Origin of the sequence: Paractinoplanes tereljensis (genome assembly GCF_016862435.1) — a bacterium.
GTDB lineage: Bacteria > Actinomycetota > Actinomycetes > Mycobacteriales > Micromonosporaceae > Actinoplanes > Actinoplanes tereljensis.
The window spans coordinates 1-113,944 of sequence record NZ_BOMY01000030.1; the positions used below are offsets into that span (position 1 = coordinate 1).

A 113,944-nucleotide genomic window follows, 5' to 3' on the forward strand; every position below is an offset into this window, starting at 1 on the left:
CTCGCTGTCGCGCAAAGCCGCAAATACTCTTGAAACGCCCTCTTGCCGTCCGGCTTACCCTCCGGACCGCGCGGGGGCGCGCGCGCCGGGAGGCCGTTTCGCGAAGGCTTCGACCTCGCTGGCGCGTCGCGTCCGCTGCCCTGCTTCAGATCTTGTGACGTTGCTGCTGGGTCTGCGCGTCTACTCCACAAGGTCGAGCCGGGCCGAGTTGTCGGTGCCGGCATCGTCGGGCGGCGTAGCCGCCAAGCTCCGAGATCCGCCGCGCGGAGAGATTTTCCGGCCGGGCCGGAACGGACTTGAACTCCTGAACCGCCCGACGAGCAGCGTGGCGCGTATAGGTGCGCAGAGCAGCGCGTATAGGTGCGCAGAGCAGCGCGTATAGGTGAGCAAAGCAAAGCGATCCGGGCGGTGGCCCGCCGTGCCCAGCCGGGGCGGATATGGACGTCGCGCCTGCCGCTGTCGGCGAAGCGATGTCAATCGGGCAGTGACCCGCCGTGCCCAGCCGGCGCGGATATGGACGCCGTGCCTGACGCTGTCGGCTGGGCGATGTTCAATCGGGCGGTGACCCGCCGTGCCCGGCCGGCGTGGACGTGGACGTCGCGCCTGCCGCTGTTGGCGGGGGGGCGATGCCGACCGGGTGGGTGGCTGGCTTGGGCTATGTGGGTTCGCTGCCTTGGCAGTGGCGCCAGCGCCAGCGGCCGTTGGAGAGCTCTGCCAGGCCGGACACTCGGTAGGGGAAAGTCTCCGTTTTGCCGGTGTCGGTGTGGACTACGCCGTCGGCCTCGGCGAATACGTATGCCTGGGTGCCGTGGCGGTGGACGGTGGCGGAAAGTGTGGTCCAGGCGTACGCCTCGGGTCTTAGGAAAAGTGCGCCCAGCAGGGCCGAGACGGCGGGCCGGTCCGACGCGGTCTCTGCTTTCTCCGAACCGGCGTAGCCGATGTCGTCACCGGCTGCGAAGCAGGCCAAGGCGGCGGCCAGGTCGCGGGCGGCGAAGGCCGCGGCCAGATCCTGTACCGCGTCTTGCGGTTCGCTCATACCGAGACCTCCTCCCGTTCCAGTTTCAGATGCTCGATGAACTGCCGGTTGTGCCGGCCCTGGTAGGCCGCCGCCCGGCGTTCCGGGCCGCGCATGCCGGGCAGGAACAGGAAGCCGAACGTCACCGCGGCGCCCAGCAGGCCGGCGCCGAGCAGCGTCTCGCGTACCCCGATCAAACCGGCGATCGGTGCCGCCAGGGCGTAGGACAGCGGCAGCAGCGCGGTCGAGACGAACCAGTCGACGCTGGACACCCGGCCGAGCATGTGGCTCGGCACGAACGTCTGCTTGGTCGTGGCCCAGGCGATCGTGCCGGCCGCCTCCAGGCCGCTGACCAGCACGCAGGCAACCGCCAGCTGCCAGGTGTGGGTGGCCGCGCCGTAACCGGCCACGGCCAGGGTGGCGATCGCCCAGGTGCCGTACGTGTAGGACATGAACCGGCGCGGGATGCCGATCCAGCCGACCAGCAGGGCCGCGGCGATCGCGCCCAGCCCGCCCGAGGTGAGGACCAGGCTGAGCGCGGTGGCGCTGCCGCCCAGCTCGGTCTTCACCATGTACGGCAGCAGTACCTCGGTGGGGCCGACGAACAGCAGGTAGGTGAAGGTCGCCGAGAGGAACGTGCCCCACAGCCAGATGTGCTGGCGGACGTACCCGATTCCCTCCTTCATGTCCCGCAGCAGTGAGCCGGACGAGTCGTCCGCCGCGTCCACCGAGATCGGCCGGGTGCTGCCCACCGCGAGCAGGCAGATCGTCGAGAACGCGAAGGTGACCGCGTCGAACGCGATCGCCCACCCGGCCCCGGCGATCCCGATGATCAGGCCGGCCAGCATCGGCCCGAAGATCTGCGACGCGGCCGGCCGCATGAACTGGTCCAGGGCGTTCGCCGCGACCAGGTCCTCCTCCGGCACCAGCCGCGGCACCAGAGCGTCGAAGGCCGGGCCGAAGAAGCCGGCCCCGGCGCCGTACACCACCATCAGCCCGAGCAGCATCCACAGTGACGTCAGCGCCCCGGTGAGCACCAGGGTCGCGACGCCCGCCATGATCAGGCCGCGGATCAGGTCGGAGAACAGCATGACCTTGCGCGGGTCGAACCGGTCGCTGATCGCCCCGCCGAGCAGCAGCGTGGCGATCTGCGGCAGGGTCAGCGCCACCCCCACCGCCGACATCGCGGCCGGCACGCCGAACAGGTCGTAGACCTGCCAGGCGAGCGCGACCAGCAGCATGCCGTCGCCGATGAGGGAGGCGCTCATCCCGGTCCACAGCAGCCGGAACTGCCGGTGGCGCAACGGCGCCAGGGGGCTCACTGGGTGCGGAGCTTGCCCATGGCGGCCAGCTCGGTGATGACGGCGTTCAGCTCGTCGATCTCCTCGTCGGTGTTGGCCGCCGTGACCTGCGCCCGGAAGCCGATCTGGTCGCGCGGGACCAGCGGGTACGCGGCCAGCGTGACGTAGATGCCGCGGTCCCAGAGCAGCTTGCCGACCGCGTCGATGTCCTCACCGGCCGCCAGCGGCAGCTCGATGACCGGCGTGTTCCCGGTGTTCGGGGTGAAGACGCCGAGGGCACGCACGTGGTCGAGCACCTTCATGCTCTTGCGGTACAGGTCGGCGCGGATGGCGTCGCCGCGCTTCTCGTTGACCTCCAGGCCGGACAGCACGGTGGCCAGCGACGCGGTCGGTGCCGGGCCGGAGTACAGGTACGGCGGGGCGGCGACCTTCAGGTGGTTCTTCAGCCAGGTGGGCAGGGCCAGGAAGGCGAGCAGCGACGAGTACGACTTGGAGAAGCCGCCGACCAGCACGATGTTGTCGTAGCTCTCGCCGCAGTACTTGACGATCGCGTTGCCCTTGAGGCCGTACGGGGAGGTCTCGTTGGGGCCGCGCTCGCCGATGACGCCGAAGCCGTGCGCGTCGTCGACGTAGAGCAGGGCGCCGTACTCCCGGGCCACCTTCGCGAACGCGGCGATGTCGGGAGTGTTGCCGGTCATGCTGTTCACGCCGTCCATCGCCACGATCTTCGGCACCCCGGCCGGCACCGCGCGGATCAGCTCGGTCAGGTGCTCGATGTCGTTGCTGCGGAACCGCTGCACGGTGGCGCCCAGCCCGCGGGCGTACATGCTGCCGTCGTAGATGGTCTTGTGGGCCTGCGAGTCCAGGAACACGTAACCGTTGCCGGCCAGGATCGGCAGCACCGACATGTGGATGTGCGTGATGGTCGGCAGCACCAGCGTGTCCGGCGCGTCGAGCAGGGCGGTCAGCCGCTCCTCGATCTGCGGGTACAGCGACGGGTTGCCGAGCAGGCGCGACCAGCTCGGGTGCGTGCCCCAGCGGCGTACCTCGGGCTCGATCGACGCCATGATCTCCGGCTCCAGGTCGAAGCCGAGGTAGTTGCAGGAAGCGAAGTCAGCCAGCCAGTGGTCACCGACCCGGATCCGGCGGCCCTTGATCTCCTCGATGGTGGCGTCGTACATGGGGTTGCCGCTACGCAGCCGCTCCAGATCCGCCCAGCGACCTTCGCGCTGGACGTAGTCGAGACCGGTGAGGGGGGCGAGGGACATCAAGGATCCTTTTCTATCGGTGTGCGGGGTAGGCGACGAGCCATTGGCCGATCTCGTCGACCGTGGCGGGACGGGAGAACAGGTAGCCCTGGCCGTACGGGCAGCCCATGTCGACGAGCGCCTGGCGGTGCCCGTCGAGCTCGATGCCCTCGGCGACCACGTCCAGGTCGAGGGTCCGGGCCAGGCTGACGATGGTCTCGACGAGAGCCATCTGCTGACCGCTGTGCAGGATGTCGTCGATGAACGACTTGTCGATCTTGAGGACGTCGACCGGCATCTGGCTCAGGTAGCTCAGCGACGAGTAACCGGTGCCGAAGTCGTCGATCGCGATCCGGACGCCCATCGCCCGCAGCTCGCGCAGGTCCTGCCAGACCTGCTCGGCGTCGTGCAGCACCAGGCTCTCGGTGATCTCCAGCAGCAGCCACTCGGGCCGGGCGCCGGTCTCCTGCAGCACGTCACGCACCTGGTCGACGAAGCCGGGGGTGCGGAACTGCCGGGCCGAGACGTTCACGCTGACGTAGCGCAGCCGGTGCCCGATCGGCGATTCGTGCCAGCCGACGAAGGTCAGCAGCGCCTCGCGCAGCACCCACCCGCCGATCGCGACCACCGAGCCGTTCTCCTCGGAGAGCTCGATGAACTCGTTCGGGCCGAGCAGGCCACGGGCCGGGTGCTGCCAGCGCACCAGCGCCTCGAGCCCGATCACGCTGCCGGTGGGCAGGTCGACGATGGGCTGGAAACGCAGCCGCATCTGGTCGCCCGGTACCGCCTCGACCAGCGCCGAGCGCATCTCGAGCCGGCTCAGCATGGCCTCGTGCATCTCGTCCTGGTAGCAGCGCCAGGTGCTCTTGCCGTCGGTCTTGGCCACGTACATGGCCACGTCCGCCCGGCGCAGCAGCTCGCTGATGCCGGCCGCGTCCGCGCTTGTCGCCACGCCGACGCTGCTCGCCCCGCTGACCAGGTGCAGGCCGCCGTGCCCGTCGCTGACCTCGATCGGCTCACCCAGCGCGGCCACGATCCGGGCGGCGATGGCCTCGGCCTCCTCCGGCGACGCGAGGTGCTCCATCAGCACCGCGAACTCGTCGCCGCCGGTGCGGGCCGCCGTGTTCAGCGGCCCGGCCACCTCGGTGATCCGCTTGCCCACCGCGATCAGCAACTGGTCGCCGGCGGCGTGCCCGAGCGTGTCGTTGACCTCCTTGAAGTCGTCGAGGTCGACGAAGAGGACGGCGACCGAGCCCCGGGCCTTGCCGGCCACGGCAGCGGCCTGCTCGAGCCGGTTCTGGAACAGCGCCCGGTTGGCCAGCCCGGTGAGGGTGTCGTGGAACGCCTGGTGGGCCAGGTCGTTCTCCAGCCGGCGGCGCTCGGTGACGTCCCGGATGGTGACCACCAGGCCGTTGACCGCCTTGTCGTCCCGCAGGTCCCGGCAGGTGCACTCGACCTGCAGCAGCAGGTCGTCACCGGAGATCGCGGTCAGGTCGACGCCGTCCCGCGGGCCACGGCCGGTGAGCACCTGGGAGAGCAGGTCCCGCAGCTCGGCGTGGTCGGTGGCGGCGAACAGCCGGAACAGCGAGGTGCCGACCAGGTCGGTCTGGCCGAACACCGGCAGCGCCGACGGGCTGGCGTAGCGGATCGTCTCGTCGTCGCCGACGATCAGGATCACGTCGGACGCGCTCTGGATCAGCGCCCGGAAGTAGTCCTCGCTGGCCCGCCGGTTGACCTCGGCGTTCAGCGAGATCCGCTCGATCGCCATGGTGCCCTGGGCCATCAGCGCGTCGAACGACGGCTGCAGCTCGACCAGCAACTCCTCGTCGGCGGCCAGGTAGGCGAGATTGCGGTGCCGGGTGCCGTCGCTGTGCGAGGTGGTGATGACCTCGCCGTACAGCGCCCACTCGAAGCCGTCCAGCTCGGCGGCGATGCTGCGGGGCAGGTCGCCGGTGTGCACCCGGCCGGTGATCAGCAGTCCGGAGGAGTCGCCGGCCTCGGCCTCGACCCGCAGCGAGTGCATCCGGTACGGCTCGCCGTCCGGCACGATCGAGGCGACCGCCTTGCTGATCGCCTGGCCGGCCTCCGACTCGTCGCTGGCCGCCACCAGGTCGGCCGCCGACATGCGCAGCGTCCGCTCCCGGGCGGCGTTCTCCCGCTGGGTCTGCAGCAGCCCGGAGACCCGGGCCACGACCAGCAGGAACATCGTGGCGGAGGCGGTCGCGATCATCAGTGCGTCGTCCACGCCACCGGTCAGGTCCTCGACCAGCAGCACGGCCGGGGCGATCAGGGCGGCCACCGACATGACCGCGATCCGCCGGCCGCCCGCCATCACGACCGCGGACGGGCTGCGCAGCGCGGTCATGTCCCGCATCGACGGGTGCAGCGCGGCGAGCGCGGTGGCGGTGTAGAAGAGGATCCAGCCGGAGTCGACCGGGCCGCCGACCTGCCAGGTGCCGTCGAGCTGCCGCAGCCCGTAGATCACGTCGGTGACCAGCAGGCTGAAACCGCCGGCGGCCAGGGTGCTCAGCGCGACCGGCTTGCGGCCACCCGCGGTGATCAGGCGCAGCAGCATGGCCAGCGCGAGGACGTCGCCGAGCGGGTACCCGGTCGAGGTCAGCTTCTCCAGGACGCTCAGATCGGTGTTCCGGATGTACGGCGAGATCAGGAAGACCCAGGACAGCAGCCCCAGCCCCGCCGTCGGCACCAGCGCGTCGAGCAGCGCGGCCCGGTTGTCCCCGCCGGCCCGGGACCGGATGAAGACCAGCAGCGCGGCCGCCAGCATCGGGTAGACCAGCAGGTAGAAGCCGTCGGCCACGGACGGGAACGGGTTGGTCTGGCCGAGGAAGTCGATCTGAATGTTGTAGATCGTGTCCCCGGCCGTGAAACTGACCAGCACCGCCGACAGCAGGTACCACGGCAGCGGCTTGGACGGCCGGTGCACCCGCACCCCGACCAGCACCGCGGCCGCGGCCGAGAGGCCGATCGCGGCCCAGGAGTACATGCTGTACGCGGGGAACACGTAGAACAGTGCCGTCAGGGCGACGATCCACGCCCCGAAGCACCACTGCATACGTGCGGCCGACATCCGAGCTCCGATCTCCTGGGCAGTCCTTCGTGAAGGACCCCCGAATCGGCACTCAGCACCGCTACCTGAAAACTCCCTAGGAAATTGCTCCCCGAAAACGCCCTAAGCGGGGAGGAGCCGGCTCATCCGTTCAGCTCAGCCGGCCCATCAGCTCATCCGGCCCAGCGCCCCGCGGAACCGGGCCAGGTCCCGGCGCCGGCGTTCCAGCGTCGCGGCCAGCACGACCAGCAGCACGCCACCGGCGGCCGGCGGGATCCAGCGCGGCACCAGATCCCATACCCGGGTCAGCTCGTGCAGCGCCACCAGGGCCAGCGCCAGGCTGCCGGCCACCACCGGAGCGCGCAGCCTGGCTCGTGCCCCGACCAGCAGAATCGCCAGGGCGCCGGCCCCGAGCAGCAGCGGCCGCAGGTACTGCCCCTCGTCCACGAAGATCGAAACCAGGCTGGGCGTCAGCGCCGTGGTCAGCGCCGGGCCGTAGGAAACCCAGCTCGGCGCGGGGTCGCGCCGGGCGAGAAGACCGGCGGCGAGTGCCAGGCCGGCTGCCGGGAGGGTGTACGCCTCCAGCACGGTCCCCGGAGCCGCGGCCAGGGCCACACCCCACCCGGCCACGACGGTGACCGCGACCCCGAGCCCGCGGATCTGCGCCGTGCGTCCGGCGGTGCCGGTCACGGCCGCGGCGACCAGCAGCGCCCCGAGCCCCGCGAGGGTCCCCGTCCGGGCGCTCAGCAAATCGCCCAGCAGGCCCACGACCAGCACAAACCCGGCCGGCACGAACACCGCGATCTCGGTTCGCCGGTCCCGGGTCAGGGTCGAGGTGGCCGCCGCCAGCAGCAGCGCGAGCACCAGATAGACCACCACCGGCTCCCCGGCGACAAGCGCCCAGACCGGCAGCAGAGTCGTCACGACAAGCACCGCAACCAGCGCCTCCCGCCGGGCGGGCAGCAGCCGTAGCGCGCACACCAGCGCGGCTGTCGCGACCGCGACGCACCGCAGCTGCCCGGCCCCGCTGAGGCCGAGGGCGGCCGAGGCGGTCCAGGCGATCGCCGGCACCGCGAGGAAACCCGTGACCAGACCGGCGCCGCGCAGGCCGGGGTGCCGGGCGGCCGTGGCGAGGCCGAAGCCGAGCAGGGCGAGCACGGTCAGGACGGCGGCGGCCAGGCCGGGCCGGCCGAAGCCGGCCACCAGCGCGTGCCCGCCGAGCAGCGCGGCGGCGACGAGTTGTCCGGCGAAGCCGGCCACGCCGCCGGCGCCACCGAGGCCGATCGCGGCGCCGAGGCCGCCCTGGCCGCCGAGGAAGGAGGCGACCGAGGAGGCGGCCGTCGGGGAGGCGGCGGCGGGAAGGGCGGCGACCCGGGTCGCCGGGACGGCGAGAGCGGGAGCGGCGTGGCGAGCGGCCAGGGCCAGCGCGGCGGTGAGCACGACGAGGTCGATCAGCGGGCCGTTCCACCAGGGGAGGTGCAGGCCGGACGGGAGGGCCAGGGCGATCGCGGCGGCGCCGCCGATGGTGGCGGCCGGGCGGGCCCGGGGCGGGAGGGCGACGGTCAGGGCGACCGCGACCAGGGCCAGGGCCGCCGGGAGGCGCCAGCCCTCGGAGTAGACGGTGGCCGACCAGGTGGCGTGGAAGACCGGGCCGGCCGCGTCCACCGTGCGACCGGCGGCGACCAGGGCCGGGGTGATCGCGGCCAGAGTGGCGAGGCCGCCCAGGGCGTAGGCGAGCGGGGCGACCCGGGTGCGGCGGACGGCCACGTCCAGGGCGGCCAGCAGGCCGAAGGTCAGGGTCCAGCCGGCCGGGCCGGGGTGCGCCGGGGCGATCAGCAGCGGCAGGGCCGGCTGGGCGGCGAGCAGGGCGGCGTAGCGGGGGCCGGTGAGGCCGGTGAGATATCCGTAGCCGGCCGCGATCGCGGCGGTGAGCGCGAAGACCACGCCGGCATAGCGGGCCGGGCTGCCGCCGGCCAGGCCGAACAGGTTGACGTACCAGGCGGCGTACCCGTCCAGCAGGAGCAGCAGGATGCCGAGCGCGGCGACCGTCTCGGCGGCGCCGCGCAGGCCCCGGCGCAGGGCGAGCAGCGGCACCGCGAGGGCGGCGACGGTGACCACGCCGAGGACCGCGGCGCGGCCGCCGACGCCGAACTGCGACCAGGCCACCGCGGTGAAGACGATCGCGGCCACGGCCAGCAGCAGCCCGCCCAGGAGGAACAGGACGTTCTGGACGGCCCGGGACGAGGTTTCCGGCGAAGGAGCCGGGGCGGCGGGACTCTGCGATGCCCGTACCCTCTCGGCCGCCTGATTGCGCCGCGCGTAAGCGTGGGAAATCCGCGTCTCCAGGTCGCTCACCGCCCGCCGGGCGGTGGCGAGCTGGGGGAGCAGCCCGGCGATCTCATTGTCGGTCTCGATCACCAGGATGGCGTCGGCGTCGGGCGCGCGTCCGCAGGAGGGGCAGCCGGTCTCGCTCGAGGCCGTCGCACGGCAGTTCGGGCATGGGTAGGTCACGTGCTAGATCCTTGTGGCCGCGCGGTTACGAATCCTGAGCACGCATACTCACAGCGGTTGCTCAGATACCCAAACTGCCCAGCGCGTGACAGTGATCTGCAGGAACGGGCCGCCCGGTGCCGCTGCCCGATATTGGGGATATTTCGCGACGAGAGCGGCGAGGCTGTCGGGCGCCTCCTCGAAGACCCGCACCGTCCCGTCGGCCCGCACCCACCACAACTGCGACCAATCGTCGTCGTAGTGGTCGGCCAGCACCGAGACCTGCGGGTTCGCCGCGATGTTGGCGAGCCGGCGCAGGTTGCGGGTGCGCTTGGGCTTGGCGTCGACGGCCGAGTGGATCACGTCGCCGACCACCGCGAAGACGAACGGCACCAGATGCGGCTCGCCGGCCGGCCCGACCGTGGCCAGCCGGGCCACCCGGGCCGAGCCGAACCGTTCCGCCGGGGTCACCGGCCGACCAGTTCGGCGATCGCCCGCTCCCACTTCTCCAGGGCCGGCTCGACCACGCTCCACGGACCGGACGGCAGCCACGCCGAGGCCCGCTGCACGCCGGCCTCCTCCAGCTGCTCCAGGGCCTTCGGGTCGGGCGGCACGCTGAGCACCTGCACCTGCAGGTAACGGTCGGCCCGGGCGCGCAGCTCCTGGATCCGGTCGAACAGGTCGGTGTCCTGCCACTGCGGGAACCAGCCGTCGCCGTATTCGAGGACCCGGTCCAGCGCGGTCGGCCCGCCCCCGCCGACCAGGATCGGCGGCCACGGCTTCTGGGCCGGCTTCGGCCACGACCAGATCCGGTCGAAGTTGACGAACTTCCCGTGGAAGGTGGCCTCGTCCTCGGTCCAGATCGCCCGCATCGCCTTGACCCGCTCGCCCAGCAGGGCCAGCCGGGTGCGCGGATCGGTGCCGTGGTTGACCATCTCCTCGCGGTTCCACCCGGAGCCGATGCCGAACTCGAACCGACCGCCGCTGAGGTGGTCGACGCTGGCCACCTCTTTCGCCGTGGTGATCGGGTCGCGCTCGACGACCAGGCAGACCCCGGAGCCGATGCGCAGCCGGCTGGTCGCCTCGGCCGCCGCGGTCAGCGCCACGAACAGGTCGTAGGTATGCCAGTACTTCTGCGGCAGCTGCCGCCCGCCACCCCACGGCGTCTCGCGACTGGCCGGGATGTGCGTGTGCTCCGCGAAGAACAGCGCGGTGTGCCCGCGCTCCTCGACCCGCCGGGCGATCTCGCCGGGCCGCATCCCGTCGTGGGTGGGGAAATAGCCGACACCGAATTCCATGCACCGATCCTATGAGCCTGACTGAACGACCGGTGAACGGTGCGACACCGCAGGGTGCACAGAAGGCCGGAAACCTCCCGTTTATCAGGTGCGGTCATTAGCATCGCGCTTCGATGAGCACACTCCAGGTCGATCGCGTCGAAACACCCCGGAAAACCCGGCCTTACGGCCTGCTTGCGGCCGGGGTGGTGGTGCTGGCCACCGTCCTGGTGACGGGTCTGGCGGCCCTCAACGGCGACGTGACGTACGCCCTGGGCGGCATCGAAACGGCCGGGGCCGGCGGGGTCAGCATCTGGGATGTCTTCATCGCCCGCCCGATCGCGTACCGGTTGCTGATGGGCGCGCTGGACCTCACCGGCGACGCGCCCTCCTGGATCGCCGACCGGGTCATCCGGGCCGAGGCCGACCTGCTGATCGTGGCGGTCGCCGTGCTGCTCTTCCTCGGGCTGCGCCGGCACCTGGACAAATGGCCCGCGGCCGGGATCGCGTTCACCGTCGGGTTCGCGCTGATCGTCTCGCCGCCCTGGCACTTCCTGGAGCCGGACTGGGTGGCCGCGCTGGCCGCGGTGGCCGCCGTCGGCGCGTCCCTGGCGCCCCGCCGGCTCTGGCTCGGTGCGCTGCTCGGCGGGTTCTTCGTGGTCCTGGTCGTGGCGGTCAAGCTGGCCACCGCGCCGATCGCCCTGCTCGCGCTGATCGCGGTCGCGCTGTTCAGCCTGCGCCGGGCACTGTGGGTGGCCGGCGCCGCCGCGGTGCTGGCCGTCATCTGGTACCTGGTCACCAAGCAATTCCTGCCCTGGGAGTGGCTCTGGTTCAAGGACCAGGCCGAACTCGTCGACGACTCACCGATCCACCACGGCCTGCGCCGGATCGACTTCCACTGGCTGCGCTACGGGCTCGGCGACACCACCATCCTCAGCCCGATCGTGGCGACCGCGCCGGCCGCGTTCGCCGCCCTGATCCAGCGGCAGTCGGGGGCCCGGCTGCGCTGGCTCGGCGCCGCGATCGCGGTGGTCGCGACCGGGCTGTCCCTTGCCTCCGCGTACGGTCAGGGCGAGTTCTTCATGTACCACTACGCGGTCGTCCCGGTGCTGGCGGCGGCGGTCTGGGGTGGCGCGTTCGCGCTGGTCCCGGCGGCTCGGGTGCCGCTGCTGGCCACCACGCTGGTGCTGGCCGCCGCGAGTTTCGTGCTGCTGCGCCAGGACGGCGACTGGCGGCACGACCACGTCGGCCTGGTCGCCAGCTCCTACCTGCTGGCCGCCGCGATCGCCGCGGTCGTGGTGTGGACGGTGACCGCCCGCTCGGTGCCGTGGTCGCTGGGGGCGGTCGTGCTGTCGGTCGCGCTGCTGCCGCCGGTGCTGATCGGCGCGCCGCTGTCGTTCAGCATGTACAACTACAAGAATCCGGTGTCCCGCCCGGCCAACGCCCAGTACGAAGCGCTGAGCGACCGGATCGGCCCCGACACCCCGGTGCTCTACCTGGCGTTCGGCTCGATCAACTACGGCATCGGCAACCCGACCACCTGCCGCTACCCGTCGCCGCAGTGGCTGCAGCGCGGCACCCTGTTCGCCCGGGTGCGCGAGTTCCGCAGCTACGACGACAACCTGAAATGCCTGACCGAGGACCGGACGGCCCGCTACCTGATCGTGCAGCCGACCTGGTTCAACCTGGCCAAGGCACCGCCCGAGGTGCAGGGCCTGATCGACGGCCGGTTCGACTGCTCCGACGCGGCCCGGGTCCAGGCCCCGGCCAACCTGATCGTCTGCCCGGCCCGCTAACCGATCACCGAGCCGGTGGTCTCGCCGCCGGTCGACTGGGCCAGGCAGTGCAGCAACCAGCGGGAGTCCGGCAGCTGGATCGGCCAGGCGTCCGGGGTGAAGGCCTTCACGGGCCTGCTGCTGCGCGACGCCAGCAGGGCGGGCTTGCAGGCCTTCGCCACCTCGGGCTGCGCCATCAGGGCGTCGGTGCGGATCTCCAGCGCGCCGTCGGGCAGCGGGATGGCCAGGTAGGTCTGGTAGTAGTGCGGCTCGTCGCAGTCGACCCGGGCGGGCGGTTGGGCTCGCCCACTGATCGAGGTGAAGCCACCCCAGCACATCGGTTCGGCCGGGCAGTAGCCCGTACCGCAGGAAGTGAACCCGGCCGGAACCGGCGCCTGGCCCGTGCCCGCTGAGGCTTTGATCGCCGGCCCGGCGTCGGCGGAATCGCCGTCGCCGTCGCGGCTGAAGCCCCAGGCGGCGATGCCGCCGACAAGGACGACGAGAGTCAAGATCGCTGCCCAAAGTACGCGTCGCGACTTGCCTTGCGGCCTTTCCAGCGACCTGCCCTGCGGTTTGTTCTGCGGCTGGAAAACCGGTGCGGGAGTTCCGGCGGCTGCGGCGCGGGCCGCGGCGGCCAGGTCCGACGCCGCCGGCCAGCGGTTCGCCGGGTCGGTGGCCAGGGCCTTCTCCAGTACGGCGAGGACCGGGACCGGCAGCGTGATCCCGATCGTGCGCGGGGCGCTCTGCAGGCGCTGCAGCGCGACGGCATACGGGTTGTCGCCGACGAACGGCTTCTGCCCGGCCAGGCACTCGTAAGCGGTCAGGCCGAGTGAGTAGATGTCGCTGCGCACGGTGGCCGGCTGACTGAGCACCTGCTCCGGCGAGAGGTAACTGGGCGTACCCATGATCGCCCCGGACGACGTCAGCAGGCTCGCGTCGTCCCGCCGGGCGATGCCGAAGTCGGTGATCACCACCGACCCGTCCCGGCGTACCAACAGATTTGCCGGTTTGATGTCCCGATGCACGATCCCCTGATCGTGCACGGCCTGCAGGCCGTCCGCGGCCTGCGCGACAAGCCGCATGGTGTCCTCCGGCCCGATCCGCCCACCCCGGGCGATCCGCTGCGCGAGTGACTCCCCGTCGACGAACTCCATCACCAGATAGGTGAGATCGTGACTGCGCCCGAAGTCGTGCACCGACGCCACCGCCGGATGGTTGACCCGGGCCATCGCCGTCGCCTCGGCCCGGAACCGCCGGGCGAAGTCGGGCTGGTCGGCCACCTCGGCCAGCATCACCTTGACCGCGACGACCCGCCCGAGCACCTCGTCGACGGCCCGCCACACCTCACCCATGCCGCCGGCCCCGACCCGATCCTCGAGCCGATACCGCTCACCAAGCCGCACCCCAGGTCCCAGCACGCGCGCCAGCCTAGAAGTGCTCGCACCTCCTATGCTCACGGGGGATGACGAAGTCAGCGATAATCACGGCATTCCGGCTGGTCGCCCGGGGCCGCCACGCGTTTCTTCTGGCGGCGCTGGGGCTGGCCGTCGTGCTGTCGGTGGTGGCCGACCGGGGGAGCCGGTCCTGGGTTGTCGCTTTCGGGGCGTTGACCGTGCTCACCGTGTCGCTCTACGGGCTGTCGGTGGTGGCGATCCTTCTCTACCACCCGCGCCGCCTGCTGGTCCGGCCGTCGCTGCGGGCCTTCGACACCCCGCTCAATCCGAACCGGACACTGCACGCCGGGGCCTTCACCTTCCTCGGTGCCGGGCTGCTCGTCCAGCGGGCCGGCGACCAGGACCGCAGCGGGGAGCTGTGGCAGTTCGGGGTGGTCGCGTCGATCGCGCTCGCGGTCCTGACCGTGGTGATCTGGTACCTGGGGTGGCGCTGGCACGGCGTGCGGCTGACCCCGGACGGGCTCATCGACCGGCAGCCGTTCGGGTCGGTGTTCGTGCCGTGGGCGGCGCTGGCCGCCGACGAACCGGCCGTGTCGATCGGGCGCAACCAGATCGCCCTCTACTTCGAGCACCCGGAGCTGGTGGTCAAGCACGGTTACCGGCCGGGCAGCTCGCATTTCCTGACCGCCGGTGCGGACGCCGACCTGCTCGCCGGAGTGATCGCCGGCTATGTCGCCGAGCCGGAGCGGCGGGCCGCCATCGGCACCGAGGCGGAGCTCCGGTCCGCGCTCGGTTGATCCGGCGTGTGCGAGACTCGGGGCCGTGCAGCTACGACGCGCCGATGTCCTGCGGGGGGCCCGGGATCTTCTCGACGCCGAAGGGCTCGACGGTCTCACCATGCGCAAGCTGGGCGCGGTGCTGAACGTGCAGGCCGGGGCACTTTACTGGCATTTTCCCGGCAAGCAGGCGTTGCTCGGGGCGATCGCCGACGACCTGCTCGCCGGGGTCGCCGAGCCACCCCCGGCCGGCCCGTGGGACCAGCGGCTGGTCACCCTCGCGCACAAGCTGCGGCAGGCCCTGCTCGGCGTGCGGGACGGGGCCCGGCTGGTCGCCGAGACGTTCGTGACCGAGCCCAACACCGCCCTGGCCGGCCGGATCGGGATGCGCATCCTGATGGACGCCGGGCTGCCCGCCGAGCAGGCCGCCTGGACGATGTTCGCGGTCGGGCACTACGTGCTCGGGCACACCATCGAGGAACAGGCGACCAGGCCCGGCTCCGGCCGGGACGCCGAACTCGCCGCCCAGGCCGCGGGCGACGCCGACCTGCGCGAACTGGCCGCGGCGATCAGCGCCGACCCCGGCCGGCGATTCGAGTTCGGACTCGGTCTCGTCCTCGACGGAATCAGGGTGCGAGTCGGCCCGCGTACTCCCGCAGATAGCTGATCCGCCCACCCAGCGTGCGGCAGATCGTCGCGCCCTGGAACGACGATTCCTCGCCCCGCCAGCGGCGGGTGATCTCCCATTCCGCCATCAATAGATCACCGGCCGCACCGCTGTCCGTGATCCGCCATTCCCGGATGTGCCCGCCGGTCGCCAGCCAGCTTCGCATCCACCGCTCGACCTGGTCCGTCCCCCGATGGACCGGGCCGTGTGACTCGATGACCTGGCAATCGTCGGCCAGCACGGCCAGCACCGCGGCGATGTCGTGCCGGCCCCAGCCGTCGATGTAGGTGTGCAGCAGATCCGGATCGAGCGTCGGATCCTTGTTCACGAACGCCCACCGCAGTGGTGTCCTCTCCGCCCCCATAGTTGTTTCCCCCCTAGGGCCTGTATTCGCACGCCGGCTCGTTTTGGATGTGTGTCCGGTATGCGGCACCCATTTCCCGCCCCGATGCGTATCGTCGTCGGCCTATGACTGGGCACCCTGACGACCTACTGGAGGCGTACGCGTTCGGCGACTGCGCCGACCCGTCCGTCGCCGCCCACGTGGGCTCGTGCGGCCCGTGCTCGGCCCAGGTCTCGACCGCCGCGCGGGCCGCGGCCTGGCTCAGTGCTTCGCACTTCGAGGCCCCGCCGATCACCCTGCGCTCGCGGGTGCTCGCGGCCGCCCGGTCGGTGCGGGCGCCGTCGATTTCTTCCGCACTTGATGCGTACGCCGGGCAGGTCGCCGTTTTTGGGGGTTTGCTCGACGATTTGTCGGCCGCCGACTGGCGGGCGCCGGCGGTCGGCGGCCGCACCGTCGCCGAGCTGGTGTCGCATCTGGCCGCCAACGACGCCCAGGTCGCGGCCGACCTCGGGTTCACCGCACCGCCGGCACCGACCGCCCGCCTGGAGTGGCGCGACCGGTCCGACCGCCTGCTGCGCACCGTCGGCAGCCGGGCCGACCTGCTCGGGCATCCGGTGCGGCTGGCCGGGCGGGTCCCGGTGCGGCGGCCGCTGCGCGACGCGCTCACCCAGCGCGCTTTCGAAACCTGGATCCACCATTCGGATGTACGGGCGGCCATAGCGCTGCCACCGGTGTCCCCGCCGCCGCTGCACCTGGCCCGGATCGTGGCATTGGGACTGTCCCTGCTGCCCGGCGCGATGGACACCGCCGGCCGGGGGAGGCCGGGCGTGGCTGTCTCCGTGCGACTGACCGGCCCCGGCGGCGGATCGTTCACCGTCTACCTGTCCGCTGCCGCGGCCGGTCCTTCTTCCGGTGGCCCGGCCGGCGATTCGGCCGCCGGCGGCTCGTTCGCCGGTTCGGCTGGCGACTCTGCTGGCGGCTCGTTCGCCGGTTCTGCCTCCGATGGCGCGCCCGTGGCTGAGGTTCGGCTGCCGGCCGAGCGGTTCGGGCGGCTCCTGGCCGGCCGGATCCCCGCTCCGGCGTCGGCCGCCGAGATCAGCGGCGACCGGCCCGCCGCCCTCGACCTGCTCGCCGTCGCCGCCACCCTGGGGTGTGAGTGACGTGCGCTCCCACGCCGACGACACGCGGCTGCGCGCCCTGCTGGTCGCCGCCGACGAGGCCGCGCTGACCGAGGCGTACGACCGGCATGCCCCGTCCGCCTACGCCCTGGCCGCCCGGATCACCGGCGACCCGTGCTGCGCCGAGGACGCCGTGCAGGAGGCGTTCGTCGAGTTATGGCGGCACCCCGAACGTTTTGATCCCGCGGCGGGCTCGCTGCGCACCTGGTTGTGCATGCTGGCCCGCCGCCGGGCCATCGACCTGCTGCGCCGCCAGTCGGTCCAGCGAACTCACCTGACGAGGCTGGCCGGCCAGGCCCCCACCGAGCCGACGGTGGAGGACGACGTGCTGGGCGCGGCCCAGGCGAAGGCGGTCCGCGAATGCGTACGCGAACTGCCCCAGCTATACCGCGACGCGATCGCCCTGGCGTACTACTACGGCCTGTCCTACCGCCAGGTGGCAATAGAGCTGGGCGTCCCCGAGGGCACCGCAAAGTCCCGCCTGCGAGCCGGCCTACGCCTACTGGCCGACCGCATGGAAGCAGCCGGCTACTCCCTCTCCGGCCAGTAGCAACCGCCTTGATCGTTTACGCAAATCGAAAGTCTGGCCGTCGCAAATCGAAAGTCTGAGGCTCGCAAATCGAAAGTCTGAGCGGTTAAGATCGGTACGTGCCTACTTCCCAGTTGCTTCCTCGGCGCGCTGCGGCGCAGGTCAGCGACGCGCTTGCCGACACCCGCGTCGTCCTGATCACCGGAGCGCGGCAGACCGGCAAGAGCACCCTCGTTCGGGTGGTCGCCGGGGACCGGCTCGCCGAGCGCCGCGACCTCGACCGGGCGCAGGACAGGGCGGCCGCCATCGCCGATCCGGTCGGCTTCGTCGACTCCCCGGAGCTGCTGGCGATCGACGAGATTCAGCGCGTCCCGGAACTCCTTCTGGCCATCAAGGCGTCCGTGGACGAGGACCCCCGTCCCGGCCGATATCTCCTTACCGGATCCTCGCGGCTGTTCGGACTGATCGCCGCGCCCGACGCGCTGCCCGGCCGGATGGAGACCGTCGAACTCTGGCCGTTCTCCCAGGGGGAGTTGGACGGCGAGCCAGACGGTTTTGTCGACGCCATCTTCGCCCTCGGCCCGGAGCTCCGGCACTCGTCGACGGTCACCCGCGCCGACTACGCAGCCCGAATCATTCGCGGTGGCCTTCCCGAGGCGACCTCCCGCGAAGACGATCGTCGCCGTCAGCGATTCCTCGACGCCTACGTGCAGGCCCTCATCGATCGCGATGTGCGCCAGCTCTCCGACATCCAGCACAAGGGCGAGCTGCGCAGGCTCGTTCGCCTGCTCGCCGCCCGCTCCGCGACCATCGTCGCCCCCAACGCACTCGAATCGGCCCTCGGACTCAGCCGGCCGACGATCGTTCGCTATCTCCAGGCGCTGGAGGAAATCTTCCTCATCAAGCGGATCCCGGGCTGGTCCCGCAATCTCGGCACCCGTGCGACGGCCGCGCCGAAGCTGATCTTCGTCGACTCCGGTATTGCCGCGAACGAGCTTTCCGTCGAGGCCCGCGCCCTCCTCCGCCCGGGCGCCCCCTTCGGGCCGCTGCTCGAGTCGTTCGTGCTGTCCGAGCTGGCCCGGCAACTCACCTGGTCCGAGCAGTTGGTCGAGCTGTCCCACTACCGCGACCACAGCAAGGCGGAGGTCGACGCGGTGCTGGAGAACCGATCCGGTCAGGTTGTCGGCATCGAGGTCAAGGCGGCCTCCACCGTCGGCCTCGACGACTTCCGCGGGCTTCGCCGGCTGGCCGACCGTCTCGGCGACGACTTCATCGCCGGGATCGTCCTGTACACCGGCACCTCGACCCTGCCGTTCGGTGACAAGTTGCGGGCGATGCCGGTCAGCGCTCTGTGGCAGACCTCCTCCCCAGAACGTGCCTGACGGGGGCGGGGTGGGGGTGGGGCGCTTGGGGTGGCGTGCTCGAATGGGAAGCGATGATTCTTCGTGTGATGGGTTTGCTTGCCGCGGCGGTGGTCGGGGTTGCGGTGCCCGGGGTGGCGGTTGCGGCGGACGACGGGCCGCAGCAGGTCTGCGAGGTCGGTGACAAGCGGCTCACCGAGCTTTCCGGGCTGGCCGCCACCGGCACCGGTTACGTGGTGGTCGACGACAGTTCCGACCAGGCCTCGCACCGGAAGATCTTCTACCTGACCAAGAAGTGCAAGGTCGACCGGACGGTGTCCTACCCGTCCCGGCCGCGCGACACCGAGGACCTCGGCATCGCCGCCGACGGGACCCTGTGGGTCGCCGACATCGGCGACAACAACGGCAACCGGGCCACCATCGCGCTGTGGCGGCTGGCCCCCGGCGCGAAGGAGCCGCAGCTCTACCGCCTGACCTACCCGGACGGCGCGCACGACGCGGAAGCGCTGCTGCTCACCCGGGCCGGCACCCCGATCCTGGTGACCAAGTCGATCGCCTCCGCCTCGGTGTATGTGCCGGACGGCGAGCTCAAGGCCGGGAAAACCACGACCCTGCGGCAGGCCGGCTCGGTCACCGTGCCGGTGACCGGCACGAGCAATCCCTTCGGGCTGCCCGGCCGCCTGGTGATCACCGGGGGAGCGGTCAGCCCCGACGGAAGACATGCGGTCCTCCGGACGTACGCCGATGCCTTCGAATTTGAAGTGTCCGGCGACGATGTGGTCGGCGCCATCACGAAGGGCACGCCCACGCAGATCGCCCTCCCGGACGAACCGCAGGGCGAGTCGATCGCCTACACCGTGGACGGAACCGCGCTGCTCACCGTCTCGGAGGAGAAGGACGGCAAGGACGCGGTAATTCTGCGCTACCCACTGGCGGACCGTGCGCCGGTCACCATCCCGCCGACCTCGGCCGCCCCGAGCGCCACGACGTCGTCGGCCGCACCGGCCGCGGCGCAGAAGGTCGCCGCCGCTGAGGACGGCCTGCCCACCGGCCTCATCGTCACAGGCGGAGTCCTGGTCCTGGCGGCCGCCATCCTCGGCGGCCTCCTGCTCCGCCGCCGGGGATAGCTGCCCGGCCGTACGGTGCGACTTCGGGGTTGGGCCCGGGTCGCAGCGGGCATCGTGCAGGCGAGACCGGGAAGGGGGACCGTGACGTTGTCCGAGCATCCCCTCGCCCCTGTGCTCGACGCCATTCGCTCGATGTTCGGGACCGTCGACCTGCCCGGGGTGGCGCCGGGCCTGCTCGTGGCCGACGACGACGGGTGGGCGCCGGCCGCCCGGCTCGCCGACGACCTGCTGCCGACGCTGCTGGACCGGGCGGCCCGTCAATGGCGGGCCCAGCCGCACGCGGCCGCGTCGCTCGCCTGGAAGGCGTACACGTATTGGTTGGCTCTTCCGGCCGTTCTGGGTTTTGCGGTGGCCCGCCGGGTGCCGTTGCTGAGCGCTGGTGACGTGCTGGTCCGTTTTGACGGGAAAGCGCTGGTGACGATCGGTCTGCGGGCGAGCCTGACGGTGGCGGTGCTGCCCGGTGACCGGCTGGCCGAGGGCGCGCGGTCCGGCGTCCTGGTGGTGGCCGGCGAGGACGAGTTGCTCGCGGCGCTGCGCCGGTCGCTGCTCGACCAGCATCTCTACCCGCTGCTGGCGTCGATGCACGGCGCCGTCCGGATCGGGCGGCGGGTGCTGCTCGGCTCGCTGGCCTCGGGGATCGCACATCCGCTGCTGCGCCTCGAGGACGCGCCGATCGGCCGGATCCTGCGCGCCCTGGAGATCGACGAGCTGATCGACCTGGTGCCGGGCCCCAACGGCAGGCCGGCCGTACGCCGTCGGACCTGCTGCCTGGCCTTCACCCTGCCCCGCTCGAAGGTCTGCGCCGACTGCTGCATCCCGCCCAGCGCATAAACTCAAGCTACTCGTGGGTATCCAACGGATCACCCGGTAGTTACGATCCTCATCACCTTGGGGCTTAGGTGGGGATCAATGCGGACCGTGGTTGTTCGGCTGGTGCAGGCCGGCCTTGTCGTGGTGCTGGCGTTCGCCGGTTTCCACCTGGTTCGGGACACACAGGACGCCCAGAAATACCATCAGGCGGCCATGGCGCTGAGCCTCGGCGACGACCTCGTGCTGGGCCCGAACGGCATCGGCAAGCTGACGCTGGGGATGAGCGTGGCCGACGCCAACGCCACCGACCAGGTGCGCATCCCGGCCGACCTGGCCGCCGACACCACCGGCAAATGCCACGTCTACGCGGCCGACGCCGCCGACATCCACTTCGCCCGTGACCACGGCCTGGCCGTCATCACGGCGGCCCCCACGGTGAAGACGCCGGAGGGAATCGCCGCCGGCGCGACCGTCGCCGAGGTGGCGAAGGCCTACCCGAAGCTGAACCACGCCGACCGAGGCACGCCGGAGCAGCAGGAACAGGCGACCGGCTACCTGGCCGCCCCGGTGCCGGCCAACCCGAAGGCCAACTACGTCTTCGTCTTCCACGTCGGCGGTGGCAGCGGCCCGAAGGACGCCAAGGTCCAGGTGGTCCTGCTCGCCCTGGCCGACCAGGACAACCAGTGCACCGAGGCCGGCTAACCGCCGGCGCGGTTAATTTCGAGCAGGGACAGCGGCGGGGCGGCAGACTCGGGCGGGTGAGCGACGTCGTGGTGCCCGAGCCGGACCGGCTGGCCACCGAGGTGCTGGTGCGGCTGGCTTTGCGCGAGGCCGAGGAGGACACGGACCAGCCGTCGGTCTTCCTGCTCGCGCTGCACCGCCGCGCCAACCGCGAGGTGTTCGACGCCGCTGTGGCGCTGACCACCGACGGCGGCGCCGCGCGACGTGCGCTCGGGGTGCGCATCCTGCGTGAACTCGGCCCCGAGACGGACGGGGGCCGGCCGTTCCGGGACGAGACGATCCTGCTGCTGCTCGCCCGGCTTCGCGACGAACCAGACCCGGACGTCCTCCGCTGGATCATCTCCGCTCTGAATTACCACGCGGCCCGGGAGGCGTTGCCGCAAATTCTCGCCTACGCCACCCACCCCGACGAATGGGTGCGCTTCAGCGTCGCCGCAGCCATACCCGGGCTGGTCTATCCGGCCGATGTTGAACCGGACGCCGCGGACGCCCTGATCCGGCTCTGCCAGGACGACGACGCCGACACCCGCTTCTACGCCCTCTACGCGGCGACCCGCGAGGTCGCGGGCATGAACACGGCGGCGATGATCGACCTGACCGCTCAGCTCTCGAACGACCCGGACGAGCAGGTCCGCCGGGTCGCGGCCGACCACCACACCGCCATCCATCAGGTGCGCCAGCTGTTGGACGATCCCAGGAGCGACCACCTGATCGGGTCGCTGCTGACCGCCCTGGCGCTGGAAGCCGACGCTGCCGACATCAGCCGATTGCTGGACGCGGTCGGAGCCGGCACCCCGGGCATGGCCGAGCGCCTGGTCAGCTGGTGGGGCGCGGAAGGGACCGCGGGCTACTGAGGTCAGCCGGCTCGGACGTCGAGGTTGGCGAAGGACACCTCGGCGTTCTTGGCCTTGTCGGTGTTGGTGACGCCCAGCTGGACGCGGCCGGAGGCCAGGTTGGGGTCGGCGACGGCGGCCTGCACGGCCGGCTTGTCGTCGACCGAGACCGTGGCGTGGCCGCCGCTGATCACGATGGACAGATTGTGCGGCGTGCCCGGGGCCAGGGCCACCGCCGAGGTACGGCCGATCGAGGTCAGCACCGCGCCGTTCAGCTCCTCGAGTTCCAGGACCTCCGCGCAGGCGGTCAGCTGGTAGCCGCGGGTGTCCAGGTGGCGGAACCAGATCATGGCGCAGGAGCCGGCGCCGGCCAGGGTGAGGTTCACCGCGATCGACTGGTCGCCGGCGAACGCGTCGGTCGGTCCGTGACACTGGTAAGTCGACCGGCCGGTGGCCTGCGCGTGCAGGCGAGCGTCCCGGAACGTGCAGCGGCCGGCCTCGCTGGTGCTCTCCTGGAAGCGGCCCGGTTCGCGCAGCGGATCGGAGAACGACGGACCGAGCAGCTTCACCGAGGCCGAGGCCGGCGCGGACTCCGGCGCGAGTTGCGTCGCCGCCACCGACGGTTCCTTGCCGGTGTTCTGGGCGTAGGCCAGCGTCACCCCGGTGGCCGAGGCCAGCAGCACGGCGGCCACCGCATAGATCAACCGCCGGGGCGTACGGCTGCGGGTGCGCGTGCGGGTGCCGACGCGTGGCCGGGTCGGCTGTGGGCGCCGCACCTTGTTGAGTTGCCGCTCGACCGAGCGGGACATCGGCGCGACCGCGTACGGCGAGGCCGCCGGGTTCTCCGCGATGATCTGCTCCAGCAGGTCGCGAGCGTCGAAGCGGCCGTTCTCCCGCCGGTCGCGCGGGACCGGTGTCCGCACGTCCGCCGCGATCGGGCTGGGCGTGTCCACCGTGATCAGTTTGGGCGTCGCCACCAGGAGCAGCCGCTGCAGCAGTTCGTTGGCGGTGGGCCGCTTGCGGGGGTCCTTGTCGAGGGCCTGCGCGACGAGTTCGGTCAGCGAGGCGGGAAGGCCGTACAGATCCGGCGGCCGGGTCAGGATCTGGGCCGCCGTCGCCATCGGGGTGTCACCCTGGAACGGGATGTGCCCGGTGCCGGCGAAGGCGATCACCGCGCCCCAGGCGAAGATGTCGGCCGCCGGGGTGACCAGGCCGACGCTGGAGTCGAGCCGTTCCGGGGCCATGTAGTCGACGGTGCCCACGAACCGGCCCGGCCGGGTGTGCTGGGTCGTTCCCTCGAGCGCGCGGGCGATGCCGAAGTCGATCACCTTGGGCAGGCCCAGCGAGAGCAGCACGTTGGCCGGCTTCAGGTCGCGGTGGATGACGCCGACGCCGTGGATCGCGGTCAGCGCGGCCGCCACCCCGACCGCCACGCTGTGCAGGTCGCCCGGCGACATCGGGCCGCGCTCGTGCACCATCTCCTGCAGGCTGGGCCCGTCGACGTACTCCACCACCAGGTACGGAGTTTCGCTGTCCGGGTCGGCCGCCAGGACCGCGGCGGTGCAGAAGGACGGCACCTCGCGGGCGCGGTTGACCTCGCTGCGGAACCGGGCGCGGAACTCCTCGTCCCCGGCGAACTCCGGCTTGATGGCCTTCACCGCCACCGGCTGCCCGTCCGGGTCGCGGCCGAGGAAGACGGTGCCCATGCCCCCTTCGCCAAGCCGGGCCAGCAACTGATAGTCGCCGAGCCGCCGTGGGTCGCCGGGCCTCAGAGGCCTACTGGCCATGTGGAGCGCTCCCGTTTCTGGTGATGCATATCCGTCTCGTCATCGGCAGGACCGGCGGACCGGCGCGGGCGTTTAGCCCTCCGGCCACCAAGGCGGAATCTGCAGGGAAAGTGCGGAGCCGCTCGAATAGGGGAGCATACTCATCGATCGCTACCGGGGAAGGTCACCGTAGGTGACATTTTTCCGACCTCGCCCCGCCTGCGCTTGCGCACTTGACAGACCGCACGCCAGGCGATTTGGGGTTACTCGTCGGTACCCCCCGCTCTTCACGGAAAGCCACCAAAGAATGAGCCGATCTCGCGTTAGCGATATCGCCCGATTGCGCGGCTTGCTACCCCTTGCCACCTTCACCAAGGGACGCGATGTGATTCACGACATACGGCGGCGGCGGTGCGGCCACGCGGCCATTCTTGGCGATCGCGAACTGCTTGGATAAAGGTGTGAGCAACCCGTGGGATGAAGAGTTCGCGCCGTCGGCCGAGGCCCGGAACACCCTACGTTGGGCGCAGGCGAGGGGCGCGTCCACTCTGGGCGAGGCCTACGACATGCTCGATGAGCTGGAGTTCAGCAACGACGTCCCCGAGGTGCTCGGCGACGACGGCACCATCGAGGACGTGCGCGAGGAACTGGACTTCGGCCTCGAGGCCGCCGGTCCGGACACGCCGCTGGAAACACTGATCTAGCGAGGCCGGGGGAGATCCCGGGTGTCGGCGCCGGCGACGATGGACTCGGCCACCTGGCGGAGCTGGGCCGGGTCCGGGTGGAAGCCGTCGGCGATGTCGTGGTGCAACGCGGACTTCGTACGCGTCAGCAGGGTTTCGGTGACCGTCTCGACGCTTTCACCGGCGTACGTCTGCTTGGTCTTCTCGGTTGCGGCCCGCAGGGCTGAGGTCAGTTGTTCCTCGAGTGGCCCGCGGAGCTTGTCCTCCACCGGGTTCAAGCTGTTCGGGTCCAGGGTGACCTGCGGCTCTGCCATTCTTCCCCCTCGGAATGCGACGCGACGCGCATTACCCACTTCGGCCGGGCCCGAAACGTCTCTGTCCTCAGGAGATCAGCTGATCGCGGCGGCGGGTCAGATAGGCGGTCTCGGCCGTGTTGCCGGCCAGGTCGATGGCGAGGTCGTAGGCCGCGCGGGCCTGGTCGTCGCGGCCCAGCCGGCGCAGCAGGTCGGCCCGGGTCGCGTGGTAGGCGTGGTAGTCGGCCAACCGGCCGGCGAGCCGGTCGACGGCCGCCAGCGCCACCTCCGGTCCGTCGAGTTCGGCGACCGCGACGGCCCGGTTGAGGGCGACGATCGGCGACGGATCGATCCGGAGCAGGTGGTCGTAGAGGGCGATGATCTGCGACCAGTCGGTCCGGGGCGAGGTGTGCACGGCGTTGATCGCCGCGAGGATCTGGTAGCGGCCGGGCGCCACCCCGGAGGCCAGCCGCTCGCGCACCAGCCGGTGTCCCTCGGCGATCAGCCCGCTGTCCCAGGCGTTGCGGTCCTGCCGGTCCAGGGTGACCAGTTCGCCGTCGGGCGAGACCCGGGCGGCCCGCCGGGCCTCGGTGAGCAGCATCAGCGCCAGCAGCCCGGCCACCTCGCCGTCGTCCGGCAGCAGGGCGCGGATCAGCCGGGCGAGCCGGATCGCCTCGGTGGTCAGGTCGTGCCGGACCGGATCGGTGTCCGGGCCGGTCGCCAGGTAGCCCTCGTTGAAGACCAGGAAGAGCACGGCGAGTACGCCGGACACCCGGGCCGGGAGATCCTCGGCCGACGGCACCCGGTACGGGATCCGGGTCGCCTTGATCTTGGCTTTGGCCCGGGTGATCCGCTGGCCCATGGCGGTTTCCTGGACCAGGAAGGCGCGGGCGATCTCGGACACGGTCAGGCCGCCGACCATCCGCAGGGTCAGCGCGACGCGGGTCTCCGGGGCGAGCGCCGGGTGGCAGCAGGTGAAGATCAGCCGGAGCCGCTCGTCGTCGACGGCACCGGTCGGCTCGGGCGGGCTGTCGTCGTACGCCATCTGTGCCTCCCTTTGCTTGTCGTCCCTTTTGTTCTCGCGCCGGATCCGGTCGATGGCCTTGCGGTTGGCGGTCACCGTCAGCCAGGCGCCGGGATTGGGCGGTACGCCGTCGGCCGGCCACCGTTCGACGGCGGTCACGAACGCCTCGGCCGTCGCCTCCTCGGCGATGTCGAGGTCACCGAACCGCCGGGCCAGGGCGGCGACGACTCGCGCCCACTCCGCCCGATGGGCCTGGGTGATCGCTTCCCGGAGATCGGTCACAGGAACGGCCGCACCTCGACCTTGCGGTTGCACGCCTTGGATCCCTCGGTGGCGAGCTTGAGCGCCACGTCGAGGTCGGCGGCCTCGATGATCCAGAACCCGGCCAGGAACTCCTTCGTCTCCACGAACGGCCCGTCGGTGATCAGCGCCGCGCCGCCGCGGTTGTCGACGACGGTGGCCGAGTCGGTGCCACCGAGGCCGCCGGCGAAGACCCAGTTGCCGTCGGCCTGGAGCCGTTCGTTGAAGACGTCGATGGCCGCCATCTCGGCCTCGTCGGCGTCGGGGGAACCTTCGGCGATCACGGAAAACAGGTACTGCATGACCATCTCCTCAGTAGGTGCTCACCCGTACTACGAACGCGGCGGCCCCGATCCGACCGGATGCAGCTCGGCACCTTCGGCCGGATCGTACGAGACCGTCAGCACCCGATCGGCCTGCAGATAGATGGAGAGATCGGCGGCGACCCGGTGCCGGTTCGCCGTCCCGGCCACCGCGATCGTCAGCGCGCCGGCGTCGACGTGCTCGACCAGCAGGAGGGCGTCCTGGCCGAGCATCTCCGGGTTCTCGTGGAGCGGGACCGCGACGACGCTGTGCCGGGGGAGCCGGACCCGGAGACCGGCCACCAGGCCGGCCGCGCTGAGCCCGGGCCGCGGCCGCTCGTCGACCCCGTAGACCACGACCAGCTCGTCACTGGTGGCCAGCTCGGCGAGGCCGGCCACCACGGCCGCCGCGCCCAGCCGGGTGTCCGGTTCGGCGAGGACCGCCACCGTCGTCGTGGTCGGGCTGGTCCCCGGCCGGAACCCGACCGCCAACCCCAAACCGACCCGGAGATCACGGGTACGGACGTACAGCATCGCGGCCAGCAGGACCGCGGCCAGCAGGGTCCAGCCCGCGGTGTACGAGTGGGTCAGCCCGTGCAGCCCGGCGAGCAGCAACGGCGGAATCAGCGCGCCCAGGGTGCCGGCCGCACCGGTCACCCCCATCACCGCACCCACGCTGTACGGCTGGGCGGCCTTGCCGATCAACGCGAGCAGGGCCCCACCGGCCAGCCCGTCGCAGACCGCGATTCCGGCGATCGCCGGCCAGAACCGGGGCGCCACCGCGACGATCACGCACAGGCCGGCGGCGATGCCGTAGCAGACCACCAGCAGCCGGACGGTCGGATGCCGGTCGGTCCACCAGCCGCCGGCCAGCCGCGCCACCGCGGCCGCGGCGACCACCGACCCGGTGACCGCGAGGGCGTGCGTCCACCCGAAATGGAGCGCCGAGGCCAGGTAGACCGGCAGGAACACGGCGATCGACACCATCCCGCTCAGCGCGACCACATAGAGCAGCGTCACCGACGACGTCGCGGCCAGCCGGATCAGCGTCACGCATTCCCGGATCGGCGACCCGCCACGACCGACCGGCGCGGGCTCCCGGATGAGCGCCGCCGCCACCCCGGCGAACGCCACCAGCAGCCCGCCGAGCAGCAGCGCGGTGAGCCGCCCTTCCCGGTCGAGACTCCAGGACACCAGCGAAAGCAGCAGGGCGAGGGCCACCCCAAGACCGAAAACCCCAAGAACAAGACCGCGCCGGCCGTACGGGAACAGGCGCGCGACAAGAGCGGCACCGACCACGAACGCCGCGCTGCCGGTGCCCGCGACCGCCCCGGCGACCACCACCGCGGGCAGCGAGCCGGCCAGGCCGAGCCCGATCACGGAGGCCGCGGCGACCAGGCTGACCGCGGGAAGCATCACCCGTACGCCGTACCGATCGGTGAGCACCCCGACCGGCGACCGGACGAGCGCCGCCACCAGCACCGGCAACCCGATCAGGGCCAGGTGCCAGCCCGGGGTGACCCCGAACCGCTCGTGCAGGTGCGGGCCGAGCAGGACCGAGGCCCGCAGGTTGAGCCCTAGCCCGATGGTCACGAGCACGAGCGCCATCGGGCCTCGGGAGAAGGCCTTCACCCGGCCATCAAAGCAGCCGCCACACGCCGGGTCCACGTACGTACACGAACGATGACACCGAGTTAAGATCGAGTTTCGCTGGGTAATGATCGATCAACTTGACTGTCTAGGGGAATCCCGGAAATGTTCGCCGCGTGAGGATCTCCCGCCGCACCCTTATCACCATGACAGCCGCCGGGGTCGCCACCGCCGCGTCCGCGACCTCCGCCTCTCCCGCGCAGGCGGGAGTCAGGCCGGTGGTCCGCCCGCCCGCGCTGCGCCCCGGCGACCGGGTAAGGGTGGTCGCCCCCGCCGGCGTGCCCGACACCCGGCTGGCCCGAGGCATCCAGATCCTGGAGAGCTTCGGCCTGGTGGTGGAGCCCGGCGAACACCTCTACGACAAGTACGGCTACCTGGCCGGCACCGACGAGGCCCGGCTGGCCGACCTGAACGCGGCCTTCCGCGACCCCGGCGTGCGCGGCATCTTCGCCGCCCGCGGCGGCTACGGCACCCAGCGGATCATCGACGGCCTGGACCTGGCCGCGGTCCGCCGAGACCCCCGGGTCTTCGTCGGCTTCAGCGACCTGACCGTGCTCAGTGGCCGGTTGTGGACCGCCGCAAGGCAGGTGAGTTTCTACGGCCCGATGGTGAACTGGACCGACTCACGGACCGGCCCCACCGAGATCGAGTCCCTGCGCAAGGCGGTGATGACCACCGACCCGATCGTGCTGACCACCGACCCGGCCGAGCCCAGCGCCGCAGTAACGGTCCCCGGCGAAGCAACGGGCACGTTGCTGGGCGGCAACCTGACAATGCTGCAGGCCAGCCTGCACACCCCGGACCTGCCGAACCTGCGTGGCGCGATCCTCCTGCTGGAGGACACCGACGAGGGCCCATACAGCTACGACCGCATGCTGACCCACCTGACCCGAGCAGGCGCGCTGAGCCACCTGGCCGGCGTGGCCCTGGGCCAGTTCACCAACGCCCCGGTGGTGGCCGGCCAGTGGACCGCAGCCCAGGCGGTGCAGGACCGCCTGTCCAAACTGGGCGTCCCGGTCCTGGGCGGCCTACGAGTAGGCCACGGCAACGGCCAGCTGACCGTCCCCCTGGGCACGAAGGCCACCATCAACACCACCACCAAAACCCTGACCGTCGCCCCCGGCGTGAAACCCGCCTGACCACTTGACGCGGTGGGAGGTCCGCCGGCTGGGGCCGGGCGGGGCTTGGCCGGCGGACCTGGTGGGGCCGGTGGTCCAAGCGGAGGCTCTCGATCCCCTTGAACCACCGGCCTATGGTTTTGCTACCCGTTCGTGGCGGGGCTAACCACACCGGACAGCAGCGGTGGCAGAAGCTCGGCCAGGATGGCCACGCCGTCTCGGCTCAGGACCGACTCGGGGTGGAACTGGACGCCGGCGAAGCCGGCTCCCCGCAGGGCGTGCACGGCGGCGTCGGCCGGGTCGGCGGCGATCTCCACCGGGCCGTACGGGGAGACCAGCAGCGACGTGTCGGCCACCGCGGCGAAGCTGGAGTAGAAGCCCACCCGGCGAGTCTGGCCGAACAGGTCCACATCCCGGGCCACGCCCTGGTAGGGCGAGTCGCGGCGGCGCAGCGGCAGGCCCAGCAGGACGGCCAGGATCTCGTGACCCAGGCAGACTCCCAGCGTGGGGATGTCGGCCGCCAGCAGGCCGGCCACCAGGTCGCGCATGGCGGCCATCTTCGGGTCGGTCAGGTCATCGGGGTCGCCGGGGCCGGGGCCGACCACGACCAGGTCGGCGGGGACGATCCCGGCGACCGCGGCCTGCCACGGCATCACCGTGACGGTCAGGCCCAGGGCCTTCAGCTGGTGGGCGAGCATCGCGGTGAAGGTGTCCTCGCCGTCGACGATCAGGGCGCTGCGGCCGGCCAGCGACGGGATGGTCAGTGCGCCGGGGGCGCGGGAATCCAGCCAGAAACGGGCGAGGTCGGTGTTCCGTGCGGCCAGCGCCGCCCGTACCGCTTCGGTCTCGGAGGGGCGTACGGGCAACGGAGCGTCACCGGAGGCACCCAGCGCGGCCAGGATCCCGGCCGCCTTGGTGTGGGTTTCCGCCACCTCGCCGGCCGCGGTGGAATGCCGGACCAGGGTGGCACCGACCGGGACCCGCAGGGTGCCGTCCAGCGAGATCTCGGCCGAGCGGATCAGGATCGGCGCGTCCAGGGTCTGCCGGCCCTGGTCGTCGTGGCCGAGCAGGGCCAGCACCCCGCCGTAGTAGCCGCGGCCGCGGCGTTCGTGCCGGGCGATCACCCGGCAGGCGTTCTCGATCGGGCTTCCGGTGACGGTGGGGGCGAACATGGTCTCCCGCAGCACCTCGCGGACGTCCAGCGCGCCCCGGCCGGCCAGCAGATATTCGGTGTGGGTCAGGTGCGCCATCTGCTTGAGGTACGGGCCGGCCACCTGACCGCCGTGCTCGGCCACCGTGGCCATCATCTTGAGTTCCTCGTCGAGGACCATGTAGAGCTCCTCGATCTCCTTCGGGTCGGCCAGGAAGTCGAGCAGGTCGCCACTGCCGTGCCGGAAGGTGCCGCTGATCGGGTTCATCATGGTGATCCCGTCGGCGACGCTGACGTGCCGCTCGGGGGTGGCGCCGACCAGCGTGCGGGTGCCGGTGTGCACCAGGAACGTCCAGTAGGTGCCCTGCTCGGCGGCGAGCAGCCGGCCGAACGCGGCGCGCGCGGCGGCTACCGGGTCGCCGTCGACCGACGCCTGGTAGACGCGGTGGATGACGAAGTTGGCGCCCTCGCCGTGGCCGATCTCGTCGCGCAGCACCTCCTCGACGATCTCGCCGTACTCGTCGTCGGAGAGGTCGAAGCCGCCGGGGTTGAGCGTCAGCGGCCCGGCCGGGAAAGCGGTCAGCGGCTCCTTGGAAAGGGCCGAGACCAGCAGGCATTCCAGCGGGGCACCGTCGTCGACGCAGTCGAAGCCGCGTTCGGCGATCTGGCGGTAGGGCACCACGGCGAGCGTGGGCAGGCCGTCGCGGATCGGGATGTCGGCGAGGGTGGCCACCGTGATCACGTCACCGGTGAGCACCTCGACGTGGTCGGCGCCGTCGCGGTGCAGCAGGGCGAACGGTTGCATTTGGTTTCCTCCGAAGGCGGGCGGTGCCGGCCGAGGCGGAGGGCCATGACGAAGAACGGCCGCCTCGGGGAGGCGGCCGCGATGGTTACGCGCGGGTGGGTGTGGCCGCCGGTTTGGCGGGCCACCACATGCTCAATCGCGCGTGCATGCCGACGAGCTTAGGGGCAGCGTCAGTGGAAAGCCAGCTGCACCGCGGTGCGGGCCCAGCGCATCCGGCCGGGGGCGCAGTCAGGATGCTCGCCGAATTCCTGCGCGACCAGCTCGGCGCAGCGCTGTTCGCCGATGCGGTCCACGGTGTCGGTCACCGCGGCCCGGATCAGCTCGGCGGGCAGCTGCTGGGATCGTTGGACGTGGGACAGGAAGAGCGCGTCGGACAGTACGGCGTTCATCAGGTCCTCCTCTGCCGGGTGGGCGTAGCGGCGTCGTTCACACCAGGAGACCGGTCCCAGGATGCAGGTTCGCTGCTGCACGGTTGCGGCTGGGTTGCACGATCGGACGGTGCTCACCCAAATAACGGGATATGGTGCGGTTTGGCAGGGAAGACGGGCCGAGCGAGGAGAAACCCGTGACGGTGGTGCTGGTCGCCGACGACGACGCCGACATCCGTGACCTGGTGGCATTCAAGCTGGAACAGGCCGGATTCGACGTGATCGCTGTCGAGGACGGTCAGACGGCCCTCGAACAGGCCCGCAGCCGTCAGCCGACGCTCGCCGTGCTGGACGTCTCGATGCCCGGCCTGTCCGGCATCGACGTCTGCCGGATGCTGCGGGCCGATCCGGCCACCGCCGGAATACTGATCATCATGCTCACCGCCCGCGTCCAGGAGCAGGACGTCGAGGGCGGATTCAGCGCCGGCGCCGACGACTACGTGACCAAGCCCTTCAGCCCCCGCGAACTCGTCTCACGCATCCAAGCGTTGCTGAGCCGGGCCCGGGCCTGATCGACCTCCTGGAGGGGCCCGCCGATGAGACGACCGGCCTGCGGCGCGGCCTTCCTCGCCGGCCTGGCCGGTGGTGGCGTGCTGGGCGCCCTGACGATGGCGCATCTGGCCAGCCGGATGCGGGCCGACGGCCGGCTCAAGGACGCCGAGACCGAGCAGTTGCGGCGCACCGAGGAAGAGTTGCTGGCCCGGCTCAAGGCCCTGGACGCCGCCAAGACCGACTTCATGGCGACCATCTCGCACGAGCTGCGCACCCCGCTTACCAGCATCTCCGGGTACGTCGAGCTGCTGCGCGACAGCGAACCGGACGAGCTGACCGACGGGCAGCAGCGGATGCTCGAGGTGATCGCCCGCAACGCCCGCCGGCTCCGCGAGCTGATCGAGGACATCCTCACCCTGTCCCGGATCGAGTCCGGCGGTTTCTCCAGCGATCAGGGCGAGGTGGACCTCGCCCAGGTGATCGCCAAGGCGATCACCGCCTTCGGGCCGGCCGCGGAGAAGGCGTCGGTCCGGCTTCATGTGGAGGTGCGCGGACCGCTGCCGCTGCGTGGTGACGGCGTCCAGCTGGACAAGGTGCTGGTCAACCTGATCGGCAACGCGGTGAAGTTCACCCCGCCCGAGGGCACCGTCACGGTGCACGCCGAACGGGCCGAGGACCACACCGTGCTCCGGGTCGCCGACACCGGCATGGGCATCCCGCCGGCCGAGCAGAACGCGTTGTTCGTCCGGTTCTTCCGGGCCACCAACGCGATCCGCCAGGCGATCCCGGGCACCGGGCTGGGCCTGGCCATCTGCCAGAAGATCGTGGACAACCACGGCGGCTCGATCGAGGTCGACTCGGCCGAGAACGTCGGCACGACGGTGACCGTGCGGCTACCCCACTAGGGCCTTAGTTGGTCTGCGGGTGCCGCAGGCCCGGGTGGTCGGCCGGCAGGGTCTTGCGGATCACCCACCAGCTCACCGCCAGGCACGCCGCGATCAGCGGCCAGGTCAGCGCGATCCGGGCCACGCCGAGCGCGACCACCTGGCCGGCCGCGTAGAGCGGCAGGAAGATGGCCAGCCGGATCACGTACTGCAGCACCCACACCCAGCTGGCCAGGCCGTACGACCGGAGCAACGCGGGGTCGCGCCGCCAGCGGGTCTTCTGCCCGAGCACGCCGCCGACCACCAAGCCGAGCAGCGGCCAGCGCAGCACGATGCTGACCGCCCAGGCCAGCGCGCTGGCCGCGTTGCTCAGCAGTTGAAGCAGGAAGAAGTCCTCGGCCTTGCCGGTGCGCAGCGCGATCAACGCGGCCACGCACACGCCGAGCAGGCCGATCAGCACCGCCCGGGGCTTGTCGCCGTGCCGCAGCCGCCACCAGCAGACGGCCAGGGCGCAGGCGACCGCGACGGCGGCGCCGGCCCAGATGGAACGCCCACCGGCCAGCCAGCCGAGCACGAAGCCTGCGGCCGGGAGGGTCGCGTCGATGGCCGCCCGCCGCCCGTTCAGCAACTCCGCCAGCGACTCCGGCTGTGCCATCCCGACCTCGTCCCACTCGAAAGTTAGGACATCCTAACTGCCTGCAGTCCGTCCAAGGGCGGCGGTGGGGTGGTTGGACGGGTGGAGGACGGCGTCACGCTCACGCCGGTGGGCGGCCTTCTCGGCGTACATCGCGGCGTCGGCCCGGCCGATCAGGGTGTCCCGGTCCATCGCCTCGCCGCGAATCGCGGACGCCATGCCGGACGAGACCCCCACCTTTACCCTCGCCGAACCAACCTCGATGGGGTCACCCAGCCGGCTCGTCAATCGCGAGGCCGGGGCGGGCCCGCGACGCAGCAGCACGAACTCGTCGCCGCCGATCCGGCCCACCACGTCGTCCGGCCCGGCCGCCACGGTCAGCCGGTCGGCCACCGCCCGCAGCACCGCGTCGCCGGCCTGGTGGCCGAACCGGTCGTTGACCGGCTTGAACCCGTCCAGGTCGAGCAGGATCACGGTGACCTCGTCGATCGTGCCGCGGTCCAGGTCGGTCAGGGCCCGGTCGATCTCGGCGACCACGTGCCGCCGGTTGGCCAGGCCGGTCAGCTCGTCGTGCAGGGCGTGGTGGGCCAGGGTCCGCTCGGCCCGGCTGCGCAACTGCGACATCTGCCGCAGCCGGGCCAGCACCAGCGGCACCGCGAGCATCGAGCAGACCGACAGCACCACGCTGGCGGTGTCGTCGCCGCGCACGCCCTGGATCATCGCGATCAGCGGGTTGGCGCACAGGGCGGCGCCCATCCAGAGCAGCGGCGGCCGCCCGTTCGGCTCCTCGCCGGGGCTGCCCGGGTCGGTGACCAGCGGCGCGGCCGGGTGCAGCACCGACCCGGCGATGGTCAGGTAGGCGATCATCAGCAGGATCGCGGTCGGGACCGCGCTGCCGGTGCGGGCGGTGAGCGTGCCGGTGATGTGCCCGCCGAGGGTGGCCGCGCAGGACACCACCAGATAGAAGATCGGCCCGCGGGCGGCCTGGGCCCGCCGCCCGATCCGGGTCAGGCAGGCGAGTACGGCGGCGAGCACCGCGATGTCGGTGAGGGCGAGCATCTCGCCGACCGGGGTGGCCGACGCGGTCAGCCGGGGCGCGATCAGCCAGGCCCAGGCCGGCCCGGCCACGCACACCCCGAACAGAGCCGCGTCCAGCAGGCCGGCCAGGTCGCCGACCCCCCGTTTGCGCAGTCCCGCGGCCGCACCGGCCAGGAAGACCAGGTGCGCGGTGGCGATTCCGAAGTCGGCGGCCCGGCCCTCGGCCCGGCCGAAGTGGTGCCCGGGAACCCAGTCCCACCAGAAGGCCATGCAACTGGCCAGGAGCACGAGTCCGACGGCGGAGGTGACCCAGGTGCGGCGGTCGGTGAGGTAGCCGGTGGCGAGGGCGCCGGCGAAGGTCGCGATCGGCAGGAGGGTGACCATCGCGAAGATGACCACGCGCAGGTGCGGACCGGCGGCGGCGTACGAGATCGCGGCCAGCACCGAGGCAGCGAGCACCCCGGCGTGCACCGGCCACGCCGGCGCGGTCGCCCGCGGCCACCTCGTCATTCCGTTCCCCCGTTTCGCACGTCGCTCGCCCATCGGCGAGCGCGGGGTCAGCTTGAGCGGATTCGGCGAGCGGTCAGCAGGATCCCGCTGAGCAGCGCCAGTTCGCCCAGGTTGCCCAGCCAGGGAACCAGGGTGGCGGCGCCGGCGAACATGGCCGCGGCGGCCAGGCACAGCCAGGGCGGGCCGCCGCGCCGCCAGGCGATCGCCCCGGCGACGATCAGGACGAGGATGGTCACGATGGCCGGCACCGGCGGCCCGGCCGCGGCGGCGTTGACGTAACGCAGGGTGCCGGCGTACGTCTCCGGTTCCAGCCGCAGCCGGATGATCTCGAAGTAGGCGCCGATCGCGATCAGCGCGCCGGTGAGCGTCCACACCCAAACCTTCCGCGGCCAGCCGAGGATCTTGAAGACGATCGGGATCAGTAGCGGCGTGAGCAGGGCGTGCGCGACGTACCGCGGCACCGAGAGGCCGAGCAGCAGGTCGCCGGCGCCGAACGCGGAGCCGGCCGCGATGACGAGGTTGTCCCAGACGAGCGCGGCCGCCACGACGGCCAGGGCGAACAGGCGAGCGCGGACCGCGACCACGCAGGCGGCCAGCATGGCGGCCGTCAGAACCCAGTACAAAGAGGTGATCACGTTTCCCTCTCGCAAACGTCGTTTCGCGAGAGTTAACCGGGCTCAGCCCGCTACCGCAATGGTCGATAGGTCTGAGGGATAGGCGAAACGCGAACGTTGGGGGCCAACCCTTCCCCACCCAGACCAAGACCTTCATCGACGGGAACGCCGCGTTCATCACCGGTGGCGACGGGGTCATGGCCGAGCTGCAGAAGAAGTCGCTCGGGCAGGCCGACGCGGCCACGGTCGACGCGCTGGACACCTCCTGGGGCTCGTTCACCGGCTCGGCCCAGTCGATGCAGCAGCAACTGCTCACCACCGTCCCGGCCGCCACCCTCTTCAAGATCGGCGGCGACCTCTACGCCGCCTACGCGGCCTTCTCGGCGGAGCTCGCCAAGGCCTCCACCACCGTCGACGCCGAGGCGACGGCGGCCGCGAAGTACCGGGCCGGCCTGATCAAGAAGGTCAAGTGGATCTTCGGCGGGGCCCTGGCGGCCGGCGTGCTGATCCTCGCGATCTTCGGCTACCTGGTCGGGCGCAACATCATCCGGCCGCTGGGCACCGCGGTCGACGCCCTGCGCCGGGTCGCCCAGCGCGACTACACCGTCGACGTCCCGGTGCGCGGCAAGGACGAGATCGCCCAGATGTCGTCGGCGCTCAACAACGCGGTCGCCGACATCCGGGAAGCGATCCGCGACATCGCGGGCGGCGCCCGCCAGCTGACCGAGTCGGCCGAGCGGCTCACCGTGATCAGCCAGGACGTCGACGCGTCCTCGGGGGAGACCTCCGGCCAGGCCGGTACGGTCTCCGACTCCAGCATCCTGGTCAGCGAGCGGGTCCGCGAGGCCGCGCAGGGCGCCGAGCAGATGACCGCGGCGATCCGGGAGATCTCCGGGAACACCACCACGGTCGCCCAGATCGCGATGGGTGCGGTCACCACCGCCCAGGAGACCACCAACGCGATGTCCAAGCTGTCCGCCTCGACCGACGAGATCGGCAACGTGATCAAGCTGATCACCGCGATCGCCGAGCAGACCAACCTGCTCGCCCTGAACGCGACCATCGAGGCGGCCCGCGCCGGCGAGCTCGGCAAGGGCTTCGCCGTGGTGGCCAGCGAGGTCAAGGACCTGGCCCAGAACACCACCCGGGCGACCGAGGACATCGGCAACCGGATCCTGACCATCCAGGGCGACACCGGTGCCGCGATCGAGGCGATCGGCCGGATCGCCGACGTGATCAACGAGATCAACCAGTACCAGGCCAGCATCGCCGGCGCGGTCGAGGAGCAGACCGCGACCACCAACGAGCTGAGCCGGCTGTTCGACGACGCCGCGCACGGCGCCGACGCGATCAACCAGTCGATCGGCCTGGTGGCCGCGACCGCGGCGCAGACCGCCGGCGGCGCGACCTCGACCCGGCAGGCCGCAGCCGACCTGTCGGCCCTGGCCGCCAGCCTCAACGGCGTGGTCGCGCGCTTCCGCGTGGACGCGGTCCGGTGAGCGCCGGACGTAGTTGACGCTGATAGTCAGTCGCGTTGGGGCTTCCGCAGCGCGTCGATGTAGAGCGCCTCGTAGTCGTCGAGCAAAGGCTCGATCTCGGTGGCGTGCTCCTCGAACATGGCAAACACCTGGCGATAGCTCTCGATGTCCTGGCGACTGCGAGAAATGAGCCCCGTGTTGTAAAGATCCACAAGCACAAGGTTGTCATCGAAAAGTGCGAATCCATGCAATGTGGGGATCTCGATCTCGGCGCCGTCCGGCACCACCATGATCTTCACGTTGGCGTGTCGTCGCACGATGTCGCGTAGGTGGTTGATCTGGGCCAGCATCTCCACGGCGGGATAGGTTCGCCTTTTCAGGGCGGCCTCGCCGACTATGAAATGGAACGACTTGGACCGATCGGCCAGGGCTTCCTGTCGTTTGACCCGAGCGGAGACCGCAGCCAGCAGGGCTGATTCGGTGAGATGGTCGCCGGTAGGCGAGACCAGACGTTGAAATGCCTGGAGGACGGCTTTCGCGTACCCGCTCGTCTGCAACGGGCCAGGCACCAATGCCGGCTCGAAGGCGCGCACTACGGAAGCGGTCGACTCCCAGTCGCTGATTGTCTTTTGTTGCCCGGCAAGGCCCGCCAATGCGGGCCGCCAGTCGGTCATCCGGTCATGAAGCTGAGCCGCGCGGTCCATCAGCGCCTGAGTGCGGCCGTCGTCCGCACCGAGCGCGCGAGCGATGGCGCCGACGTCCTCCGGGTCGGGCAGCCCTTTGCCCCGCTCTATCCGAGATATTTTGGGCTGACTCATGCCCACGGTGGCAGCGAGCTCAGCACCGGTGAGCCGCTTGGCCCGGCGCATTCGCGCGAGGATGACGCCGACGGGCTGATCTTCGTCATCGGAAGTGCCCAGAGAGTTCGGCATCCGGGCACTCCCTTCGTATCGAGGCGAAAGCTGCTGGCCGGTCAGGAGAGGTTGCGAACAGCATCCGTCAAGAGGTCGAGCGGGATCTCCACCAACATTTCCCCTTCGGGGACATCGACGCCCGCGCGTTCCGACGAAACGGGGTAGCCCTGAACCACCACCGTGCCAGAACCGCTCGTATAAACCGTCGGGCACGCGCCGGCGGAGCACAGGTTGGCTATGGGCCGCAACGGGGCGAGCGATGGTTCAGCGTCGTCCGCCTGGCTGCTGCGCAACTCTGGAGAGAAAATATTCACTGAAGAACCATATTCAAGTTGGGGGGTTCGTCAAGGCAACACGCAGAAAATGCTGGCCATTAGGATGCATGCTAGCAAGTTGCTTCCTGGCAGTCTGCCATCTCGCCGCTCGATGCGCGAGATCCTCTGACGCATGGTGAATCGCCGTGGAAATTCACAGACCGTGAATAGACACTCGGGATAATCGCATCCGAGCTCTTGGTGGTGGTCATGACTGAAAAGGCGCCGCGGGATCCTCGACTCCTGGCGGGGTCGCACCTCCCGCCGAACCGGCCGGAGGTGCCCCGCTGGAAGTCGGTCCTGCTCATGCTGTTTGCTGCCGCGATCGTCGGGGGAGCCGCGGGGCTGTTGTCGCATGCCGGCGGCAACAACATCCCGGCCGCGATCCTCACTGGCGGAGGTGCATTCGCCGGCACTGTCGGACTCCTCTTGGCGATAGCTCACTACGCCAGCGCGAGATGAGGTCGGCCGAAGGGCGGTCATGACCTCCTGTGTCGCGGCACCGATCCCTCGGTTGATGTCGCCGTTATTAACAGGGTGGTAGGCGCGTAACCCGTCGGCATTGTCTTGGGAGCGCTCCCATGTAACGATGTCCGTCAATTATTGCCTCCGCGTACACCCACCCCCAGAAGGAGCCCGCAGATGCGCGCTCTCGCGCGGCTGACCGTAGCCACCACCCTGATCGCGGTCTCCGCCGCCGCGATCGCTGTCGCGACCCATGCGGACGCGGCCGACACCCCCGCCCCCGTCACCGTCATCAGCAAGGACTTCGAGGACGGCACCGTCCAGGGCTTCACCGGGCGCAACGCCGAGGTCCTCGCCGCGAGCACCGCGCAGGCGCACGACGGCACCCGCAGCCTCAGCGTCACCGGCCGCACCGCCACCTGGAACGGGCCCGCGCTCAACGTGCTCAGCACGTTCGTGAAGGGCACCTCGTACACCATCTCGGTGTGGGTGCGGATGGCCGACGGCTCGGACAACGCCCGGCTCAGCGTCGAGCGTCGGCTGGCCACCGTCGCCAACTACGAGACCGTGGTCGGCAACACCGCCGTCACCAACGGCGGCTGGGTCAATCTGACCGGCCGGTACACGCTCTCCACCGACGTCGACTACCTGTCGTTCTACGTCGAGACCGCGTCCACCACCGGGTCGCTCTTCCTCGATGACGTGACGGTCAGCTACACCCCGGCCGTGCCGATCCAGACCGACATCCCGAACGTCAAGAGCGTGGTCACCGAGTTCCCGGTCGGGGCCGCGATCACCGGCGCCGAGATCCTCAACGAGCACGGGCAACTGCTGAGCAAGCACTTCAACTCGGTCACCCCGGGCAACGCCCTCAAGTGGGACGCCACCGAGCCCACCGAGAACACCTTCAACTACACCCAGGCCGACCCGCTGATCACGTACGCCAAGGCGAACGGTCTCGCCATCCGGGGTCACACGTTCGTGTGGCACAACCAGACACCGGCCTGGGTTTTCCAGCGAGCCGACGGCACCGCGATGACCGGCACCGCCGACGACAAGACGCTGCTGCTGTCCCGGCTGACCAACCACATCCGCAACGTGGGCGGCCACTACGGCAGCTCGATCGGCACCTGGGACGTGGTCAACGAGGTGATCGACGAGTCCCAGTCGGACGGCAACCGGCGCAGTTCCTGGTACAACATCGCCGGGCTGGACTACATCCGGACGGCCTTCAAGGTGGCCCGCGAGGTGCTGCCGAACGCGAAGCTGTGCATCAACGACTACAACACCAACGTGGCCGCCAAGCGCGACTTCCTCTACAACCTGGTCGCCACGCTCAAAGGCGAGGGCATCCCGATCGACTGCGTCGGGCACCAGATGCACATCAACGTGAGCTGGCCGACGGTGGCCGACACCGAGGCGATGATCCAGAAGTTCGTGCCGCTCGGCGTCACCCAGCAGATCACCGAGATGGACGTCAGCATCTACACGTCCAGCTCGGAGACCTTCCCGACGCCGCCGGCCGACCGGCTGCTGTCCCAGGCGTACAAGTACCGGGACATGTTCGCGCTGTTCCGCAAGTACGCGTCGGCGATCTCCTCGGTGACGCTGTGGGGCCTGGCCGACGACAACACCTGGCTGGACACCTACCCGGTGAGCCGCAAGGACGCGCCACTGCTGTTCGACACCACGTTGCAGGCCAAGTCGGCGTACTGGGGGGTGGTGGATCCCACCAAGATCGGCACGACGACCACGGCCCCGACGTCGCCCACGGTCTCGCCGTCCAGTTCCAGCACCGGCAACCCGACCGACTCGCCCAGCCCGAGCGCGTCGTCCGGAGCCAACTCCTGCTCGGTCACCTACCGGGTGACCGGTAGCTGGCAGGGTGGCTTCCAGGGCGACGTGAAGCTCACCAACACCGGCACCGCGTCGTACGCCACCTGGCGGTTGAACTGGCAGTTCACCGCCGGTCAGACGATTACCCAGCTGTGGAACGGCTCGGTGACGCAGAATCAGAACGCGGTGGCCGTCTTCAACGCGTCCTGGAACGGCGTGGTGCCCCCCGGTGGTTCGGCGTCCTTCGGCTTCCTCGGCTCCTGGACCGGCAGCAACCCGGCGCCGACCGGCTTCTCGATGAACGGGAACGTCTGCACCGTCGCCTAATTCGATGCACGTCGATATGCTGCGCGAACGGTCCTCCGCCACAGCGGGGGACCGTTCCGCCGTCGACACAGGAGGATTCGTGCGCAAGGCAGCGATACCCGCAGCGGCCCTGTTACTCATCGGCCTCGCGGCCACCCCCGCGGAAGCCGTCGACAAGATCAATAGCAAGAAGCTCCGGGACGCCGTGACGGTCAACGGCATCCTCGGCCACGAGCGCGTCCTCCAGCGCATCGCGAATCAGAACGGCGGCACCCGGGCGTCCGGCACCACCGGCTTCACCGCCTCCGCCACCTACGTGAAGGACACCCTGCGCGCCGCCGGTTACCGGGTGAGCGAGCAGGAGTTCACCTTCCCGTTCTTCCGCGACCTGGCGCCGGCCACCCTGGCCCAGACGTCGCCGGCCGCGACGACCTACGCCACCGACACGTTCACCTACTCCGGCAGCGGCACGGTCACCGGCACCCTGGTGCCGACCACCGACGTCCAGGTGCCGCCGCCGGCCACGCCCGGCGTCACCTCCGGGTGCGAGGCGAGCGACTTCCCGCCGGCCGGCGACGCCCCGGCGGTGGCCCTGATCCAGCGCGGCACCTGCACGTTCGCGATCAAGGCCACCAACGCGATCGCGGCCGGTTACGACGCGGTGATCATCTTCAACGAGGGCCAGACCGGGCGGACCGCGCTGGTCACCGGCGACCTCGGCCAGGTCTTCGGCGTGCCGATCATCGGGCTCAGCTACGCCGACGGCGCCGCCCTGGTGACCGCGGCCCAGGCCGGGCCGGTCAGCGTGCGGGTCAGTACCTCCACCGAGACCGACCTGACCGCGAAGACCAGCAACATCCTGGCCGAGACGCCCGGCGGCGACCCCGACAAGGTGCTGGTGGTCGGTGCCCACCTCGACTCGGTGGTCGACGGGCCGGGCATCAACGACAACGGCAGCGGCCTCTCCACTATCCTGGAGACCGCCAAGCAGCTCTCCGCGCTGAAGGTCAAGCCCCGCCAGAAGATCCGGTTCGCGTTCTGGGGCGCCGAGGAGGGCGGCCTGCTCGGCTCGGAGCACTACGTAGACACCCTGCCCGACGCCGACCTCGCCAAGATCTTCGCGAACCTGAACTTCGACATGGTCGGCTCGCCCAACTACGTGCGCTTCGCCTACGACGGCGACGGCTCGGCCTTCCCGGGCACCTCCGGCCCGCCCGGCTCCGGCGAGATCGAGACGATCTTCCACGACTACTTCACCGCGCAGGGCCTCGCCAGCGGCGAGAAGGAGTTCAACGGCCGCTCCGACTACGGCCCGTTCATCGCGGTGGGCATTCCGGCCGGCGGTGTCTCCAGCGGTTCGGACGGAGTTAAAACCCAAGCCGAGGCCGAGGTGTACGGCGGGACCGCCGGCGTCATCTACGACCCCTGCTACCACAAGGCCTGCGACACCATCACCAACGTGAGCACGAAGGCGCTCGCCGAGCTGGGCGACGCCGCCGCGCACGGCATCTACACCCTGGCCCTGACCAAGTCCGGCTTCTTCCCGGACGGTTCACGCCGGGCGCTCGCCAAGCGTGGACCGTCAGCGATAGCTGAATCGGCCTACTAGCTTCTGCAGATCGCCGGCCAGTGCGGCCAGGTCCGCCGCGGCCTGCTGGCCGGCGAGCACGCTGCGGTTGCTGTCCCCGGCCGCGCCGGACACGTGCGCCACGTTCCCGGCGATCCGCACCGCGCCGGTCGCGGCCGTGGCCACGTTCCGGTTCATCTCGGCCGTGGTCGCGGTCTGCTCCTCGACCGCCGACGCGATGGTGGTCTGCAGCGCGTTGATCCGCTCGATCACCTCGCTGATCCGGGTGATCGCCTCGACCGCGTTGCGGGTGTCGGCCTGGATCGCCAGCACCCGCGCCGAGATGTCACCGGTCGCCTTGGCCGTCTCCTGGGCCAGGTCCTTCACCTCGCCGGCCACCACCGCGAAGCCCTTGCCCATGTCACCGGCCCGGGCCGCTTCGATCGTCGCGTTCAGGGCCAGCAGGTTGGTCTGCTCGGCGATCGCGGTGATCACCTTGACCACCTCGCCGATCTCCTGCGAGCTGGCGCCGAGCTTGCCGACGGTGTCGGCGGTGTCCGCGACCACCGCCACCGCCTCCGCGGTGACCTGCGCGCCCTCGGTGGTGCTGCGGGAGATCTCGTGGATGGACAGGGCCATCTCGTCGGCGCCGGCCGCCACCGTCTGCAGGTTGCGGGACACCTCCTCGGCCGAGCCGTTGGCCGCGCTCGCGCCGTCCGCGACCACCGCGGCGCTGGTGGCCACCCCGTCGGTCACCGCCGACAGGTCGGCCGAGCTGCGGGCCAGCGTGGCGGCGCCCTCGGCCAGCGCGGTGACCGTCTCGCGCACCGAGGTGGTGGCCTTGTTGACCGAACCGGCCATGGTGCCGATCTCGTCCCGGCCGCGCACGTCGATCTCGCCGGTCAGGTCGCCGGTCGCCACCGCCTCCATCGCGTCGGCGACCACCCGCAGCCGCCGGGTGATCGACCGCGCCACCAGCAGCGCGACCAGGATGCCGATCAGCATCGCGACGGCGAGCGTGGTCAGCACCTCGGCGCGGGCCGCCGTGTAGCGCTCGCGGGCCTTCTTCACGGCCGCGTCGGCGCTCGCCTCCTCCTCGTCGGCCAGCGCGCTGACCGTGCTCTCCATGCCGGTCAGCACGGCGTCCAGGTCGGCGGTCGGCGCGCGGCCGGCCTTGGCGTCGTCCAGGGCTGCGGTGAACTGCTCCCAGTAGTCGATGAAGCCGGCGAACGTCGTCTCGGCCGTCGTGCTCTTCGGCTGCGAGCGGTAGATCTCGAGTGCGTCACCCAGGTCGGCCACCGCGGCCGCCTGCACCTCGGCGGCGGCCGCCTTGGCCTCGGCACTCGCGGCGTTCTCCGTCGCGGTGGCCGCCCAGCGGTTCATCTGCGACTGGGCGCCGCGCATGTCGCCGAGCAGGTTGAGGTTGGTGACGTTGGTCTCGCGGATCTCGACCAGGCGCTCGTCCATCTCGCCCATCCGCTGCACGGCCAGCACGGTGGCCACGGCGACGATGACCGAGGCGATCAGCACCGCCGCGAGGATCTTGCTGCGTACCCGGAGGTTGCTGAACCACCGTGACACCACGTTGCCGCCCCTCGCCGAAAGCCTCTAAAGATCTGATCGGCCCGACCTGACGATCGGATGAGCCTTCGCGGCGCAGCAGAATGTGACCATGGTGATCGAAGCGGATGTGGTGGTGATCGGTGCCGGCATGGCCGGGGTGTCCGTCGCTTACGAGCTGGCCGGTGAGCACGCGGTGGTGCTGCTGGAGCAGGAGAGCCAGCCCGCCTACCACACCACCGGGCGGTCGGCCGCGATGTTCCTGGAGAGCTACGGCGGGCCGGAGGTGCGGGCGCTGACCGCGGCCAGCCGGGCCCGCTTCGACGAGGCGGGTGGCCTGCTCAGCCCGCGGTCGCTGCTCTGGGTGGCGCCCGGCGACCAGCTGGCCGAGCTGTCGGCGCTGGTCGCCGCGCAGCCGGAGCTGGTGCCGCTGAGCCCGGCCGAGGCGGTCGCGCGCTGCTCGGCACTGCGGGCCGACTGGATGGCCGGGGCGCTGCTGGAGGAGAACGCGTCGGAGATCGACGTGCTCGGCCTGCACCAGTTCTACCTGGGCGGGGCCAGGCGGCGCGGGGCCACCGTGCTTGTCGACGCGGCCCTGCGCGGCGGGCGCCAGGAGAGCGGCCGGTGGGTGCTGGACACGGCGGCCGGGCCGGTCAGCGCGGCGGCGGTGGTCAACGCGGCCGGTGCCTGGGCCGACCGGGTCGCGGCGGCCCTCGGCGTACCCCCATTGGGCATGCGACCGCTGCGCCGGACCGCGGCGGTGGCCCGGGCCACCGGGGTGGATCGCGGCTGGCCGCTGGTCGCCGACCTGGGCGAGACGTTCTACTTCCGGCCCGAAGGGGCCGGGGTGCTGGTGTCACCGGCCGACGAGACGCCGAGCGAGCCCTGCGACGCGCGGCCCGACGACCTGGACGTGGCCCTGGCCGTCGAACGCGTCAACGAGGCGACCACGCTCGGCCTGCGCTCGGTGGTCACGGCCTGGGCCGGGCTGCGCACGTTCGCGCCCGACCGCAAGCCGGTGGCCGGCCCCGACCCGGCCGCCCCGGGCCTGTTCTGGGTGGCCGGCCAGGGCGGTTACGGCATCCAGATCGCCCCCGCCCTGGCCCGGATGGCGGCCGGATCGGTCACCGGTGGCGCCGTCCCGCACGCCCTCTCGGTGGCCCGCTTCCGATGAGCGTGACCTCCGGGCGGGCGATGGCGCTGGCCGCGACGGCCGGGTCGGTCGACCTGCTCGCTCTCACCGTGCTGGGTGGTGCGTTCGCCAGCATCGTCACCGGCAACCTGGTGACCATCGGCTTCGCGCTGGGCGCCGGGGTTCGCTCGGGCCGGCGTTGCGGCAGCTGGGGGCCCTGGTGGCGGGGGCGGCGGCCGGTGCGGCCCTGCTCGCGACCGTGCGCTGGGCCGCCGCCCTGGTACCAGTGGTACTTCTGGGTTCGGCTGTTCTGGTGGGACTGCGGCGCGGGCGTTCCGCAGATGCGGATGACCGGCGGCGGTAAGCGGCGACACGGGCCACCTAAAGCAGACGGACGGTCAGCCAGGACGGCCACCCCAGCTGAAGATCAACTCAGTAATCCGGACTACTCTCCCAGCCGAGCGAAAACCTGGCGGCGGGTTAATCGGCACTAAAGGAGCCTAAATCTCTATGTACTCCAACCTTTCCGACATTCTGCAGGTAGACGGCGCGCTGAAGGCGATCACGGCGGACGCCCAGGCCCTGGTCGAGTCCGAGCTCGCCAACAAGTCCGGCGTCTCGGCGGCTGCGGTGAAGCTGGCCTACAAGGCGGTCACCTCGTTCGCGCCCGGTTACTACGCGCAGACCGTCGAGCTCATGGTGCCGAACATGCTGAGCCAGCTGCAGCCGTTCTGGAGCGACTTCCAGGCGGCCGGCGGCGGCACCTTCGGTGACTACCTGGTCAAGCGTCAGGACGAGGTCGGCCCGGCCCTGCTGAAGGTCACCGACGACATGGCCAAGGACTCGGACAAGCCGGTGATCGTCAAGGCCTACAAGGCGGTGCGCGGCAGCGCCGAGAAGCACATCGAGGCGGCCATCCCGGCCGTCGGCGGCCTGGTGGAGAAGTACGCCGCCTGATCGTCCCGAGAGATGGGCCACGCCGACCGGCGTGGCCCATCTTTTTTTGATCAAAAACAGAGATCGCCAACGTTTTCATCGATTCTGAAAACGATCAACGTCGATGCCTTGACATCTGTCCGAAATGGATTTCAAACTAGCCGTTAACCGACGACGAAAGAGGTCGGCAATGGCGGTGACGATCAAGGATGTGGCCCGCGCGGCCGGCGTCTCGGCGTCGACCGTCACCCGTGCGCTCACCATGCCGGCGCTGGTCCACCCGGAGACCCGCGATCGGGTCCGCCGCACCGCCGAGAGCCTCGGCTACCACCCCAACCGGGCCGCCCGCGGCCTGATCACCGGCCGCACCGGCAACCTCGGCCTGCTCGTGCCCGACCTGGGCAACCCGTTCTTCCCCAGCGTGGTCAAGGGCGTGCAGGCGCGTGCGCACGAGGCCGACTACGCGGTCTTCCTGGCCGACACCGACGAAGATTCGGCCGCCGAGATCGGCCTGGTGCGCAAGCTGTCCAAGCAGGTCGACGGGCTGCTGCTGTGCTCACCCCGGATGACCGACGACGAGCTGCGCACCCTGGTCGGGGACACCCCGATGGTGCTTGTCAACCGCCGGCTGGCCCGGGTGCCGTCGGTGATTCCCGAGCTCCTCGACGGCATGCGCCAGGCGGTCAGCCACCTCACCGCGCTGGGCCACCGCCGGATCGCCTACGTGGCCGGCCCGCGCAGCTCCTGGGCCAACCGCGAGCGGGCCCGCTCGGCCCGCACGGTCGTCGCCGCGGCCGGCGCCGAGCTGGTCGAGATCGGCAACGTGGCGCCGCAGTTCGAGGGTGGGGTGGCCGCCGCCGACCAGGTGCTGGCGGCCGCCGTGACCGCGGTGATCGCCTACAACGACCTGGTCGCGCTCGGTCTGCTCAACCGCTTCACGGCCCGCGGCATCGCGGTGCCCGGCGACCTGAGCGTGCTCGGCTTCGACGACATCCCGCTGGCCGCCATGGTCCATCCCGCCCTCACCACCGTCGCCCTGCCCAAGGAGCAGGCCGGTCGCGCCGCGGTCGACCTGCTCCTGCAACTCCTGGCCGAGCCGGACCGCTCCCCGGCGGCCCGCCGCGAGCTGCCCACCCAGCTGATGGTCCGCGCCTCCACCGGCCCGCCCGGGACCGCCACCGACTGACCCCCGCTCCTGCCGCCGAAAGGGTGTCGAACATGTCCAAGAAAGCCGCTGCCCTCGCCCTCACTCTCCTGATCGCTGCCTGCGGTGCGCCCGACAAACCGGGCGGATCCAGCGGCAAGACCGACGGCCCGGTGCCCGAGAAACCGGGCAAGGCCGTGACCATCAACATCCTCGACGTGGCCGGTGACCTGCAGCTGACCCAGGGGATGATCGACGAGTTCGTCGGCAAGAACGGTGACCAGATCGGCAAGGTCACCTACTCCAAAGCCACCGCGCCCGAGCTGGTCGGCAAGGTCAAGGCCCAGCAGGCCGCCGGCCGGGTCGACATCGACCTGGTGCTGACCGGCGTGGACGGGCTGGCCGCCGGCATCGACCAGGGGCTGTGGACGCCGCTGCTGCCCACCTACGCGAGCCGGCTGCCCGGGATGAGCGACTACCTGCCGGGAGCGGCGGCCATGCAGAAGCTGGCCGGCGACTTCGGGGTCACGGTCACCTACTACCCGTCCGGGCCGCTCATCGAATACCTGCCGGCCAAGGTCGCCACCCCACCCAAGTCGGCCGAGGAACTGCTCGCGTTCGCCAAGGCCAACCCGGGCGCGGTTCAGTACGCGCGGCCGGCCAACTCCGGCCCCGGCCGTACGTTTCTGATGGGTCTGCCCTATCTCCTGGGGGACAGCGATCCGAAGGATCCGGTCAACGGCTGGGCCAAGACCTGGGCCTATCTGGCCGAGCTGAACAAGTACGTGACGCTCTACCCGTCCACCACCAGCGAGACGATGAAGAACCTGGCCAACGGCTCGGCGAAGGTCATCGCCAGTACGACCGGGTGGGACATCAACCCGCGGGTGCTCGGCACCGTGCCCAAGGAGGCCGCGGTCGGCACCCTGCAGGGCTTCCACTGGGTCACCGACGCGCACTACGCGGTCATCCCCAAGGGCGTCGACGTCGAGAAGCAGGCCGCCGTCCTCAACCTGCTCAAGGACATGCTCACTCCGGCGCAGCAGGCCAAGGCGTACGACAAGGGCTACTTCTACCCGGGCCCGGCGATCAAGGACGTGCCGCTGTCGATGGCCCCGCAGGAGAGCCAGCAGGCCATCGGCGAGTACGGCCGCCCGGAGTACGAGCAGCTCATCGCCAGTAACCCGCTCGAGGTGCCGCTGGACGCGAAGGCGCTGGTCGCCGCGTTCGACAAGTGGGACCGCGAGATCGGCGGCGCGAAGGTGAAGAAGTGACCTGGCTTCGCCTTGACGGGGTGACCCGGCGGTTCGGGGGCAAGGACGCGCTGAGCGGTCTGAGCCTTGATGTCGAGCAGGGCGAGTTCATCGCCCTGCTCGGCCCCTCCGGCTGCGGCAAGTCGACCGCGCTGAACTGCCTGGCCGGCCTGCTCCCGCTGTCCGAGGGCAGCATCTGGCAGGACGACGTGCGCCTCGACACGCTACCGCCGGAGCGGCGCGGCTTCGGCATGGTGTTCCAGAGCTACGCGCTCTTCCCGCACCTGTCGGTGCGCCGGAACATCGCGTTCGGCCTGCAGATGCGGCGGCTGCCCCGGGCCGAGGTGCGCCGCCGCACCGACGAGGCGATCAAGCTGGTCCAGCTCGAGGAGCACGCCGGCAAGCTGCCCGGCCAGCTCTCCGGCGGGCAGCAGCAGCGGGTCGCCATCGCCCGCGCGGTGGTGCTCGAACCGTCGCTGGTGCTGATGGACGAGCCGCTGTCCAACCTGGACGCCAAGCTGCGCCTGGAGATGCGCACCGAGATCCGCCGGCTGCACCAGAGCTTGGGCCTGACCACCGTCTACGTGACCCACGACCAGGAGGAGGCGCTGTCCATGGCCGACCGCCTGGTGGTGCTGCGGGACGGCCGGGTCCAGCAGATCGGCACCCCGGAGGAGCTGCACACCCGTCCCGCCAACCGGCACGTGGCCGACTTCATGGGCTACCGCAACCTGCTGCCGATGACGGTCACCGCGGTGACCCCGGCGGTGGTCACCGTCGAGGGAGCCGGTCTGACTCTTAGGGGTACGGGGGTGGGCACGCTCGCCGTGGGCGATGAGGTGGTCGCCGCCGTCCGACCCGAGGATCTGCAGGTCGGGCCGGACGGGGTGCCGGTCACCGTGGAGGTCGTCGAGTATCAGGGGCGGGAACTGGCCGTGGAGGCGCGCACCGCGCAGGGCACGATGCTGCACCTGCGGGCGGTGGAACGGCCGACGCCCGGCGACCGGATCACGGTGGTCGCCGATCCGGCCCGGGTCCTGGTGTTTCCGGCATGACGGAGAAGACCGCGCTGCGGCACCGGCTCGCCGAACGCGGTGTCGACCGGCAACTGCTGCTCCTGCTGCCGGCCCTGCTCGCGGTGCTGATCCTGTTCGTCTACCCGTTCGCGTACGGCATGGGGCTGTCCTTCCAGGGCGGCCTGGGGGCGTACCGGACCTTCTTCGAGGACGCCTATCAGCGCGACACCATCTGGACCACCCTCCAGCTCGCGCTGCCGGCCGCCTTCCTGAACGTCGCCGCCTCGGTGCCGATCGCCTACCGGATGCGCGGCCGCTTCCGCGGGAAACGGCTGCTCACCACGCTGCTCGTGGTGCCGATCACGCTCGGCACCGTGCTCACCGCCGAGGGGCTGCTCAACTTCCTCGGGCCGACCGGCTGGTTCAACCGGGTGCTGCTCGACGCCGGGCTGGTCGACGCGCCGCTGCGGCTCACCAACAACTACTGGGGGGTGTTCTTCTCCCTGGTCATCACCGGGTTCCCGTTCGCGTTCCTGCTGATCCTCTCCTACCTCTCGGGCATCGACCCGACCCTGGAACGGGCCGCCGCGACGCTCGGGGCCGGTTGGTGGCCGCGCTTCCACCGGATCACGCTGCCGCTGCTCGCGCCCGGGCTGGCCACCACGTTCTGCCTGACCTTCGTGCTGGCGTTCAGCGTCTTCCCCTCGGCGATCCTGGTCGGCGACCCGGCCGGGACCACCCGGGTCATCTCCATCGCCGCCTACCACGCGGCCTACGAGGCCTACGACTATTCGCTGGCCAGCGCGATCGCCGTGGTGATGGGCGTGGTCGAGCTCGCGGTCGTGGCGGCCGTGCTGGGCGTGCGGTCGCTGTTCTACACCGGCTCGACGGGAGGCAAGGGATGAAACGGCGCCTGGTGGCCACCCCCGGGGCCTGGTTGGTCTGGGGTGCGGTCGGGTTCTTCTTCGTGATGCTGGCCGGGGTGATCGGGTCGGTGCTGGTCAGTTCGTTCGGGCGGCGCTGGTTCGACACCTGGCTCCCGGAGAGCTGGACCGATCAGTGGTACGGGCAGGCTTGGACCGAATTCACGCTGCCCGCGGTCCTCGTCGTCACGATCGAGGTGTCGATGCTTGTCGTGCTGATCTCGGTGCTCGTAGGCGTACCCGCCTCTTATGTCTTGGCCAGAAGGAAATTTCCTGGCCGGCGCCTTCTCTATCTTTTGTTTCTGCTGCCCATCCTGATGCCGCCGATCACCTACGGCATCCCGCTCGCCACCGTGCTCTACAAGTACGGCTTCGCCGGAAACATGTCCGGGGTGGTGCTGGCCAATCTGGTGCCGTCGATCCCGTTCGTGATCCTGACCATGACGCCGTTCATCGAGCAGGTCGATCCGGCGATCGAACGCGCCGCGCGGATGTGCGGCGCGCGCACCTGGCAGGTCTTCGCCCGGATCCTCGCGCCGCTGCTGGTGCCGGGCATCCTGGCCGCGTCGATCCTGGTGCTGGTGCGCACGGTCGGCATGTTCGAGCTGACCTTCCTGACCGCCGGGCCGGACTCGCAGACCCTGGTGGTGGCGCTCTACTACACGATGTCGGCGGCCGGGATCCGGGCGCAGCAGTCGGTCGACGCGATGGCCGTGATCTACACGTCGATGATGCTGGTGTTGCTGGTGGTGGCGTTGCGCTTCGTGAATCCGACCCAGCTGGTGGCCCGCGTGAAGGAAGATGTCGATTGAAGATCGTCGAGGCCCGGGTGATCGTCACCTGTCCCGGGCGCAACTTCGTCACCCTGAAGATCGTCTGTAGCGACGGCACGACCGGGGTGGGGGACGCGACGCTCAACGGGCGTGAGCTCGCGGTCGCCGCCTATCTGACCGAACACGTGGTGCCCGCGCTGATCGGGCGGGACCCGGCGCGGATCGAGGACACCTGGCAATACCTGTACCGCGGCGCCTACTGGCGGCGCGGGCCGGTCACGATGACCGCCATCGCGGCGGTCGACACCGCCCTCTGGGACATCAAGGGCAAGGTGGCCGGGCTTCCGGTTTACCAACTGCTGGGTGGTCGGTCGAGGTCCGGCGTCCAGGTGTACGGGCATGCCAGCGGTTCGTCGACCTCTGACGTGTTGGCCTCGGTTGCCGGATTTGTCTCCCGGGGTTATCGCGCCGTGCGGGTGCAGGCCGAGGTCCCCGGAATTCCGGACATTTACGGAATTTCCTCCGGGCCGGCCTATGAACCGGCCACCTTTGGGGTCGCCACCGAGTCGTCGTGGTCCACGCCTGACTACCTCGCGCACATCCCCGCGGTCTTCGAGGCGGTGCGGGACGAATTCGGGCCCACCCTGCAACTCCTGCACGACGTGCACCACCGGCTCACCCCGATCGAGGCCGCCCGGCTCGGAAAGTCACTGGAGCCGTACGCCCTGACCTGGATGGAAGACCCGGTTCCGGCCGAGCTGCAGGACGGGTTCCGGCTGATCCGGCAGCACACCACGACGCCGCTCGCGGTGGGGGAGGTGTTCAACTCGATCTTCGACTGCTCGACGCTGATCTCCGAGCGGCTGATCGACTACATCCGCACCACCGTCGTGCACGCGGGCGGGATCACCCACCTGCGGCGGATCTTCGACCTGGCCGCGCTCTACCAGGTGCGGTCCGGGTCGCACGGGGCCACCGACCTGTCGCCGGTCTGCATGTCCGCCGCCCTGCACCTCGACCTGGCCATCCCCAACTTCGGGCTGCAGGAGTACATGCCGCACACCGCGGAGACCGACGCCGTCTTCCCGCACGGGTACCGCTTCGCCGACGGTTACCTGCACCCGGCCGAGGAACCCGGGCTCGGCGTCGACATCGACGAATCGCTGGCCGCGACCTTCCCGTACCGGCCGGCCGCCCTGCCGGTCAACCGTCTGACCGATGGAACCATGCACGATTGGTGACCCGCATGGCTCCCCGCTTGCTCCATAGGAACCGTCCACCATCCCGGTGGCCTGCCGATTTTCGCTGGCAGCAAGAAAGTCCGCCGGGGGAGGAAACGAAATGAGTACGTCCGTCATAAGCAAAGCGCAGGCACAGAACGTCGCCGCGGCCCGGTACCGCGCGGCCGTCGCCGACATTCCCGAAGTGCTGGAGATGGTGGCGGACGTCTGCCGGGCCCCGATGGCCGCGCTCAAGGTCATCGGCGACACCGAGGCCCACGTGGCCGTCGGTCACGGCATGCCCGTCCTCGGCGAGGTGCCCAAGGCCGCCTCGCTCTGCGACATGGTGTCGGAGGCCGACCACGCGATCGCCGTCGACGACGCCGAGCACGACCCCCGGATGTCCCAGCACCCGCTGGTCGCCGGCGACGCGCACGTTCGTTTCCTGGCCGCCGCGCCGCTGCACTACGACGGGCACATCGTCGGCGCCCTGTGCGTCTTCGACCCGGGCCCGCGCGAGATCGACGCCGAGACCACCACCCGGCTCCTCGAGCGCATCGCCAAGCGCATCGACTCCGAGACCGCGCTGCGGCACATGCTCACCGAGCAGCAGCCGCTCCCGGTCCCGATCGACCAGGACGAGGTCGTCATGGCGATCTCGCACGAGGTCCGCACCCCGCTCACCGTCATCCGCGGCCAGCTGGAGATGCTCACCGAGAACCCGAACGCGATCAACCCCGAATACCTCAAGCAGGCCGAAGCCGTACGCCGGAACGCCGACCGCCTCTGCCGCACCGTCGACAACCTGTTGCGCGCAGTCAATCAGAGTCGCCACGCGCCCATCGGCGAACGCAGCGTGATCGACCTGCGTGACGCTATGCGCTCGGTGCTATCCGAACTCGGTCCGGTCGCCAACCGGGTGCTGCTCGACCTGCCCGGCCAGCCGGTCTGGGTGAACGCCGACCAACGGCTGCTGGAAATCGCGGTGTCGCAGCTTGTCAACAATGCCCTGCACCACGGCGGACCGACCGCCCCGGTGATCCTGTCGGTGGCCGGCAGCGGCCAGCCCACCATCGAGATCCGCGACCAGGGTCCCGGCCTCGACGAGACCGAACTGAGCCGGCTCGGCACCGCCTTCTACCGCTGTGACGAGGCCCGCCGCCAGGAGAAAGCCGGACTCGGCCTGGGCATCAGCATCAGCCGCCGGATCTGCGAGGCGCAGGGCGGAACGCTGACGTTGCACAGCGTGCGGGGATCCGGTGTGGTCGCCCGAATCGCGTTCCCCGCAGCGTAACGGTCTGCTAACCATTAGCCATTCTGGTAGTCGCGCTCCGAGGAAGATCGGAATAGGGTTCGCGCGGCATCAACAAATCCAGGAGTGGTCATGCGTCGAACCCTCGCTGCCTTCGCCGTGCTCGCGACGCTGCTCGCGACCTCGGCCTGCACCTCGAAGGCCAAGGCCGACAGCGCGCCGGCCGGCAGCACCAAAGTGGACGTCGGGGTCATCGCGATCATCGACGTCGCCCCGATTTACCTGGGTAAGGCCAAAGGTTTCTTCAGCAAGCGCGGCATCGACCTCAACCTCACCGCCGAGCAGGGCGGCGGGCCCATCGTCAAGGGTGTGCTCGCCGGGAAGTACCAGTTCGGCTTCAGCAACGTGACCTCGCTGATGGCGGCCCAGTCGGACGGCGCTCCGCTCAAGGCCGTGGCCAGCGGGGTGGCCTCCACCGGCCGGTCCGGCCGCGACTTCTCGGCCGTGGTGGTGCGCGACGGCAGTCCGATCCGGACGGCGAAAGACCTGGTCGGCAAGAAGATCGGCGTCAACATCCTGAAGAACATCGGCGACACCACGGTCCGCCAGTCGGTGCGCAAGGCCGGCGGCGACGCCAGCTCCCTCAGCTTCGAGGCGATCCCGTTCCCGCAGATGGCCGGGGCGCTGCGCAGCGGAAAGGTCGACGCGGCCTGGGTGGTCGAACCCCAGCTGTCCGAGATCCTCACCTCGGGCGGCAACGTCGTCGCGTCCAACTTCGTGGACACCGCGGCCGACCTGACGGTCGCGCTGTACTTCACCAGCCAGGCGACCATCGGGCAGAACCCCAAGCTGGTCGCCGACTTCACGGCGGCGATCCGGGAGTCGCTCGACTACGCGGCGGCGCACCCCGAAGAGGTCCGCGACACCGTCGGCACCTACACGCCGATCAACGACACCGTGCGGATCAGCATGATCCTGCCCAGCTGGCCGGAGAACATCAACCGGGCGTCGCTGGAGAAGGTCGCCCAGCTGGGCCACAAGGACGGCATCTTCAAAAAGACCCCGTCCCTGGACCAGCTGCTGCCCTGACCGGGGCTGTCCTAGAAGCGGCCGCCGCCGCCTCGGCGGCCGCCACCTACGCCGCCGCCACCGCCGCCGGTTCGGCGGCCTCGGGAAGCGCTGCCGCCGAAGCCGCCTCCGCCCCAACTTCCGCCGCCGCCCCCATGGCCGGAGCGGGCGGCGCCGGACAGGATGCCGCCCAGCACCGCGCCGGCGAACGAGCCGGCATCGAAGCCGCCGCCCGGGCGTCCGTAGCCGCCGCCCCCTCCGCCGCCCCAGCTCTGCACGTCGGTGCGGGCTACCCGGCCGGCGCTGGCGGCGAGCTGCTGCGCCTGCTGGGCCTCGGTCAGCGCGGCGCCCGGGTTGGACGCGGCCAGGCTCTCGGCCAGGGCCAGATGCCGCTGGGCCTCGGACAGTGAGGCGCGGGCGCCGGCGTCCACCGCACCGCGGCGGGTGGTGATGAAATCGTTGGCCGCCGCCACCTCGCCCCGGGCCACCGGCAGCGCCTGGGCGAGCAGACTCCGGGCCCGGGCGTCGCGCTCGGCCGTGTCGCGGGCCGCGTCCAGGGCATCATCGAGGGCCGCGTCGGCAGCTTGCAGCCGGGCGACCGCGGCGACCGGGTCGGGCTGGGCGGCGGCCAATCCCGCCCGCACCTCGGCCACGGCCTGCTCGCCGCCGGACACCGCGGCAGCCAGGCCGGCCGGGACCGTGCCGCCTCCGTTCAGCACGGCCCGCGCCGCGGCGATCTCGGCCGTCACCTCGGCGATCAGCGCATCCGCGGCGACCCGCGCGGCCGGGAGGTCGGTGGCGGCCCGGTTGACCGCCGCGATCAGCTGATCGGCCTGGTCCACCGCCTGCTCCGCAGCCCGAACCGCGAGCGCCGCCTCGGCCCGATCCCCACCGGGAACCGCGGCCGGGTCGCCACTCGGAGTCTCCGGGGCTTGCGGTGATGCGGCGGCGGCCAGGTCGGTGCGGGCCTGGGTCAGTGCGGAGGCGGCGAAGGTCAGGCGCTCGCGGGCCTGGTCGACGTTGGCGGTGATGGCGGTGACTGCGCTGCCCGCGTACCGGGCAAGGAGATCTTGAATGGTGGTTGTGGCCGCGGGCAACGCGGCCTCCAGGGCCGCGCGGCGCCGGTCGAGTTCGTCGGCCACCTCGGCGGCGTGGCCCTCCAGGTCGCGCAGCCGGTCGAAGGCCTCGGACTCCGCGTCGAGGCGGGCGTCGGCGGCCTGGCAGCGCTCGATGATCTGGGCCAGCGTGCGGCGGCGGGTGGCCTCGTCCGGGGCCGGCACCTCGTCGAGCGTCATCCGCAGCCGGAACGCCTCGGCCACGTCCTGGCGGGAGGCGTCGAGCGCCGCACGGAAGGGCCCGGCCGCGGCCGCGCCGTACTGACCGGCGGCCAGTTCCAGCTCGCGCTCGCTGGCCCGCAGGTCGTCGTCGAGCTCGATCAGCAGCGCGTTGGCCTGGTCGGTCAGCTCGGCCAGGCTCGGCCGGGCCGGCTGCGCGGGGGCCGGGGCCGTCGACCGGGCGGCCCGCCGGCGCCGCACGAAGACCCAGCCCAGGGCCACCACGATGACCAGCAGGATCAGCACGACCACCCAGGTGAGACTGCTCCCGGCCCCGGCCGCCTTGTGATAACCCTGGGCCGCGGCGATCACCGCGGCTGACCAGTCGCTCTTCGCCAGGGCCGGCTCGATGTCGTTGGCGGCGACGTCGCTGAGCTCGCTGTCGGTCAGCCGGGAGTCGTCCGGGAACGAGTAGGCGTACGCCCGGTCGCCGGTAGCGACGGCCAGCAGCGCGTCGCGGTCCCCGAGATCGCTGAGCCGGGCCGTCTCGTCGGTCCAGTCCTGCGCCGGCGTGCCGTCGAACGAGTCGACAAGCACCACGAACAACTGAATCCCGGTGTCCGCCTGCAGCTTGCCGAGCGCGTCGTCGACCGCCGCCCGGTCCTCGAGCACCCCGGCCTGGTCAGTGACCTGCCCGGCGAGCCGCTCAGGCGCCTGCGCCCAGGCCACCCCTGGCAGCAGAAGGCCGGCGGCCAGGACAAGCAGAGCGGCAAACCGCGAAATCCGTGTCACCTGCCCAACCTAAAGGTCGCCGCCCCGTTCCGCGCCGAGGGTGCACCCCGAGCTTGCGATCTTGAGGATCCGCTGTTCGCTCCGAACCGGAAGTCGACATGCCCGAGGTTCTGAGCGCCGCCAGGTTGGGGCCGGTGGTCGGCGCGAGGGGCGGGCCCGCCCGCAGCGGGCGCGCGGAGGGTGGGTTGCAGCTAGCGGGACTGAGTGCCACGGGACTGGGGTGGGGCGTACCTGAAGAAGAGCTTGTGGGAAGACGCCGCCATCGGCCGTACGTCCGGTGGTGCGGCGCGGGGGGTGGACCAAGACTGTAGGCGCTATCAAGATCCGGGCGCGGAGGGGAACATGCCGACGGAGTTTGCCTTCGACAACCAGATTCTGGTGCTGGATGGGCGGGTGCTGGAGATCTTTCACCGGGACACCGAGGAGAGCCTGCGCTACCACGTGGCGTTTCTCCGGGTCGATGGGCAGCCGCACGGCGACGGGTTCAAGGTTCGGCTCGGGCGGGCGTACGGCGCCAACGACATCACCGGTGGGCGCCGCTGGAAGATGACCGCGGCGCAGTTCGCGGAGTTTCGTGAGTTCATCGCTCTGGCCATCGCGGCCCGCGACAACGAAGTGGGGTCCTGAGATGTTCGACGAGCGCCGTATCCGCAAGCGTGGCCTCACCGCCCCAGCGCTGGTGCTGTCGGTCCGGGAGGCGTCGACCATGGGCGGCAACGGCAGCTGGATGAAGTACGACTACACGCTGGAGGTTCGGCCGGAGGGCGGGGCGCCGTTCCGGACCGAGGTGCGCGAGCGGTTCTACATCATCGAGCGGAAGCCGTCCGAGGCCGACGTGGTCACGGTGAAGTACGACCCGGCCACCCTCAAGGCGGTCTTCCATCTGGAGGGCGACCCGCGGTTCGACCTCGAGGCCATGCAGCGCCGCACCACCCAGATGAAATGGGAGCAGCGCTCGACCGGGGACGGTTAGGCGGCGGAGAGGACGTCGACCACGAAGCGGAGGGTGCCGGCCGGCTGGCCGCCGGTCGGGTTGTCGCCGTAGGCCAGGTCGGCGGGGATGTCGAGCTGGACCCGGCTGCCCACCTTGACGTCCAGCAGGCCCTGGTCCCAGCCCTTGATGACGCCGCCGGCGCCGATCTGGAAGCTGAACGGCTCGGAGCGGCTCCAGGACGAGTCGAACTCCTTGCCGTCGGCGTAGGTCACGCCCACGTAGTTCACGTTGATGGTCTGGCCGGACTGGACCGCCGCGCCGGTGCCCTGGATCAGGGTGGTCGTCTTGAGCTTGCTGACCGTGCCGGTGCCTTTGGTCACGACCGGCTTCTTGCTCAGGGCCGGGTCGGCGCCCGCGGGGACCGGCGGGAACGCCGCGGCCGACTCGGCCGCGGAAGAAGCGGTGGCGGTCGGGTCGGCGGTCGCGCTCGCGGCGGCCGCGTCCGGTGTTGACGACGACGAGCTGCCGATCCAGACGACCAGCCCGACGATCAGAGCCAGCACGACCGCCGCGGCGCCGACGATCGTCAGCACCTGCTGGCGCTTCTGCCGCGCGCGGGCGCGTGCTTTGGCCGCCTTGGCCTCGGCGCGCTTCTCGGCCTTGGTCTTGAGGGGCGCAGAGGAAGCAGAGGGCGCGGCTGTGCGGGCGCGGCTCTTCACGGGATCGGGCACAGGCCGACAATACGACAGCTGTTCACGGATGCAGCAGGGCGGTCCGCTCCTGGTTCAGCAGGGCCAGTTCGGTGCGGTTCTCGGTGATCCGGGCGGCCAGTGCCGAGCGGATCTTGCCAACCTGCTGGGCTGCCGCGCCGAGTTGGCCGAGACCGTCCTTGATCTGGCCGCGTACCGACAGGTCGGTGAAGATGTTGTCCAGCCAGACATCCGCGAAGCGGGTGAAACCGTCCAGCTCCAGCCCGCGGGCCAGCGACGGCAGGGCCAGGTTCACGTCGCGCAGTTCGGCGCGCAGCACGGCCAGCCGGCGGTCGGCCTCGGCGGCCCGGGCGGCCGCGTCGTCCAGCCGGCTGTGCTTGACCAGGCTGCTCAGGCCGCCGCCACCGAGGAACGTGTCGGCGGTGGACCAGTTGTCGGCCGACTCGAGCATCTCGTTGGCGTCGGTCAGGGCTTGGGCGGCGGCACGGGCGGCCGACTCGGCCTCGGTCAGTTCCTTGAGTTCGGCGGTGAGGCGGCCGCGCTGCTCGGCCAATTCGGCCAGCCGGCCGCCGGCACCGGAAGCGACCAGCTGCTTCTCCTTCTGGGCGAGCAGCATCGCGTAGGTGCCGGGGGCAGTCGCGGTCGCCACCAGCCGGGCCTCGACCTGGGCCAGCTGGGCGCGCAGCGCGTCGAGCCGGTCCTGGGCCTGGGCGACCCGGTAGCGGGCCGCCTCCGCTTCGGCCTTCTCCCGGTCCAGGGCCTGTTCCCGGGAGCCACGGACGGCGGCCAGCAGCCGGGTCAGCGAGTAGTTCTCCAGCCGGTCGACGTCCCGCTGCTCGATCGCGTGCCGGCGGCGCAGCCCGTCCAGGTTCTGGGTGAGCCCGGTGATCGCGGCGTTGATGCCCGCCTTGCGGGACCCGAGCAGCTCACGTTCGCGGATGTCGGTGGCCAGCCGGGTGAGGTCGTCGTCCATGCTTCGAGCAAAGCTGACGCGCGCAACCGGCGCGCGATGATCAACAGCGGGTACGCTTATCGGGACGCGAATATGGGAGGCCTCATGGCGGACGACCGGCCCTGGCTGGAGGTCTACCCGGAGGGTGTCCCGGCCGACATCGCCGAGCCCGAGCGGGCGCTGACCGCGAATCTGGATGCCGCGGTCGCCCGGTTCCCCGATCGGGTGGCGCTCGATTTTCTCGGTGCGTCTACGACGTACGCGCAACTGGGTGATCAGGTCGCGCGGGCCGCCGAGGCCCTGCGTGGCCTCGGGGTCGGCCCCGGCGACCGGGTGGCGCTGATCCTGCCGAACTGCCCGCAGCACGTGGTCGCCTTCTACGCCGTGCTGCGCCTGGGCGCGATCGTGGTCGAGCACAACCCGCTCTACACCGGCGAGGAACTGGCCCATCAGCTCGCCGACCACGGCGCGACCGTGGCGATCTGCTGGGAGAAAGTGGCCAAGACGGTAGCGTCGGTCGCCCGGGCGACGACCATCGTCGGCGTCGACCTGACCGCCGCGTTGCCGCTGGTCAAGCGGCTCGCGCTGAAGCTGCCGCTGCCGCCGGCCCGCAAGACGCGGGCCGAGATGCGGGGGCCGCTGCCGGAAGGCGCGCTGCGCTGGGAGGCGTTGGTCGCCGCGGCGTCGCCGATCGCCGATTCGGTTCCCGGGCCGGGCGTCGACGACACCGCGCTCCTGCAATACACCGGCGGCACCAGCGGCACGCCGAAGGGCGCCATCCTCACCCACAAGAACCTGGCGGCCAACGCCGAACAGAGCCGCGTCTGGGTGCCTGGGTTGCGCGACGGGGGCGAGACCTTCTACGCGGTGCTTCCGCTGTTCCACGCGTACGGGCTGACGCTGTGCCTGACCACGGCGGTGCAGATCGCCGCGACGATCGTCCTGCTGCCCCGTTTCGACCCGGCCATGGTGCTGGACGCCGCGAAGCGGCGGCCGCCGACGTTCTTCCCGGGCGTGCCCCCGATGTACGACCGGCTGGCGGTGGCGGCCCGCGAGCGCGGCGCCGACCTGAGCTCGGTGCGCTACTCGATCAGCGGAGCGATGCCGCTGCCGCCGAAGACCGTCGAGGTGTGGGAGGCACTGACCGGGGGCCTGCTCATCGAGGGGTACGGGATGACCGAGACCTCGCCGATCACCGTCGGCAACCCGATGTCGGAGCGGCGCCGCACCGGCTCGATCGGGGTGCCGTACCCGTCGACCCACGTCCGGCTCGCCGACCGCGACGACCTGACCCGCGACGTGCCGCTCGGCGAGCCGGGGGAGCTGCTGGTGCGGGGCCCGCAGGTGTTCGCCGGCTACTGGAACCTGCCGGCCGAGACCGAGGCGGTGCTGCTGCCCGGCGGCTGGATCCGCACCGGCGACATCGCAGTGATGACCGACGAGGGCTTCCTGTCCATCGTGGACCGGGTCAAGGAACTGATCATCACGGGCGGCTTCAACGTCTACCCGTCCGAGGTCGAGGACGTGCTCCGCAAGCACCCCGACGTGGCCGACGTGGCGGTGGTCGGCCTGCCCTCGGACCGCACCGGCGAAGAGGTGGTCGCCGTGGTGGTCGCGGCCGAGGGAGCCGCGCCGGACCCGGAGGCGCTGCTGCGCTGGGCGCGCGAGCGCCTGTCCGGCTACAAGGCACCGCGCCGCATCGAACTAACCGACGAGCTACCCCGAAGCCAGATCGGCAAGGTCCTGCGCCGCCAGGTCCGCGACGGCCTGCTCGCCTGACCGCTGTCAGGACAGGCCGAGACGGTCCGCGAGGTTGCCGCCGGTGGCGGTGACGACCTGGACGGCGACGGCCGGGTCGATCTCCTCGGCCAGCGACCGGATCAGCAGGCGCAGGGCGGCCTCCGGGGCCAGCCCGGCCAGCCGCCGGGTGGCGATGCCGGCCGCCTGGCCGGTGAGCGCCGGGGTCTCCCGGCCGGCCAGCAGCAGCGTCGCGTCGAGCAGCATGGTCTTGCCGATGCCGGGCTCACCGAGCAGCAGCGCCGCCCCACCCCGCCCGTTGCGCCCGTTGCCGATCAGGATCTCCAGCTCGCGGATCTCGTCGTCGCGCCCCAGAAGCTCAGGAGTCACGACGCTGCCACCAGCGACGCTTCGCCGGCTTCGGCGGCTCGGGCTCGTCCTCTTCGTCGGCGGAGGAGCGGGTCAGGACGGCGACCGCCAGGGTGCGGTCGCCGGGGGTGCAGCCCGGGGTGATCAGCATCAGCTGGGCCAGGGATTCCTCGATGGTGACCACCCGCATCGCGGTCATCGCCGCGTCGAGCCGGCCGCGCACCAGCTCGCGCACCTCGGCGCGGCGTCCCGGACCCCGGTAGGCGTCGGTGACCAGGGCGAACAGCGCCGCGTCGGAGACCCAGTCCTCGGCGCCGAAGGCCAGGTCGACAAGGGCCTCGCGGCCCTCGTCGCCGTGCCGGAGCAGGGCCAGGCACACCCACGGCTGGAACAGTCGGTACCAGTAGGTGGGGGCGGTCTTGGCCAGGTGCTGCCAGCGCGCGGTGTCCGGCGGGCCGGGCAGGTGGGCCAGCAGGCCGAGCAGGTCGTCGAGGGGCAGCTTGCCGAGCGGTTCGGCCTGCAGGTAACCGGCCAGCGGCGACTGCCACGGCTCGCCGGCCACCTCGCGCAGCACCCGGACCGCCTCGGGCGACGGCACCGCGACCGCGGGCACCGGGTTGATGCCGTCGTAGCGCCACACCTTGTAGCGGCCGGGGCGGACCGGGACGCGGATGTCCGGCGACGGGAAGCCCTCGATGGCGATGTCGACCGGGCCGGTCACCCGGCGGCAGGCGGTGGTGGCGCTGGGCGGCTCGGCCGCCGAGACGGCCAGGCCGGTGAGGGCCAGTTCCTCGCCCTCGGCGCGGCGGCGGCCGACCTCGTTGGCCACGTTGCAGAGCGCCTCGGTGGGCATCGGCACCCAGTTCAGCCAGGGCCGCTGCGCGCAGGCCAGGGCGAACAGGGCCTCGCTGGTAGCGCACGGATGCGGGTCGTCCAGCACGGCGACCAGGTCCGCGATGTCGCCGGTTTCCCGGAACCGCACCGCGTGCCGGGCGGCATCGCGGTGCGGGAAGCTGGGGTCGTCGGCCAGACCCCGCAGGTCGGCATCCGCGTCTCCGGAAAACATGGCGGGGAGCCTACAACGGGGTACGGCTTAGGGTGTCCCATGCGCTACGACCGACCGTTGGGAGATTGATGCGCGCCGTTCTCGCTGATCTTTCTGTCCCGCGCTACCTACTGACCGCCGTGACGCCGCGGGCGGGCCGGATGCTCTCGTTGCGCGACGACGTGCCGGCCCCGGAGCTGCCGGACGCGCCCGGCTGGGTGCTGCTGCGGCCGGAACTGGCCGGGATCTGCGGCAGCGACGTCGCGGTCGCGCACGCCAAGTCGTCGGTGGTGCTCAGCGCGTTCTACTCGGCGCGCAAGCAGGTGCTCGGCCACGAGATCGTCGCGGTGGACGAGTCGACCGGGGAGCGCTTCGCGGTCGACCCGGTGATCTCCTGCGTGCACCGCGGCTTCGAGCCGTGCCGGTCCTGTCGCGACGGTCACCCGTACGTCTGTGAGCGGTTCGACCAGCCCGGCGTGACCGGATGCCAGTCACCCACCCAGGGTTTCGACGCCGCCCTCGGCGGCGGCTGGGGTGAGTACGTCGTAGCCCACCGCTCCCAGCTGCACCCGGTCGGCGCGATCCCGTCCCGCCGGGCCGTGCTGGCCGAGCCGGCCTCGATCGCCCTGCACGCCGCCCTGCGCTGGCGCCGCACCGGCGACCGGGCGGTGGTGATCGGGCCGGGCACGATCGGGCTGCTCACCGTGGCCGCGCTGCGCCGCCTGCACCCGGGCCTGGACATCACCGTCGTCGGGCCGGGCGCGCTGCGCGAGACCACCGGCGCCGACCGGGCCCTCGACTCCGGCCCGCACGTCGTGGAGGCCCTGGCCGAGCTGCACGGCGGGCGGGTGATCCGGCCGCGGCTGACCAGGGTGCCGATCCTCGAGCAGGGGGTGGACGTGGTCTTCGACTGCGTGGCCCGCCCGCAGACCATCGACCTCGGCCTGCACCTGCTGCGGCCGACCGGCACGCTGGTGCTGGTCGGCGGGGCCGGCCGGCAGCGGGTGGACTGGTCGCTGGTGTGGAACCGGCAGCTCACCGTGCAGGGCACGGTCAACTCCGGCCCGGAGGAGGCGCTCGGCGGCCGCACCACGATGTCGCAGATCGTGGAGTGGCTGGCCGACCCGTCCTATCCGGTGGACGGCCTGGTCACCCACACGTTCGTGCTGCCGGAGTGGCGAGAGGCGCTGGCGATCGCGTCGGCCGGACCACCGGCGGTCAAGGTAACGCTGCGCCCCAACCCGGGGCTGCCGTTGATAGCCTGACGGTGACCGTTCAGTAATTCGAATCGGGGGCGCGGATGATCACCGGTAGCGCGCAGGCGGAGGCGTGGCGGCGGCGGGTTCTCCCGCCGATCGAGGAGCCGAGGCCCGGTGTCTGGTCGATCCCGGTGCCCATCCCGCACAACCCGATGCGCTACACGATCTGCTACGCCTTCCCGGACGACGGCGGCCTGATCGTGGTCGACCCCGGATGGGACAGCGACGAGGCCCGGGCCGCGCTGACCGCCGGGCTGGCCGCGGCCGGGGCGAGCGTCGCCGACGTGCGCGGCATCGTGGTCACCCACGTGCACCCCGACCACCACGGGATGAGCGGGTGGCTGCGCGGCGGGTCCGGGGCCTGGATCGGCATGCACCCGGCCGAGGCGGCCACCCTGCCGGTGCGGGCCTGGCGCGGCCAGCACCCGGGGACCGACCCGGAATGGCTGGGCCGGCACGGCGTACCCCCGGATGAAGTTGATCTTTTGGGGGTGCGGCCTGAGCGGATGGCCGCGCTGCTGGAGATGCCCGAGCCCGATCGCGAGATCAACGATGGTGACCTGTTGCCGCTGGCCGGGCGGTCGATCCGGGCCGTCTGGACGCCCGGGCACACGCCCGGTCACCTGTGCCTGCACGACGCCGCGGCCGGGGTGCTGCTGACCGGCGACCATCTGCTGCCCCGGATCAGTCCCAACGTGGCCGTCCTGCCGACCTCGGAGGGTGACCCGCTCGGCGACTACCTGGGGTCACTGGCCCGGATGTCAGAGTTCCCGGACGACGAGGCGTTACCGGCGCATGAGTACCGGTTCCGCGGCATCGACGCCCGGGCCACCGCGCTGATCGAGCACCACGACGAGCGCGCGGCCGAGATCCTGGCCGCCGTGGCGTCCCTCGACGCGCCGACCGGCTGGGCGGTGGCCGCGGAACTGACCTGGTCGCGCGGGTGGGACGCGCTGCACGGCATGCTGCGCCGGATGGCCCTCGCCGAGACCCTCGCCCACCTGCATCATCTGGAGTCGATCGGCGTCCTGAAGTGCCTGCCCGGCACTCCCGCCCTCTGGCAAAAGATCTGATTTGTGGAATTTGGGAGTGCGGGCCCACTCGATCGAGTGATAGTTCCCTAGCGGCCACCGGTCGCCTTCGGCTTTGGCGGGCTAGGGGGAGCGGTGCCGCGGCGCACTTTCGAGGATCTGAGCGTCAAATTCAAGATCGTGTCGGCCATCGTGGTGGCGATCGTGGTGACCGTGATCGTCGGCGTGACCGGGGTGGTCGCGCTGCGTAAGAGCAGCACCTCGGCCGAGCTGATCTATTCGAGCAACGTGGCCAGCATCAGGGCCGTCGGGCAGCTCAAATCGGCGATCTACCAGACGCTGCTGGCCTCGTCGAACCAGGCGATCTCGCAGAACGCGACCCAGGTGGCCACGTACACCAAGTCGTTCACCGCGCACGCGGCCGAGTTCGGCACCGCGATGACCGCCTACCAGGCCAGCCAGCCGGCCGGCGACCAGACGACCATCGCCAACCTGCAGACCGCCTGGGACGCGTACCTCGACGTCGCCACCAACAAGCTGCTCCCGGCCGGCGTCAGCAACTCGTTCAACGCGTGGGCGACGCTCCGGGAGAGCGAAGTCGTGCCGCTGATGACCAAGATAACCACCTACATCACCGAGCTCGACCAGACCGAGACCGCGGACGCCGCGAAGAACTCCGCCGCGGCCGGGAAGGTGTATCGCACCGGCCGGGATATCTCGATCGCCGTGGTGGCGATCGGCGCGATCCTCGTGCTGGTCCTCGGCGTCGTCGTGGCCCGGCGGATCGTCCGGGCGCTGAACCGGGTCAAGGGCGTCTGCGACACCCTGGCGGCGGGCGACCTCACCCAGACCAGCGGCCTCACCTCCCGTGACGAACCCGGCCAGATGGCGCAGGCGCTGGACACCGCGATCGGCAACCTGCGGCACACCGTGCAGACCATCGACGCGTCCGCCTCCGCCCTGTCCGGCGCGGCCGACCGGATGAACGGCACCGCCGCCCGGATCGCCGGCTCGGCCGAGGAGGGCTCCACCCAGGCCCAGGTGGTGTCGGCCGCCGCCGAGGAGGTGTCCCGCAGCGTCGAGACGGTCTCGGCCGGCAGCGAGCAGATGGGCGCGTCGATCCGGGAGATCTCCGAGAACGCGTCCGAGGCGGCCCGGGTCGCCGCCGAGGCGGTCACCATCACCAGCGCGACGTCGACCACCATGAATAAGCTCGGCGACTCGTCGGCCGAGATCGGCAACGTGATCAAGGTGATCACCCAGATCGCCGAGCAGACCAACCTCCTCGCCCTCAACGCCACCATCGAGGCGGCCCGCGCGGGCGAGGCCGGCAAGGGCTTCGCCGTCGTCGCCTCCGAGGTCAAGGACCTGGCCCAGGAGACCGCCCGGGCCACCGAGGACATCTCCCGCCGGGTCGAGGCCATCCAGGCCGACACGGTCGGCGCGGTCACCGCGATCGAGGAGATCTCCAACGTGATCGCCCGGATCAGCGACTTCCAGACCACGATCGCCTCGGCCGTCGAGGAACAGACCGCCACCACCGCCGAGATGAGCCGCAGCGTCAGCGAGGCCGCCACCGGCGCCAACGAGATCGCCCAGAAGATCACCGGGGTGGCGCAGGCCGCCCTGGACACCAGCGAGGGCGTCGCCGAGACCCAGGAGGCGTCGACCGAACTGGCCCGGATGTCCGGCGACCTGACTTCCCTGGTGTCCCGCTTCCGCTTTTGAGCTACCCGGCCATCGCCAGCAGGGCCAGCCCCATCGCGGCGCTCATCGTCCCGTGGCACAGCGCCGTCCAGTCGGCCGGTCGCGTGTCGACCGTGCTGACCGACAGCCGCATGCCCCGGATCAGCCACCACACCGAGGCCGCGACCAGGTAACCGCCGAACCCCGCGCTCACCCAGGGGTGCTGGTGGCCGCCCGCACTCATCCAGACCATCGCCCCCATCGTGCTGGCGAAGAACAAGGGCATAACCCGCCGGGCGTACGCCGCCCGAGCCGCGAACCACCCGGCCGCGAGCGTGAACCCGGTGATCCAGGTGCTGGCCGGCACGGCATAACCCCACGGCCAGATCATTACGATCATCGACAGCCCCATGACCAGGTGAAGGGCGTCCTCGTGCAGCGCGCTCGGCCGCCACAGCCACCGCACCAGGTGAAAGGCAGCAGCCGCACCGAACGCCAGCGTCAACACCCACCGCAGCGACTCGAGCTGGATCATCGTCCCCACGCTAGGGCGCAAAGATCATGCGGTCAGTCCCTCTCAGGGCTGCTTCGTCACCGTCAGGGTGCTCACCGGCGTGTCGTTGAGCGCGCCGATCGGGGTGCTCGCGGTGACACCCCAGGTGCCGGCCGCGATCGCGGCGTCGCGGGTCTTCACCAGGGCGTCGAAGTCGGCCTTCGCCAGCCGATCCAGCCGCAGCTGCCAGGGCACGCCGGTGCCCTCCGGCTTGGTCGAACCCAAATAGACGGTGTACGGGGCGGCCTGCCCGTCGATGATGTCCAGCTTGCCGTCGAGGTAGCAGCGGTCGGCCACGCAGATCGCCAGCGAGATGACGGCGGTGGCGTCGGCCGGAGACACCGTGAACTTCGCGTCGAACGGCCACGGCACCTTGCTGTTGTTCGCCGGTTCGACGATGCGGGTGCGCACGGCGGGCGCGGCGGTTGTACGGGTCGGCCGGGGCGTGGTCGTAGTGGTCGTCCGGGTAATCGGCGCGGCGCTTGTCCTGCTGGCCTCGGTGGACGGCGTGGGGGCGGCGCCGAGGCCGCGGCTGGCGGGCAGCGTGGTGGCCCCGATCGGCAGGTCGATTGCCGACACGTCGACGTTCTCCCTCGCATCCGGCCGCAACAGCACGCCGATCACCGCCAGAACCACGACGATGGCGACGCCGGCCAATATCCACGGCAGACGGGCCCTCAACGCGCCGCTGCCCTGCTCGCCGGGCGGCGGGGCAACCGCGAACGGGGCTGACGGACTTGTGGGAACGCGGGAGACTCGAGCACCCCGACATGCTGCCCAATGGCGGTACCCCGCGCCACCCCGGCCCGCTTCCGGCAGGATCGGGGGTATGCGACTTGATCTTTCGGGCAGAACCGCGCTGGTCACCGGATCCACCCAGGGCATCGGCCGGGCCATCGCGGCCGGGCTGGCCGCGGCGGGCGCCCGGGTCGGGGTCAACGGACGGTCGGCCGAGTCGGTCGAGCGGGCCCTCGCCGGCCTGCCGGACGGCGACTTCGTGCCGGTCCCGGCCGACGTGGCCACCGAGGCGGGCGCGGCCGAGGCGGTCGCCGCGCTGCCTGAGGTGGACATCCTCGTCAACAACCTGGGGATCTTCGGCGCCCAGCCGGCCCTGGAGATCACCGACGACGACTGGCGGCGCTACTTCGAGGTGAACGTGCTGGCCGCGGTGCGGCTGACCCGCACCTACCTGCCCCGGATGCGGGACCGGGGCTGGGGCCGCATCCAGTACATCGCCAGCGACTCGGCGGTGGTCACCCCGACCGAGATGATCCACTACGGCATGACCAAGACCGCCCTGCTGGCCGTCTCCCGCGGCTTCGCGAAGGAGGCGGCCGGCTCGGGCGTCACGGTCAACAGCGTCATCGCCGGCCCGACCCACACCGGCGGCGTCGAGGACTTCGTCCGCTCGCTGGTCGGCGACGACCTGCCCTGGGACGAGGCGCAGCGCGAGTTCATGCGCAAACACCGCCCGCAGTCCCTGCTGCAGCGCCTGATCGAGCCGGAGGAGATCGCCAACATGGTCGTCTACCTGGCGTCTCCCCAGGCTTCAGCCACCACCGGCGGCGCCCTCCGGGTAGACGGCGGTTACGTGGATGCGATCCTCCCCTGACCCATGTGATGATCTCGGCGATGCCTATCGCCGTACGTTTCGTGCCACTACCCCCGCGAGCGCTCGAAGCCCTGCTCGCCGACGATCTGGAAACCGCCCGGACGATCACCGGGGTCCGGCTGACGGACTGGTTCCTCTCCGACGAGATCACCTGGTTGTGGCGGATGCGCCTCGACCAGATCGCCGGGGATCCCCGGGCCGCCGACTGGATCGCCCGGGCCGCGGTTTCCGTCCCCGACGAGGTGGTGGTCGGCGCCGGTGGCTTCCACGGCCCGCCGGATGAGGCCGGCATGGTCGAGATCGGCTACAGCACCGACCCGGCCCACCGCCGGCGCGGCTATGCCCGCGCGATGGTCACCGAACTGCTGCGATGGGCCGCCACCGAGCCGTCGGTGCGTACGGTCCGGGCCACCATCAGCCCGGACAACAAGCCATCGTTGGCGACCATCGCCGGCTTCGGCTTCGCCCACGTAGGCGAACAGTGGGACGACGTGGACGGCACCGAACTGATCTACGAACGCCCGCCGCTCCAGGCCTGAACCGGGGCCGGGTGGGCCGGGGTGCGGGCGAAGTACGCGCGGGTTGCTCGGGGGGCGGTCAGGGTGATCAGGGCGGCTGTTGCTACCAGGACCACGCCGGCGCCGGCCCATGGGATCGCGCCGCTCAGCGCCGTGATCAGCAGTAGCAGGGCGCCGAACAGGATGGTGAACGGCAGGATCACCAGGCCGGTGATCCAGGCCCAGGTGCGGCCGCGCCGTACCTGGTCGCCGAGCAGCAGCACGAACAGGCCGAAGAGCAGCACGAACGAGTTCAGCACCAGGAACACGCCGCGGGCGCCGGCGCTCCACTGGTCCTGGCTCAGGTTCACCGCCACGCCGTACGCCACCCGGCCGACTATGCACACGCCGACCGTCGCCAGCAGGCTCGCGCCTATCTCCACCGACCGCGGTCGTGGCTGATCCCCGTACGCCATTCTGTTTCTCCCCGTTGCATCGATCATGATCGTTGCTGCCATCCTAGGGTGAGACGGACGATCGGAAGGACCCCGGCAAATGCAGCAGGACAAGGGCGTACGCGTCGACCACGGCGTGGTCTCGGGCACGTTCAGCCTGGACGGGCAGACGTACGACGTCGACAACAACATCTGGGTGGTCGGTGACGACACCGAGTGCGTGGTGATCGATGCCCCGCACGACGTCGACGCGATCCTGGCCGTCGTCGGCGGCCGCACGGTCCGGGCCATCGTCTGCACCCACGCCCACGACGACCACGTGCGCGTGGCGCCCGCCCTGCGCGAGCGCACCGGCGCGCCGATCCTGCTGCACCCGGCCGACCGCCCGCTGTGGGAGCTGACCCACGGCACGTCGATCGCCTGGGACACCGACCTGGCCGACGGCGACGAGATCGCGGTCGGCGGCAGCGCCCTGACCGTGCTGCACACCCCGGGTCACGCCCCCGGCGCGGTCTGCCTGTACGCCGCCGGCCTGGGCAGCGTCTTCACCGGCGACACCCTGTTCCACGGCGGGCCGGGCGCGACCGGCCGGTCGTATTCGGACGCCGACCTGATCGTCGCCTCGATCCGGGCGAAGCTGCTCGCCCTGCCCGGCGACACGGTCGTGCACACCGGACACGGCGACGACACCACGATCGACGCGGAGCGCGACAACCTCGGCAGCGCCTGACGGGACAGCTCTGCTCGGCGTGCCGTCGCTGCCGCGACGCTCGGGCTCGGCAGTCGCAGCTCATCCTCCGCCGGGTTGCCCCGCTACGGGCGGTGCCCGGCCACCCCTCATCCGCCGGGTAGACCCGGACCAACCGTGCCGAGCAGGGCACACCACCCTAGTCTCGGATGAAGATCCGGGCCGCCTCTTCGAGGCGGCGGTGATAGCCGGCCCACCAGGCCTGGTCCTCGGCCGGCAGGTTGGTGTTCTCCTGCCGTACGCCGGCCGCGCCGTCGGCCAGTTCACGCACGATGTCCGCGTGGCCGGCGTGCCGGTGCGTCTCGGCGATTACGTGGACCAGGATCTTGTGCAGCGAGACGACCCCGCTCTCCGGGCCCCACCAGGGCACCCGGCCGGCCGCGTCGAGTTCGAGGGCCTCGATCGTCGCGTCGGAGTGCTGCCAGACCCGGCGGTAGCGGTCGACGATCTCGTCACGTGACTCGCCGGCGGTGGCCCACATGTCGGCGTTCGGCTCGGCGTCTAGCGCCATCCACGGCATCGGCTCGGGGAACGGCCGGTCGAACGTCGCGCCGAGATAGCCGGCCTCGACCCCGGCGACGTGCTTCACCAGACCCAGCAGGTTGGTGCCGGTGGGGGTCAGCGGGCGGCGTACGTCGTACTCGCTGAGGCCCTCCAATTTCCAGACCAGAGCGTGCCGCGCATCGCCGAGGTATTTCCGAAGATCAGCCTTGGGGTCGTAAGACGTCATGCCTCACGCTATCGGCTTCGCGAAGAAGACCCGGCGGTAGCCGTGGTGGGTGGCGCGGTCGATCTCCCGGAAGCCGCGGCGCGGGTAGTACTCGAGGTTCTCGGTCATCGCCTCGTTGGTGTAGAGGCGCACCTCGGGCAGTCCGAGTTCGCGGGCCTTCTCCTCGGCGTACGCCAGAAGCCTTGTTCCTACGCCGTTGCCCTGCATGCCGTCGGCCACCGCGATCGTCTCCACCTCGAGGTATCCGTCTCGCGCGGCCAACTGCACCATCCCGGCGATCCGGCCGTCGTGCTCGACCACCCAGCAGCGTCCTTCCGCGACCGGGACGGCGTAGTCGACGCCCATCGGCGCCGGTTCTCGGCCGATCCGCGGCACGTAACGTTGAAACGCCGCCCGAACCAACTGCTGGATCGATGCCACGTCCGACGCCTGCGCCACCCTCAACACCATGGTTCCAGCCTCGCAATCCAGTTGTTCGATGTGGGCGCAGGGGTGACCATGCCGGGGTGAGGTCGCCGCTGCAAGGGGGACTGCCGCCGTCCGGTGCGGTGGTCGGTGCCGTGGTGGAGATCGCCTGCGACGAGTCCGGTTTCTCCGGCACCAATTTGCTGAACTCGACCGAGCCGGTGATCACCCACGCGAGCGTCGACCTGAGCAGGGCCGAGGCGGTCGAGCTGATCGCCCGGTTCGGGCTCTCGCCGCACGAGATGAAGTCCGGCCAGTTCCTGCGCCGCCCCGGCGCCGGCGAGATGGTCGACCGGTTCCTGGCGGCACTGCGCGACCGGTCCCATGTACACGTGATCGACAAGGAGTTCTTCCTGGTCACCCGGATCGTCGACCTGCTGCTGGCCGAGCCGACGTACGCCGCCGGCACCCGCCTGACCCAGCACCAGCGCCCGCCCGCCGTGGCCCTGCATCGGGCCGGCCGCAAGGCCGGCCACGACTGGGACGACTTCCTGTCCGCCTTCGTCGCCCTGGTCCGGCGCAAGCGGCGCGGCCCCGCGCAGGAGAACCTGGAACGCTTCTTCCGGGCCCGCGACGCTCTGGCCCGGCACGCCCCGGACGACGCTGTCCTCACCGCCCTCGACCCGGCCCGGGTCCGCACCGTCCTGGCCCGTCTGGACGACGACGACCGCTCGATCCCGCCCCCGCTGGAGCCGATGCTGCCGGCCCTGGCCGAGACGATCCTGCACTGGGCCGCCGGCCACCGCCAGGTGCTGGTCTTCCACGACGAGCAGAGCGCCCTGACCGCCGACCGCCTGACCCGCCTCGGCCAGGCGCTGCCCGGCCGGCCCTTGGCCGGCCTGGTGATGGTCGACTCCCGAGACGACCCGAGGGTGCAGGTCGCCGACCTACTGGCCGGGGTGGCCAGGCGGTCAATGACCCAGGAGGACCTTGAGGAAGGCGATGCCGGCGGCCACGGCCGCCAAGGCCAAACCGCTCAGGAGGGTACGGGGTGAGACGCGGTCCGAGCGGAGGCGTTCGACCAGGAAACCGACCAGGGCCAGCCGCACCAGCAGGTAACCCTCCGAGCAGAACAGCGCGGCGTCGGGGGAGAGCCAGTCCGCCGCCGCGGCCGCCAGCAGCAGCGCCGGGATGAGGGCGGACGTCGCGATCGGCCGGGAGTCGCGCAGTTCGTGCCAGATCTCGGCGCGGGTCATCGCCTGGCCGGCCCGGGCGTGGTGGCCGACGATCTCGGCGAACACGTGCGCCAGGAAGGTGGTGACGGCGACCCCGAGGAGCAGCTGGATGCTGTGCCCGTGCTCGATGTCGCTCTTGGCCAGGGGCAGCAGCGCGGCAAAGGTGATGATGTTGCCGTACAGGTAGGCCGAGATGCGGGCGGCGGCCTGCTCGCCGGTCATGTCACGCTCGGTCCGGTAGTGGACGACGCGCTCGCGCAGGCTCACCTCGAAGATCTTAGTCAACCGGTAGAGTCGCGCGATGACGTTCGATGAACGGCTCGGCGCGCTGGATGAGCTCTGGGCGGTCTGGGCGGCCGTCGGGGCGGGCCTGAGTGACGCGGACTGGAAGCTGTCCACGCGGCTGGACGGCTGGGATCTGCGGGCGCTGTGGGCGCACGCGGCCGGCTGGCCGTTCGGGTTCTCGATGCTGGTCGGGCGGGTGACCGACGACAAGGTGACCCATCCGCTGGCGGCCGACCTGCTGCGGGAGTTCAACGAGCCGGGCGGCATCGCCAACACCGGGCGGGACCAGGTGTCCCGGTCCGGCCGCGACGACGCCCGGAAATACACCATCGAGCAACTGGTCGGGCAGTTCGCCACGGCCGGGCCGGAAGCCATCGTGGCCGCCCGGGAGCTGGGGCCGGTGACGGTCGACTACTTCGGGCGGGCGGTGCTGCCGCTGGGTGAGGCGGTGAGCATCGGCATCGTCGAGGCGACCGTGCACCTGCTCGACGTACAGCGTGCTCTAGGACGTACGCCCGAAGTGCCGGAAGCCGGACTCGCGCACAGCGCGGACGTGATCGCTCAGATCGCGCCGCCGGTTGATTTTGTCGAGGCCGCCACCGGCCGAGCCTCGACCGACCTTTTCCCGGTGTTGTCCTAGGACCTAGGGAACGATGATCAGGTGGCCGACCTGGCGGCGTAGTTCGGAGCGGCCGGCCTGGCTCAGGCCGTCGTCGGTGACCAGCACGTCGGCGCGGTCCAGCGGGGCGATCACGGCGGCGCTGCGGACGCCCCACTTGCCGTGGTCGGCCAGGACCACCACCCGGCGGGCCGCGCCGACCAGCGCGGCGCTGGTGCGGGCCTCGGCGAGGTCGGGGGTGGTGAAGCCGGCGCGCGGCGCCATGCCGTAGACGCTGAGGAACACCACGTCCAGGTTGAGCCCGGCCGCGGTCTGCTCGGCGACCGGGCCGGTGAGCGCGCCCGAGCGGGTGCGCACCCCGCCGAGCAGCACCACCGTCTGGTCCGGCCGGCCCTCGTGGTGGAACGCGTCGGCGACCGCCAGCGCGTTGGTGACCACGGTCAGGCCGGGCACGTCGATCAGCTCCCGGGCCAGCAGCATGGTGGTGCGGCCGGCCAGGATGCCGATCGCCTCGGCCGGGCGCACCAGCCGGGCGGCGGTCCGGGCGATCGCGGTCTTCTCCCGGTAGCGGGATGGGCCCGGCCCGGCAGCGAGGGCCGGGCCGGGGGTCAGTGCCATCGCCCCGCCGCGCACCCGCGCGACGAGGCCTCGTTCGGCGAGTGCCTCGACATCGCGCCGGGCGGTCACGCCGGAGACGCCGAGGCGGTCGCCCAGATCGGTGATCCGGGCGCCGCCGGTGCGGTTGATCTCCGCGAGGATCTTCGCCTGCCGCTGCTCGGCGTACACGGTTAGGCGGCCGTGGCGGCCAGCCGGGTCGCGTCCGCGCTCAGGTCGTCCGGCTGCTCCTGCGCGGCGCGTTCGGCGGCTACCCGCGATTCGTAGGTGGCGATCTCGGCGTCCTTGGAGTCCGAGGACCAGCCGAGCGGGCCGGCCAGCAGGTCGGCGGCGGCGTGCGCGGCGGTCACTCCGCGGTCCGGGGTCTCGATCGAGATCCGGGTACGGCGGGTGAGCACGTCGTCCAGGTGCCGGGCACCCTCGTGGGTCGCCGCGTACACGATCTCGGCGCGCAGGTAGTCGGGGGCGCCGTCGAGCGGTTCGCGCAGCGACGGGTCGTCCTCGATCAGGGCGAGCGCCTCGTCGACGAGCGTCCCGTACCGCTTGAGCAGGTGTTCGATCCGGGTGACGTGCAGCCCGGCCCGGCGGGCCAGCTGGGCGCGCCGGTTCCAGGCGGCCCGGTAACCGGCCGCGCCGAGCAGCGGCACCTGATCGGTGCAGGAGGCCGGCACCCGAGAGTCGAGGTCGCGGACGGCGGCGTCGACCGCGTCCTTGGCCATCACCCGGTACGTCGTGTATTTACCGCCGGCCACCAGCACCAGGCCGGGGGCGAGGGTGTCGACGGCGTGCTCGCGGGACAGCTTCGCGGTGATCGCGGCGTCGGCCGACAGCAGTGGCCGCAGTCCGGCGTAGACGCCCTGCACGTCGTCCCGGGTCAGCGGGGTGGCGAGCGACTTGTTGACCTCGGTGAGCAGGTAGTCGACGTCGTGCGCGGAGGCCGCCGGGTGTGCCTTGTCGAGGTTCCACGGGGTGTCGGTGGTGCCGATGATCCAGTTCCGGTCCCAGGGGATCACGAACAGCACGCTGGTGGCGGTGCGCAGGATCATCCCGGTGTGGCCGGTGATCTTCTCGCGCGGCACGACCAGGTGGATGCCCTTGGAGGCGGTGATCTTGAACTGGCCGCGCTCGCCCTTCATCAGTGACTGGATGTCGCTGGTCCACACGCCGGTCGCGTTGATCACGGTGCGGGCCCGGATCTCCAGCTCGGTGCCGGTCTCCAGGTCGCGGGCGCGCACGCCGACGACCCGGCGGCCCTCGCGGAGGAAGCCGATCACCTCGGTGCGGGCGGCGACCTGAGCGCCGTACGCGGCGGCGGTGCGCACCAGGAACATGGTGTGCCGGGCGTCGTCGACCTGGGCGTCGTAGTAGCGGATCGCGCCGACCAGCGACTCGGGGTCGAGCGCCGGGAACGCGCGCAGCGCCTCGGTGCGGCTCAGGTGCCGGTGCCGGGGCAGGCCCGCACCCCAGCCGGACAGCGCGAGGGTGTCGTAGAGGGCGAGGCCGGCTCCGGCGTACAGCCGTTCCCAGGCGCGGTGCCGCAGCGGGTAGAGGAACGGCACCGGCCGGACCAGGTGCGGGGCGAGCCGCTGGATCAGCAGGCCACGCTCCCGCAGGGCCTCGCGGACCAGGCCGAAGTCGAGCATCTCCAGGTAGCGCAGGCCGCCGTGGATGAGCTTGCTGGACCGGCTCGACGTACCGCTGGCGAAGTCGCGGGCCTCCAGCAGGCCGACGCTGAGCCCGCGGGTGGCGGCGTCCAGGGCGGCGCCCGCGCCGACCACGCCGCCGCCGATGACGAGCACGTCGAGTTCATCGGCGGTCATCGTTGTCAGCGCGGTCGTGCGCGTCTGCGGTGAGATAACTCCGGTGTTCATGTGAAGTCCTTCCGTCAGCCGACGCTGACCCAGTCGAGGGTTCGGTCGATCGCCGCTCGCCAGCGGGTGCTGCCTTCGTCGCGCCGCTGCTGGGTCCAGGACGGCTCCCAGCGCCGGTCCTCCCGCCAGTTGGCGCGCAATTCGTCGGGGGACTTCCAAAAACCAACAGCCAGACCCGCGGCGTACGCGGCACCCAGCGCGGTGGTCTCGGCGACAGCGGGCCGGCTGACCGGGACGCCGAGGATGTCGGACTGCAGCTGCATGCACAGCGCGTTGGCGGTGACCCCGCCGTCGACCTTGAGGCAGTCGAGTTCGGTGCCGGCGTCGAGAGCCATCGCCACCATGACGTCACGGGTCTGGTAGCAGATGGCCTCGAGCGCGGCCCGGGTGATGTGCGCGGCGGTGTGGTACCGGGACAGGCCGACGATGGCGGCCCGCGCGTCCGGCCGCCAGTAAGGAGCGAAAAGGCCGGAGAACGCGGGTACGAAGCAGACGCCCTCGCTGTCCTCGACCTGCCCGGCCAACTCCTCGCTGGCACCGGCCGAATCGATGATGCCGAGCTGGTCCCGCAGCCACTGCACGGCCGACCCGGTGGCCGCGACCGACCCCTCCAGGGCGTAGATCGGGGCGCCGGTGCCGAACTGGTAGGCGACCGTGGTGAGCAGGCCGTGCGTCGAGCGGACCGGGGTGGTGCCGGTGTTGAGCAGCACGAAGTTGCCGGTGCCGTAGGTGCACTTGGCCTCGCCCGGCTCGAAGCAGGTCTGCCCGAACAGGGCCGCCTGCTGGTCGCCGATGGCCGCCGCGATGGGCACCCCGGGCAGGATGGCCTCGGCGTGCCCGTACAGCTCGGCCGACGACCGGATCTCCGGCAGCATCGGCCGGGGGATGCGGAACAGGGCGAGCAGCTCGTCGTCCCAGTCCAGCGTCATCAGGTTCATCAGCATGGTGCGGCTGGCGTTGGTGACGTCGGTCAGGTGCCGGCCGCCGCTGAGGTTCCAGATCAGCCAGCTGTCCAGGGTGCCGAACAGCACCTCACCCTTTTCGGCCCTTTTCCGGAGACCCGGGACGTTGTCCAGCATCCAGGTGACCTTGGTAGCGGAGAAGTAGGTGGCCGGCGGCAGACCGGTCTTCTCGCTGATCAGGTCGGCGTCCAGCGACGGAATCACGCCGGCGGTCCGGGTGTCCTGCCAGACGATCACGTTGTGACACGGCTGCCCGGTGGCCCGGTCCCAGATCAGCGCGCTCTCGCGCTGGTTGGTGATGCCGATGGCGGCCAGGTCGGCCGGTCCGAGGCCGGTGTCGGCGAGCGCGACGGTGATCGTCTTGAGGGTGTTCTCCCAGATCTCGGTCGCGTCGTGTTCGACCATGCCGGCGCCGGGCAGGATCTGCCGGTGCTCGATCTGGTGCCGGCCGATCTCGTGGCCGGCCCGGTCGAAAATCATGAAGCGCGTGCTGGTGGTGCCCTGATCGATCGCGCCGACGAAGTCCGCCACATCGCCTCCCTCTGTATCGGGGCTGACGCTATGAACGGCTCGGAACAGGGTCAACGACTCTCGTGCGACAATGTCGCACGTTGTCCGGGCGCCAATAGTGAGCTAATCTCGCGCGGTGCCCGGGATGATCCAGTCCATCGAGCGGTCGTCGGCCGTGTTACGGCTGCTCGCGGCCGGTCCCGACCGGCTTCGGGTCAAGGAGATCGCCGACGCGCTCGGGCTGCCCAAGTCGACCGCGCACGGCATCCTGCGCACGCTCGAGCACGTCGGCTTCGTCGAACAGGACCCGCGCACCACCCGCTACCGGCTCGGCCGCGGGCTGCTCGACCTCGGCGACGCCGGGCTCGACGTCAACGAGCTGCGCTCGCGGGCCCTGGACTGGGCCGACGCGCTGGCCGCGCGCACCGTCGAGGCGGTCCGGATCGGGGTGCTGCAGGGCGACTCGGTGCGGGTGATCCACCACGTCTTCCGGCCCGACGACACCACCCAGGCGATGGACACCGGCCTGGTCGTTCCGGCGCATGCCACGTCGTTGGGCAAGATCCTGCTGGCGTACGACGTGACGGCGCTGTCGCTCGGCGGGCTCGACCCGTACACCCGGAAGACCGTGACCGTCCGGCGCGAGCTCGCCCGGGCTCTCGCCGAGGTCCGCGCTCAAGGGTGGGCCTCGGCCGTGGAGGAGTGGGAGTCGGGCCGGGCGGGTATCGCGGCACCGATGCGCACGTTCGGCGGTCTGGTGGTCGGCGCGATCGGCATCTACGGGCCGGTCGAGCGGATCTGCGACAGCCGGCTGCGGCCCCGGCCCGCCCTGGTCGAGCAGGTCAGGGCGACGGCGCACGCGATCTCCCGCGATTTGTCCGGGCCGCGCCGATGAGCGACCGCTACATCCTCGCCATCGACCAGGGGACCACCTCGACCCGGTGCATCCTCTTCGACCGGCGGGCCACCGTCGTCGCGGTCGCCCGGGCCGAGCACCCGCAGAGCTATCCCCGGCCCGGCTGGGTCGAGCACGACGCGGCCCGGATCTGGCGGGACACCCAGCGGCTGATCACCCGGGCGATGCGGTCGGCCGGGATCGGCGCGGACCAGGTCGCCGCGATCGGCATCGCCAACCAGCGGGAGACCGCGGTGGTGTGGGACAGGGCGACCGGCGTGCCGGTGGCCCCGGCCATCGTCTGGCAGGACACCCGCACGTCGTCGCTGGTCTCCGCGCTGGATCCGGCCTTGATCAGCGAGCGGACCGGACTCCAGCCGGCCACCTACTTCTCCGCGACCAAGGTGCGGTGGCTGCTCGACCACATCCCGGGCCTCCGAGCGCGCGCCGAGAAGGGCGAGGTGCTGTTCGGGACGATGGACAGCTGGCTGATCTGGAACCTGACCGGCGGCCGGGAGCACCTCACCGACGTCACCAACGCCAGCCGGACCATGCTCATGGACCTGTCGACGCTGTCCTGGGACCCGGCACTGCTGGATGTGTGCACGATCCCACAGGCCATGTTGCCGTCGATCCGCTCCTCGTCCGAGGTCTACGGCGCGGCCTCCTCGGTGCTGCCGGGCGTGCCGATCGCCGCCGCGATGGGGGACCAGCAGGCCGCGCTCTTCGGCCAGACGTGCTTCGCGGCCGGAGACGCAAAATGCACATATGGTACGGGCGGATTCCTGCTCATGAACACCGGCTCGACGCCGGTGCGGTCGACCCACGGCCTGCTGACCACTGTCGGTTACCGGATCGGGTCGGAGCCGGTCGCGTACGCCCTCGAAGGGTCGATCGCGGTCGCCGGGTCGCTGGTGCAGTGGGTGCGTGACGGGCTCGGCCTGATCGGCACCGCCTCCGAGATCGAGACGCTGGCCGGAACGGTCGCCGACAACGGCGGCTGCTACATCGTGCCGGCCTTCTCCGGGCTGTTCGCGCCGCACTGGCGCAGCGAGGCGCGCGGCGTGATCGTCGGCCTGACCTCGTACATCACCAAGGGGCACCTGGCCCGCGCGGTGCTCGAGGCGACCGGCTGGCAGACCCGCGAGGTGGTCGACGCGATGAACGCCGACTCCGGGCTGGCGCTCACCGGGCTCAACGTGGACGGCGGGATGACCGCCGACAACATGCTCATGCAGATCGTCGCCGACGTCCTGTCGGTGCCGGTGGTCCGGCCGATGGTCGCCGAGACGGTGTCGCTGGGCGCGGCTTACGCGGCCGGACTGGCCGTGGGTTACTGGTCCGACCTGCAGGACCTGCGCAACAACCGGCACAGCGCGGGCCGCTGGGACCCCGGGATGGACGGGGAACGGCGCGCCGCCGAGTACCGCAGGTGGCAGCGCGCCGTCCAATCCGCTGTTTACTTCTCCGACGATCAGGGCCAGACGTAAGGCGACTTCGCCGGCTTCGGTTCCTTCTTCTGCTTGTACGGGTGCGTGCGGAACTGCTCGCTGTGCAGGCCGAACGACCGGTCCAGCTTCGGCATCCAGTACGAGTCGGCGTGGTTGCCCGCGCCCAGCTGGTAGTCGTGCTTGACCCCCTTGGACGCCAGGGCCACGCTCATGTTCTTGGCCGCGGTGCCGAAGCCGTACTCGTCCTGGTCGCCGCCGTCGAAGTAGTACGTGTGGACGTTCAGCTGGGCCGCCGTCATGCCGGTGACCATGTTGATCGGCTGGAGCCCGGCGTTGGCCGCGCGCTCGGCGGCGGTGCCGGCCAGCGGCGGGTAACTGAACGCGCCGATGTGGCTGGCGATCGAGCTGAACAGGTCGGGCCGGGTGAGGCCGAGGGTGAACGCGCCCTGGCCGCCCATCGAGACGCCGGAGATGCCGCGGTGCTCCCGGTCGGGAATCGTGCGGTACTCCTTGTCGACCATCGGCACGATCTCACCGGTGATCATCGTCTTGTAGTTGCCGGCCGAGGTGTCCACATACCAACCACTGCCGCCGTCCGGGAAGACCACGACGAAGTCCTCGAGGCCCTTGTCCTTGATCAGCTTGTCCAGGACCGTGTCGATGTCCCGGGCTTCCCACTCGATGTTGCTGCCGTTGATGCCGTTCAGCATGTAGACGACCGGGAACCGCTCGGCGGTGGTGCGGGTGTAGCTCTTCGGCAGGTACACGTTGAACTGGACCCGCTTGCCCATCGCCGCCGAGACGTAGCTGTCCCGGAAGAACCGGGCGTGGTCGCCCAGCTCGACGCTCTTGCGCGGGTCGAGGTACAGCATCTCGCGGGTGGCCGGCAGCAGCTCGGTGCCGTCGGCGGCGGTCCAGCTGCGGATCGTGTCGACCACGAGCCGGCCCTGCGAGTCCACGAAGACCTCGGCCTGCGCGTCGGTCAGCGTGATCTTCTTCTTCTGGCCGATCCAGCCCTTGACCTCGGACAGTCGCCGGTCGGCGGTGTCACCCTGCTGGAAGAAACCGTCGGCCAGCGTCGCGGCGTAGGACCGGACGTCGCCGGTGGCGATCGCGCGGTGCTGCTTGTTCAGGATCGCGCACGCGTACGCCAGCTGGGTCCTGGTCGCGGCCTTGCCGGTGATGCCGTTGAGCGTGCGCAGGTGGGCCTTGGTGTAGAGGCCGACCGGGCCGGCGTAGAAGCCGCCACCGCCGGTGCCGTCGTAGACCCGGACCGCCACCGTGTTGGCGCCGCCCCAGTTGAGCAGGCCGTCGGCCGGGTAGTACTCCCGGGGGACCTCCCACGTGGAGTCGAAGTTGGGCGGGAAGCCGCCGGTCTTGCCGATCTCGGTGCCGTTCAGGAAGGTCTGGTCGGCGTCGTCGATCTGCCCCAGAGCGGCCACGATCGTCGAGTCGGTGACTCCCGACGGCCGGGCCGGCAGCGTGAACGTCTTGCGGTACCACGCGTAGCCGTCGTACTTGGCCAGGGTGGCGTCGGTGTTCCAGTTGTCCGGAACCGTCCACGACTTCCAGGTGGTGTCGTCGAAGGACGGTGCGGCCCAGGCGACGTCGTCGCCGGTGGTGAACTTCCAGCCGTCGCCGGCCAGGTCGAATCCATAGTCGATCGAGCCGGTAGTGGCACAGGAGGTGTCGCCGCCGCCGGTGGCGAGGGCAGGCTCCCCGGCGGTGACGGCGAACGCCGTGCCGGCCACCAGGGCGACGGCCAGCAGAACGCGAGGGGGTTTGCGTGACATGGGATTTGGCTCCTTGTCGAATGCCGACTACGTGCACGTGCACACGTTGCACAAAATCAAACACGAAACACGATGGTCGAACAGTCGCAACATCCGACACCGATGTCAACGGCTAGGGAGGTCAATCCTTTGGCCAGCTAGAGGCAGCTCTGACTCAAGTTGTGCGTCAATGTTTGACTGAGTTGGAAAATCAACGCGATCAAGAGGGTCGATACAGCTTTCGAAAGCGACGCCCGCTCTGCGGGCAAGCCGCAGAACCACCCACGCGTACGCCGTGAGCACCACGACGTCGACCACCATGAACTGCCACGGCATGTCGGCCGCCGTCTCGTCCGTCCCCAGTTCACCGAAGGCGGCCGCCGCCACGCTGCCGAGCAGGTTGTTGGCCACGTGCAACGCGATCGCCGCTTCGAGCCCGCCGGTGCGCACCGTCAGCCAGCCCGCCACCACCCCGAACAGCAGCAGGTCGGCGAACCCCCACGGCGTGCCCCACCCGTGCAGCGCCGCGAAGATCACCGCTTGCACCGCGATCGGCAGCCACGGCCGCCGGCACCACGACCCGACCGCCTGCAGCAGCCAGCCACGCGTCACGAACTCCTCGGCCGCCGCCTGCGGCGGAACCACCAGCAGCAGCACGGCCATCGAGGCCAGGAACGGCCCCCAGCCGACCAGGTCGGCCGGGTCGAGCTCGGCGTCAACTCCGGTGGCGGAGGCCAGCGCCGTGCCACCGCCGAGCAGCAGCACGATCGCGACCGCCGCCACCCCAAGACAGGTCAGCAGCCAGCGCCAGCGCAGCCGCCCGGTGACCGAGGCGAGCGTGCCGGCCGGCCGTTGCTGGATCGCCCGCGCCGCGACCAGGGTCGCCGGCAGCAGGGCCGCGATCATCAGGAACACCAGCGCCAGGTCGGCGAGCTCGCCGAAGCTCGGCACCCCGTCGGCCCCCTCGGGCCGCCCGGCGAGCGTGGCCGCCACCGTGACCAGCACAAACAGGCCGATCGAGAGGACCGTGCCGGCGACGACGATGAACAGGGTCCCCAGGACGGTGCGGGAGACTTTAGGACCGGCGAGGCGGTGATATTTCGGCATGCCAGAAGTCTGTCGGCCGGGGCCTGCGAGCGAATCCGACCACGGTCTGAATTGGCCTTGGACCTAGGTTATAGACCATGAAGCCGTGGAGAACCTGGCTGCTACCGGCTCTGCTGGTGGCGGTCCAGTTTGCCCTGTGGCCGCGCCATGGCGTGCCTTCTTTGCAAGCGGCCGGGCTGGCCGGGACCACCCTGGCCATCGGCGCGGCCCTGCTCTGGCGGCGCACCCGGCCGGTTCTCACCATGATCGTGGTCAGCACCCTGATCCCGCTGACCATCCCGCAGGACTCCCTGCTGGTCATCTCCACCGCCGACCTGGTCGCGCTGTTCAGCGTCGCGGCTCGCCGCGACAGCCGCACCACCGCGCTGGCCACCACCGGGGCCGTACTGGTCCAGGCCGTGGTCACCGCGTTCGATGACGAGGTCGGCGGCGACTATTGGTGGATCATGCTGGCCGTAGTAGCGGTCTACGTCATGGTCGCGGCCCTGGGCCACCGCCGGGGCCAATGGGTGCGCGCCCGCACCGAGGCCGCCGACCGCCTGGCCGCAGCGGAAGAAGCCGAACGCGAGGCGGCCACCGCCGAACGCCACCGCCTGGCCCGCGAGCTGCACGACGTCAGCGCCCACCACCTGACCTCCATCGTGATCAGCGCGTCGGCGGCCGAGATGCTGTCGGCCCAGCGCCCCGAACTGCGCCCCGAGGCCCTGACCTTCGCCGCCCGAACCGGCCAGGACACCCTCGCCGCCCTGCACCGCCTGGTAGCGATCCTCCCCGCCGACGAACTCCCGCCCGACCGCCCACAGAGCCTGTCCGACCTGGCCGAAGCCTTCGACCGCCTCGGCCAACAGGTAACCACGGACCTCCCGCCCGGCGACCCACCCGCGGCCGTCGCCGACGCCGCCTACGGCATCGCCCGCGAGGCCTTGACCAACACCCTGCGATACGCCCCAGGCGGCCCGGTCCAGCTCCTTTTACGGTACGGCCGGGAGCAAGCCGAACTGACAATCGACAACGACGCCCACCCAGCCGCCCCAACGGCACCCGGCTCGGCCAGCGGTCTGGCCCCGGCGGCGCCCGGCTTGGGTGGCGGTCTGGCGGCGGCGCCCGGCTTGGGTGGCGACCGGGCCCCGGCGGCGACCGGCCTGGCCTCGGCGGCGGCCGGATTGGGCGGCGGCCGCGGCATACCCGGCATGCACGAACGAGCCGCGACCGTAGGCGGCACGGTGACGGCCGGCCCCCGCGCCGACGGCGGCTGGCGGGTGCGCGCAGTCCTCCCGCTGACGTCGCTCCCCGTGCGCCGGCAGCAGTGGAGTCCGGTGGCCCTGGACGCCGTGCTGGTGGCACTTCTGCTGGTGGTCCCGTTCAGCAGCCTGGCCGTATCCTCCGCCGAGGACGGCCTGACCGTCCCCGGCGCCGCCCTGGTAGTCCTGGCCGTGCTGGCCCACACGGTCCCCCTGTTCTGGCGGCGAAGCCACCCGTGGCCGGTCTTCGCCGCCGTGGCCGCCACCACGTGGCTGGGCCCACTGCTGGTAGGCCTGGGCGTGATCCCCGCCGGCGCAGCCTGGCTGTTCCTGTTCAGCGCGGGCGCCGAGTTCGCCGCGGTGTACTCGGTAGCCTCCCGCGCCGTACCCGCCAGACTGACCTGGCTATCCGCCGGAATCTCAGCGATCTCATCGGCCGCGGCGCTGGGCACCCTGATCGCCCTGGAGCCACCGGACGAGCCCGGCGTGAGCCTGCCCGGCCGCATTCTCATCGCTGTTTTCTTGGCGGTGGTAGTAGCCATCCTGCTGGCCATCCCCGCCACCTTGAGCTGGTTGGCCGGCCACCTGGAGCGCCGCCGCCGAGACCGCCGCCAGGCCCGAGAGGAGGCCCCGGTAGCAGCCGCCATGTTCCGGGCCGCCGACCAGGCCCGAGGCGAACGAGCCCGGGTGGCAGCCGGCCTACGAGCAGCAGTCCTGCAGCACGCAGCCCAGGTCCCCACCGCAGCCGCCCGCGAGGATCTCCCCGCCGTGGTGGCCGCAGCCCGCCACGCCTTGGCCGCAATGCGAGCCCTACTGGACGGCCTGTCCCACCCCACCACCCCACCGAACGACCCCGCCCCGGTGGCGGCACCGGTGGCTGCGGTCATACCGGATGGTGTCGGTCCGGCGGCGACGCCTGTGGATAGTGCTGGGCTGATGTCGGCCCCGCTGCCCCGGACCGTTCCGCCCGGTGTCGCCCCAACTCAGCCAGGGCAGACCGCCACGTCGTCGGCCGAACCATCGGGCGATCCTGGTCCGCCTCGCCCCTAGACACCTTTTGGTCAGCCCGCAGCGCGTATCTCGGCCCCGTCCTGCATTCCGGGAATTGGCGTCCACTTCTTGGAGCCGGCCGCCCGGAAAACCCGACATGCCGCTTATATCTGCGCCGGGACGGCGGAGCTCACCGTGAAGTTGTCAATTTAAGTACCCGTTCGTTGACCTAACTTTCCAAGATCGCGCAGTTCTGGCGCGGGGGCCGAGTCGATGCCTGCCGATTGGCGCCAGGAGCGCTTGCCGCGCCTACGATCGGGGCGTTGGCGTTGGGCGGCTTTGTGCGGGAGGTGTCACCATCGCCGTTCGAGTGATGATCGTGGACGACCAGGTCATGGTGCGGGCTGGGCTTGCGGCCATCGTCGGGTCGCAGGACGACCTCGAGGTCGTGGGGGAGGCCGGTGACGGGGCGGCCGCACTCGCGCTGGCGGCGGTGGTCGCGCCGGACGTCGTACTGATGGATGTGCGCATGCCCGGGATGGACGGCCTGGCCGCGACCGAGCGGCTGGCCGCCTCGGCCAGCCCGCCGAAAGTGCTGGTACTGACCACGTTTCACCAGGACGCCCATGTCTTCCAGGCGCTCAAGGCGGGGGCGTCCGGTTTCCTGCTCAAGGACGCCGAGCCGGCCGACCTGGTCGCGGCGATCCGGGTGGTGGCGGCGGGCGAGGCGATGCTCAGCCCGACGGTCACCCGGCGGTTGATCGACGCGTTCGCGACGGGCACGGTGGCCGCTGCCCCGGAGGCCGACCTCCGACTGGCCGCGCTCACCCCACGCGAGCGGGAGGTGCTGCTCGGCGTGGCCCGCGGCCTGTCCAACGCGGAGGTAGGCACCGAACTCGGCATCGGCGTAGGCACGGTCAAGGCCCACGTAAACGCCCTGATGGCAAAGCTCGGCGCGGCCAACCGAGTGCAGGCGACCATCGTCGCCTACGACCTGGGCTTAGTCCGCCCGCGCTGACCGGGCGGGTGAGCCCGGTGACGGCTCCGGGCAGGATGGCGTCACCGGGCTCGGCCGGCGGGTCGGCGTGGAGGAGCCGGCCGCCGGCGTCTTGGATGCCCGGGGCTACGGGCCGGTCACTCCGGTGGCGATGCAGCTGGTGCCGTCGGGGCCCTCGCCGATTTTGGTGGGCTCGTCGCCGGTGTCGTTGCCCTCGAAGAGGTCGCATAGGGAGATGTCGTCGCCTACCAGGGTCACGCCGTTCAGGGTGACCTTGTCGCCCAGGTTGACGTTGATGCCGGCCAGGGTGTTGCCGGGGGCGGTGGCGGTGATGTTCTCGATGGTGGCGGTGCGGGCCGCCTGGGTGGAGCAGTTGCCGCAGGAGCGGTACAGCTTGCCGAAGTCGGAGACCGCGAAGTTGCGGATGGTCACCGAGCCGCCGGCGCCGCGGTTGTCCTGGAACACCTTGTCGTCGGCTGAGACGGCGCTGCCGCCGTCGATGACCACCGTGGCGTTCGTGCCGCGGAACGTGGCCGCGTCCTCGCCGACGTCCTCCCAGCTCACGTTGCTGAGCGTGCAGCTGCCGGCGCAGTGCACGCCGTCGGCGGCGGGGGTGCCGAGGATGACGTTCTTCAGGGTGGCGCCGGCCGCCAGGTCGAACAGTGCGTCCTGGCCCTCGTCCTGGCCGCCGTCGCCCAGGTCGCCGCCGCCGATGAAGCGCTGGCCGGCGCCGTCGAACACCCCGGTGACCTGGATGGTCTCGGTGACGATCTGGTCGCCGGCCGCCGTGGTCTCGGCGGCCGAGGCGAAGTTCGTGAAGACCACCGCCGCGCCGACGCCCACCAGGGCGATCGCCGCGGCCATCAGTCTGTTCACGCGAGTCCGAGTCATCGCTGGAACCTTTCGCTAGCAGGGCGGTGGCAGCGAAAGGTACGGATAATTCAGGTAAGCGGTTTCCTTGTGAGCGAAAAGTTTTCCTCGGAGCCGCCGTGCCAGGAGTGCCACAGCGCGGAATACGGACCGCCGGCCGCCACCAACTCGTCGTGGGTGCCCAGCTCGATGATGCGGCCGTCGTCCATCACGGCCACCGCGTCGGCGTCGTGCGCGGTCTGCAGGCGGTGGGCGATGGCGATCACTGTGCGTTCGTGCAGCACCGCCGCGAGCGCCCGCTCGGCGGTGCGGGCCGCGGTCGGGTCGAGCAGGGCGGTGGCCTCGTCGAGGATCACCGTGTGCGGGTCGGCCAGGACCACCCGGGCCAGCGCCAGCTGCTGCGCCTGGGCGCCGTCCAACGGCCGTTCGCCGAGGTCGCGGTCGAGGTCGTCGGCCCAGTCGGCGCCCACCGTGGCCAGCGCCTCGCGCAGCACCGGGTCGGGGGCCGCGACCATCAGGTTGTCGCGCAGCGTCTCCCGGAACACATGGTGCTCCTGGGTGACCAGCACGACCTGGCGGCGGAGCACGTCGGGCGGCAGGTCGGCGATCGGGACGCCACCGACCGTCACGGTGCCGGCGGTGGGGCGGTCGACGCCGGCGATCAGCCGGCCCAGGGTGGACTTGCCGGCGCCGGAGAGCCCGACGATGGCCAGGCGTTCCCCGGGTCGCACGGTCAGGCTGACGTCGTGGAGCACGTCACGGCCCTCGGCGTACGCGTATCGGACCCCGGTCACCTCGATGCGGTCGCTGGTCGGGGTGGCCGTGGCGGGCGGCGGTGGGGCCGGGATCTCGGCGATGCCCTCGACCCGGGCGAAGGAGGCGCTGCTGCTCTGCAACTGCTCGATCCAGATCAGCAGGGTGTCCAGCGGGCCGACGAGCTGCCGCAGGTAGAGCACGGCCGCGCCGACGGTGCCCAGGGTGACCTGGCCGTGGATGTAGAGCAGGCCGCCGACGACCAGGACGAACACGGTCGGTACCGCGTACGAGGTCTCGACGCTCGGGAAATAGACGCTGCGCAGGGCGAGGGTTCTGAGCCGGGTGCGCCGGGTCTCGGCGATCGCCTCGTGCCCGGCGTCGATCCGGCGCTCGTGCAGGCCGAACGCCTCGACGGTGCGGGCGCCCTCGGTGGTCGCGGCGAGTTCCTCGGCGAGCCGGGAGTTGGCCGCGCCCTCGGCCAGGTAGGCGTCCCGGGCCCGGCGTAGGTACCACCTGGTCACGAACACGATGCCGGTCAACCCGGTCACCCCGACCAGGCCGAGCAGCGGATCGATCAGCACCACCGCGGCGATGATGAAGACTATCTGGATGAGACCGATGAACACGTTGGGCAGGATGTCGCGCAGCGTGGTGGCGACCTGGTCGATGTCGGTGGTGCCGCGGGCGGCCAGGTCACCGGCCGGCACCCGCTCGACCACGGCGGCGGGCAGCGCGAGCGCCCGGCGCAGGTAACCCTCGCGGATGCGGGCCGCGGTGCGCTCGCCGAACCGGTAGGCGATGGCCAGTGCGTACCTCGACAGCAACGTCTGCGCGACCGCGCAGGCCAGCACGCCGGCGGCGAGCCGGTCGACCGCGGCGGCGCCGTGCCCGGTGGTGACCTCGTCGATGATCCGGCCGAGCAGCCAGGGCCCGCCGAGGGCGGCGAGCGCAGCCAGCCCGTTGATCACCAGCATCGCGGCCACCGACCGGCGGTCGGCGGCAAGCAGCCGCAGCGCCGCCCGCCCCACGGTCTTCTGCCCGGCGATGGGCAGCGCGGCGCTCACGCTGCCACCCCGACCCGGCCGGGCCCGGCGATGGGCAGCGCGGCGCTCATTCGTCCTCCCCGAACACCCGGGAGACCAGGGCGCGATAGCCGGGCTCGTCGGCCAGCAGCGAGCGGTGTGTGCCGGTGGCCGCGACCCGGCCGTCGACCAGGTAGTGCACGGTGTCGGCCCGGTCGAGCAGGACCGGCGACGTGGTCGTGACCAGGGTGCCGCGACCGGCCCGGGCGGTGCTGAGCCGCTCGGCGATGGCCGCCTCGGTGTGCGCGTCGACCGCCGAGGTGGGTTCGACCGCGAGCAGCATCTCCGGGTCGGCGTAGAGCGCCCGGGCCAGCCGCAGCCGCTGTCGCTGGCCGCCGGACAGGTTGCGCCCGCCCCACTCGACCGGCCGGTCGGCCGAGGTGGCGACGTCGGTGGCGGCGGCCGCGTCGATCGCCGCCTCCACCCGCAGGTCGTCGGGGGTGGCCGGCCCGGCGACCACGGCGTTCAGCGGACCGGCGAACAGGTCGGCGTCCTGATGCGCCACCAGGATCCGGGACCTGATCTCCGGTTGCGCGATCTCCTCGAGCGGCACGCCGCCCCAGGTAGCGGTGGTCGGGCCGTAGCGGCCGAGCCGTTCGACGATCGCCGCGCCGTCCCCGGCCAGCGCGGTGAGCTGCCCCGGCTCGGCGTACACCCCGGACTCTGGATCGTGCAGCCGGGCCGGGCCCGGCGGCGCGGGCCGGCCGGACGGGTCGTCGAGCGGGATGCGCAGGAAGTTGGTCACCCGGCGGGCGGCGACCAGGCCGTGGGTGACGTCGAAACCGCAGAAGATCAGCACGCTCACCGGGATGACAAGCATCGCCGTGTAGCCGTACACCGCGATCAGCTGGCCGATCGTGATGTCGCCGCTCGCCGCCAGGCGGGCCGCCAGCCAGATCACCACGCCGATGAACACCACCGGCAGGCCGTCGCCGATCGCCCCGATCCAGCTCGACGGGCCGCCCACCTGGTAGCCCTGGTCGCGGAGCCGTGCCGACTGCCGCTCGTAGCGGGCCAGGTGGGCGTCCTTGCCACCGAGCCCGTTGAGGATCTTCAGGCCGCCGAGCACGTCGACCAGCCGGGAGTTCAACTCGCCCTGCTGTTCGCGGTAGCGGGAACCGGCTTTCTGGGTGCGGCCGAGCAGCGGGCCGACGATCAGGGCGACCAGCGGCACGCCGATCAGCACCACGACGGCCAGGATGTGCGAGGTGTGGAACAGCAGGGCGGCGATCGCGATGTTGGCCACGACGGACGCCACCCCGACCCCGCCGACGTTCATCGCCCGGCCGATGGTCCAGACGTCGGAGATGCCGATGGTGACCACCTCGCCGGCGGTGACCCGGCGGGGGAGCGCGGCGCCGAGCCGGGTGGCGTGGGTCATCACCAGGTCGGCGGTGTGGGCGGCGACGGCCAGGCGCAGCTTGGTCATGCTGCGGTGCCGCATGATGCCTAGCACCGCGTTGGTGATGCCGATCAGCAGACCCAGCCCGGCCCAGCCGAGCAATGGGCCGATCTGGCGCGGATGCAACCCGTGGTCGATGGCCTGGGCGAGCAGCCACGGAAACGTGGCCAGGCTCAGGAACCACAGCGATCCGAACATCGCGCCGAGCCCGACTCGACCCTTATGTTCCCTCGCCAGCCACCACAGAAATCGTCCCGGTCCCCGTGCATCCACGTTCATCATGCTGCCACGGGGGTCCGACAGGTCTCGCCCGATTTACCGGCCGACCGGCCTGTCCGCGAACCGCGAACAGGCCGATCGGTGCTGGTCAGGCCACGGTGCCGGAAACCGCCGTACCCGATTTGGTGACGTAGTAGGTGACCGTGGCGCCGCTCCAGAAGTGCAGGGTCAGCGTCACCGTGGCGCCGTCGTTGACCTCGGCGAAGAAGGCTGGCTTCAGGCCGATCAGGCCGGCCGCGTAATCGGGCGCGAGGTTGGCACCGAACTCCTTGTACGCGGTCCAGTTCTGCGGTCCGGCGTAACTGCCGTCGGCGTACTTCGCCTCCATCGTGGCCAGCACGTCACCGCGGAAGGCGGTGGGAATCGCGAACGCCGCGGTGGTTCCGGTCGCGGCCGAAACCAACGGCACATCAGCGGTACGGATATCCAGCCGCCACGGGACGCCGGACGAGAAGACCACGGACAGGGACCCATTCACGCCGTACGCCCGGGGGCCTGCCAATCTGGTGAGCGCGGCCGCGGTGAGCGTGAGTTGATCGCCGGAGAGCGAGTAATCCCGGCCTCGCTGGAGGTTTTTTCCGTTCTGCCGCAGTGCGGAGAATGACGTTCCGTTGAGGTTGAGCGGGACGGTCCGCGCCGCGAGGGTGCCGGTCTTGGGCAGGAAGATCTGATCGGTAGCGGCCGTGCCGGACCGGGTGGTCCAGCTCGACCGGATCTGCCGGTAGAGCTCCGGGTCCCGCCAGACCAGCGCGGTCCGGTCGAAGTGCTGCCCGTTGTCCCACAGCATGGTGGTGATCTTTTTCTGCCGCGCGTAATAACCGAGGTACTCGAAGAACTTCAGCTTCTCGCCCTGCTCGATGGCGCCGATCGACGAATCAAAACCAAGAAGACCAAATTCCCCCAAGATTACGGGTACGCCCTTGGCGGTGAACGCGGCATTCGCCCGGTCCAGGTAACCGACCAGGTCAGCCTGCGTGGTCGCGTCGAACGTGGTGGTGCCGGCGATGTTCACGCTGAACGGCCAGTAGCCGTAGTAGTGCACGGTGGCGGCCACGTTCTTGTCGCCCAGCGCCGCGATGGTGGTCGCGAGGGCGTCGAGTTTGGCCTGGTCGGCCGACGTGTTCAGGGTCGGCAGCACGAGCAGGCGGGTCGCGTTGCGGCCGCCGGAGTCGCGCACGATCGTGTGGAACGACGTGTTCAGCTCGTTGAGCAGGGCCGGAGCCTGCGCCGCGTCGGTGAACTGCGGTTCGTTGAGGCTCTCGAAGACCAGCTTGGCCGGCTCGTCGCGGAAGGTGGCGGCGACCTGCGTCCAGATGGCGTTGTAGCGGGCCAGCACGGTGTCGTGGTCGCCGGCCATCGTGTTGAGCCATTGCCACGAGTCGTGGTGGATGTTGATCATCACGTAGAAGCCGTCGGCGAGCGCCCAGTCGACCACCTCCTTGACCCGGGTCAGGTAGGCGGAGTCGATGGCGTAACCGGGCGCGGCGCCCTGGTGCTGACCCCAGGTGACCGGGATCCGGATGCTCCGGAAGCCCTGCGCCTTGACCCCGTCGAGCAGCGCCCGGGTGACCGCCGGGTTGCCCCACGAGGTCTCGTCCGCGCCCGTCGAATCGAAGGTGTTCCCGAGGTTCCAGCCCGGCTGCATGGCGGCGACCGTCGCCGCGGCATCGCGGCCGACCGTGGCCGCCCCGGCGCTGGTGGTGGCCGCGGCGATGCCGCCGGCGGTGAGTGCGACGACAAGACCGGCCAGCGCCAGTCTGGAGATGAGAGCCATGGACGCGCACGTTAACGCCACGTTTCAAACGAGGTCAATCAATGCGTCCACCCTTTGGGAGCGCTCCCGGAAGAACTCCTCACCGGCCTGGGGTTTGGCTGGGCGCCCCCAGCACGGTGGCGTTCCAGACCTCGCCGGTGTGGTCGGCCAGTACTGCCGTGAGCAGGCTCTGATCGAACGACAAGGCCAGAACCGGGCTCTGCCGGACATCGGTGGCGGACCGCAGCGTGTCGCCGGGCTTGGTGCGATCGCGGATCTCCACGAAGCCGTCGGCATAGCCGATCGCCAGGCTGTTCTTGACGCTCGGGTCGAGGGCGAGGGCGGTCACCGGACCGTGGGCCTCGGTCTTTCCCTCCAGCGGCGGCTTCTCGAAGTTGGTTCGGTCCCAGATCTTCAGCGTGCCGTTCTCGCAGGCTGAGACGAGGGTGTTCGGTGTCGCCGGGTCCAGGGCGAGCGCGGTCACCGCGCCGGCGCAGGCCGTGGTCCGAGCCGACGTCCGCTTGAGCGACGAGGAGTCCCAGACCTCCAGGCCACCGTTCTCCCGGCCGGCGGCCAGGGTGTTCTTCGCGGCCGGGTCGAAGGCGAGGGCGGTGACCGCGCCCTTCCCGGAGGCGGTGCGGAGCGGCCCGGTGAGGGCGGCCTCGTCCCAGATCTGGATCGAGCCGTCGCCGAGGCCGACCGCCAGGGTGTTGGGGGTCGTCTTGTCGATGGCCAGTGATCGGGCGGTGCCGGCGTCGCTGGGCGCCTGGTGCTGGGGGACACGTAGGTTGTCCAGCCGCCAGGTGGCCAGGGCTCCGTCGACGGACACCGTGGCGAACGCCTTGGTCTGATTCGGATCCAGCGCGGCGACCTCGTCGACGCTCGCGGCCGGCGCCGGCAAACTCGAACTTTCGGTAACGGGGGCCGACGACGCGTCCGGCCCGGGCGGATCTTGATCGTGGCGTGCTGAGCCGAGAAGGTAACCGCCGAACACGGCTGCGGACACCAGAGCCAGGGCGAGTGCGCCGACCAGGGCCGTGCGAATTCGGCGTTGCACGGCCGTTGCGGCGACGACGAAAAGAAATACGATCCCGCTGGAAATGGCCAGCGTCCGGAGGCCGCCGCCGGTGCTCGCCTCGAAGAATTGAAAAACCGCGGCCACCGCGCCGATGACGGCGGCAAAGGTGGTCAGTGGCCGGGTTTCGGTCGGCGCCAGTCGCCACCATGGAGTCGACGATTTCTGGTCCGTTTTCTCCGGCTTTTCCGAGGTCATTTCCGGTCCCCATTCGGCCGTCCGAGTTAGCGGGTGACGCTGTTGAAGACGACTGCCTCGACGGCGCCGCTGCCGCCGGGCAGAGTGCGGACCAGGCGATCGCTGTGCCCGTCCCAGACGCGGGTGCTGCCGTCCTCGCCGGCCGTAGCGATCGTGTCGCCGGCCGCGTTCACCGCGACCGCGTCGATCGCGCCGTGTCCGCCGGGCAGGGTGCGGACGAGCCGGTCGCTGTGCCCGTCCCAGATCCTGGTCGCGCCGTCCTCGCCCGCGGTGACCAGGGTGTCGCCGGTCGCGTTGAAGGTCACCGCCCGGACGCTGCCGTGGCCGCCGGGCAGGCTGCGCACCAGCCGGTCGCCGTGCCCGTCCCAGACCCGGGTGACGCCGTCGCGGCCGGCCGTCACCAGCGTGTCGCCGGCCGGGTTGAAGGCCACCGCGTTGACCGCGTCGTGTCCGCCGGGCAGGGTGCGGACGAGCCGGTCGCTGTGCCCGTCCCAGATCCTGGTCACGCCGTCCTGGCCCGCGGTGACCAGGGTGTCGCCGGTCGCGTTGAAGGTGACCGCGTTGACCGCGCCGGGTCCACCGGCCAGCGTGCGTACCGGTTGGCCGCTGTGTCCGTCCCAGACCCGGGTGACGCCGTCATCCCCGGCCGTCACCAGGGTGTCGCCGGCCGCGTTGAAGGCGAGCGTGTAAACCGCGCCGTGGCCGCCGGGCAGGCTCCGGACCAGCCGGTCACCGTGCCCGTCCCAGAACCGGACCACACCGTCCGCGCCCCCGGTGACCAGGGTGTCGCCGGCTGGGTTGAAGGCGAGTGCGTAGATCGGGGCATCGCTGCCGGGCAAGGTGCGGACCAGCCGCTCGCTGTGCGCGTCCCAGACCCGGACCACCCCGTCCTCGCCCGCAGTCACCACAGTGTCGGAGACCGGGAGAGGTGACGACGACGGACCCGGGCCGGTCTGCCAGCCGTAGTCGGTCGGCTCCGGCTCGGCGGGTGCCGGCGCGGCTTGAAGCAGGCCGTTGTAGGCGACCGCGTTGATGGCGCCGTGTCCGCCGGGCAGGGTGCGTACGAGTCGGTCGCTGTGTCCGTCCCAGATCCGGGCCGTGCCGTCCTCGCCTGCGGTGACCAGGGTGTCTCCGGCGGGGTTGTAGGCGACGGCGTTGATGGCGCCGTGTCCGCCGGGCAGGCTGCGTACGAGTCGGTCGCTGTGTCCGTCCCAGATCCGGGCCGTGCCGTCCTCGCCCGCGGTGACCAGGGTGTCTCCGGCGGAGTTGAAGGCGACGGCGTCGATGGCGCCGTGTCCGCCGGGCAGGCTGCGGACCAGGCGGTCGCTGTGGCCGTCCCAGATCCGGGTTACGCCGTCGGCGCCTGCGGTGACCAGGGTGTCGCCGGCCGCGTTGAAGGTGACCGCATTGATCGCGCCGTGGCCACCCGGAAGGGATCGCACCAGCTTGGTCGTGTGCGCGTCGAAGACCCGGGCCACCCCGTCCGCGCCCGCAGTCACCAGTGTGTCGCCGGCTGGATCGAACGCCACCGCGGTGATCGCCCCGTGGTCGCCGGGCAGACTGCCGGCCAGGTGGTCGCTGTGGCCGTCCCACAGCCGGGCCACGCCGTCGGCCCCGGCCGTGACCAGGGTATCGCCGGGGGTCGCCAGACGAGCCGCGAGCCGGTGATCGATTCGTGTGGCCGCCGGTGGCGCGGGTTCGTCCACGGGCGATGTCGCCAGCACCCAGGCGACCAGCGTGCTTACCGCGAGGAGCACACCACAGAGGACGACCGCGACGGGAGCCCATTGCCGGGCATTACCGCGGGCGGGCGTACGCGGTGTCGATTTGTCGCGGGAAGCCGGGAAAGACGTCGCCATGAATGCAATTCCTCCGCGCTGAATCAGCGATCTTGGAAAGTTGACGGTCCGGGAAAGGACGAGTTCTGGCGCCAACTCGGCATGACGACGGAACCATCGCGCATCGCTGGACGTGTATCGTCTGATCATCCCGACCAGGCGGCGAACGTACGCCGAAGCCGGGTCGAATAGCCGATCCGCGCGCCCGCCCCCTGCGTCGGCGGTTTATCCCCTATGGTTCATCCTTCGGTTTGTCCCGGCGGGGTGGGGGAACTTCGTGTCAACGCCAGCCGATCGTCCATCGTGGACATATCGGGAATTTCCGGCTGCTGCCACCGCGGCTTTGCTGTCCATGGGCGCCTACTGCCTGTCGCTGTTCGCGAACGGGACCTATCCGTTCGGGCCTGCCTCGCGCGCCGTCAACGACCTGGGCAACCAGTTCATCCCGTTCCACGCCGAGCTCTGGGACCTCGAACACGGCAAGGCCAGCGGCGACCTGTTCTTCAGCTGGAGCAGCGGCTACGGAACGTCCTTCCTGCCCGACTTCTTCTCGTTCCTGGCCAGCCCGTTCTCCTGGCTGGTCGGCCTGTTCCCGCGCGACCTGCTCGACCTGCCGGTCTTCCTGGTCACGCTGCTCGGCCTGGGCCTGGCCGCGGGGCTGATGACGGTCTTCCTGGGCCGGCTGGCACCGGGCTCGCCGTGGTGGCGGATGCTGCTCGGCGTCGGGTACGGCCTGTGCGGCTGGGTGATCAACGACGCGTTCGCCGACCCGATGTGGCTGTGGGGCCTGGCCGCGTTGCCGGCGCTCTGCATCGCGGCCGACTGGTGCCTGCAGGAACGGCACTGGGTTCTCGGCACGCTGATCGTCACGGCCGCCTGGCTGGGCAACTTCTACACCGCGGCGATGGTCACCATCGCCGCCGCGCTGATCTTCCTGGTCCGGTTCCTGCTCACCCGGTTCTCCTGGGCGGTGTTACTCCGGGCCGGCTCGATGACCCTGGTCGGCGTACTCCTGGCCGCTCCGGTGATCATCGTTTGTGGCCTGGCCAGCAACGGTGCGCAGCCCCCGCCGCCGATCGACTTCCGCGGCGCCCCACCCCTGCTGGACGTCCTGGGCCAGTTCCTGCCCGGCGGTAAGTCCCTGGTGTCCGCCCCCAACATCCTGATCGGACTGTTCGGCCTGCTCCTGGTGGCGGCGTATCCGTTCCATCGGGGCGTGCCCGGCCGGGAGCGACTGGCCTGGATCGGCCTGCTGGTGCTGGTCATGCTGTCGTTCTTCTGGCGGCCCACCATCCTGCTGTGGCACGGGCTGGCCATCCCGAACGGCAGCCCGTACCGCGCCGCGTTCGTCTTCAGCGGCATGCTCACCATGGTCGCGTGGCTGTCGCTGGCCCGGCGGCCACGGGTAACCGCCCTGCTTGCCGGGGCCCTCCTGGTTCTGCTGCTCCTGGTGCTCGCCCGGAACACCACGGCCGTGCGGCCGTCGACCTGGCGGAGTGTGCTGATCGGCGGCCCGCTGATGCTGGGCGCGCTGGTCCTGCTACTGCGGGCGAACACCGCCCGGTGGCTGCGAACCGGTTCGGCCGCCGTACTGGTCATCGCGGTCTTCTTCGGCGCCGCCTACTCCACCTACGTGGCCGACGCGGTCCGGAAGGACATCCCGTTCTTCGACCCGCACCCCACCCTGCAGGATGCCGACGTCCGTAGGACGTTCGACGCCATCCAGGCCGCCCGCACCTGGCCGGCCGCGCGGGTGGAAACCGGCCCGCACAGGTTTGCCAACGGCGATCCGGCCTTGCTGCGGGCCGAGGGCTCCCGCTACTACGACACGTACGTGATGGCCGAGACCTCGGAAGCGTTGCAGTCCCTGGGCATCTCGTGGACCTGGCGCGGCCGGCACATCCACAGCCCCACCGACCCGGTTACTCGGGCCCTGATGGCGGTCAACACGTATGTCGACGACGCCGGCCAGGTGGTCCCCGCCGGTCCCGCCGCACCGATGGTGACCGTCCACCCGGCCGACTCCGGGGGTAAGCCGTTCACCTCGGCCTTCGCCCGCCAGGAGGAGCTGCTCGGCGCCACCGTCTACGAGAAGCCGACACTGTCCTACACGGACGGCCCGGCGGCCACCCCGACCGGCACCGGCTGGGAGGTCCCACCAACGCCGAAGGGCAGTCGCTGGACGACCTTCACCGCGACGTGTACGCCGGGCCGAGAGGCCTACTTCTACACGCCCTGGTTCGCCGGGGTGGTCCGCAGTCCCCAGAAGGAGATCTCGTTCGTCGCGGTCGAGCCGATGACCAGTAACCCGATGCGGTCGCTGGGCACGGTCCCGGCCGACGGGAAGGTCAAGCTGGAGATGTGGACCTCCAAGCCGCAGGTGCTGCCCGGGCCGGTGCTCGGTTGCCTCGACCACGCTGCGTTTACGGCGGCGGTCGAGCGGCTCCGAGCCACCGGGGCGACAAAGGTCGAGGCCGGCGGCCACACCCTCACCGCCACCCTCCCTGCCGGCAGCACCGGGACAGCGGTGCTGGCCGTGCCCGCCACCAAGGGCTGGACGTGTGAGGGAAAGCCACCGACCTCGTACTACGGCTTCATCGGCGTGCCGTTGAGAGACAACGAGACCAGCGTGAAGTGCTCATTCGAACCGCCCGGCCTACGCGTCGGCCTGGCCATCGCCGGCATCGCCCTGATCGCACTGCTGGCCGTGCCGATCACGGTCACCCTGCGGAAGCGGCGAAGGGCTTCTCCGGCGGCCACTGACCCCGAGGCGGTGAATGCGTGAGGTTCGCTCTGGTTGGTTTTGGTTTCCGGGCGGCGGCGATCCACCAGGTCTCGCTCGCGCTGCCGGAGTTGGAATGCGTCGGCGCGGTGGTGCGGGAACCAGGCCGTCGTGAACTGCCGGTTCTCGCCTTCGGAGATCTCGCCGGATGCATCCGCGACGCCCGGCCGGACTTCCTGGTCATCGCCGTCCCGCGCAGCGCGGCCCCGGCGATCGTCACCGAGGCCGTCGCGCACGGCCTGCCCGTGCTGACCGAGACCCCACCCGCCGCCGACCTACCTGGCCTGCGGGAACTCTGGTCGGCCGTCGGCGCGTCCGGCCTGGTCCAGGTTGCCGAGCAGTACCTGCTGATGCCCGCGCACGCCGCCCGGCTGGCCGCGGTGCGCTCCGGCATCATCGGCACCCCCACCCAGGTGCAGGTCTCGTCCACCCAGCAGCACCACGCGGTCTCGCTGATCCGCGGCTTCCTCGACGCCGGCCATGCCCCGGCGGTGGTCCGCGCGGTGCGCCCCGTCGCGCCCCTGCTGGATCCGCTGGACCGCCAGGGCTGGACCGACAACCAGGAGCTGAAGCCGGCCACCACGACCATCGCCACGCTCGACTTCGGCGAGGGCCGTTCCGGCCTCTACGACTTCACCACCGGCCAGACCCGCAACCTGCTCCGCTTCCGCCGCCTGCTGGTCCGAGCCACCCACGGCGAACTGCACAACGACGAGATCCTGCACATGCCCGCGCCGCGGACCATCGCCCGCACGGCGCTGGCGCGCCGGCAGAGCGGCCACGACCTGGACCTGAGCGGCTTCGACACGGAGAACATCACGCTGGGCGGCGAGGTGCTCTACCGCAATCGGTACGCCGGCCAGCGCTTCAACGACGACGAGATAGCCATCGCCGCACTGCTGGACGCGATGGCCAGTTGGGTGCGAGGCGAGGGCCCACCGCCATACCCACTGGCCGAGGGCGCCCAGGACCACGTGCTCGCGCTGGCCATCGAGGAGGCCGCCGACACCGGAGAACCGGTCACCACGACCGTCGAGCCCTGGTGCGCCCCGGCCTGACCCGTCAGCTTTCGGGGGTCAGCCGGAAGATCCGGATCTCGCGCCCGTCGGCGCGCTCGGCGTAGGCGGCGTACCCGGGCCAGACGCGCAGGGCCGTCTGCCAGAGCTGGTCCCGCTCGGCGCCGGTGACCAGGGCGGCGCGCACGCCGAGCTCGCGGTCGCGCACCGTCACCCGAGCGGCCGGCGTAGCGATAAGGTTCGCGGTCCAGGCCGGGTGGTTGGCTTGCCCCCAGTTCGAGCCAACCACGATGTAGTCGGAGCCGTCCCGGGCGTACAGCAGAGGTTGGGTCCGGGCCAGACCGGACCGACTGCCGGTGGTGGTGATCAACAGCGTAGGCAGCTCATGCTTGCCGATCACCGACCAGCGCCCACCGCTGAGCCGATACAGCCGCTTGTCCAGCGGCGTGACCAGCCGCCCGATGGCAGCAAACCAGCGCTGGTTACCAAGGCGCCGCAGGAGCGAGGTGTAGTGCGACATCCGCTCAGTATCACGCAGCGACTCGCAGGACCTCGGCCAGAGGGAGGTCGGCAGCGGTTGGCCCGAGCCGGTGCGGCAAGGGCGTCAGGAGCTGCCGGGCCCGTAAGCGAAGTCCAACACATGGCTCCAGCACACCCGCTGGGAGCGAGCCGTCATTTAGGTGGTGAGCAGGCGGCTGATGAAGCCGTCGTTGATGAGGCATTGGTAGGCATCGAGGACGTCTTGGGGTACGTCTTGCGCGATGGCGAAGCCTTGTCGCGGATACTCGATGAACCGTTGCAGGAGTGATGTTCGGGCCGGTGTTTGTGGCATGAGGTTCGACCAGGATCGCTTCGTTGGGTACGCCCAGTGCGCGTGCTTGGTCACCGAAGTAGACGGCTTCTCCGTGGGGGAACAGATCGGGCCGGATGGAGTTGACGGCGCCGGTGAAGACAATCGTGGGAAACAGCCGGCGTGGTATAGCTGCGCGGTGTAGGCGGGTACGCCGATGTCGTGGCTGCCGAGGCCGATTGCCACGTCGTAGTGTCGTAGCGGTTGGTGCAGGTGGTGGTAGTCACAGCAAGAGGGCATCGGTGATGGTATTCGGGAGTCGTTCGCTCACTCGGCCGACCCTGCACGCGCCGACCAGTAGGAGGATCGAACGTGTCGTCTGATGCTGAGGGGCTCGCCGGCTTCGGGTACGAACTGGGCCTGTTGAAGCGCGTTCGGCGCTCTGGCTGGTGGCACGCCGGCGTGCGGGACCCCGAATCGGTCGCCGAACACACCATGCGCGCCGCCCAGCTTGCCGCGCTCATCGCTGCCGAGGAAGGCGCCGACCCTGCCCGGGCCGCGTTCCTCGCACTGTGGCACGACAGCCAGGAAACACGTACCGGTGACCTTCCCCATACCGCCACCCCGTACCTGGCCAAGCCCGATCCGCGGGCGATAACCGCCGACCAGACCGAGCGGCTGCCCGAGCGGTCACGAGAGATGGTTCGTGGTGCCGTGGACGAGTACGAGACGCGGGAGAGCCTCGAAGCCCGGTGCGCCAAGGACGCGGACAAGTTGGAGATGTTGCTGCAAGCGATCGAGTACCGGGATATCGGCGTTACGCGTACGGCCGGTTGGATCGAGTCGGCACGCAAGGACCTCTATACCGAGACCAGTCGCCGGATCGCCGAAGCGGCTGTCAGCCTCTCGCCACTCTCTTGGCGTGACCGCTGATCACTTCCAGGATTGCGCCCATCGGCAGGTCGGTGGCGCTGGGCAGGAGCAGGTCGGCGGCGGTGAAGCGGGCGTGGTCGGCATGCGGGTTCGGCACGGCTACGCAGTGCAGGCCAGCCGCTTGGGCTGCCGCCACGCCGTGTGGAGTGTCCTCGAAGGCGATCGCCTCGGCGGCGGGCAGGCCTAGCCGGTCCAGCGCCAAGTGGTAGACCGCCGGGTCGGGCTTGTGTTCGGCTACCTCCTCGCCGGTGGCCAGGACCTCGAAGCGGTCACGCAGGGCGGCCTGGTCGAGCATCGGGCCTACGTGGCTCAGTGGGGAACTGCTCGCCACCGCCAGCCGCAGGCCCAGCTCGGCGGCCTGGTCCAGCCAGTCGACGATGCCGGGGAACGGCTGCAGGGCCGCGTTCAGGCCGGCCCGGTGCTCCATGCGCAGGGTGTGGCTGGACTCGCGGTCGTAGGCCGGGCCGACCGCTGCCGCCAGCGCTACGTAGCGAGGCTCGTTCGCGTCGCCGCCGTGGCTGGCGAAGAAGGTGGTCGGATCCAGCTGCAGGCCGTGGCGCTGCCACTCCCAGCGCCAGCTGTCCAGCAGCGTGGTCTCCGTGTCCATCAGCAGGCCGTCGAAGTCGAAGATCAGCGCCTTGATCGTCACGTCGCCAGTATTCCGGGGCGGCGGGTGCGGGTCTCAGGCGGCCATAATCCGTGGATGGATCTTTCGCGCCTGCGTGGGGTGGCTCGAAATCCGGCGGCGTCCCCGGCCGTGCTGCTGAACCTGTTGGAGCGGTGGCCGGTAGAGGCCGCTGATGCGCTCCGTGGCCGGGCTGAGCTTCCGGGCGTGGTTCAGGAGGCTATGCGGCGGCATCCGGAACGGCGGGTTCGGAGTTTCCTGGCCATGCATCGGGGAGTTGATCCGGTTATTCGAGCGGGGCTTCTCGATGATCCGGAGGAGTCGGTCCGGGTCAATGCGATCGGTAGTCCGAAACAGCGGCCACTCGACGACGAAACCGTGTCGCGGCTGCTGGATCGGGTCTTTACGGGATCGTTCCCGACGGGGCTGATGACCGAGGCGGAGGTCCGCAGCGAGATGTGGTTCGGCATCGCGGACTGCTGGCGGATCGCCCGCGTGCATCCGAACCCGAAGGTGCGGGCCTGGGTGGGCTGGACCGTTCGGGAGGCCGATGATCCGCTGCTGAGTGATCCCGATTCGGGGGTGCGGGCCGCGGCCGAGAAGGGTTTCGCCGACGCGCATCGCGCCCGGCAGCCCGAGGAACTGCCGGAACGGGTCTCCCGCGCCACCTCCTGGATTCTGCAGCAGCCGCTGTCGCGAGCCCTGGTCGAGCGGGTCCTCGAGCGCGGCGAACCGGAGGAGCTCCGATGGGTCGCGCGCAACGCGACCACCCCGCCGGATGCCGTGACGGTCCTGCTGTCGCACCCGGACGCCGAGGTGCGGGCGGGCGTCGCGGAACGGAATGACCTGACCGGGGAGCAGCTGTTGCGGCTCGTCGAGGACCCGGCGGTCGAGGTGCGCACCACGGTCTCCGTCCATCCGGGACTCAGCGAGGAGCAGCGGGCCGGCATCGACATCGACGCATCCTGGCCGGTGTACGACCGGTCGAACGCGGAGGCGCCGGTCGTGTGGGCGCGGTCGGTCAATCCGCTGCTGCGGCGCCGGGCGGCCGGCAATCCGGGGCTGCCGGCCGATATGATGCTGGCGCTCGCCGACGACCCGGACCCGGGCGTCCGGCTGATGATCGCGGACTGTCATGCGGAGACCGCACCGGCCGAGCTGTTGCTGCGCTGCTATCTGGAACATGACGGTCGCGGCCGGGATTGGCTCCGGGAGCATCCACGGTTCCCGGGCGGCGGCCTTGCCCGGTTCGCCGATCACGCTGATCCCGCCGTACGCAAGCTGGTTGCTCTTGATCCGGAGGCGGCGCCGGAGTTGATCGCGCGGCTGTTGGCCGACGCTGATCCTGGGGTTCGGAAGGTGATGGCCGCGTGCCCGCGGTTGCCGAGGGAGCGGATCGTGGCGCTGCTCGACGATCCGGCGCTGGGGGAGATCGCGGCGGCCAATCCCGCGCTGCCGGTGGAGTGCATGCGATGAGCCAGGCTTGGCTGTGCGGGCTGTTGCGGAATCCGGCGGTGTCTGAGGCCTTGTTGCTGGAATTGCTGGAACGGCATCCGGTGGCGATGGCTCGTGAGCTCTGGCGGCGGGACGAACTGCCGGTGGTGGTTCAAGAGACCATGTGGCGGCATCCGGCGTCGGGGGTTCGGGCGGCGGTGGCCGGGCATCGGTCGGTGGAGCCGCGGATTCGGGAAGCGCTCGTTGACGATCCGGAGCAGTGGGTCGCGATCGCTGCGGGAGGTCGCCGGGATCAGCGTTCGATCGGGGCGGACGCGGTGCGGCGGCTGCTCGTCCGGATTTTCGACGGCACCTTCGACGAAATCCGGGGGCCTCGGGATGACGTGCTGTTCGACCTGTTGTCGGCGGAGGATGGGGTCCTTCGGATCGCCACCGGGCATCCGGACGTGCGGGTTCGCCGGTGGGCGGCCCGGTTCGCGATGGTGGACTCGCCGCTGCTGGGGGACAGCGACCCGGAGGTGCGGGCCGTCGCCGAGGCCACCGTCGCCGAGCGGCTTCGACTGCGGCAGCCGGGGGAACTGCCGGATCGGATCTGTCATGGCACCTGGTGGGTGTTGCAGCAGCCGATGTCGGCCGAGCTGATCGACCTCGTCGTGGCGCGTGACGTGCCGGAGGAGCTCGGGTACGCCGCGCGGCAGCGGGGCTTTCCCGCTGATCTTGCGGCGACCCTGCTGGAGCATCCGCATGCCGAGGTGCGGGCGGGCGTCGCGCAACGAAAAGACCTGACCGACGAGCAGCTCCGGCGGCTTGTCGCGGACCCGGCCGTCGAGGTTCGCACGGCGGTCTCGGTGCATCCGGGGCTGACCGAGGAGCAGCGGGACCGGCTCGACGTCGATCTCACCCTGGACGTGCTCACGCCTTGGCACGGGGAGGTGTCGGCCGGGTGGGCGCGGTCGGTCAATCCGCTGCTGCGGCGCCGGGCGGCGGGCGGGCCGCCGCTGCCCGACGACCTGGTGGCGGTGCTGGCCGAAGACCCAGAACCGGGGGTACGGCTGATGACCGCGCTGCGTCAACCGGCCGCGCCTCCCGCGCTGCTGCTGCGCAGCTTCCTCGACCTCGACGGGGACTTCCGCCGGTTGGTCTCTCACTACCTGGTCGCCTGGGATCGGCTTCGGGAGCTTCCGCGATTCCCGGGCGGTGGCCTCGCCCGGTTCGCGGATCACGCTGATCCCGCCGTACGAAAGCTGGTTGCTCTTGATCCGGACGCGGAGCCGGAGTTGATCGCCGGGCTGTTGGCCGACCGGGATCCTGGGGTTCGGAAGGTGATGGCCGCCTGCCCTCGGTTGGCCGCCGAGCGGATTGTGGCGCTGCTTGACGATCCCGAGCTGGGTGAGGACGCGGCGGCCAACCCCGCGCTAGACCTTGGGGATCTTCTCGGTCGCCTCCAGGAGGAAGCGGATCAGCGCTCGTAGGTCGTCGGGGAGCACCGGCATCGGCAGGAACGTGACCACGCGGTCGGCCAGGGCGTCGGCGACGGCGGCCGGGTCCGTTGAGGAGCGGGTGACCACGCTCTTGCCGTCCTTCCACGTTCGTTCCTCGGCTACGCCCAGGATGGTGGTGACGATGGCGGTTCGTTCCGGCAGCAAGCCGTCGACTATGTCGTACTGCTTGCCGTCCAGCAGCAGCTTGCCCAGCGCCTTGCGGGCGTCGTCGGAGGCCAGCTGGCCGAGCACGTCGACCGAGCCGGCGTCGCCCGCCTTGAACTGGCCGGTGAAGACGATCGCTACCTTTCCCGTCGCCTCGTCTACCAGCAGGATCGTGTCGTCGTAGAACTGGGCGAAGCTCTTTCCGCTCTTGTTCAGGCCGCGCACCGGCGTACGGCCGACTCGGACTTTGTAGGCCGCACCGGCCTTGCTCTCGGCGAAGGCCGCGGCCCGCCGCAGTTGTTCCTCGAAGAGGCGCCGGTAGGCGCCCTTCTGGCCGATCAGCTGGCCGAGCAGTCCGACGTAGATGTTGATCCGGCCGGCGATCTGCTCGGCCAGTTTCTCGGCCGGCACCGCGGCCTTCGGCACCGGGTTGCAGCGGGCCAGGGCGGTGCCGAGGATCTCCAGGTCGTCGGTGGTCAGCCAGGACTGCAGCCGGGCGTAGACGTCGACCATCGGGTCGGTGGGGCTCAGGCGGTTGAAGCGGCCGAAGAAGCTCTCCACCACGGCCAGGCCGTCGGCGGTGGTCCGGGTGCGGTCGAAGCCGCGCATCACGGTTTCGACGGCCTGCACGATCCGGTTGCGCTGCTTGGCCGGCAGGCCGGCGGCCAGCACCGCGTTCTGCAGGTCCTTGGCGGCCACCGCGATGTCGCCGGGCGCGTCGAGCAGGCAGGACCGCTCGAACGCCTGCAGCGCGCGGGCGACCCGGCCGTCGCGCGCGGCCAGTTCGTACAGCCTGTCGAACGCGGTCTGCGCGGTGGTCGCGGCCCGTGCGGCCTGGGCCACGGCGGCGCGGGCCGGCGGCGGTGGGTATTCCACGTCGAGCCGCCGCCGGACCGCGGCGAGCAGGCCGTCGCGGCTCTTCGCGGCGGGCGTCTCGCCGACGGTCTGGCGCAGCCAGGCGCGGGCCGCCGCCTCCTGGTCGTCGGAGAGCCGGCGCAGGGCCTCGTCGACGTCGCGCCGGGCCGCCTTCACCGCGGCCTGGCCGGGGTCGGCGGCCGGCAGCATCCGGGCGATGCGCACCCGCAGATCGAGGTGGACGAAGGCGGCGGCGAAGTCGGGGTGGGCGCGGCAGAGCGCGTCCAGCGGGCTCGCGCCGAGCTGGACCGCGCCGCGCCGGACGCTGCGTACCAGGGCGGCGAGAATGCGCTTCGGGATCATCGGACCAACCCGGCGGCGAGGGGAGCCAGGACGGTGACCGAGCCGGCCAGCTTGCCGGCCGGCAGGGCGCCGGCGACCTCGCCGACACACTGCAGGGCCAGCTTGAGCTTGGAGGGTTCCACGCCGAGGGACTCGGCCGGGTCGAGCGAGCAACGGTACGCGTCGGCGTCCCGCAGATAGGCGGCCCACGCCTCGAGGATGCCCTTGGCCGCCAGCACCACGTCGGCCACGATCGCCAGCGGCGGGGCCACCAGGTGCAGGGTGAGCAGGCCGCCCATCAGGCCCAGCGCCGAACCGAACTCGTCACCCAGCGCCGGGTCGATGCTGTAGTAGACGTCGTGCACGGCCTGCCCGGCCGAGCTGGGGCCGGGGCCGTACATGTCGCCGACGGCGTCCGCGAGCACCTGCTGGAACGCCCACGGGCCGAACTTCGGGTCGAGCAGGCTGGGCAGCCCGCCTTTCATGCCCCGGGAGCGCAACTCGGCGGCCAGCCCGGCGGCCGGGCCCTGCTCGTGTTTGGTGTGGCGGTCGTGCCAGACCTCGGCCCGGGTGCTGTCCCGGACCGCCTTGACCGCCGTTGACGTGGCGGTCAGCGCCTCGACGATCGCGGCCAGCAGCTCCTTGTCGGTGGGCTTCTCCTTCAGCGGCATCCGGTAGAGCACCGGGTGGCCGGCGCCGAGGCGGGCGCGTAGGGCGGCCAGTTCGACGCCGCGGGCCACCGATTCCTGGACCTCGCGGGCTACCTTCAGCACGTTGCCGGAGAGCAGCCCGGGCAGGCCGCCGGACACGGTGATCAGGGTGGCGGCCAGGGCCGCGTACGCGTCTTTTTCAGCAACCGAGGCCTCGGCCGAAGCCAGCTCGGTTACGGCGGCCCGGAGGGATTCGACCTCGTCGCCCGGCTTGAGGGTCACCGATCGCGGTTTTAAAAAGTCGCCGACCAGGTACCGCTTCGACTCGGCGAGAATCTGCGCCTCCGACGCGTCGAGCCGGCGCAGCGCGATGGCCCGGGCCACCTCCTCGACCACGGCCAGATCCTTGGCCACCTCGACGGCGAGCCGCTCCCGGGCGGCCCGCCAGGCGGCCAGCGCCGGCTCGGTCTCCTCGGCCAGGGCAAGGCCCGCGCCGGGGTTCTGCAACGGACCGAACCGGGTCCGCTGGCCCGTGCCGACGTTGGTCTCCCGGGCCGTCTTGAGCCGGGCGGTCAGCAGGGCCAGGGTGCGCTCGACCCAGGACCAGCCGCCCAGCAGGTAACCGCTGCGGGCGATCTGGTCGATCGCGACGGTGTCGCCGACCGGGAGCACCAACATGGTGCTCCCGTCCGGCATGGTGATCCGAGCGGCCACTAGTCGTTCTCGACCTTGACCGCGAACGAGTTCGGCGGGGTGAGCGGGTCGTCCAGGTCGCCGGCGGCGATCCGGGCGGCTCGCCGGTCGGCCTCCAGTTCGGCGACCCGGGCCTCGGCGACCGCTCGCCTGGCCTCGGCCACCCGCAGCTCGACCAGGTGGTCCTCCAGGGCCTCGCAGTCGCCGCGCCACGACTCCACCGAGATGCCGGGAGTGGGCAGGATGACGGTGTCGGTGGCGATCCGCTCGCCGGACGCCTCGGCCTCCTGGGTGGCCTTCTCCATCTCGGTGGCCAGGCTGGTCACCACCTTCATCAGGGTGGTCTCGGCCAGCGGGGCCAGCGGGATGGCGAGGTTCGGGCCGTCCGAGGCGACCACGTGCGGCTCGAACATGCCGATCTTGAGCTGCGGGGCGCCCTCCATCAGGCGCTGCAGCTGCTCGCTCGGCGGGAGGGCTTGGAACAGCACGTACCGGTAGTAGTCGCGGTGCTGGTTGAGGTGGGTGAGCAGGGTCTGGCTGCGCTCCCGGGCCGAGCCGATCATCTCGGCGCCGAACTTCATCTCCAGCTTGTCGGCGATCGTGGTGGTGGTCTGCTCCTCGCCGGCGGCGGCGACCACGGCCGCGGCGGCCTGCTGCCCGGCGCCCTCGGCCTCTTTGGCCTCCCAGTTCTGGAACGCGGTTTTCAGCTGGGCCAGCGCGCCGGGGATGCCACCGTCCTCGACGTCGTAGATGCCCTCCTTCTTGCCGTTCGGGTACCAGAACGTGCCCCAGTCCCAGAACACGTAACCGGGCATCGAGGTGATCCGCAGGGCCAGCCCGGCGTCCTCCTTGTCCTTGTCACCGACCCCGCCGAGGCCGTCCAGGGCGGGCGCCGAACCGGCCGGCGGCACCGCCGACAGCAGCGACCGGGCCGCCTCCGGGGTGACGCTCGCGCCGGCCAGCCGGTCGAGCTCGGTGGTCAGGCCGGTGCCGAACTTCGCGCCGACCAGGCGCTTCCACAGCCAGCGCTGGGCCGCCGACAGCTCGGCCGAGGTGGGGGAGCGGTGCGCGGCGATCGAGGTGAGCGCGGCCTGCACGTCGACGCTGGTGAACTCGCCGGCCCGGCGCTTGAGGTCGGTCAGGATCGCATTCACCGTCGCGGTGTACGGGTTGTCGGGCTTGGCCGGCTGGTTGGTGCCCGGCTTCTCCCGGTGCCGGTCCAGGTCCTTCTCCTTCTTACCGGCCACCGCGAGGTTGTGCAGTTCCTCGGCCGCCTGCTTGTACGCCTCCAGCGTCCGGCACGCCTCGAACCCCTCCACCAGGGCCGCGTCCAGCAGCCCGTTGCGCAGCGTCGCCTCGTTGACCCGCACGTCCAGCTCGGTGAACGTGCTGATCTCGACCGGGTTGGGCACCAGCACCACGATCCGCACGCCGGCCTTGTTGAAGACCAGGTTGATGTCGTAGTGGGCGAGCACCTCGTGGAAGTTCATGGTCAGCGTGTGCCCCTGGTTGGGGTTGCGGATGGTCCGCACCACGCTGGTCCGCTGCTCGGTCTCGATGCTCTCGGTGATGGTGGTGACCCGCCGCGAGCGCACCCGGGTGGCGGCGTGGCTTGTCGACTCACGCACGTGCTGGGTGGACGACTTGGTGGCGTTGGCCAGGCTCTGCGCGTTGGACACCTCGCCGCCGACCTGCACCCGGATCGACGCGACCCCCGGCGAGTAGGAGGCGTCGAGCGACCCGTACGCCTGCGCGTCGAACTCGTTGGTGCTTGTCACCTCGCGCATCACGTCCTCGGTGTCCCGGGTCGAGGAGGTGTAGTCGAAGGACTGGTCGATGTCGGTCTCGGCGCTCTGGATCAGCGATTTGGACCGCCGTTCCCAGCTGGACACGGTGATCGTGGTTTCCTCGCCGGGCGCCATGGCCAGACTGGAGATCAAATTGCCCCGGGTGAACCCGGTCAAGGTCCAAGTCTGTTTCCAAGGCAGGAGTACGGCCACCGGCAGCCCGACGGTCGACAGGTCGATGAGCCCGTTGCCGGTCGACGAGGTGTGCTTGATCGGCGGCGGCCGGAACGTGCCGGTCTTGTCGCCGTCCTTGCGCATCGAATACCGGTCCGCGTCCCGGGTCATCCGGCGCAGGTCGTGGGTGACCTCGAGCTGGTTGATCGGGCGGGCCCGGCCGAGCATCCGGAACCCCTCGGGCAGCAGCTCGTCCTCCCGCGGCCAGATCAGCTTGACCTCGTCGTCGCCGGCCCGGGTGGTGATCTGCTCGCCGCGGCGCAGCGCCCGGATCTCCTCCGGACCGAGCTGCAGCACCAGGCCGCCGCCGCTGGTCGTCGGGATCACCGGGTAGGCCAGGAACTCGGCCAGGTCGGCGATGCCCATCGCGGCGGTGGCCGGCCGGGAGTCGCCGGCCCCGATCGTGTTGACCTGGGCCAGCCCGGTCGCCACCCCGTCCTTGGTCGCGGTGGCGGTCACCGTGCCGGTGGCCAGCAGGTCGCGGATGCCGTTCTCGTCGAGGGTGACGGTGCCCAGCTCGGTCTCGATCTGCCGGCTGGCCAGCACCTGGTCGAGCGAGCCGGCCTCCAGGTTCACCGCCTGCATCGCGGGGTTGAGCCGGACCACCGCGCTCTTGCCGTCGGCGGTGGCGACGGTGAGCACGCTCTCGCCCTGCCGGAGCCGGCCGGCCGCCTGCGCGCTCAGATCGACGTTGAAGGTGGCGTTGTCGATCTTGATGCTGCCGGTGCCGATCACGTGGTCCACGTCGGCGATCGCGAGCGACAGGTCGGCCTGGCCGGTGACCGCGCGGCCCGGGTCGACGCCGGAGGCGATCACGTTGAGGCCGATCGACGGGGCGGCGCCGGCGCCGGCGGTGGACAGCGGGGCCGGGCCGGTCGCGGTGTTGCCGTTGAGGCCGGCCTTGAGCGCGACCCGCTGGGTGCTGGTGATCCGGGCCGGGGTCTCGACGATGTCGCCGCTGGTGTTCAGCACGATCGGGATCGAGACGGTGCGTCCGGTGCTGGTCACGGTCTCGTTGTAGAGGCGGATGAACTGGCCGAAGCGGAACTCGCGCGTCACGCCCCAGGTGGGCAGCTTCGCGGTGCAGGAGTCGCCACCGAGGATCGGGGTGACGGGGTTCTCAGCAGGCATGAGGCACCATACGTTGATCGGACGGGCAAGATCTGTCGTCAATCCGCCCCCGGGATCTGGGGTTTTCCCCGGTGTGCGAGTTGAATATCTGCACATGTCGATGGTTAAGGCGTTGCTGATTCCGCTGCTGCTGGCGGGCCCCGCGCCGGTGCAGGCGGCCGAACCCACCTGGGCCGCGCCACTCAGCACCCGAGGGCGCTACATCGTGGATGCGAATGGCGAGCGATTCAAACTGAAGTCGGCGAACTGGCACGGCGCGAGCGGCACCTGGAACGGTTCCGGCGACGTCAACGTCGACGCGAACCATCACGCCGGGGAGAACTCCCGGCGCATTCCGATGGGCCTCGACCGGGTGTCGATCGAAACCGTGGTGAACGGCTTCAAGGACATCGGCATCAACAGCGTGCGGCTGCCCTTCTCCGACGAGATGCTGCGCGACACCCAACCGGTCACCGGCGCCGCCGATCCCACCCTCAACGGCCTGACCCCACTGCAGGTGTACGACCGGGTAGTCACGTCACTCACGAACGCCGGGCTGGCCGTGATTCTCAACAACCATACGAACACCACGAAGTGGTGTTGTGGGGTCGACGGGAACGAACGCTGGAATGCCTCGCAGACCACCGCGGAATGGGAGGAGAGCTGGCTGACGATGGTGCGGCGCTACCGGGACAATCCGCGGGTCGTCGGCGCCGACCTCTACAACGAGGTGCGCCGGAACGTGCTTGACGACCCGAACTGGGGAGGCGGCGACGACCACGACTGGTTCGCGGCGTCGCAGCACCTCGGCGATCGTATTCTGCGCGAGGCCAACCCGAATCTGCTGATCATCGTGGAGGGCATCAACTGGACCGGGATCCCGGTGGACGGATTCGCGCACGGGCGGCCGACGCTGACTCCGGTCCGGACGCTCTCGCACACCCTGGTCACCTCCGGGAAGCTGGTCTACTCGGCGCACTTCTACGACTACACCGGGCCCAATCACAGCGGGGCGACCGGGATCGGCGAGACGAGTGATCCGCGCTATCGCGACTTCTCCCGGGACGATCTGTTCACCGTGCTCGACCGGGATGCCTTCTACGTCTCCGGCACGCCGGACCAGCATTTCACCGCGCCGGTGTGGATCAGCGAGTTCGGGGTCGACGCGGGCTCGGCCCCGGGCTCGTCGCAGCGGCAGTGGTTCGCCAGCTTCACCGACTATCTGATCCAGACCGATGCCGACTTTGCCTATTGGCCTGCGGTGGGCTGGCTGGATAACCGGAGCGCCAACAATTGGGCGCTGCTGTTCTGGGACCGGTCGGGCGGCTTCGACTCCGTGAAAAGTGATTGGCGCTACGACGCGTGGAGTCGCTTGACCACCTCCGGAAAATCCGGATATATCGCCCCCACCGCGCGCTGGTCGATGCTCAGTCCGGACCGCGGTGACTTCGTGGCCTCCTCGCTTCTGCGCGACCGGCCCGACTGGGACTCCGGGGCCCGCAAGGCCGCCTGCCCCGACGGCCAACGACTCATCGGCATAGCCGACAAAGGCAACCGCGGATTGTGTACGGACACCGGCGGCGCCTCGTCGTGGACGAATTACGAGGTCGTCAAGGATGAGCGATATGTGAGCACGGACTGGGCGTCGGGGTACACGAAGTTCCAGTGCCCGGCCGGTGCGCTGCTCGTCGGTTACGCGGTTCGGGGGGCGGCGATGTCGAGTGCTCTCTGCGGTTACGCCAATGCCCCGGCGAGCTCCGGCCGCACGATCTGGTTCGACCGTGGCGACAACCGGCCGGCCGGTAACCCGGGTGGGGACTTCGCCACCGGCTATTACAAGGGTCAGTGCGCTGTTGGTGAATACGCGGCCGGAATCGCGTGGACCGGCCGGATCGGCTCAGCCCGTACACCTGATGCGGTTTTCTGTCGTTCTTTGGTTTGAGAAAGAGGCCCGGCCCCTTGCGGGGCCGGGCCCGTGCACTGTCCGGAGGCGGCCGGACAGCGGGTCAGGACTCCCGGGTCGCCGCTGTCGTTTCCTTTTCGGGAGCGGGCGTCTCGTCCTCGTCCGGGTCGAGCATTGTCGACTCGTCGAACGGGAGGTCGCCGGCCAGCACGGCCTGCGCCTTCTCCTTGTTGATCTCGCCGGTCCAGGTGCCGACCAGCACGGTCGCGACCGCGTTGCCGGCGAAGTTGGTCAGCGCCCGTGCCTCGGACATGAACCGGTCGATGCCAACGATCAGGCCGACGCCGTCGACCAGGTCGGGCCGGTGGCTCTGCAGGCCGCCGGCCAGGGTCGCGAGCCCGGCCCCGGTGATCCCGGCCGCACCCTTCGACGCGATGATCATGAAGACGAGCAGCGAGATCTGCTCGCCGACCGACAGCGGATCGCCCATCGCCTCGGCGATGAACAGCGACGCCATGGTCAGGTAGATGGCCGTGCCGTCGAGGTTGAACGAGTACCCGACCGGCACCGTGATGCCGACGACCGGCTTGCTGATGCCCAGGTGCTCCATCTTCGCGATCAACCGCGGGAGCGCCGACTCCGAGGAGGAGGTCGACAGGATCAGCAGGAACTCCCGGGCCAGGTAGCGCAGCAGCAGGAAGATGTTCATCCGGGCGAACGCCCAGAGGATCACCGCGAGGATGCCGAACACGAAGATCGCGCAGGTGAGGTAGAAGCCGAGCATGATCTGCGCGAGGCTCTTCAGCGCGTCGACGCCGGTCTCGCCGACCACGGCGGCGATCGCGCCGAACGCGCCGATCGGCGCCAGCCACATGATCATCGCGAGGATCTTGAAGACGACCTTCTGCAGGAGCCCGATGGCCCGCAGCACCGGCTCGCCGGTGCGTCCGAGTGCCTGCACCGCGAAGCCGACCAGCAGCGCCACCAGCAGGGCCGGCAGCACGTCGCCCTCGGTCAGCGACGAGAACAGCGTCTTCGGGATGATCCCGAGCAGGAAGTCGCCCACCCCCTCGTGGGCGGCGCCGCTGGCCTGTTTCTGCCCGGCCGCGGCCGCCGCCTCGTTCAGGTGAAGTCCGGCGCCGGGGTGGATGATGTTGCCGACGATGAGGCCGATCGCCAGCGCCACCGTGGACATGACCAGGAAGTAGCCGAGGGCGAGCCCACCGACCCGGCCGACCTTGGCGGCCTGCCTGATCGAGCCGATGCCGAGCACGATGGTGCAGAAGATGACCGGCGCGATCATCATCTTGATCAGGTTGACGAAGCCGGTGCCGAGCGGCTTCAGCTCCTTGCCGACTTCCGGGAAGAGCAGGCCGACCGCGATACCGGCCAAGACGGCGACGATCACCGCCAGGTAGAGGAAGTGTGTTCGGTCCCGCCGGACCGGTGGGGATGAGGTGTCGGTGCTCATACCGCAGAATGTGGCCCAGGTCTCACCCTGGGGGCACCCTTGCGTTCATTCTGTTCACCGGCGTGGAGCATCGCCCGTCAACTGTTCGTGTTACAAGTGCTGGTGGTCACCTGCCTGGTCGCGATCGGCACGACCGGTGCGGCGCTGCTCGCCCGCGACGACGCCACCCAGGCCGCCATCGACCAGGTGACAAGCATCGCCGAGGCGGTCGCCCATGCGCCGACCGTGATCGCCGCGGCGCAGACCCCGAAACCGTCGGCCGTGCTCCAGCCGTACGCCGA

At 70.9% G+C, this 113,944-nt stretch carries 101 protein-coding genes (1 of these 101 cut by a window edge); 50 read left to right on the plus strand and 51 right to left on the minus strand.

Going from position 1 to position 113,944, the window contains the following annotated elements:
- Window positions 1-655: 655 nt before the first annotated feature.
- The 7 genes from Ate02nite_RS20965 to Ate02nite_RS20995 all read right to left on the minus strand — a co-directional run bounded on the left by Ate02nite_RS20965 (window position 656) and on the right by Ate02nite_RS20995 (window position 10,418).
- Complete coding sequence (locus Ate02nite_RS20965; RefSeq protein ID WP_203808089.1) at window positions 656-1,036, minus strand: nuclear transport factor 2 family protein; 381 nt, start codon at window positions 1,034-1,036, stop codon at window positions 656-658.
- Window positions 1,033-2,337 carry an MFS transporter gene (locus Ate02nite_RS20970; RefSeq protein ID WP_203808091.1) on the minus strand — a complete coding sequence of 435 codons (1,305 nt, stop codon included), beginning with the start codon at window positions 2,335-2,337 and terminating at the stop codon, window positions 1,033-1,035. The genes Ate02nite_RS20965 and Ate02nite_RS20970 overlap by 4 nt, the downstream gene beginning before the upstream one ends.
- Entirely contained in the window at window positions 2,334-3,584 is a 1,251-nt protein-coding gene (locus Ate02nite_RS20975; RefSeq protein WP_203808093.1) for an aminotransferase class I/II-fold pyridoxal phosphate-dependent enzyme, read from the minus strand. Before Ate02nite_RS20975 ends, Ate02nite_RS20970 begins: the two co-directional genes overlap by 4 nt.
- A gap of 13 nt (window positions 3,585-3,597) precedes the next feature.
- Entirely contained in the window at window positions 3,598-6,651 is a 3,054-nt protein-coding gene (locus tag Ate02nite_RS20980; RefSeq protein WP_203808095.1) for a putative bifunctional diguanylate cyclase/phosphodiesterase, read from the minus strand.
- A 147-nt stretch (window positions 6,652-6,798) separates the two neighbouring features.
- Window positions 6,799-9,141, minus strand: a complete 2,343-nt coding sequence (locus Ate02nite_RS20985) for an SCO7613 C-terminal domain-containing membrane protein (protein WP_203808097.1) — start codon at window positions 9,139-9,141, stop codon at window positions 6,799-6,801.
- Window positions 9,142-9,189: 48 nt separating this feature from the next.
- Complete coding sequence (locus Ate02nite_RS20990; protein ID WP_203808099.1) at window positions 9,190-9,591, minus strand: TIGR03668 family PPOX class F420-dependent oxidoreductase; 402 nt, start codon at window positions 9,589-9,591, stop codon at window positions 9,190-9,192.
- Window positions 9,588-10,418 carry an LLM class F420-dependent oxidoreductase gene (locus tag Ate02nite_RS20995; protein WP_203808101.1) on the minus strand — a complete coding sequence of 277 codons (831 nt, stop codon included), beginning with the start codon at window positions 10,416-10,418 and terminating at the stop codon, window positions 9,588-9,590. The genes Ate02nite_RS20990 and Ate02nite_RS20995 overlap by 4 nt, the downstream gene beginning before the upstream one ends.
- Before the next feature lie 113 nt (window positions 10,419-10,531).
- Between Ate02nite_RS20995 and Ate02nite_RS21000 the strand changes: the two genes are divergently transcribed.
- Window positions 10,532-12,193 (plus strand): hypothetical protein, encoded by a 1,662-nt coding sequence (locus Ate02nite_RS21000; protein WP_203808103.1) that lies wholly within the window; start codon window positions 10,532-10,534, stop codon window positions 12,191-12,193.
- Here Ate02nite_RS21000 and Ate02nite_RS21005 read toward each other — a convergent pair.
- The gene (locus Ate02nite_RS21005) at window positions 12,190-13,590 is read right to left on the minus strand and encodes a serine/threonine-protein kinase (protein WP_203808105.1); all 1,401 of its coding nucleotides are present in this window, start codon (window positions 13,588-13,590) and stop codon (window positions 12,190-12,192) included. The two genes, Ate02nite_RS21000 and Ate02nite_RS21005, sit on opposite strands and share 4 nt — an antisense overlap.
- Before the next feature lie 44 nt (window positions 13,591-13,634).
- On the opposite strand from Ate02nite_RS21005, the gene Ate02nite_RS21010 reads away from it, so the two are divergent.
- Both Ate02nite_RS21010 and Ate02nite_RS21015 read left to right on the plus strand, forming a co-directional pair.
- A complete protein-coding gene (locus Ate02nite_RS21010) occupies window positions 13,635-14,363 on the plus strand; it encodes a hypothetical protein (protein ID WP_203808107.1) in 729 nt (242 codons plus the stop codon).
- A 25-nt stretch (window positions 14,364-14,388) separates the two neighbouring features.
- Window positions 14,389-15,009, plus strand: coding sequence for a TetR/AcrR family transcriptional regulator C-terminal domain-containing protein (locus Ate02nite_RS21015; protein WP_203808109.1), 621 nt, complete (start codon window positions 14,389-14,391; stop codon window positions 15,007-15,009).
- Here the strand turns inward: Ate02nite_RS21015 and Ate02nite_RS21020 are convergent.
- Complete coding sequence (locus Ate02nite_RS21020) at window positions 14,969-15,337, minus strand: nuclear transport factor 2 family protein (RefSeq protein WP_203808111.1); 369 nt, start codon at window positions 15,335-15,337, stop codon at window positions 14,969-14,971. The genes Ate02nite_RS21015 and Ate02nite_RS21020 overlap by 41 nt on opposite strands.
- Before the next feature lie 140 nt (window positions 15,338-15,477).
- Between Ate02nite_RS21020 and Ate02nite_RS21025 the strand changes: the two genes are divergently transcribed.
- From Ate02nite_RS21025 to Ate02nite_RS21055, 7 genes are all read left to right on the plus strand, one after another.
- Window positions 15,478-16,512 (plus strand): maleylpyruvate isomerase family mycothiol-dependent enzyme, encoded by a 1,035-nt coding sequence (locus Ate02nite_RS21025; RefSeq protein ID WP_203808113.1) that lies wholly within the window; start codon window positions 15,478-15,480, stop codon window positions 16,510-16,512.
- A 1-nt stretch (window position 16,513) separates the two neighbouring features.
- Window positions 16,514-17,080, plus strand: coding sequence for an RNA polymerase sigma factor (locus Ate02nite_RS21030; protein ID WP_203808115.1), 567 nt, complete (start codon window positions 16,514-16,516; stop codon window positions 17,078-17,080).
- Window positions 17,081-17,178: 98 nt separating this feature from the next.
- Window positions 17,179-18,441 (plus strand): ATP-binding protein, encoded by a 1,263-nt coding sequence (locus tag Ate02nite_RS21035; protein ID WP_203808117.1) that lies wholly within the window; start codon window positions 17,179-17,181, stop codon window positions 18,439-18,441.
- Between the two features lie 68 nt (window positions 18,442-18,509).
- Complete coding sequence (locus tag Ate02nite_RS21040) at window positions 18,510-19,547, plus strand: hypothetical protein (protein ID WP_239147563.1); 1,038 nt, start codon at window positions 18,510-18,512, stop codon at window positions 19,545-19,547.
- A 132-nt stretch (window positions 19,548-19,679) separates the two neighbouring features.
- Window positions 19,680-20,378, plus strand: coding sequence for a (2Fe-2S)-binding protein (locus Ate02nite_RS21045; protein ID WP_203808323.1), 699 nt, complete (start codon window positions 19,680-19,682; stop codon window positions 20,376-20,378).
- Window positions 20,379-20,456: 78 nt separating this feature from the next.
- A complete protein-coding gene (locus Ate02nite_RS21050; protein WP_203808122.1) occupies window positions 20,457-21,059 on the plus strand; it encodes a hypothetical protein in 603 nt (200 codons plus the stop codon).
- A gap of 56 nt (window positions 21,060-21,115) precedes the next feature.
- On the plus strand, window positions 21,116-21,952 hold the full coding sequence (locus tag Ate02nite_RS21055; protein ID WP_203808123.1) for a HEAT repeat domain-containing protein: 837 nt from the start codon (window positions 21,116-21,118) through the stop codon (window positions 21,950-21,952).
- Window positions 21,953-21,954: 2 nt separating this feature from the next.
- Here the strand turns inward: Ate02nite_RS21055 and Ate02nite_RS21060 are convergent, their stop codons facing one another.
- Window positions 21,955-23,718 (minus strand): serine/threonine-protein kinase, encoded by a 1,764-nt coding sequence (locus Ate02nite_RS21060; protein ID WP_203808125.1) that lies wholly within the window; start codon window positions 23,716-23,718, stop codon window positions 21,955-21,957.
- Window positions 23,719-24,158: 440 nt separating this feature from the next.
- On the opposite strand from Ate02nite_RS21060, the gene Ate02nite_RS21065 reads away from it, so the two are divergent.
- Window positions 24,159-24,401, plus strand: coding sequence for a hypothetical protein (locus tag Ate02nite_RS21065; protein WP_203808128.1), 243 nt, complete (start codon window positions 24,159-24,161; stop codon window positions 24,399-24,401).
- On the opposite strand, the gene Ate02nite_RS21070 is transcribed toward Ate02nite_RS21065, so the two are convergent.
- From Ate02nite_RS21070 to Ate02nite_RS21085, 4 genes are all read right to left on the minus strand, one after another.
- On the minus strand, window positions 24,398-24,694 hold the full coding sequence (locus Ate02nite_RS21070; RefSeq protein ID WP_203808130.1) for a hypothetical protein: 297 nt from the start codon (window positions 24,692-24,694) through the stop codon (window positions 24,398-24,400). The two genes, Ate02nite_RS21065 and Ate02nite_RS21070, sit on opposite strands and share 4 nt — an antisense overlap.
- A 67-nt stretch (window positions 24,695-24,761) precedes the next feature.
- Window positions 24,762-25,979: an RNA polymerase sigma factor gene (locus tag Ate02nite_RS21075; protein WP_203808132.1), complete on the minus strand. Its 1,218-nt coding sequence runs from the start codon at window positions 25,977-25,979 to the stop codon at window positions 24,762-24,764.
- On the minus strand, window positions 25,976-26,299 hold the full coding sequence (locus Ate02nite_RS21080) for a YciI family protein (protein ID WP_203808134.1): 324 nt from the start codon (window positions 26,297-26,299) through the stop codon (window positions 25,976-25,978). Before Ate02nite_RS21080 ends, Ate02nite_RS21075 begins: the two co-directional genes overlap by 4 nt.
- A gap of 30 nt (window positions 26,300-26,329) precedes the next feature.
- Window positions 26,330-27,907 (minus strand): MFS transporter, encoded by a 1,578-nt coding sequence (locus tag Ate02nite_RS21085; RefSeq protein WP_203808136.1) that lies wholly within the window; start codon window positions 27,905-27,907, stop codon window positions 26,330-26,332.
- Between the two features lie 188 nt (window positions 27,908-28,095).
- Between Ate02nite_RS21085 and Ate02nite_RS21090 the strand changes: the two genes are divergently transcribed.
- A complete protein-coding gene (locus Ate02nite_RS21090; RefSeq protein ID WP_203808138.1) occupies window positions 28,096-29,088 on the plus strand; it encodes a S66 peptidase family protein in 993 nt (330 codons plus the stop codon).
- A 122-nt stretch (window positions 29,089-29,210) separates the two neighbouring features.
- Here the strand turns inward: Ate02nite_RS21090 and Ate02nite_RS21095 are convergent, their stop codons facing one another.
- Complete coding sequence (locus tag Ate02nite_RS21095; RefSeq protein ID WP_203808141.1) at window positions 29,211-31,022, minus strand: anthranilate synthase family protein; 1,812 nt, start codon at window positions 31,020-31,022, stop codon at window positions 29,211-29,213.
- A gap of 170 nt (window positions 31,023-31,192) precedes the next feature.
- Complete coding sequence (locus Ate02nite_RS21100; protein ID WP_203808143.1) at window positions 31,193-31,411, minus strand: hypothetical protein; 219 nt, start codon at window positions 31,409-31,411, stop codon at window positions 31,193-31,195.
- A gap of 176 nt (window positions 31,412-31,587) precedes the next feature.
- On the opposite strand from Ate02nite_RS21100, the gene Ate02nite_RS21105 reads away from it, so the two are divergent.
- Together Ate02nite_RS21105 and Ate02nite_RS21110 are read left to right on the plus strand one after the other, a co-directional pair.
- Window positions 31,588-31,962, plus strand: coding sequence for a response regulator transcription factor (locus Ate02nite_RS21105; RefSeq protein WP_203808145.1), 375 nt, complete (start codon window positions 31,588-31,590; stop codon window positions 31,960-31,962).
- Between the two features lie 24 nt (window positions 31,963-31,986).
- Window positions 31,987-32,847 (plus strand): sensor histidine kinase, encoded by an 861-nt coding sequence (locus tag Ate02nite_RS21110; RefSeq protein ID WP_203808147.1) that lies wholly within the window; start codon window positions 31,987-31,989, stop codon window positions 32,845-32,847.
- A 4-nt stretch (window positions 32,848-32,851) separates the two neighbouring features.
- Here the strand turns inward: Ate02nite_RS21110 and Ate02nite_RS21115 are convergent, their stop codons facing one another.
- The 3 genes from Ate02nite_RS21115 to Ate02nite_RS21125 are packed head-to-tail and all read right to left on the minus strand — an operon-like array spanning window position 32,852 to window position 35,643.
- Entirely contained in the window at window positions 32,852-33,481 is a 630-nt protein-coding gene (locus tag Ate02nite_RS21115) for a DUF3159 domain-containing protein (protein WP_203808149.1), read from the minus strand.
- 33 nt (window positions 33,482-33,514) lie between these two features.
- Complete coding sequence (locus tag Ate02nite_RS21120) at window positions 33,515-35,008, minus strand: GGDEF domain-containing protein (protein WP_203808151.1); 1,494 nt, start codon at window positions 35,006-35,008, stop codon at window positions 33,515-33,517.
- A gap of 47 nt (window positions 35,009-35,055) precedes the next feature.
- Window positions 35,056-35,643, minus strand: a complete 588-nt coding sequence (locus Ate02nite_RS21125; protein WP_203808153.1) for a hypothetical protein — start codon at window positions 35,641-35,643, stop codon at window positions 35,056-35,058.
- Between the two features lie 176 nt (window positions 35,644-35,819).
- Between Ate02nite_RS21125 and Ate02nite_RS21130 the strand changes: the two genes are divergently transcribed.
- Window positions 35,820-37,121: a methyl-accepting chemotaxis protein gene (locus tag Ate02nite_RS21130; protein ID WP_203808155.1), complete on the plus strand. Its 1,302-nt coding sequence runs from the start codon at window positions 35,820-35,822 to the stop codon at window positions 37,119-37,121.
- A gap of 26 nt (window positions 37,122-37,147) precedes the next feature.
- On the opposite strand, the gene Ate02nite_RS21135 is transcribed toward Ate02nite_RS21130, so the two are convergent.
- Both Ate02nite_RS21135 and Ate02nite_RS21140 read right to left on the minus strand, forming a co-directional pair.
- Window positions 37,148-38,032, minus strand: a complete 885-nt coding sequence (locus Ate02nite_RS21135) for a helix-turn-helix domain-containing protein (protein WP_203808157.1) — start codon at window positions 38,030-38,032, stop codon at window positions 37,148-37,150.
- A gap of 41 nt (window positions 38,033-38,073) precedes the next feature.
- Window positions 38,074-38,328 carry a hypothetical protein gene (locus tag Ate02nite_RS21140; protein WP_239147565.1) on the minus strand — a complete coding sequence of 85 codons (255 nt, stop codon included), beginning with the start codon at window positions 38,326-38,328 and terminating at the stop codon, window positions 38,074-38,076.
- A 642-nt stretch (window positions 38,329-38,970) separates the two neighbouring features.
- On the opposite strand from Ate02nite_RS21140, the gene Ate02nite_RS21145 reads away from it, so the two are divergent.
- Window positions 38,971-40,956 (plus strand): endo-1,4-beta-xylanase, encoded by a 1,986-nt coding sequence (locus tag Ate02nite_RS21145; protein ID WP_203808159.1) that lies wholly within the window; start codon window positions 38,971-38,973, stop codon window positions 40,954-40,956.
- A 79-nt stretch (window positions 40,957-41,035) separates the two neighbouring features.
- Window positions 41,036-42,544, plus strand: a complete 1,509-nt coding sequence (locus Ate02nite_RS21150) for a M20/M25/M40 family metallo-hydrolase (RefSeq protein WP_203808161.1) — start codon at window positions 41,036-41,038, stop codon at window positions 42,542-42,544.
- Here the strand turns inward: Ate02nite_RS21150 and Ate02nite_RS21155 are convergent.
- Entirely contained in the window at window positions 42,518-44,086 is a 1,569-nt protein-coding gene (locus Ate02nite_RS21155; protein ID WP_203808163.1) for a methyl-accepting chemotaxis protein, read from the minus strand. The two genes, Ate02nite_RS21150 and Ate02nite_RS21155, sit on opposite strands and share 27 nt — an antisense overlap.
- 88 nt (window positions 44,087-44,174) lie before the next feature.
- Between Ate02nite_RS21155 and Ate02nite_RS21160 the strand changes: the two genes are divergently transcribed.
- The 11 genes from Ate02nite_RS21160 to Ate02nite_RS21210 all read left to right on the plus strand — a co-directional run bounded on the left by Ate02nite_RS21160 (window position 44,175) and on the right by Ate02nite_RS21210 (window position 54,800).
- Window positions 44,175-45,236, plus strand: coding sequence for an NAD(P)/FAD-dependent oxidoreductase (locus tag Ate02nite_RS21160; RefSeq protein WP_203808165.1), 1,062 nt, complete (start codon window positions 44,175-44,177; stop codon window positions 45,234-45,236).
- Complete coding sequence (locus Ate02nite_RS21165) at window positions 45,233-45,688, plus strand: DUF1275 family protein (RefSeq protein ID WP_203808167.1); 456 nt, start codon at window positions 45,233-45,235, stop codon at window positions 45,686-45,688. Before Ate02nite_RS21160 ends, Ate02nite_RS21165 begins: the two co-directional genes overlap by 4 nt.
- Window positions 45,689-45,704: 16 nt before the next feature.
- Window positions 45,705-46,151 carry a DUF6918 family protein gene (locus Ate02nite_RS21170; protein ID WP_203808169.1) on the plus strand — a complete coding sequence of 149 codons (447 nt, stop codon included), beginning with the start codon at window positions 45,705-45,707 and terminating at the stop codon, window positions 46,149-46,151.
- 169 nt (window positions 46,152-46,320) lie between these two features.
- Window positions 46,321-47,316 (plus strand): LacI family DNA-binding transcriptional regulator, encoded by a 996-nt coding sequence (locus tag Ate02nite_RS21175; RefSeq protein WP_203808171.1) that lies wholly within the window; start codon window positions 46,321-46,323, stop codon window positions 47,314-47,316.
- A gap of 32 nt (window positions 47,317-47,348) precedes the next feature.
- Entirely contained in the window at window positions 47,349-48,548 is a 1,200-nt protein-coding gene (locus Ate02nite_RS21180) for an ABC transporter substrate-binding protein (protein WP_203808173.1), read from the plus strand.
- Window positions 48,545-49,582 (plus strand): ABC transporter ATP-binding protein, encoded by a 1,038-nt coding sequence (locus Ate02nite_RS21185; protein WP_203808175.1) that lies wholly within the window; start codon window positions 48,545-48,547, stop codon window positions 49,580-49,582. Before Ate02nite_RS21180 ends, Ate02nite_RS21185 begins: the two co-directional genes overlap by 4 nt.
- Window positions 49,579-50,448: an ABC transporter permease gene (locus tag Ate02nite_RS21190; protein ID WP_203808177.1), complete on the plus strand. Its 870-nt coding sequence runs from the start codon at window positions 49,579-49,581 to the stop codon at window positions 50,446-50,448. The genes Ate02nite_RS21185 and Ate02nite_RS21190 overlap by 4 nt, the downstream gene beginning before the upstream one ends.
- Entirely contained in the window at window positions 50,445-51,278 is an 834-nt protein-coding gene (locus Ate02nite_RS21195; protein ID WP_203808179.1) for an ABC transporter permease, read from the plus strand. The genes Ate02nite_RS21190 and Ate02nite_RS21195 overlap by 4 nt, the downstream gene beginning before the upstream one ends.
- Window positions 51,275-52,480: a D-mannonate dehydratase ManD gene (gene manD / locus Ate02nite_RS21200; RefSeq protein ID WP_203808181.1), complete on the plus strand. Its 1,206-nt coding sequence runs from the start codon at window positions 51,275-51,277 to the stop codon at window positions 52,478-52,480. Before Ate02nite_RS21195 ends, manD begins: the two co-directional genes overlap by 4 nt.
- A 100-nt stretch (window positions 52,481-52,580) precedes the next feature.
- Entirely contained in the window at window positions 52,581-53,753 is a 1,173-nt protein-coding gene (locus tag Ate02nite_RS21205; RefSeq protein WP_203808183.1) for a GAF domain-containing sensor histidine kinase, read from the plus strand.
- Window positions 53,754-53,843: 90 nt separating this feature from the next.
- Window positions 53,844-54,800: an ABC transporter substrate-binding protein gene (locus Ate02nite_RS21210; protein WP_203808185.1), complete on the plus strand. Its 957-nt coding sequence runs from the start codon at window positions 53,844-53,846 to the stop codon at window positions 54,798-54,800.
- 11 nt (window positions 54,801-54,811) lie between these two features.
- On the opposite strand, the gene Ate02nite_RS49470 is transcribed toward Ate02nite_RS21210, so the two are convergent.
- The gene (locus tag Ate02nite_RS49470) at window positions 54,812-56,845 is read right to left on the minus strand and encodes a TPM domain-containing protein (protein ID WP_275422937.1); all 2,034 of its coding nucleotides are present in this window, start codon (window positions 56,843-56,845) and stop codon (window positions 54,812-54,814) included.
- A gap of 342 nt (window positions 56,846-57,187) precedes the next feature.
- Here Ate02nite_RS49470 and Ate02nite_RS21220 point away from each other — a divergent pair, with 342 nt between their 5' ends.
- Both Ate02nite_RS21220 and Ate02nite_RS21225 read left to right on the plus strand, forming a co-directional pair.
- A complete protein-coding gene (locus Ate02nite_RS21220) occupies window positions 57,188-57,472 on the plus strand; it encodes a hypothetical protein (RefSeq protein ID WP_203808187.1) in 285 nt (94 codons plus the stop codon).
- Between the two features lies 1 nt (window position 57,473).
- Window positions 57,474-57,818, plus strand: a complete 345-nt coding sequence (locus Ate02nite_RS21225) for a hypothetical protein (RefSeq protein WP_203808189.1) — start codon at window positions 57,474-57,476, stop codon at window positions 57,816-57,818.
- Here the strand turns inward: Ate02nite_RS21225 and Ate02nite_RS21230 are convergent.
- Complete coding sequence (locus Ate02nite_RS21230; protein ID WP_239147566.1) at window positions 57,815-58,510, minus strand: FKBP-type peptidyl-prolyl cis-trans isomerase; 696 nt, start codon at window positions 58,508-58,510, stop codon at window positions 57,815-57,817. The two genes, Ate02nite_RS21225 and Ate02nite_RS21230, sit on opposite strands and share 4 nt — an antisense overlap.
- A 22-nt stretch (window positions 58,511-58,532) precedes the next feature.
- The gene (locus Ate02nite_RS21235) at window positions 58,533-59,462 is read right to left on the minus strand and encodes a hypothetical protein (RefSeq protein ID WP_203808191.1); all 930 of its coding nucleotides are present in this window, start codon (window positions 59,460-59,462) and stop codon (window positions 58,533-58,535) included.
- An 84-nt stretch (window positions 59,463-59,546) separates the two neighbouring features.
- On the opposite strand from Ate02nite_RS21235, the gene Ate02nite_RS21240 reads away from it, so the two are divergent.
- On the plus strand, window positions 59,547-61,220 hold the full coding sequence (locus Ate02nite_RS21240) for a long-chain-fatty-acid--CoA ligase (RefSeq protein WP_438871237.1): 1,674 nt from the start codon (window positions 59,547-59,549) through the stop codon (window positions 61,218-61,220).
- 6 nt (window positions 61,221-61,226) lie between these two features.
- Here Ate02nite_RS21240 and Ate02nite_RS21245 read toward each other — a convergent pair whose 3' ends face one another.
- Together Ate02nite_RS21245 and Ate02nite_RS21250 are read right to left on the minus strand one after the other, a co-directional pair.
- Window positions 61,227-61,568, minus strand: a complete 342-nt coding sequence (locus Ate02nite_RS21245) for an AAA family ATPase (RefSeq protein WP_203808195.1) — start codon at window positions 61,566-61,568, stop codon at window positions 61,227-61,229.
- Window positions 61,558-62,613: a hypothetical protein gene (locus Ate02nite_RS21250; protein ID WP_203808196.1), complete on the minus strand. Its 1,056-nt coding sequence runs from the start codon at window positions 62,611-62,613 to the stop codon at window positions 61,558-61,560. Before Ate02nite_RS21250 ends, Ate02nite_RS21245 begins: the two co-directional genes overlap by 11 nt.
- A gap of 68 nt (window positions 62,614-62,681) precedes the next feature.
- Between Ate02nite_RS21250 and Ate02nite_RS21255 the strand changes: the two genes are divergently transcribed.
- From Ate02nite_RS21255 to Ate02nite_RS21265, 3 genes are all read left to right on the plus strand, one after another.
- On the plus strand, window positions 62,682-63,857 hold the full coding sequence (locus tag Ate02nite_RS21255) for a zinc-dependent alcohol dehydrogenase (RefSeq protein WP_203808198.1): 1,176 nt from the start codon (window positions 62,682-62,684) through the stop codon (window positions 63,855-63,857).
- Between the two features lie 35 nt (window positions 63,858-63,892).
- A complete protein-coding gene (locus Ate02nite_RS21260) occupies window positions 63,893-64,924 on the plus strand; it encodes an MBL fold metallo-hydrolase (protein WP_203808200.1) in 1,032 nt (343 codons plus the stop codon).
- A gap of 93 nt (window positions 64,925-65,017) precedes the next feature.
- Complete coding sequence (locus Ate02nite_RS21265; RefSeq protein ID WP_203808202.1) at window positions 65,018-66,610, plus strand: methyl-accepting chemotaxis protein; 1,593 nt, start codon at window positions 65,018-65,020, stop codon at window positions 66,608-66,610.
- 1 nt (window position 66,611) lies between these two features.
- On the opposite strand, the gene Ate02nite_RS21270 is transcribed toward Ate02nite_RS21265, so the two are convergent.
- Together Ate02nite_RS21270 and Ate02nite_RS21275 are read right to left on the minus strand one after the other, a co-directional pair.
- Window positions 66,612-67,103 carry a DUF5134 domain-containing protein gene (locus Ate02nite_RS21270; protein ID WP_203808204.1) on the minus strand — a complete coding sequence of 164 codons (492 nt, stop codon included), beginning with the start codon at window positions 67,101-67,103 and terminating at the stop codon, window positions 66,612-66,614.
- Window positions 67,104-67,145: 42 nt separating this feature from the next.
- Window positions 67,146-67,802 carry a hypothetical protein gene (locus tag Ate02nite_RS21275; RefSeq protein WP_203808206.1) on the minus strand — a complete coding sequence of 219 codons (657 nt, stop codon included), beginning with the start codon at window positions 67,800-67,802 and terminating at the stop codon, window positions 67,146-67,148.
- Window positions 67,803-67,950: 148 nt separating this feature from the next.
- Between Ate02nite_RS21275 and Ate02nite_RS21280 the strand changes: the two genes are divergently transcribed.
- Together Ate02nite_RS21280 and Ate02nite_RS21285 are read left to right on the plus strand one after the other, a co-directional pair.
- Window positions 67,951-68,733, plus strand: coding sequence for an SDR family NAD(P)-dependent oxidoreductase (locus tag Ate02nite_RS21280; RefSeq protein WP_203808207.1), 783 nt, complete (start codon window positions 67,951-67,953; stop codon window positions 68,731-68,733).
- 20 nt (window positions 68,734-68,753) lie between these two features.
- A complete protein-coding gene (locus Ate02nite_RS21285) occupies window positions 68,754-69,272 on the plus strand; it encodes a GNAT family N-acetyltransferase (protein ID WP_203808209.1) in 519 nt (172 codons plus the stop codon).
- On the opposite strand, the gene Ate02nite_RS21290 is transcribed toward Ate02nite_RS21285, so the two are convergent.
- A complete protein-coding gene (locus Ate02nite_RS21290) occupies window positions 69,245-69,706 on the minus strand; it encodes a hypothetical protein (protein ID WP_203808211.1) in 462 nt (153 codons plus the stop codon). The genes Ate02nite_RS21285 and Ate02nite_RS21290 overlap by 28 nt on opposite strands.
- Window positions 69,707-69,785: 79 nt before the next feature.
- Between Ate02nite_RS21290 and Ate02nite_RS21295 the strand changes: the two genes are divergently transcribed.
- A complete protein-coding gene (locus Ate02nite_RS21295) occupies window positions 69,786-70,415 on the plus strand; it encodes an MBL fold metallo-hydrolase (protein WP_203808213.1) in 630 nt (209 codons plus the stop codon).
- 157 nt (window positions 70,416-70,572) lie between these two features.
- Here Ate02nite_RS21295 and Ate02nite_RS21300 read toward each other — a convergent pair whose 3' ends face one another.
- Together Ate02nite_RS21300 and Ate02nite_RS21305 are read right to left on the minus strand one after the other, a co-directional pair.
- Window positions 70,573-71,163, minus strand: coding sequence for a DinB family protein (locus Ate02nite_RS21300; protein WP_203808216.1), 591 nt, complete (start codon window positions 71,161-71,163; stop codon window positions 70,573-70,575).
- Window positions 71,164-71,166: 3 nt separating this feature from the next.
- A complete protein-coding gene (locus Ate02nite_RS21305; protein WP_203808218.1) occupies window positions 71,167-71,613 on the minus strand; it encodes a GNAT family N-acetyltransferase in 447 nt (148 codons plus the stop codon).
- Window positions 71,614-71,669: 56 nt separating this feature from the next.
- On the opposite strand from Ate02nite_RS21305, the gene Ate02nite_RS21310 reads away from it, so the two are divergent.
- The gene (locus tag Ate02nite_RS21310) at window positions 71,670-72,623 is read left to right on the plus strand and encodes a hypothetical protein (RefSeq protein WP_203808220.1); all 954 of its coding nucleotides are present in this window, start codon (window positions 71,670-71,672) and stop codon (window positions 72,621-72,623) included.
- Here Ate02nite_RS21310 and Ate02nite_RS21315 read toward each other — a convergent pair.
- Window positions 72,540-73,070 (minus strand): hypothetical protein, encoded by a 531-nt coding sequence (locus Ate02nite_RS21315; RefSeq protein ID WP_203808223.1) that lies wholly within the window; start codon window positions 73,068-73,070, stop codon window positions 72,540-72,542. The genes Ate02nite_RS21310 and Ate02nite_RS21315 overlap by 84 nt on opposite strands.
- Before the next feature lie 34 nt (window positions 73,071-73,104).
- On the opposite strand from Ate02nite_RS21315, the gene Ate02nite_RS21320 reads away from it, so the two are divergent.
- A complete protein-coding gene (locus Ate02nite_RS21320; RefSeq protein WP_203808225.1) occupies window positions 73,105-73,728 on the plus strand; it encodes a maleylpyruvate isomerase N-terminal domain-containing protein in 624 nt (207 codons plus the stop codon).
- 3 nt (window positions 73,729-73,731) lie between these two features.
- Here the strand turns inward: Ate02nite_RS21320 and Ate02nite_RS21325 are convergent, their stop codons facing one another.
- Genes Ate02nite_RS21325 through glpK (Ate02nite_RS21335) form a run of 3 tightly spaced genes read right to left on the minus strand, consistent with a single transcriptional unit; the run spans window position 73,732 to window position 77,686 of the window.
- Window positions 73,732-74,493 (minus strand): DeoR/GlpR family DNA-binding transcription regulator, encoded by a 762-nt coding sequence (locus Ate02nite_RS21325; protein WP_203808227.1) that lies wholly within the window; start codon window positions 74,491-74,493, stop codon window positions 73,732-73,734.
- 2 nt (window positions 74,494-74,495) lie between these two features.
- Window positions 74,496-76,193 carry a glycerol-3-phosphate dehydrogenase/oxidase gene (locus Ate02nite_RS21330; RefSeq protein ID WP_203808229.1) on the minus strand — a complete coding sequence of 566 codons (1,698 nt, stop codon included), beginning with the start codon at window positions 76,191-76,193 and terminating at the stop codon, window positions 74,496-74,498.
- Between the two features lie 14 nt (window positions 76,194-76,207).
- Window positions 76,208-77,686 carry a glycerol kinase GlpK gene (gene glpK, locus Ate02nite_RS21335; RefSeq protein WP_203808231.1) on the minus strand — a complete coding sequence of 493 codons (1,479 nt, stop codon included), beginning with the start codon at window positions 77,684-77,686 and terminating at the stop codon, window positions 76,208-76,210.
- A gap of 115 nt (window positions 77,687-77,801) precedes the next feature.
- On the opposite strand from glpK (Ate02nite_RS21335), the gene Ate02nite_RS21340 reads away from it, so the two are divergent.
- Together Ate02nite_RS21340 and glpK (Ate02nite_RS21345) are read left to right on the plus strand one after the other, a co-directional pair.
- Complete coding sequence (locus tag Ate02nite_RS21340) at window positions 77,802-78,560, plus strand: IclR family transcriptional regulator (RefSeq protein ID WP_203808233.1); 759 nt, start codon at window positions 77,802-77,804, stop codon at window positions 78,558-78,560.
- Complete coding sequence (glpK, locus tag Ate02nite_RS21345; RefSeq protein WP_203808235.1) at window positions 78,557-80,050, plus strand: glycerol kinase GlpK; 1,494 nt, start codon at window positions 78,557-78,559, stop codon at window positions 80,048-80,050. The genes Ate02nite_RS21340 and glpK (Ate02nite_RS21345) overlap by 4 nt, the downstream gene beginning before the upstream one ends.
- On the opposite strand, the gene Ate02nite_RS21350 is transcribed toward glpK (Ate02nite_RS21345), so the two are convergent.
- Together Ate02nite_RS21350 and Ate02nite_RS21355 are read right to left on the minus strand one after the other, a co-directional pair.
- Complete coding sequence (locus tag Ate02nite_RS21350) at window positions 80,035-81,804, minus strand: alpha/beta hydrolase (protein WP_203808237.1); 1,770 nt, start codon at window positions 81,802-81,804, stop codon at window positions 80,035-80,037. The genes glpK (Ate02nite_RS21345) and Ate02nite_RS21350 overlap by 16 nt on opposite strands.
- Before the next feature lie 105 nt (window positions 81,805-81,909).
- Window positions 81,910-82,890, minus strand: a complete 981-nt coding sequence (locus Ate02nite_RS21355) for a CPBP family intramembrane glutamic endopeptidase (RefSeq protein ID WP_203808239.1) — start codon at window positions 82,888-82,890, stop codon at window positions 81,910-81,912.
- Window positions 82,891-82,967: 77 nt separating this feature from the next.
- Between Ate02nite_RS21355 and Ate02nite_RS49475 the strand changes: the two genes are divergently transcribed.
- Both Ate02nite_RS49475 and Ate02nite_RS21365 read left to right on the plus strand, forming a co-directional pair.
- Complete coding sequence (locus Ate02nite_RS49475; RefSeq protein WP_203808241.1) at window positions 82,968-85,181, plus strand: sensor histidine kinase; 2,214 nt, start codon at window positions 82,968-82,970, stop codon at window positions 85,179-85,181.
- Between the two features lie 313 nt (window positions 85,182-85,494).
- Window positions 85,495-86,139, plus strand: a complete 645-nt coding sequence (locus Ate02nite_RS21365) for a response regulator (protein ID WP_239147573.1) — start codon at window positions 85,495-85,497, stop codon at window positions 86,137-86,139.
- A gap of 105 nt (window positions 86,140-86,244) precedes the next feature.
- On the opposite strand, the gene Ate02nite_RS21370 is transcribed toward Ate02nite_RS21365, so the two are convergent.
- From Ate02nite_RS21370 to Ate02nite_RS21395, 6 genes are all read right to left on the minus strand, one after another.
- A complete protein-coding gene (locus Ate02nite_RS21370; protein ID WP_203808243.1) occupies window positions 86,245-87,009 on the minus strand; it encodes a pectate lyase in 765 nt (254 codons plus the stop codon).
- A gap of 50 nt (window positions 87,010-87,059) precedes the next feature.
- Window positions 87,060-88,808 (minus strand): ABC transporter ATP-binding protein, encoded by a 1,749-nt coding sequence (locus Ate02nite_RS21375; RefSeq protein WP_203808245.1) that lies wholly within the window; start codon window positions 88,806-88,808, stop codon window positions 87,060-87,062.
- 46 nt (window positions 88,809-88,854) lie between these two features.
- A complete protein-coding gene (locus Ate02nite_RS21380; protein ID WP_203808247.1) occupies window positions 88,855-90,426 on the minus strand; it encodes an ABC transporter transmembrane domain-containing protein in 1,572 nt (523 codons plus the stop codon).
- Window positions 90,427-90,595: 169 nt separating this feature from the next.
- Complete coding sequence (locus Ate02nite_RS21385) at window positions 90,596-92,281, minus strand: cellulase family glycosylhydrolase (protein WP_239147567.1); 1,686 nt, start codon at window positions 92,279-92,281, stop codon at window positions 90,596-90,598.
- A 79-nt stretch (window positions 92,282-92,360) separates the two neighbouring features.
- On the minus strand, window positions 92,361-93,533 hold the full coding sequence (locus Ate02nite_RS21390) for a WD40 repeat domain-containing protein (RefSeq protein WP_203808248.1): 1,173 nt from the start codon (window positions 93,531-93,533) through the stop codon (window positions 92,361-92,363).
- Window positions 93,534-93,559: 26 nt separating this feature from the next.
- Window positions 93,560-95,392, minus strand: a complete 1,833-nt coding sequence (locus Ate02nite_RS21395; protein WP_203808250.1) for a WD40 repeat domain-containing protein — start codon at window positions 95,390-95,392, stop codon at window positions 93,560-93,562.
- A 331-nt stretch (window positions 95,393-95,723) separates the two neighbouring features.
- On the opposite strand from Ate02nite_RS21395, the gene Ate02nite_RS21400 reads away from it, so the two are divergent.
- Window positions 95,724-98,156, plus strand: a complete 2,433-nt coding sequence (locus tag Ate02nite_RS21400) for a YfhO family protein (protein WP_203808252.1) — start codon at window positions 95,724-95,726, stop codon at window positions 98,154-98,156.
- Entirely contained in the window at window positions 98,153-99,211 is a 1,059-nt protein-coding gene (locus Ate02nite_RS21405) for a Gfo/Idh/MocA family protein (protein ID WP_203808254.1), read from the plus strand. The genes Ate02nite_RS21400 and Ate02nite_RS21405 overlap by 4 nt, the downstream gene beginning before the upstream one ends.
- Window positions 99,212-99,215: 4 nt before the next feature.
- Here Ate02nite_RS21405 and Ate02nite_RS21410 read toward each other — a convergent pair whose 3' ends face one another.
- A complete protein-coding gene (locus tag Ate02nite_RS21410; RefSeq protein ID WP_203808256.1) occupies window positions 99,216-99,689 on the minus strand; it encodes a nitroreductase family deazaflavin-dependent oxidoreductase in 474 nt (157 codons plus the stop codon).
- A 156-nt stretch (window positions 99,690-99,845) separates the two neighbouring features.
- The gene (locus tag Ate02nite_RS21415; RefSeq protein ID WP_239147568.1) at window positions 99,846-100,205 is read right to left on the minus strand and encodes a hypothetical protein; all 360 of its coding nucleotides are present in this window, start codon (window positions 100,203-100,205) and stop codon (window positions 99,846-99,848) included.
- Between the two features lie 126 nt (window positions 100,206-100,331).
- On the opposite strand from Ate02nite_RS21415, the gene Ate02nite_RS21420 reads away from it, so the two are divergent.
- The gene (locus Ate02nite_RS21420; protein WP_203808258.1) at window positions 100,332-100,892 is read left to right on the plus strand and encodes an HD domain-containing protein; all 561 of its coding nucleotides are present in this window, start codon (window positions 100,332-100,334) and stop codon (window positions 100,890-100,892) included.
- On the opposite strand, the gene Ate02nite_RS21425 is transcribed toward Ate02nite_RS21420, so the two are convergent.
- Window positions 100,858-101,541, minus strand: coding sequence for an HAD family hydrolase (locus tag Ate02nite_RS21425; RefSeq protein ID WP_203808260.1), 684 nt, complete (start codon window positions 101,539-101,541; stop codon window positions 100,858-100,860). The two genes, Ate02nite_RS21420 and Ate02nite_RS21425, sit on opposite strands and share 35 nt — an antisense overlap.
- 54 nt (window positions 101,542-101,595) lie before the next feature.
- Between Ate02nite_RS21425 and Ate02nite_RS21430 the strand changes: the two genes are divergently transcribed.
- Together Ate02nite_RS21430 and Ate02nite_RS21435 are read left to right on the plus strand one after the other, a co-directional pair.
- Window positions 101,596-102,993: a hypothetical protein gene (locus tag Ate02nite_RS21430; protein WP_203808262.1), complete on the plus strand. Its 1,398-nt coding sequence runs from the start codon at window positions 101,596-101,598 to the stop codon at window positions 102,991-102,993.
- 38 nt (window positions 102,994-103,031) lie between these two features.
- Window positions 103,032-104,444, plus strand: a complete 1,413-nt coding sequence (locus Ate02nite_RS21435) for a hypothetical protein (protein WP_203808264.1) — start codon at window positions 103,032-103,034, stop codon at window positions 104,442-104,444.
- Here the strand turns inward: Ate02nite_RS21435 and Ate02nite_RS21440 are convergent.
- From Ate02nite_RS21440 to Ate02nite_RS21450, 3 genes are read right to left on the minus strand one after another with little or no spacing between them, the layout of a single operon-like run.
- Window positions 104,388-105,836, minus strand: a complete 1,449-nt coding sequence (locus Ate02nite_RS21440; RefSeq protein WP_203808266.1) for a hypothetical protein — start codon at window positions 105,834-105,836, stop codon at window positions 104,388-104,390. The genes Ate02nite_RS21435 and Ate02nite_RS21440 overlap by 57 nt on opposite strands.
- Window positions 105,833-107,143, minus strand: a complete 1,311-nt coding sequence (locus tag Ate02nite_RS21445; protein ID WP_203808268.1) for a hypothetical protein — start codon at window positions 107,141-107,143, stop codon at window positions 105,833-105,835. Before Ate02nite_RS21445 ends, Ate02nite_RS21440 begins: the two co-directional genes overlap by 4 nt.
- 35 nt (window positions 107,144-107,178) lie before the next feature.
- Window positions 107,179-110,310, minus strand: coding sequence for a hypothetical protein (locus tag Ate02nite_RS21450; RefSeq protein WP_203808270.1), 3,132 nt, complete (start codon window positions 110,308-110,310; stop codon window positions 107,179-107,181).
- Window positions 110,311-110,404: 94 nt separating this feature from the next.
- Here Ate02nite_RS21450 and Ate02nite_RS21455 point away from each other — a divergent pair, with 94 nt between their 5' ends.
- Complete coding sequence (locus Ate02nite_RS21455) at window positions 110,405-112,231, plus strand: glycoside hydrolase family 5 protein (RefSeq protein WP_203808272.1); 1,827 nt, start codon at window positions 110,405-110,407, stop codon at window positions 112,229-112,231.
- Window positions 112,232-112,295: 64 nt separating this feature from the next.
- Here the strand turns inward: Ate02nite_RS21455 and Ate02nite_RS21460 are convergent, their stop codons facing one another.
- Window positions 112,296-113,663, minus strand: a complete 1,368-nt coding sequence (locus Ate02nite_RS21460) for a cation:dicarboxylate symporter family transporter (protein ID WP_203808274.1) — start codon at window positions 113,661-113,663, stop codon at window positions 112,296-112,298.
- Between the two features lie 87 nt (window positions 113,664-113,750).
- Here Ate02nite_RS21460 and Ate02nite_RS21465 point away from each other — a divergent pair, with 87 nt between their 5' ends.
- Window positions 113,751-113,944: the 5' portion of a sensor histidine kinase gene (locus Ate02nite_RS21465; protein WP_239147569.1), read on the plus strand. 1,291 nt of this gene lie beyond the right edge of the window; only the first 194 of its 1,485 coding nucleotides appear in the window; it begins with the start codon at window positions 113,751-113,753; its stop codon lies off the right edge, out of view.

Bases quoted from the DNA above. Each gene is read 5' to 3' on its own strand.
- Ate02nite_RS21280 (WP_203808207.1), top strand. From the start codon at position 67,951: ATGCGACTTGATCTTTCGGGCAGAACCGCGCTGGTCACCGGATCCACC.
- Ate02nite_RS21040 (WP_239147563.1), top strand. From the start codon at position 18,510: ATGGGTTTGCTTGCCGCGGCGGTGGTCGGGGTTGCGGTGCCCGGGGTG.
- Ate02nite_RS21080 (WP_203808134.1), bottom strand. From the start codon at position 26,299: ATGCAGTACCTGTTTTCCGTGATCGCCGAAGGTTCCCCCGACGCCGAC.
- Ate02nite_RS20980 (WP_203808095.1), bottom strand. From the start codon at position 6,651: ATGTCGGCCGCACGTATGCAGTGGTGCTTCGGGGCGTGGATCGTCGCC.
- Ate02nite_RS21270 (WP_203808204.1), bottom strand. From the start codon at position 67,103: ATGATCCAGCTCGAGTCGCTGCGGTGGGTGTTGACGCTGGCGTTCGGT.
- Ate02nite_RS21430 (WP_203808262.1), top strand. From the start codon at position 101,596: ATGGATCTTTCGCGCCTGCGTGGGGTGGCTCGAAATCCGGCGGCGTCC.
- Ate02nite_RS21085 (WP_203808136.1), bottom strand. From the start codon at position 27,907: ATGGCGCTCGTGCTCGTGACCATCGGGCTAGGGCTCAACCTGCGGGCC.
- Ate02nite_RS21285 (WP_203808209.1), top strand. From the start codon at position 68,754: ATGCCTATCGCCGTACGTTTCGTGCCACTACCCCCGCGAGCGCTCGAA.
- Ate02nite_RS21365 (WP_239147573.1), top strand. From the start codon at position 85,495: ATGATCGTGGACGACCAGGTCATGGTGCGGGCTGGGCTTGCGGCCATC.
- Ate02nite_RS21400 (WP_203808252.1), top strand. From the start codon at position 95,724: ATGGGCGCCTACTGCCTGTCGCTGTTCGCGAACGGGACCTATCCGTTC.
- Ate02nite_RS21395 (WP_203808250.1), bottom strand. From the start codon at position 95,392: ATGGCGACGTCTTTCCCGGCTTCCCGCGACAAATCGACACCGCGTACG.
- Ate02nite_RS21450 (WP_203808270.1), bottom strand. From the start codon at position 110,310: ATGCCTGCTGAGAACCCCGTCACCCCGATCCTCGGTGGCGACTCCTGC.
- Ate02nite_RS21000 (WP_203808103.1), top strand. From the start codon at position 10,532: ATGAGCACACTCCAGGTCGATCGCGTCGAAACACCCCGGAAAACCCGG.
- Ate02nite_RS21210 (WP_203808185.1), top strand. From the start codon at position 53,844: ATGCGTCGAACCCTCGCTGCCTTCGCCGTGCTCGCGACGCTGCTCGCG.
- Ate02nite_RS21410 (WP_203808256.1), bottom strand. From the start codon at position 99,689: ATGTCGCACTACACCTCGCTCCTGCGGCGCCTTGGTAACCAGCGCTGG.
- Ate02nite_RS21240 (WP_438871237.1), top strand. From the start codon at position 59,547: ATGGCGGACGACCGGCCCTGGCTGGAGGTCTACCCGGAGGGTGTCCCG.
- Ate02nite_RS21320 (WP_203808225.1), top strand. From the start codon at position 73,105: ATGACGTTCGATGAACGGCTCGGCGCGCTGGATGAGCTCTGGGCGGTC.
- Ate02nite_RS21260 (WP_203808200.1), top strand. From the start codon at position 63,893: ATGATCACCGGTAGCGCGCAGGCGGAGGCGTGGCGGCGGCGGGTTCTC.
- Ate02nite_RS21010 (WP_203808107.1), top strand. From the start codon at position 13,635: ATGACGAAGTCAGCGATAATCACGGCATTCCGGCTGGTCGCCCGGGGC.
- Ate02nite_RS21250 (WP_203808196.1), bottom strand. From the start codon at position 62,613: ATGTTTTCCGGAGACGCGGATGCCGACCTGCGGGGTCTGGCCGACGAC.
- Ate02nite_RS21220 (WP_203808187.1), top strand. From the start codon at position 57,188: ATGCCGACGGAGTTTGCCTTCGACAACCAGATTCTGGTGCTGGATGGG.
- Ate02nite_RS21070 (WP_203808130.1), bottom strand. From the start codon at position 24,694: ATGGCAGAGCCGCAGGTCACCCTGGACCCGAACAGCTTGAACCCGGTG.
- Ate02nite_RS21195 (WP_203808179.1), top strand. From the start codon at position 50,445: ATGAAACGGCGCCTGGTGGCCACCCCCGGGGCCTGGTTGGTCTGGGGT.
- Ate02nite_RS21205 (WP_203808183.1), top strand. From the start codon at position 52,581: ATGAGTACGTCCGTCATAAGCAAAGCGCAGGCACAGAACGTCGCCGCG.
- Ate02nite_RS21370 (WP_203808243.1), bottom strand. From the start codon at position 87,009: ATGACTCGGACTCGCGTGAACAGACTGATGGCCGCGGCGATCGCCCTG.
- Ate02nite_RS21380 (WP_203808247.1), bottom strand. From the start codon at position 90,426: ATGTTCGGATCGCTGTGGTTCCTGAGCCTGGCCACGTTTCCGTGGCTG.
- Ate02nite_RS21060 (WP_203808125.1), bottom strand. From the start codon at position 23,718: ATGGCCAGTAGGCCTCTGAGGCCCGGCGACCCACGGCGGCTCGGCGAC.
- Ate02nite_RS21115 (WP_203808149.1), bottom strand. From the start codon at position 33,481: ATGGCACAGCCGGAGTCGCTGGCGGAGTTGCTGAACGGGCGGCGGGCG.
- Ate02nite_RS21290 (WP_203808211.1), bottom strand. From the start codon at position 69,706: ATGGCGTACGGGGATCAGCCACGACCGCGGTCGGTGGAGATAGGCGCG.
- Ate02nite_RS21255 (WP_203808198.1), top strand. From the start codon at position 62,682: ATGCGCGCCGTTCTCGCTGATCTTTCTGTCCCGCGCTACCTACTGACC.
- Ate02nite_RS21130 (WP_203808155.1), top strand. From the start codon at position 35,820: ATGGCCGAGCTGCAGAAGAAGTCGCTCGGGCAGGCCGACGCGGCCACG.
- Ate02nite_RS21160 (WP_203808165.1), top strand. From the start codon at position 44,175: ATGGTGATCGAAGCGGATGTGGTGGTGATCGGTGCCGGCATGGCCGGG.
- Ate02nite_RS21090 (WP_203808138.1), top strand. From the start codon at position 28,096: ATGACAGCCGCCGGGGTCGCCACCGCCGCGTCCGCGACCTCCGCCTCT.
- Ate02nite_RS21305 (WP_203808218.1), bottom strand. From the start codon at position 71,613: ATGGTGTTGAGGGTGGCGCAGGCGTCGGACGTGGCATCGATCCAGCAG.
- Ate02nite_RS21170 (WP_203808169.1), top strand. From the start codon at position 45,705: ATGTACTCCAACCTTTCCGACATTCTGCAGGTAGACGGCGCGCTGAAG.
- Ate02nite_RS21355 (WP_203808239.1), bottom strand. From the start codon at position 82,890: ATGCCGAAATATCACCGCCTCGCCGGTCCTAAAGTCTCCCGCACCGTC.
- Ate02nite_RS21295 (WP_203808213.1), top strand. From the start codon at position 69,786: ATGCAGCAGGACAAGGGCGTACGCGTCGACCACGGCGTGGTCTCGGGC.
- Ate02nite_RS21175 (WP_203808171.1), top strand. From the start codon at position 46,321: ATGGCGGTGACGATCAAGGATGTGGCCCGCGCGGCCGGCGTCTCGGCG.
- Ate02nite_RS21045 (WP_203808323.1), top strand. From the start codon at position 19,680: ATGTTCGGGACCGTCGACCTGCCCGGGGTGGCGCCGGGCCTGCTCGTG.
- Ate02nite_RS21095 (WP_203808141.1), bottom strand. From the start codon at position 31,022: ATGCAACCGTTCGCCCTGCTGCACCGCGACGGCGCCGACCACGTCGAG.
- Ate02nite_RS21050 (WP_203808122.1), top strand. From the start codon at position 20,457: ATGCGGACCGTGGTTGTTCGGCTGGTGCAGGCCGGCCTTGTCGTGGTG.
- glpK (WP_203808235.1), top strand. From the start codon at position 78,557: ATGAGCGACCGCTACATCCTCGCCATCGACCAGGGGACCACCTCGACC.
- Ate02nite_RS21135 (WP_203808157.1), bottom strand. From the start codon at position 38,032: ATGCCGAACTCTCTGGGCACTTCCGATGACGAAGATCAGCCCGTCGGC.
- Ate02nite_RS21025 (WP_203808113.1), top strand. From the start codon at position 15,478: ATGACTGGGCACCCTGACGACCTACTGGAGGCGTACGCGTTCGGCGAC.
- Ate02nite_RS21165 (WP_203808167.1), top strand. From the start codon at position 45,233: ATGAGCGTGACCTCCGGGCGGGCGATGGCGCTGGCCGCGACGGCCGGG.
- Ate02nite_RS21455 (WP_203808272.1), top strand. From the start codon at position 110,405: ATGTCGATGGTTAAGGCGTTGCTGATTCCGCTGCTGCTGGCGGGCCCC.
- Ate02nite_RS21385 (WP_239147567.1), bottom strand. From the start codon at position 92,281: ATGGCTCTCATCTCCAGACTGGCGCTGGCCGGTCTTGTCGTCGCACTC.
- Ate02nite_RS21120 (WP_203808151.1), bottom strand. From the start codon at position 35,008: ATGACGAGGTGGCCGCGGGCGACCGCGCCGGCGTGGCCGGTGCACGCC.
- Ate02nite_RS20975 (WP_203808093.1), bottom strand. From the start codon at position 3,584: ATGTCCCTCGCCCCCCTCACCGGTCTCGACTACGTCCAGCGCGAAGGT.
- Ate02nite_RS49475 (WP_203808241.1), top strand. From the start codon at position 82,968: ATGAAGCCGTGGAGAACCTGGCTGCTACCGGCTCTGCTGGTGGCGGTC.
- Ate02nite_RS21180 (WP_203808173.1), top strand. From the start codon at position 47,349: ATGTCCAAGAAAGCCGCTGCCCTCGCCCTCACTCTCCTGATCGCTGCC.
- Ate02nite_RS21350 (WP_203808237.1), bottom strand. From the start codon at position 81,804: ATGTCACGCAAACCCCCTCGCGTTCTGCTGGCCGTCGCCCTGGTGGCC.
- Ate02nite_RS21460 (WP_203808274.1), bottom strand. From the start codon at position 113,663: ATGAGCACCGACACCTCATCCCCACCGGTCCGGCGGGACCGAACACAC.
- Ate02nite_RS21440 (WP_203808266.1), bottom strand. From the start codon at position 105,836: ATGATCCCGAAGCGCATTCTCGCCGCCCTGGTACGCAGCGTCCGGCGC.
- Ate02nite_RS20965 (WP_203808089.1), bottom strand. From the start codon at position 1,036: ATGAGCGAACCGCAAGACGCGGTACAGGATCTGGCCGCGGCCTTCGCC.
- Ate02nite_RS21110 (WP_203808147.1), top strand. From the start codon at position 31,987: ATGAGACGACCGGCCTGCGGCGCGGCCTTCCTCGCCGGCCTGGCCGGT.
- Ate02nite_RS21300 (WP_203808216.1), bottom strand. From the start codon at position 71,163: ATGACGTCTTACGACCCCAAGGCTGATCTTCGGAAATACCTCGGCGAT.
- Ate02nite_RS21145 (WP_203808159.1), top strand. From the start codon at position 38,971: ATGCGCGCTCTCGCGCGGCTGACCGTAGCCACCACCCTGATCGCGGTC.
- Ate02nite_RS21390 (WP_203808248.1), bottom strand. From the start codon at position 93,533: ATGACCTCGGAAAAGCCGGAGAAAACGGACCAGAAATCGTCGACTCCA.
- Ate02nite_RS21445 (WP_203808268.1), bottom strand. From the start codon at position 107,143: ATGTTGGTGCTCCCGGTCGGCGACACCGTCGCGATCGACCAGATCGCC.
- Ate02nite_RS21190 (WP_203808177.1), top strand. From the start codon at position 49,579: ATGACGGAGAAGACCGCGCTGCGGCACCGGCTCGCCGAACGCGGTGTC.
- Ate02nite_RS21100 (WP_203808143.1), bottom strand. From the start codon at position 31,411: ATGAACGCCGTACTGTCCGACGCGCTCTTCCTGTCCCACGTCCAACGA.
- Ate02nite_RS21225 (WP_203808189.1), top strand. From the start codon at position 57,474: ATGTTCGACGAGCGCCGTATCCGCAAGCGTGGCCTCACCGCCCCAGCG.
- Ate02nite_RS21235 (WP_203808191.1), bottom strand. From the start codon at position 59,462: ATGGACGACGACCTCACCCGGCTGGCCACCGACATCCGCGAACGTGAG.
- Ate02nite_RS20995 (WP_203808101.1), bottom strand. From the start codon at position 10,418: ATGGAATTCGGTGTCGGCTATTTCCCCACCCACGACGGGATGCGGCCC.
- Ate02nite_RS21330 (WP_203808229.1), bottom strand. From the start codon at position 76,193: ATGAACACCGGAGTTATCTCACCGCAGACGCGCACGACCGCGCTGACA.